Source organism: Streptomyces sp. NPDC015125 (assembly GCF_043080045.1).
Taxonomy (GTDB): Bacteria; Actinomycetota; Actinomycetes; order Streptomycetales; family Streptomycetaceae; genus Streptomyces.
Window position 1 is genome coordinate 56,959 of sequence record NZ_JBIBVF010000012.1, and the last position, 112,665, is coordinate 169,623.

General features: G+C 70.8%; 106 protein-coding genes, 5 pseudogenes and 1 riboswitch (2 of these 112 cut by a window edge). Of the genes and pseudogenes, 52 read left to right on the forward strand and 59 right to left on the reverse strand.

Going from position 1 to position 112,665, the window contains the following annotated elements; translation table 11 throughout:
• Positions 1-59, forward strand: partial view of a SulP family inorganic anion transporter gene (locus tag ACF088_RS24065; protein ID WP_392377838.1) — the 3' portion only. The gene continues 1,396 nt to the left of window position 1, outside the view; 59 of the gene's 1,455 nt are visible here — the last part of the coding sequence; its start codon lies beyond the left edge, outside the window; the stop codon is at positions 57-59.
• Positions 60-215: 156 nt separating this feature from the next.
• Entirely contained in the window at positions 216-662 is a 447-nt protein-coding gene (locus ACF088_RS24070) for a nitroreductase family deazaflavin-dependent oxidoreductase (protein WP_392377839.1), read from the forward strand.
• A 20-nt stretch (positions 663-682) separates the two neighbouring features.
• Here the strand turns inward: ACF088_RS24070 and ACF088_RS24075 are convergent, their stop codons facing one another.
• The 3 genes from ACF088_RS24075 to ACF088_RS24085 all read right to left on the reverse strand — a co-directional run bounded on the left by ACF088_RS24075 (position 683) and on the right by ACF088_RS24085 (position 4,279).
• Complete coding sequence (locus tag ACF088_RS24075; protein WP_392377840.1) at positions 683-2,656, reverse strand: ABC transporter permease; 1,974 nt, start codon at positions 2,654-2,656, stop codon at positions 683-685.
• 280 nt (positions 2,657-2,936) lie between these two features.
• Entirely contained in the window at positions 2,937-3,740 is an 804-nt protein-coding gene (gene modA, locus ACF088_RS24080; RefSeq protein WP_392377841.1) for a molybdate ABC transporter substrate-binding protein, read from the reverse strand.
• Between the two features lie 143 nt (positions 3,741-3,883).
• Positions 3,884-4,279 (reverse strand): molybdopterin-binding protein, encoded by a 396-nt coding sequence (locus ACF088_RS24085; protein ID WP_392377842.1) that lies wholly within the window; start codon positions 4,277-4,279, stop codon positions 3,884-3,886.
• Positions 4,280-4,577: 298 nt separating this feature from the next.
• On the opposite strand from ACF088_RS24085, the gene ACF088_RS24090 reads away from it, so the two are divergent.
• Positions 4,578-4,997 carry a molybdopterin-binding protein gene (locus ACF088_RS24090; RefSeq protein WP_392377843.1) on the forward strand — a complete coding sequence of 140 codons (420 nt, stop codon included), beginning with the start codon at positions 4,578-4,580 and terminating at the stop codon, positions 4,995-4,997.
• A gap of 57 nt (positions 4,998-5,054) precedes the next feature.
• Here ACF088_RS24090 and ACF088_RS24095 read toward each other — a convergent pair whose 3' ends face one another.
• The gene (locus tag ACF088_RS24095; protein ID WP_392377844.1) at positions 5,055-5,612 is read right to left on the reverse strand and encodes a molybdopterin-dependent oxidoreductase; all 558 of its coding nucleotides are present in this window, start codon (positions 5,610-5,612) and stop codon (positions 5,055-5,057) included.
• Between the two features lie 148 nt (positions 5,613-5,760).
• Positions 5,761-6,015: pseudogene (locus ACF088_RS24100) on the reverse strand (hypothetical protein); the annotation flags it as partial.
• A gap of 203 nt (positions 6,016-6,218) precedes the next feature.
• On the opposite strand from ACF088_RS24100, the gene ACF088_RS24105 reads away from it, so the two are divergent.
• Positions 6,219-7,745 (forward strand): PucR family transcriptional regulator, encoded by a 1,527-nt coding sequence (locus tag ACF088_RS24105; protein WP_392377845.1) that lies wholly within the window; start codon positions 6,219-6,221, stop codon positions 7,743-7,745.
• A gap of 97 nt (positions 7,746-7,842) precedes the next feature.
• Here the strand turns inward: ACF088_RS24105 and ACF088_RS24110 are convergent, their stop codons facing one another.
• Together ACF088_RS24110 and ACF088_RS24115 are read right to left on the reverse strand one after the other, a co-directional pair.
• On the reverse strand, positions 7,843-8,250 hold the full coding sequence (locus tag ACF088_RS24110; RefSeq protein ID WP_392377846.1) for a molybdopterin-binding protein: 408 nt from the start codon (positions 8,248-8,250) through the stop codon (positions 7,843-7,845).
• Positions 8,251-8,339: 89 nt separating this feature from the next.
• A complete protein-coding gene (locus tag ACF088_RS24115) occupies positions 8,340-9,314 on the reverse strand; it encodes an NAD(P)H-dependent flavin oxidoreductase (RefSeq protein ID WP_392377847.1) in 975 nt (324 codons plus the stop codon).
• Between the two features lie 119 nt (positions 9,315-9,433).
• On the opposite strand from ACF088_RS24115, the gene ACF088_RS24120 reads away from it, so the two are divergent.
• The 6 genes from ACF088_RS24120 to ACF088_RS24145 all read left to right on the forward strand — a co-directional run bounded on the left by ACF088_RS24120 (position 9,434) and on the right by ACF088_RS24145 (position 14,102).
• On the forward strand, positions 9,434-9,853 hold the full coding sequence (locus ACF088_RS24120) for a winged helix-turn-helix transcriptional regulator (RefSeq protein ID WP_392377848.1): 420 nt from the start codon (positions 9,434-9,436) through the stop codon (positions 9,851-9,853).
• Between the two features lie 402 nt (positions 9,854-10,255).
• A complete protein-coding gene (locus ACF088_RS24125) occupies positions 10,256-10,441 on the forward strand; it encodes a hypothetical protein (RefSeq protein WP_018091704.1) in 186 nt (61 codons plus the stop codon).
• A gap of 16 nt (positions 10,442-10,457) precedes the next feature.
• Positions 10,458-11,159 carry a hypothetical protein gene (locus ACF088_RS24130; protein ID WP_392377849.1) on the forward strand — a complete coding sequence of 234 codons (702 nt, stop codon included), beginning with the start codon at positions 10,458-10,460 and terminating at the stop codon, positions 11,157-11,159.
• The gene (locus tag ACF088_RS24135) at positions 11,156-12,139 is read left to right on the forward strand and encodes a DUF6895 family protein (RefSeq protein WP_392377850.1); all 984 of its coding nucleotides are present in this window, start codon (positions 11,156-11,158) and stop codon (positions 12,137-12,139) included. Before ACF088_RS24130 ends, ACF088_RS24135 begins: the two co-directional genes overlap by 4 nt.
• Entirely contained in the window at positions 12,136-13,059 is a 924-nt protein-coding gene (locus tag ACF088_RS24140) for a DUF6895 family protein (RefSeq protein ID WP_392377851.1), read from the forward strand. Before ACF088_RS24135 ends, ACF088_RS24140 begins: the two co-directional genes overlap by 4 nt.
• Entirely contained in the window at positions 13,056-14,102 is a 1,047-nt protein-coding gene (locus tag ACF088_RS24145) for a serine hydrolase domain-containing protein (RefSeq protein WP_392377852.1), read from the forward strand. Before ACF088_RS24140 ends, ACF088_RS24145 begins: the two co-directional genes overlap by 4 nt.
• Positions 14,103-14,123: 21 nt before the next feature.
• On the opposite strand, the gene ACF088_RS24150 is transcribed toward ACF088_RS24145, so the two are convergent.
• The 4 genes from ACF088_RS24150 to ACF088_RS24165 all read right to left on the reverse strand — a co-directional run bounded on the left by ACF088_RS24150 (position 14,124) and on the right by ACF088_RS24165 (position 19,467).
• On the reverse strand, positions 14,124-16,154 hold the full coding sequence (locus ACF088_RS24150) for an ATP-binding protein (protein ID WP_392377853.1): 2,031 nt from the start codon (positions 16,152-16,154) through the stop codon (positions 14,124-14,126).
• 91 nt (positions 16,155-16,245) lie between these two features.
• A complete protein-coding gene (locus ACF088_RS24155) occupies positions 16,246-18,072 on the reverse strand; it encodes an alkyl/aryl-sulfatase (protein ID WP_392377854.1) in 1,827 nt (608 codons plus the stop codon).
• 246 nt (positions 18,073-18,318) lie between these two features.
• Complete coding sequence (locus tag ACF088_RS24160) at positions 18,319-18,759, reverse strand: SPW repeat protein (RefSeq protein ID WP_336050976.1); 441 nt, start codon at positions 18,757-18,759, stop codon at positions 18,319-18,321.
• Positions 18,760-18,894: 135 nt separating this feature from the next.
• Complete coding sequence (locus ACF088_RS24165; RefSeq protein WP_392377855.1) at positions 18,895-19,467, reverse strand: histidine phosphatase family protein; 573 nt, start codon at positions 19,465-19,467, stop codon at positions 18,895-18,897.
• Between the two features lie 160 nt (positions 19,468-19,627).
• Positions 19,628-19,713, forward strand: a riboswitch (cobalamin riboswitch).
• Positions 19,714-19,776: 63 nt separating this feature from the next.
• Here ACF088_RS24165 and ACF088_RS24170 point away from each other — a divergent pair.
• Both ACF088_RS24170 and ACF088_RS24175 read left to right on the forward strand, forming a co-directional pair.
• Positions 19,777-19,995 (forward strand): CbtB-domain containing protein, encoded by a 219-nt coding sequence (locus ACF088_RS24170; RefSeq protein WP_129292739.1) that lies wholly within the window; start codon positions 19,777-19,779, stop codon positions 19,993-19,995.
• 15 nt (positions 19,996-20,010) lie between these two features.
• Positions 20,011-20,760: a CbtA family protein gene (locus ACF088_RS24175; protein ID WP_392377856.1), complete on the forward strand. Its 750-nt coding sequence runs from the start codon at positions 20,011-20,013 to the stop codon at positions 20,758-20,760.
• A 139-nt stretch (positions 20,761-20,899) separates the two neighbouring features.
• Here ACF088_RS24175 and ribA read toward each other — a convergent pair whose 3' ends face one another.
• On the reverse strand, positions 20,900-21,583 hold the full coding sequence (gene ribA, locus ACF088_RS24180; RefSeq protein WP_392377857.1) for a GTP cyclohydrolase II: 684 nt from the start codon (positions 21,581-21,583) through the stop codon (positions 20,900-20,902).
• A 112-nt stretch (positions 21,584-21,695) separates the two neighbouring features.
• On the opposite strand from ribA, the gene ACF088_RS24185 reads away from it, so the two are divergent.
• Positions 21,696-22,451, forward strand: coding sequence for a creatininase family protein (locus ACF088_RS24185; RefSeq protein WP_392377858.1), 756 nt, complete (start codon positions 21,696-21,698; stop codon positions 22,449-22,451).
• Positions 22,444-23,082, forward strand: a pseudogene (locus tag ACF088_RS24190) (RibD family protein); the annotation flags it as partial. The gene ACF088_RS24185 and the pseudogene ACF088_RS24190, both read left to right, overlap by 8 nt.
• A gap of 102 nt (positions 23,083-23,184) precedes the next feature.
• On the opposite strand, the gene ACF088_RS24195 reads toward ACF088_RS24190, so the two are convergent.
• The 5 genes from ACF088_RS24195 to ACF088_RS24215 all read right to left on the reverse strand — a co-directional run bounded on the left by ACF088_RS24195 (position 23,185) and on the right by ACF088_RS24215 (position 27,645).
• Positions 23,185-24,192, reverse strand: coding sequence for a lysylphosphatidylglycerol synthase domain-containing protein (locus ACF088_RS24195; RefSeq protein WP_392377859.1), 1,008 nt, complete (start codon positions 24,190-24,192; stop codon positions 23,185-23,187).
• Positions 24,189-25,070, reverse strand: a complete 882-nt coding sequence (locus ACF088_RS24200) for a methyltransferase domain-containing protein (protein WP_392377860.1) — start codon at positions 25,068-25,070, stop codon at positions 24,189-24,191. The genes ACF088_RS24195 and ACF088_RS24200 overlap by 4 nt, the downstream gene beginning before the upstream one ends.
• Positions 25,067-26,188 (reverse strand): glycosyltransferase family 4 protein, encoded by a 1,122-nt coding sequence (locus ACF088_RS24205; protein WP_392377861.1) that lies wholly within the window; start codon positions 26,186-26,188, stop codon positions 25,067-25,069. The genes ACF088_RS24200 and ACF088_RS24205 overlap by 4 nt, the downstream gene beginning before the upstream one ends.
• On the reverse strand, positions 26,185-26,583 hold the full coding sequence (locus ACF088_RS24210; protein ID WP_392377862.1) for a 6-pyruvoyl tetrahydropterin synthase family protein: 399 nt from the start codon (positions 26,581-26,583) through the stop codon (positions 26,185-26,187). The genes ACF088_RS24205 and ACF088_RS24210 overlap by 4 nt, the downstream gene beginning before the upstream one ends.
• A 78-nt stretch (positions 26,584-26,661) precedes the next feature.
• Positions 26,662-27,645 (reverse strand): zinc-binding alcohol dehydrogenase, encoded by a 984-nt coding sequence (locus tag ACF088_RS24215; RefSeq protein WP_392377863.1) that lies wholly within the window; start codon positions 27,643-27,645, stop codon positions 26,662-26,664.
• 109 nt (positions 27,646-27,754) lie between these two features.
• Here ACF088_RS24215 and ACF088_RS24220 point away from each other — a divergent pair, with 109 nt between their 5' ends.
• On the forward strand, positions 27,755-28,549 hold the full coding sequence (locus ACF088_RS24220; protein WP_392377864.1) for a CDP-alcohol phosphatidyltransferase family protein: 795 nt from the start codon (positions 27,755-27,757) through the stop codon (positions 28,547-28,549).
• Here ACF088_RS24220 and ACF088_RS24225 read toward each other — a convergent pair.
• Positions 28,518-28,685 (reverse strand): hypothetical protein, encoded by a 168-nt coding sequence (locus ACF088_RS24225; RefSeq protein ID WP_392377865.1) that lies wholly within the window; start codon positions 28,683-28,685, stop codon positions 28,518-28,520. The two genes, ACF088_RS24220 and ACF088_RS24225, sit on opposite strands and share 32 nt — an antisense overlap.
• Before the next feature lie 352 nt (positions 28,686-29,037).
• Positions 29,038-29,418, reverse strand: a complete 381-nt coding sequence (locus ACF088_RS24230; RefSeq protein WP_392377866.1) for an ArsR/SmtB family transcription factor — start codon at positions 29,416-29,418, stop codon at positions 29,038-29,040.
• A gap of 498 nt (positions 29,419-29,916) precedes the next feature.
• Here ACF088_RS24230 and ACF088_RS24235 point away from each other — a divergent pair, with 498 nt between their 5' ends.
• The 3 genes from ACF088_RS24235 to ACF088_RS24245 all read left to right on the forward strand — a co-directional run bounded on the left by ACF088_RS24235 (position 29,917) and on the right by ACF088_RS24245 (position 32,912).
• Positions 29,917-30,291, forward strand: a complete 375-nt coding sequence (locus ACF088_RS24235) for a VOC family protein (protein WP_392377867.1) — start codon at positions 29,917-29,919, stop codon at positions 30,289-30,291.
• 478 nt (positions 30,292-30,769) lie between these two features.
• Positions 30,770-31,876 (forward strand): nitrous oxide reductase family maturation protein NosD, encoded by a 1,107-nt coding sequence (locus tag ACF088_RS24240; RefSeq protein ID WP_392377868.1) that lies wholly within the window; start codon positions 30,770-30,772, stop codon positions 31,874-31,876.
• Between the two features lie 7 nt (positions 31,877-31,883).
• Entirely contained in the window at positions 31,884-32,912 is a 1,029-nt protein-coding gene (locus ACF088_RS24245) for a methyltransferase (protein ID WP_392377869.1), read from the forward strand.
• Positions 32,913-33,025: 113 nt separating this feature from the next.
• Here ACF088_RS24245 and ACF088_RS24250 read toward each other — a convergent pair whose 3' ends face one another.
• The 7 genes from ACF088_RS24250 to ACF088_RS24280 all read right to left on the reverse strand — a co-directional run bounded on the left by ACF088_RS24250 (position 33,026) and on the right by ACF088_RS24280 (position 38,324).
• Complete coding sequence (locus ACF088_RS24250; RefSeq protein ID WP_392377870.1) at positions 33,026-33,358, reverse strand: TcmI family type II polyketide cyclase; 333 nt, start codon at positions 33,356-33,358, stop codon at positions 33,026-33,028.
• Positions 33,359-33,414: 56 nt separating this feature from the next.
• Positions 33,415-33,888 carry an SRPBCC family protein gene (locus ACF088_RS24255; protein WP_392377871.1) on the reverse strand — a complete coding sequence of 158 codons (474 nt, stop codon included), beginning with the start codon at positions 33,886-33,888 and terminating at the stop codon, positions 33,415-33,417.
• A gap of 1 nt (position 33,889) precedes the next feature.
• On the reverse strand, positions 33,890-34,177 hold the full coding sequence (locus ACF088_RS24260) for an acyl carrier protein (protein WP_392377872.1): 288 nt from the start codon (positions 34,175-34,177) through the stop codon (positions 33,890-33,892).
• Positions 34,178-34,192: 15 nt separating this feature from the next.
• Positions 34,193-35,443, reverse strand: coding sequence for a ketosynthase chain-length factor (locus ACF088_RS24265; RefSeq protein ID WP_392377873.1), 1,251 nt, complete (start codon positions 35,441-35,443; stop codon positions 34,193-34,195).
• Positions 35,440-36,708, reverse strand: a complete 1,269-nt coding sequence (locus ACF088_RS24270; RefSeq protein ID WP_392377874.1) for a beta-ketoacyl-[acyl-carrier-protein] synthase family protein — start codon at positions 36,706-36,708, stop codon at positions 35,440-35,442. The genes ACF088_RS24265 and ACF088_RS24270 overlap by 4 nt, the downstream gene beginning before the upstream one ends.
• Positions 36,705-37,139 (reverse strand): cupin domain-containing protein, encoded by a 435-nt coding sequence (locus tag ACF088_RS24275; protein WP_392377875.1) that lies wholly within the window; start codon positions 37,137-37,139, stop codon positions 36,705-36,707. The genes ACF088_RS24270 and ACF088_RS24275 overlap by 4 nt, the downstream gene beginning before the upstream one ends.
• A 66-nt stretch (positions 37,140-37,205) precedes the next feature.
• Positions 37,206-38,324, reverse strand: coding sequence for a SchA/CurD-like domain-containing protein (locus ACF088_RS24280; RefSeq protein WP_392377876.1), 1,119 nt, complete (start codon positions 38,322-38,324; stop codon positions 37,206-37,208).
• A gap of 251 nt (positions 38,325-38,575) precedes the next feature.
• Here ACF088_RS24280 and ACF088_RS24285 point away from each other — a divergent pair, with 251 nt between their 5' ends.
• Entirely contained in the window at positions 38,576-40,210 is a 1,635-nt protein-coding gene (locus ACF088_RS24285) for an FAD-dependent oxidoreductase (protein WP_392377877.1), read from the forward strand.
• A gap of 248 nt (positions 40,211-40,458) precedes the next feature.
• Here the strand turns inward: ACF088_RS24285 and ACF088_RS24290 are convergent, their stop codons facing one another.
• Positions 40,459-40,641 (reverse strand): hypothetical protein, encoded by a 183-nt coding sequence (locus ACF088_RS24290; RefSeq protein ID WP_392377878.1) that lies wholly within the window; start codon positions 40,639-40,641, stop codon positions 40,459-40,461.
• Between the two features lie 56 nt (positions 40,642-40,697).
• On the opposite strand from ACF088_RS24290, the gene ACF088_RS24295 reads away from it, so the two are divergent.
• Complete coding sequence (locus ACF088_RS24295; protein WP_392377879.1) at positions 40,698-41,186, forward strand: glutathione peroxidase; 489 nt, start codon at positions 40,698-40,700, stop codon at positions 41,184-41,186.
• Between the two features lie 212 nt (positions 41,187-41,398).
• On the opposite strand, the gene ACF088_RS24300 is transcribed toward ACF088_RS24295, so the two are convergent.
• Positions 41,399-41,785 (reverse strand): STAS domain-containing protein, encoded by a 387-nt coding sequence (locus ACF088_RS24300; protein ID WP_392377880.1) that lies wholly within the window; start codon positions 41,783-41,785, stop codon positions 41,399-41,401.
• A 555-nt stretch (positions 41,786-42,340) separates the two neighbouring features.
• On the opposite strand from ACF088_RS24300, the gene ACF088_RS24305 reads away from it, so the two are divergent.
• The 4 genes from ACF088_RS24305 (at position 42,341) to lnt (ending at position 48,138) form a co-directional block, all read left to right on the forward strand.
• A complete protein-coding gene (locus tag ACF088_RS24305) occupies positions 42,341-43,759 on the forward strand; it encodes a GAF domain-containing protein (protein WP_392377881.1) in 1,419 nt (472 codons plus the stop codon).
• Positions 43,760-43,906: 147 nt separating this feature from the next.
• Positions 43,907-45,850: an ABC transporter ATP-binding protein gene (locus ACF088_RS24310; protein ID WP_392377882.1), complete on the forward strand. Its 1,944-nt coding sequence runs from the start codon at positions 43,907-43,909 to the stop codon at positions 45,848-45,850.
• Between the two features lie 61 nt (positions 45,851-45,911).
• A complete protein-coding gene (locus ACF088_RS24315; protein WP_392377883.1) occupies positions 45,912-46,394 on the forward strand; it encodes a nuclear transport factor 2 family protein in 483 nt (160 codons plus the stop codon).
• Between the two features lie 133 nt (positions 46,395-46,527).
• On the forward strand, positions 46,528-48,138 hold the full coding sequence (lnt, locus tag ACF088_RS24320; RefSeq protein WP_392377884.1) for an apolipoprotein N-acyltransferase: 1,611 nt from the start codon (positions 46,528-46,530) through the stop codon (positions 48,136-48,138).
• On the opposite strand, the gene ACF088_RS24325 is transcribed toward lnt, so the two are convergent.
• From ACF088_RS24325 to ACF088_RS24360, 8 genes are all read right to left on the reverse strand, one after another.
• Positions 48,107-49,015 carry a Gfo/Idh/MocA family protein gene (locus ACF088_RS24325; protein ID WP_392377885.1) on the reverse strand — a complete coding sequence of 303 codons (909 nt, stop codon included), beginning with the start codon at positions 49,013-49,015 and terminating at the stop codon, positions 48,107-48,109. The genes lnt and ACF088_RS24325 overlap by 32 nt on opposite strands.
• 326 nt (positions 49,016-49,341) lie before the next feature.
• On the reverse strand, positions 49,342-49,878 hold the full coding sequence (locus ACF088_RS24330; protein ID WP_392377971.1) for a hypothetical protein: 537 nt from the start codon (positions 49,876-49,878) through the stop codon (positions 49,342-49,344).
• A 139-nt stretch (positions 49,879-50,017) separates the two neighbouring features.
• Complete coding sequence (locus tag ACF088_RS24335; RefSeq protein WP_392377972.1) at positions 50,018-50,686, reverse strand: uracil-DNA glycosylase; 669 nt, start codon at positions 50,684-50,686, stop codon at positions 50,018-50,020.
• 451 nt (positions 50,687-51,137) lie between these two features.
• Positions 51,138-51,908, reverse strand: coding sequence for an SDR family oxidoreductase (locus ACF088_RS24340; RefSeq protein ID WP_392377886.1), 771 nt, complete (start codon positions 51,906-51,908; stop codon positions 51,138-51,140).
• 29 nt (positions 51,909-51,937) lie between these two features.
• On the reverse strand, positions 51,938-52,699 hold the full coding sequence (gene fabG / locus ACF088_RS24345) for a 3-oxoacyl-ACP reductase FabG (protein WP_088796372.1): 762 nt from the start codon (positions 52,697-52,699) through the stop codon (positions 51,938-51,940).
• A 254-nt stretch (positions 52,700-52,953) separates the two neighbouring features.
• Positions 52,954-53,385, reverse strand: a complete 432-nt coding sequence (locus ACF088_RS24350; protein WP_392377887.1) for a DUF3037 domain-containing protein — start codon at positions 53,383-53,385, stop codon at positions 52,954-52,956.
• Complete coding sequence (locus tag ACF088_RS24355) at positions 53,346-54,170, reverse strand: HipA family kinase (RefSeq protein WP_392377888.1); 825 nt, start codon at positions 54,168-54,170, stop codon at positions 53,346-53,348. Before ACF088_RS24355 ends, ACF088_RS24350 begins: the two co-directional genes overlap by 40 nt.
• 813 nt (positions 54,171-54,983) lie before the next feature.
• Positions 54,984-56,414: a cellulase family glycosylhydrolase gene (locus tag ACF088_RS24360; RefSeq protein ID WP_392377889.1), complete on the reverse strand. Its 1,431-nt coding sequence runs from the start codon at positions 56,412-56,414 to the stop codon at positions 54,984-54,986.
• A 504-nt stretch (positions 56,415-56,918) separates the two neighbouring features.
• Between ACF088_RS24360 and ACF088_RS24365 the strand changes: the two genes are divergently transcribed.
• Positions 56,919-57,461, forward strand: a complete 543-nt coding sequence (locus ACF088_RS24365; RefSeq protein WP_392377890.1) for a DUF4232 domain-containing protein — start codon at positions 56,919-56,921, stop codon at positions 57,459-57,461.
• Positions 57,462-57,706: 245 nt separating this feature from the next.
• On the opposite strand, the gene ACF088_RS24370 is transcribed toward ACF088_RS24365, so the two are convergent.
• From ACF088_RS24370 to ACF088_RS24390, 5 genes are all read right to left on the reverse strand, one after another.
• Positions 57,707-59,128 carry a hypothetical protein gene (locus tag ACF088_RS24370; RefSeq protein ID WP_392377891.1) on the reverse strand — a complete coding sequence of 474 codons (1,422 nt, stop codon included), beginning with the start codon at positions 59,126-59,128 and terminating at the stop codon, positions 57,707-57,709.
• Positions 59,129-59,225: 97 nt separating this feature from the next.
• Complete coding sequence (locus ACF088_RS24375; protein WP_392377892.1) at positions 59,226-59,666, reverse strand: VOC family protein; 441 nt, start codon at positions 59,664-59,666, stop codon at positions 59,226-59,228.
• Positions 59,667-59,794: 128 nt separating this feature from the next.
• Positions 59,795-59,950, reverse strand: a complete 156-nt coding sequence (locus ACF088_RS24380; RefSeq protein ID WP_392377893.1) for a hypothetical protein — start codon at positions 59,948-59,950, stop codon at positions 59,795-59,797.
• 622 nt (positions 59,951-60,572) lie between these two features.
• Positions 60,573-61,178, reverse strand: coding sequence for a hypothetical protein (locus tag ACF088_RS24385; protein ID WP_392377894.1), 606 nt, complete (start codon positions 61,176-61,178; stop codon positions 60,573-60,575).
• 27 nt (positions 61,179-61,205) lie between these two features.
• Positions 61,206-62,963, reverse strand: a complete 1,758-nt coding sequence (locus tag ACF088_RS24390) for an Imm49 family immunity protein (protein WP_392377973.1) — start codon at positions 62,961-62,963, stop codon at positions 61,206-61,208.
• 848 nt (positions 62,964-63,811) lie between these two features.
• Here ACF088_RS24390 and ACF088_RS24395 point away from each other — a divergent pair.
• The 3 genes from ACF088_RS24395 (at position 63,812) to ACF088_RS24405 (ending at position 68,516) form a co-directional block, all read left to right on the forward strand.
• Positions 63,812-64,276, forward strand: coding sequence for a hypothetical protein (locus tag ACF088_RS24395; RefSeq protein WP_392377895.1), 465 nt, complete (start codon positions 63,812-63,814; stop codon positions 64,274-64,276).
• A gap of 59 nt (positions 64,277-64,335) precedes the next feature.
• Positions 64,336-66,705, forward strand: coding sequence for an FxSxx-COOH system tetratricopeptide repeat protein (gene fxsT, locus ACF088_RS24400; RefSeq protein ID WP_392377896.1), 2,370 nt, complete (start codon positions 64,336-64,338; stop codon positions 66,703-66,705).
• A 671-nt stretch (positions 66,706-67,376) separates the two neighbouring features.
• The gene (locus ACF088_RS24405) at positions 67,377-68,516 is read left to right on the forward strand and encodes a ricin-type beta-trefoil lectin domain protein (protein ID WP_392377897.1); all 1,140 of its coding nucleotides are present in this window, start codon (positions 67,377-67,379) and stop codon (positions 68,514-68,516) included.
• A 150-nt stretch (positions 68,517-68,666) separates the two neighbouring features.
• On the opposite strand, the gene ACF088_RS24410 is transcribed toward ACF088_RS24405, so the two are convergent.
• Positions 68,667-71,495, reverse strand: a complete 2,829-nt coding sequence (locus ACF088_RS24410; RefSeq protein WP_392377898.1) for an AAA family ATPase — start codon at positions 71,493-71,495, stop codon at positions 68,667-68,669.
• A 506-nt stretch (positions 71,496-72,001) separates the two neighbouring features.
• Here ACF088_RS24410 and ACF088_RS24415 point away from each other — a divergent pair.
• Positions 72,002-72,394 carry a hypothetical protein gene (locus ACF088_RS24415; RefSeq protein ID WP_392377899.1) on the forward strand — a complete coding sequence of 131 codons (393 nt, stop codon included), beginning with the start codon at positions 72,002-72,004 and terminating at the stop codon, positions 72,392-72,394.
• Between the two features lie 106 nt (positions 72,395-72,500).
• Here the strand turns inward: ACF088_RS24415 and ACF088_RS24420 are convergent, their stop codons facing one another.
• Complete coding sequence (locus ACF088_RS24420) at positions 72,501-73,100, reverse strand: YdcF family protein (protein ID WP_392377900.1); 600 nt, start codon at positions 73,098-73,100, stop codon at positions 72,501-72,503.
• A 125-nt stretch (positions 73,101-73,225) separates the two neighbouring features.
• Positions 73,226-73,570, reverse strand: a complete 345-nt coding sequence (locus tag ACF088_RS24425; RefSeq protein ID WP_392377901.1) for a hypothetical protein — start codon at positions 73,568-73,570, stop codon at positions 73,226-73,228.
• Between the two features lie 518 nt (positions 73,571-74,088).
• Between ACF088_RS24425 and ACF088_RS24430 the strand changes: the two genes are divergently transcribed.
• The 11 genes and pseudogenes from ACF088_RS24430 to ACF088_RS24480 all read left to right on the forward strand — a co-directional run bounded on the left by ACF088_RS24430 (position 74,089) and on the right by ACF088_RS24480 (position 84,625).
• Entirely contained in the window at positions 74,089-74,682 is a 594-nt protein-coding gene (locus ACF088_RS24430; protein WP_392377902.1) for a hypothetical protein, read from the forward strand.
• Positions 74,683-74,867: 185 nt separating this feature from the next.
• A pseudogene (locus ACF088_RS24435) lies at positions 74,868-75,151 on the forward strand (SDR family oxidoreductase); the annotation flags it as partial.
• Positions 75,152-75,413: 262 nt separating this feature from the next.
• Positions 75,414-76,931 (forward strand): FAD-dependent monooxygenase, encoded by a 1,518-nt coding sequence (locus ACF088_RS24440; protein WP_392377903.1) that lies wholly within the window; start codon positions 75,414-75,416, stop codon positions 76,929-76,931.
• A 179-nt stretch (positions 76,932-77,110) separates the two neighbouring features.
• The gene (locus ACF088_RS24445; RefSeq protein WP_392377904.1) at positions 77,111-77,779 is read left to right on the forward strand and encodes an SGNH/GDSL hydrolase family protein; all 669 of its coding nucleotides are present in this window, start codon (positions 77,111-77,113) and stop codon (positions 77,777-77,779) included.
• Positions 77,780-78,048: 269 nt separating this feature from the next.
• Positions 78,049-78,720 carry a DUF6445 family protein gene (locus tag ACF088_RS24450; RefSeq protein ID WP_392377905.1) on the forward strand — a complete coding sequence of 224 codons (672 nt, stop codon included), beginning with the start codon at positions 78,049-78,051 and terminating at the stop codon, positions 78,718-78,720.
• A 576-nt stretch (positions 78,721-79,296) separates the two neighbouring features.
• Positions 79,297-80,355, forward strand: a complete 1,059-nt coding sequence (locus tag ACF088_RS24455) for a PP2C family protein-serine/threonine phosphatase (protein ID WP_392377906.1) — start codon at positions 79,297-79,299, stop codon at positions 80,353-80,355.
• Positions 80,356-80,416: 61 nt separating this feature from the next.
• Positions 80,417-80,530, forward strand: a pseudogene (locus ACF088_RS24460) (IS5/IS1182 family transposase); the annotation flags it as partial.
• A 284-nt stretch (positions 80,531-80,814) separates the two neighbouring features.
• Entirely contained in the window at positions 80,815-81,723 is a 909-nt protein-coding gene (locus ACF088_RS24465) for an alpha/beta fold hydrolase (RefSeq protein ID WP_392377907.1), read from the forward strand.
• Between the two features lie 3 nt (positions 81,724-81,726).
• A complete protein-coding gene (locus ACF088_RS24470) occupies positions 81,727-82,464 on the forward strand; it encodes a VOC family protein (RefSeq protein ID WP_392377908.1) in 738 nt (245 codons plus the stop codon).
• 76 nt (positions 82,465-82,540) lie between these two features.
• Entirely contained in the window at positions 82,541-83,527 is a 987-nt protein-coding gene (locus tag ACF088_RS24475) for a hypothetical protein (RefSeq protein ID WP_392377909.1), read from the forward strand.
• Between the two features lie 744 nt (positions 83,528-84,271).
• Positions 84,272-84,625 carry a MazG-like family protein gene (locus tag ACF088_RS24480; RefSeq protein ID WP_392377910.1) on the forward strand — a complete coding sequence of 118 codons (354 nt, stop codon included), beginning with the start codon at positions 84,272-84,274 and terminating at the stop codon, positions 84,623-84,625.
• A gap of 302 nt (positions 84,626-84,927) precedes the next feature.
• Here the strand turns inward: ACF088_RS24480 and ACF088_RS24485 are convergent, their stop codons facing one another.
• The 5 genes and pseudogenes from ACF088_RS24485 to ACF088_RS24505 all read right to left on the reverse strand — a co-directional run bounded on the left by ACF088_RS24485 (position 84,928) and on the right by ACF088_RS24505 (position 88,077).
• Complete coding sequence (locus ACF088_RS24485) at positions 84,928-85,278, reverse strand: hypothetical protein (RefSeq protein ID WP_392377911.1); 351 nt, start codon at positions 85,276-85,278, stop codon at positions 84,928-84,930.
• Between the two features lie 326 nt (positions 85,279-85,604).
• A pseudogene (locus ACF088_RS24490) lies at positions 85,605-85,763 on the reverse strand (IS5/IS1182 family transposase); the annotation flags it as partial.
• 27 nt (positions 85,764-85,790) lie between these two features.
• Positions 85,791-86,504, reverse strand: coding sequence for a VC0807 family protein (locus ACF088_RS24495; protein ID WP_392377912.1), 714 nt, complete (start codon positions 86,502-86,504; stop codon positions 85,791-85,793).
• A complete protein-coding gene (locus ACF088_RS24500; RefSeq protein WP_392377913.1) occupies positions 86,501-87,145 on the reverse strand; it encodes a TetR/AcrR family transcriptional regulator in 645 nt (214 codons plus the stop codon). Before ACF088_RS24500 ends, ACF088_RS24495 begins: the two co-directional genes overlap by 4 nt.
• Positions 87,146-87,489: 344 nt before the next feature.
• Positions 87,490-88,077, reverse strand: coding sequence for a TetR/AcrR family transcriptional regulator (locus tag ACF088_RS24505; RefSeq protein WP_392377914.1), 588 nt, complete (start codon positions 88,075-88,077; stop codon positions 87,490-87,492).
• 176 nt (positions 88,078-88,253) lie between these two features.
• On the opposite strand from ACF088_RS24505, the gene ACF088_RS24510 reads away from it, so the two are divergent.
• The 4 genes from ACF088_RS24510 to ACF088_RS24525 all read left to right on the forward strand — a co-directional run bounded on the left by ACF088_RS24510 (position 88,254) and on the right by ACF088_RS24525 (position 93,893).
• Positions 88,254-89,702 (forward strand): MFS transporter, encoded by a 1,449-nt coding sequence (locus tag ACF088_RS24510; protein WP_392377915.1) that lies wholly within the window; start codon positions 88,254-88,256, stop codon positions 89,700-89,702.
• 307 nt (positions 89,703-90,009) lie between these two features.
• A complete protein-coding gene (locus ACF088_RS24515) occupies positions 90,010-90,540 on the forward strand; it encodes an EF-hand domain-containing protein (protein WP_392377916.1) in 531 nt (176 codons plus the stop codon).
• A gap of 84 nt (positions 90,541-90,624) precedes the next feature.
• Complete coding sequence (locus tag ACF088_RS24520; protein WP_392377917.1) at positions 90,625-92,430, forward strand: acyl-CoA dehydrogenase; 1,806 nt, start codon at positions 90,625-90,627, stop codon at positions 92,428-92,430.
• 110 nt (positions 92,431-92,540) lie between these two features.
• Positions 92,541-93,893, forward strand: a complete 1,353-nt coding sequence (locus tag ACF088_RS24525; RefSeq protein ID WP_392377918.1) for a cytochrome P450 — start codon at positions 92,541-92,543, stop codon at positions 93,891-93,893.
• Between the two features lie 29 nt (positions 93,894-93,922).
• Here ACF088_RS24525 and ACF088_RS24530 read toward each other — a convergent pair whose 3' ends face one another.
• The 3 genes from ACF088_RS24530 to ACF088_RS24540 form a co-directional block, all read right to left on the reverse strand.
• Positions 93,923-94,612, reverse strand: coding sequence for a M24 family metallopeptidase (locus tag ACF088_RS24530; RefSeq protein WP_392374168.1), 690 nt, complete (start codon positions 94,610-94,612; stop codon positions 93,923-93,925).
• A gap of 333 nt (positions 94,613-94,945) precedes the next feature.
• Positions 94,946-96,214, reverse strand: coding sequence for an RNA polymerase sigma factor (locus ACF088_RS24535; protein WP_392377974.1), 1,269 nt, complete (start codon positions 96,212-96,214; stop codon positions 94,946-94,948).
• An 8-nt stretch (positions 96,215-96,222) separates the two neighbouring features.
• The gene (locus ACF088_RS24540; protein WP_392377919.1) at positions 96,223-96,630 is read right to left on the reverse strand and encodes a YciI family protein; all 408 of its coding nucleotides are present in this window, start codon (positions 96,628-96,630) and stop codon (positions 96,223-96,225) included.
• 560 nt (positions 96,631-97,190) lie between these two features.
• On the opposite strand from ACF088_RS24540, the gene ACF088_RS24545 reads away from it, so the two are divergent.
• Genes ACF088_RS24545 through ACF088_RS24560 form a run of 4 tightly spaced genes read left to right on the forward strand, consistent with a single transcriptional unit; the run spans position 97,191 to position 100,172 of the window.
• Complete coding sequence (locus ACF088_RS24545; protein ID WP_392377920.1) at positions 97,191-97,562, forward strand: hypothetical protein; 372 nt, start codon at positions 97,191-97,193, stop codon at positions 97,560-97,562.
• Positions 97,563-97,621: 59 nt separating this feature from the next.
• A complete protein-coding gene (locus tag ACF088_RS24550) occupies positions 97,622-99,223 on the forward strand; it encodes a peptidoglycan-binding protein (RefSeq protein ID WP_392377921.1) in 1,602 nt (533 codons plus the stop codon).
• Positions 99,224-99,231: 8 nt separating this feature from the next.
• Positions 99,232-99,741 carry a protease inhibitor I42 family protein gene (locus tag ACF088_RS24555; protein ID WP_392377922.1) on the forward strand — a complete coding sequence of 170 codons (510 nt, stop codon included), beginning with the start codon at positions 99,232-99,234 and terminating at the stop codon, positions 99,739-99,741.
• Positions 99,738-100,172: a hypothetical protein gene (locus ACF088_RS24560; protein ID WP_392377923.1), complete on the forward strand. Its 435-nt coding sequence runs from the start codon at positions 99,738-99,740 to the stop codon at positions 100,170-100,172. Before ACF088_RS24555 ends, ACF088_RS24560 begins: the two co-directional genes overlap by 4 nt.
• A gap of 15 nt (positions 100,173-100,187) precedes the next feature.
• Here ACF088_RS24560 and ACF088_RS24565 read toward each other — a convergent pair whose 3' ends face one another.
• The gene (locus tag ACF088_RS24565) at positions 100,188-101,147 is read right to left on the reverse strand and encodes a DMT family transporter (RefSeq protein WP_392377975.1); all 960 of its coding nucleotides are present in this window, start codon (positions 101,145-101,147) and stop codon (positions 100,188-100,190) included.
• Between the two features lie 261 nt (positions 101,148-101,408).
• Positions 101,409-102,323, reverse strand: a complete 915-nt coding sequence (locus ACF088_RS24570; protein ID WP_392377924.1) for an EamA family transporter — start codon at positions 102,321-102,323, stop codon at positions 101,409-101,411.
• A gap of 104 nt (positions 102,324-102,427) precedes the next feature.
• Between ACF088_RS24570 and ACF088_RS24575 the strand changes: the two genes are divergently transcribed.
• Positions 102,428-103,411: a LysR family transcriptional regulator gene (locus tag ACF088_RS24575; protein ID WP_392377925.1), complete on the forward strand. Its 984-nt coding sequence runs from the start codon at positions 102,428-102,430 to the stop codon at positions 103,409-103,411.
• A 25-nt stretch (positions 103,412-103,436) separates the two neighbouring features.
• Here ACF088_RS24575 and ACF088_RS24580 read toward each other — a convergent pair whose 3' ends face one another.
• The 4 genes from ACF088_RS24580 to ACF088_RS24595 form a co-directional block, all read right to left on the reverse strand.
• Entirely contained in the window at positions 103,437-103,871 is a 435-nt protein-coding gene (locus ACF088_RS24580) for an SRPBCC family protein (protein WP_392377926.1), read from the reverse strand.
• 101 nt (positions 103,872-103,972) lie between these two features.
• On the reverse strand, positions 103,973-105,010 hold the full coding sequence (locus tag ACF088_RS24585) for an alpha/beta hydrolase (protein WP_392377927.1): 1,038 nt from the start codon (positions 105,008-105,010) through the stop codon (positions 103,973-103,975).
• Positions 105,011-105,246: 236 nt separating this feature from the next.
• Positions 105,247-106,164: an aldo/keto reductase gene (locus ACF088_RS24590; RefSeq protein WP_392377928.1), complete on the reverse strand. Its 918-nt coding sequence runs from the start codon at positions 106,162-106,164 to the stop codon at positions 105,247-105,249.
• On the reverse strand, positions 106,136-107,122 hold the full coding sequence (locus ACF088_RS24595) for a helix-turn-helix domain-containing protein (protein WP_392377929.1): 987 nt from the start codon (positions 107,120-107,122) through the stop codon (positions 106,136-106,138). Before ACF088_RS24595 ends, ACF088_RS24590 begins: the two co-directional genes overlap by 29 nt.
• A gap of 597 nt (positions 107,123-107,719) precedes the next feature.
• On the opposite strand from ACF088_RS24595, the gene ACF088_RS24600 reads away from it, so the two are divergent.
• Positions 107,720-108,013, forward strand: coding sequence for a hypothetical protein (locus ACF088_RS24600; protein WP_392377930.1), 294 nt, complete (start codon positions 107,720-107,722; stop codon positions 108,011-108,013).
• Between the two features lie 344 nt (positions 108,014-108,357).
• Here the strand turns inward: ACF088_RS24600 and ACF088_RS24605 are convergent, their stop codons facing one another.
• The gene (locus tag ACF088_RS24605) at positions 108,358-109,245 is read right to left on the reverse strand and encodes an SDR family oxidoreductase (protein ID WP_392377976.1); all 888 of its coding nucleotides are present in this window, start codon (positions 109,243-109,245) and stop codon (positions 108,358-108,360) included.
• A 416-nt stretch (positions 109,246-109,661) separates the two neighbouring features.
• On the opposite strand from ACF088_RS24605, the gene ACF088_RS24610 reads away from it, so the two are divergent.
• Positions 109,662-111,644 carry a hypothetical protein gene (locus tag ACF088_RS24610; protein WP_392377931.1) on the forward strand — a complete coding sequence of 661 codons (1,983 nt, stop codon included), beginning with the start codon at positions 109,662-109,664 and terminating at the stop codon, positions 111,642-111,644.
• 36 nt (positions 111,645-111,680) lie between these two features.
• Positions 111,681-112,665, forward strand: the 5' portion of a protein-coding gene (locus ACF088_RS24615) for an ABC transporter substrate-binding protein (RefSeq protein WP_392377932.1). 563 nt of this gene lie beyond the right edge of the window; 985 of the gene's 1,548 nt are visible here — the first part of the coding sequence; it begins with the start codon at positions 111,681-111,683; its stop codon lies beyond the right edge, outside the window.

Sequence of the window (112,665 nt, forward strand, 5' to 3'; positions counted from 1 at the left end):
TGACGAACTGGGCCGAGCAGCACCGTCGTACCCGGCGGGCCGTGGAGCTGGTGTCCTGACGACCGGCCCGCCCGGCGGTACGGTCACCACTCCGTACAGCCGGGCGGCGGCGCCGGGAAGATCCCCCTCGTCAAGGTTGTTGAGCGAAGGCCAGGCCGGTCGCGGTGGACACAGCGGCCGGCGCCACGCTTGTCGTCGTCGAGGGGACGGACGGTATGCCTCTTCAGGGTGAGTACGAGCCGAGCCCGGAGCAGTGGGTGCGTGATCAGGTCGAGGAGTACGAAAGCTCCGGCGGCAGGGAAGGCACCACGATCCGGGGGCTGCCCGTCGTGGTCCTGACCACCCGGGGTGCGAAGAGCGGAAAGATCCGCAAGAGCCCGCTGATGCGGGTGGAGCATGACGGGACGTATGCGGTGGTGGCCTCCATGGGCGGCGCACCCCGGCACCCGGTCTGGTACCACAACGTCGTGGCCGACCCGCGGGTGGAGCTGCAGGACGGCCCGGCGCGACGGGACATGACGGCCCGTGAGGTCACCGGCGAGGAGAAGGCCCGGTGGTGGGCCCGCGCGGTCGAGGCGTACCCCGATTACGACGACTACCAGAAGAGGACGGACCGGCAGATCCCGGTGTTCGTCCTGGAGCCGGCGGCCACGGCGCACTGATACCGGGTCCCTCGTGACGCTCAGAGCGTCACGAGGGAGACCTCGGTGGCCTTGACGCTGGTCCACACGGACACGCCGTCCGCAAGGCCGAGTTCGAGGGCGGCCGAGGGGGTGATTTCGGCCACCAGGTCGGGGGCCTCGTGCGAGGTGACAAGGATCCGCAGGCGGCTGCCCGCCGAGGTGATTTCCCGGACGGTGCCCGGCCAGACGTTGCGGGGGCTGCCCGTGGGCTTGTCGAGGTGCAGGGACACGGCCTCGGGGGCGATGATCGCCAGTGCCCGGGCGCCGTCGGGGAGCCGCTCGGCGGCGACGAGGCGGCCGCCTTCGGTGAGCGCAAGGCCGTCGCCGGTGGCGGTGCCCGGCCAGGCATTGCGGCCGAGCATCCGGGCGACCCAGGGCGAACGCGGGTGCCGGGTGACCTCGGCGGGCGGTGCGTCCTGGAGGGCGCGGCCGTCCTCCAGGACGAGGACACGGTCGGCGAGCGAGACGGCTTCGACGGGGTCATGGGTGACGATCAGGCAGACGCCGCCGAAGCCCGCGAGATGGCGGCGCAGGGTGTGCCGTACATGGGCGCGGGTGGTCTGGTCGAGCGCGGCGAGCGGTTCGTCGAGCAGCAGGAGACGGGGGCGGGCGGCCAACGCCCTGGCGAGGGCGACGCGTTGCGCCTGTCCGCCGGAGAGCTGGGCGGGCTTGCGGTGCGCGAGCGGGCCGACGCCGAGCCGGTCGAGCCAGAGCTGTGCCGTACGGCGGGCCTCGGCGCGCGGGGTGCCATGGGCGCGCAGCCCGTAGGCGGTGTTGCTCAGGGCCGTCAGGTGCGGGAAGAGTGCGCCGTCCTGCGGGACCCAGGCGACCCCGCGGCGGTGCGGGGGCAGCGTGGTGACGTCGGTGTCGCCGAGGCGCAGCGTGGCGCGGGCACGCGGGGTGAGCCCGAGCAGGGCACGCAACAGGGTGGTCTTGCCAGCGCCGTTGGGGCCGACGACGGCGAGGGTGGTGCCCGGTTCGGCGTCCAGGGTCAGCTGGTTGAAGCCGGTGACGTCGGCGTGCAGCGGCCAGCTTTCCGGGGGCGCCGCCGGCGTCGTTGCGGGCTCCTCGACGCGGGGGGCGGGTGCCGGCGCGAGGCCGGTGTCGTCGGTGGTGGGGACGGTGCGGGCGGCGCGGGCGGTGGTGGCACCGGTCCAGCGGCCGCGCAGCGCGACCAGCACGCCCATGGCGATGACGAGCAGCAGCAGCGAGACCGAGGTGGCGGCGTCCGGGGACCCCTGGAGCAGCAGGTAGACCTGGAGCGGGAGGGTCTGGGTGGTGCCGGGCAGATTGCCCGCGAAGGTGATCGTCGCGCCGAATTCACCGAGTGCGCGGGCCCAGGTCAGTGCGGCTCCGGCGGCGAGACCGGGGGCGACCATGGGGAGGGTGACGGTGCGAAAGACCCGTACGGGTGAGGCGCCGAGGGAAGCCGCGGTCTCCTCGTAGCTCGTGCGCAGTCCGGCGAGCGTGCCCTCCAGGCTGATGACGAGGAACGGCATCGCGACGAAGGTGGCGGCGACCACGGCGCCGGAGGTGTGGAACGGCAGCACGATCCCGAAGGTGTCCTCCAGCCAGGGGCCGAGCAGTCCGCGGCGGCCGAAGCCCATGAGCAGTGCGACACCGCCGACGGTCGGCGGCAGCACCATCGGCAGCAGCACCAGCGAGCGGACCAGCGCCTTGCCGGGGAAGCTGACCCGTGCCAGCAGCCAGGCCAGGGGCACCCCCAGCAGCAGGGCGAGCCCCAGCGCACAGAACGACACCAGCAGCGACAACCGGAGCGCTTCGAGCACGTCCGGGCTGGTCAGATGGGTGCCGAGGTCGCTCCAGGTGGTGCGGGCAAGGATGCCGGCCAGGGGCATCAGCAGGAACGCGATGGCGACCAGCGCGGGTACGGCCAGCGCGACGGGGGTACGGCTGCCGGGCGCGCGGAGCCTGCCTGCCGGGGGCCGGGCGAGGGTGCGGGGGCGTCTCATCGGGGTCCCTGGGATTCGGGGCGGGCCGGGGTACGGCGGCGCGCACGGACCGGGCCGCGGTACGGCGGCGGGGGGGGGGGGCCCCCCCCCCCCGGCCCCCCCCGGGGGGGCGCCCCCCCCCCCCCGGCGCGGGCGGGGGGGCCGCCGCCCGGGGCGGGCCGGCGGGGGGTGGGGGGGGGGGGGGGGGGCGGGGGGGCCCGGGCCGGGGGGGGGGGCGGGGGGGCCCCCCGGCCCCGGGGGGCGGGGCCCGGGGGGGGGGGGCCGGGGCCCCCCGTCCGGGTCACGGCTGCTGGAAGCCGGCCTGCTGCAGGAGCTTCTGCGCCTCGGGGGTGCTCAGCCACTTCACGAACGCGGCCGCGGCGGCCTTGTGCTGAGAGGCCTTCAGGGTGGCGGCCGGGTAGGAGGCGACGGCGTTCTGCGCGTCCGGGATGTCGACGGCGTCGACCTTCTTGGGTGCGGTGGCGGCGTCGGTCTTGTAGACGATGCCGGCGTCGGCCTCGCCGAGCTCGACCTTGCTGAGCACCGCGCGGACGTTGGGCTCCTGCGAGACCGGCTTGACCGTCAGCTTCTGGGCGTCCAGGACCTGCTTGCTGTAGCGGCCGACCGGCACCTCGGAGGCGGCGAGGACGACCTTCAACTTGCTGTTGGTGAGCGCCTTGAGGTTGTCGATCTTCTTCGGGTTGCCCTCGCCGGTCGCGATGACCAGGCGGTTCTTGGCGATGACGGTGGGCGTGCCGGCGTCGGCCTTGAGCCCGTCCATGGTCTTGGTGTCGGCGGTGACCACGGCGTCGGCGGGGGCGCCCTCCTTGACCTGGGCGGCCAGTTCCTGGGAACCGGCGAAGGAGAAGTGCACCTTGGTGCCGGGGTGTTCCTTCTCGTACACCGCACCGGCCTTCTTGAAGACATCGGTCAGCGAGGAGGCGGCGAGCACCGTGAGGTCCGCCTTGGGGGCGGCGCTGCCGGACTTCTCGGTGCCCTCGTCCTTCTTGCTGTCGCTGTTGCCGCCGCAGGCGGAGAGCGGAACGAGGAGGGCGGCGGTCACGAGCGCGGCGGCGGCGCGGCGTCCGGTGAAGAGCTGGGACATGGGCGGGACTCCTTGGAACGCGGGACGACGGGTGTCGTCCGAGCGGATGGGAAAAGCCGCGCCGGGACGGGCGACGCCGCTGGTGTGCGCAGCCGGCCGGTGGGGGACGGTGGTGGCGATCGGCTGGGTGCTACCGCGGTGGGTCAGGTGCGGTCGATGTGCACGCTGGTGGACTTCACACGGGCGGTGGCCTGCATGCCGACCTCCAGGCCCAGTTCCTCCACCGCTTCCCGGGTCAGCAGCGACACCAGGCGGTGCGGGCCGGCCTGGATCTCGACCTGGGCGGCGACATCGCCGAGCTTGACGGCGGTGACGATGCCCGGGAAGGCATTGCGCGCGGAGGTGTACGAGGCGTCGTCCTCATTGGTGCCGGTCTGCGCCACCTCGATGGAGAAGGCGGCCAGGTCACGGCCTTCGATGAGGCGGCGGCCGCTGTCGTCACGATGGGTCGCGACCTTGCCGGCGTCCGCCCAGCGGCGGGTGGTGTCCGGGCTGACGCCCAGCAGCCGCGCCGCCTGGCCGATCGTGTAGGACTGCATGTGCGACAAGATATGCGGTATCGGCTCGCATTTGCAATTCCTCGGGGGAAGCTATATGGCAGCTGCCAGGTCGCCTGGAGGAAGGAACGAACGGCGGCCCGCCGAGCGGTGCGCACCCCGAATGACCCACGGAATTCTCCGGGCGTCCGCTGTTTTGCCAGGCGCATTCGGATATCTGCCCGGCATCTGCCAGGCATGCCCGGACCGCGGCGCGTTGTGTGGTTAGGGTGCAGATAATCAGAGCAGGGAAAACGCGACATTCCACCCTTCGCTTTCCACTCCCCGGTGAGGCATATCCATGAGCCTGAGCATCCGTAACCAGATTTCCGGCACCGTTCTCTCCGTCACCCCCGGCGAGGTCATGGCGACCGTCAAGGTGCGTTTGGAGGGCGGCCAGCAGATCACCGCGGCGATCACCCTGGAGGCGGTGAAGGAGCTGGGCATCGAGGAGGGTTCCACGGTGCGCACACTGATCAAGTCCACCGAGGTCGCGCTCGCCACCGGCACGGTGGACGGTCTGAGCATCCGTAACCGGATCCCCGGCACCGTCACCGATGTCACCACCGGCGGCGCGATGGCGGGCGTCAAGGTCGCCGTCGCCGGCGGGGAGCTGACCGCCGCGATCACCAGGGACGCGGCCGAGGACCTGGGCCTGGCGGCCGGCGCCGAGGTCACCGCGCTGGTCAAGTCGACCGAGATCGCGCTCGCCGCGGTCTGACCGCGGCCCCGCCGAAGTCCCCGGCGCCACCGAGGACTTCGGCCCTTCCGGAAGCGGTCAGGACGCGCCCGGCCCCGGCCCGCCCGAGCGGAAACCGTCCGCCTCGGGCGGGACGCAGGTCCCGAACCAGATGCCGGTGATGGCGCTGATGTAGCGGGCCCCGCAGCGGTCGGACGGGACCACCAGCTGGCTGCCCGCCGCGTCGAGCGGCCGCCCGTCCATGGCCGTGGCCAGCAGGACCGGGGCGTCGCCGAAGTCCGCGTCGAGCTCCGCCCAGGACAGCGCGGTGTGGTGCCCGTCCCGGCCGGTGACCGCCAGGACGTAGCGGGAGCGGTCCTTGCGCCGCCGGACGTCGAAGGCCGGTTCCGCCGCGTCGATGACCTCGCGCAGCAGCGGCCCCTCGAAGGTGTGGTGCTGCGGCCCGTTGGCGGCGCAGTCGAAAGCCACCTCGGCCCGCCGCTGCGGCCACCGCTCCCGCAGCTCCGCGACGGTCAGCACGAGCGGATGCCGGAGCTGACCGCGGATCAGAAAGCGCCGGGGGCCGGCGGGTACGGCGTCCATCGGCGTCGGGCCTACGGCGGTGGTGCGGCGGGACGGCGGGCCGAGTCGGCTCATTCGGGACCCCCTGGAAACGCTCCGCGCGGCGGCTGCCTCTCTGTGATGCCCGACCGGCCCGCGCCCGAACCACGGATGCCGGCCATCTCCGCCTCTTCACCTGGCTGGTGTGAGGCAAAGGCGGCGATCAGGGCGGCATCTCCGCGGCCGCGAAGCGGGAGAGCTGGGCGATGGTGCAGGTCGCCGCGATCTCCAGCGAACCGTCCGGCTGCCGGGTCAGCGGCTCCCAGCCCATCCGGCTCAGGTCCACCAAACGCCGTATGTGCGGCTGTGGTTCGGAGAAGAGGTAGGTGCCACCGCCCGCCTGGGGGTACCTCCCAGCGTTAGCTGGGGGAGCGTCGCCGCTGCGCCACGGGGCGCGCTGCCGGGCGTCACGTACGTCCCGCACCGTGTTCAGGTCCATACCGTCGAGTGAAGCAACGCCGCCGCCTCGGGCACGACTGGTGCGCAGTACGGAAAAACACCATGGCCGGGGCCGCTGTCTGGAGGATCAGCCAAGAGGGCTTTGGGCGTCGGCGGCTGGCATTTACGATGCCTGTACTCACTTTCGCCTCGTGAATGTGAGATGCCGGGGTCACTCCCGGCAGCCGCCCAAGGAGTCCGCACATGCACGTCCAAGATCTCCTTCAGCTCGACTCGCTCGATCTGACCCTGCTGTGGGGCGAGGGCCCCCTGCTCACCCGGGAAGTCAGTGGTGTCACCGCCACCGAGCTGGCGGACCCGGCGCGGCTTCCGCAGCCGGGCGAGTTGGTGCTGAGCGGACTGGTGTGGTGGACGCCGGACGCCGACCGCACGACGGTCGACCGTTTCGTCTCGGCGCTGCACTCCGCCGGGGCGAGCGCGCTGCTGGCAGGCGAGGAGACCCATGGCACGGTCCCGGATGTCCTGGTCGACTCCTGTCGTGAGCGGGGCATCGTCCTGCTGGCGGTGCCCGCGCACACCACGTTCCGCGCCATCACGGAGGCGGTGCACCTGCGCCAGTGGGGCGATCTGAGCCGGCGCCCCACCGAGCACCACACGCTGCCGGAGAACGTCCGCACCGAGCTGGCCGGTCTGCTCGCCGGGAACGCCTCGCCGGACACCCTGCTGGACCGTGCCTTCGCCCATCTGGGCGGGCCACCCTGCTATCTGGTGACGGCGACCGGACGGGTGATCGCCCGGACGCCGGCCGCCCCGCAGCTGCCGGCCGAGCAGGCCGCCCGGGAGCCGGCGGCGGCCGGCACCGGTCTGCGGATCGACGGGGAGACGGGACCGTACGACGGCTGGCAGCTGTATCTGCGGGACGCGGCCGACGCCCCGCCCCGGGTGCTGCACGAGATCGCCGAGGTCATGGCCCGGTACCGCCACCGTGTCGAGCTGCGGCAGGCGGCCGGACGGCGGGCGGCGGACGAACTGCTCGCGCTCGCCGGGGCCGGTTCGTCCGACGGGCCGGCCGACGGTGCGGCACTGGAGGCGGCGCTGCACGCCTGCGGGTTGCCGGCCACCGGTCCGTACCGGGTGGTGGCCGCATCGGGCGGCGAGGAGAGCGACCAGACGGTGCGCGCGCTGGCCGAGGCGTTGCGGCACTCCCCCGGTGAGCCGTTCGCAGCGGGCCGGCTCCCGGGCGGCGAGGCGGTCGCCGTCGTGTGCGCCCGGCCCGATGCGGCGGACCGTCTCCCGCTCGGCGGCCCGTGGCAGCTGGTGCACGCCTGCCGGCCGCAGACACCGCTGCACGCCGGGATCAGCGGTCCGGTACCGGCCGCCGACGGGCTCAACTCGGCGCTGAGCCAGGCACGTTACGCACTGGCGGCGGCGCGAGCCGGCGCTCCGGGCGGCGCCCGGGTGACCTCCGTCGAGGAGCTGAGCACGCTGGGCGCGCTGCTCGCCGGGGTTCCCGCCGATGTCCGTACGGCCTTCAGCAGCCGGGTGCTGGGCCCGCTGGCGCGCGCCGGGAGTACCTCGCACCGGATGCTCCTGGAGACGCTGGAGAGCTTCCTCGCCCACCACGGGTCATGGGCGCGTACCGCCGCGACGCTGCATCTGCACGTGAACACGGTGCACTACCGCATCCAGCGCATCGAGACGCTCACCGGCCGCGATCTGTCCCGGCTCGATCACACACTGGATCTGCAGGCGGCGCTGCTCTGCCGCTGAGGGGCTTCAAGGGCCGGCGGGTACCGGCGGCCGGCAGGTACCGGCGGTCACCGGGTACCGGCGGTCGCCGCGTACGGGCGGTCACCGGAAGGGCGGCTCAACTTCGCTCGCCCGCCCGGTCGATATGCACATGGGTGGACTTCACCCGGGCGGTGGCCCGCACCCCGACCTCGATCCCCAGTTCCTCGACGGCCTCCCGGCTGACCACCGACACCAGCCGGTGCGGGCCGGACTGGATCTCGACCTGGGCGATCACCTCGTCGAGGGTCACCTTGGTGACGATCCCGGCGAAGGAGTTCCGCACCGAGGTCAGCACCTCGCCCGGCACCGGATGCAGCCCAGCGGCGCGCTCCTTGGCGAACGCCGCCAGGCTCACCCCGTCGATCACCCGGTTTCCCACGCCGTCCCGGTCCATCCGCAGCTGCCCGCCATCGGCCCAGCGGCGGACGGTCTCCGCACTCACACCCAGCAGCCCGGCTGCCTGACCAATGCTGTATGTCGGCACCCTCGCACTCTAAGGGGTACCGGCACCGTGCCGACCGGCGCTGCGCGGACGGCCGGGCAGCGGCCCGAAGAGTCGGGTTCGACGCCCCCTCAGGCGCCCCTGAGGGCTGCGGCACGCGCGGCGATGTCGGCCACGATGCGGCCCGCCGGGACGACATCGTGGAGGAGACCGGCGCTCTGGCCCGCGTAGAGAGCGAGGGCTTCCAGGTCACCCGACATACCGGGCATGGGGACCATGTCCTCGTAACGCGACCAGGTCCGTCCGTCGGCGCTGCCGGCCACCACGGCGCCTTCTCCGGGACGGTTCGGCGCGGCGGGCCGGTTGGCGGCCTCCCAGGCGCTGAGTGTGGAGTTGCGCAGCGCCCGGTGCGGGGCGTCGGGCCAACCTCCGTCGAAGCACCGCGTGCGTACCGCGTCCTGCGGCGCCGCCCGGATCACGGCTTGGCGGTAGACCTCGTGCGTGGCCGCCTCGCATGCCGTCAGGAATCGGGTGCCCACCCAGCCGGCTTGGGCCCCGAGAGCGAGTACGGCGGCGAGCCCGCGACCGTCGGCAATGCCGCCCGCCGCGATGACGGGCACCGGGTGTACCGCGTCCACGACTGCGGGCACCAGCGCCATCGTGGCGGTCTCCCCGCGCACATGGCCGCCTGCTTCACACCCCTGGGCCACGATCACGTCGACGCCTGCGGCAACCGCGCGTTCGGCCTCGTCGACGGAACCGACGGTGTGGAGGTGAACGGCGCCGGCCGGGCGCGCGCGTGCGGCGACGGCCGAGGGATCCCCCCAGAACGTCGAAATGATCGGCACGCTCTCCGCCAGGCAGGCATCGAGGAGTTCGCCGACCGGGAAGTCCAGCACCAAGTTCACGGCGAAGGGCCTCGGCGTCAACCGCCGGACCTCCCGGATCCGGCGCACCGCCTCTTCTGCGGTGACCCACGTCAGAGCGAGGGTGCCGAGCCCACCCGCCTCCGCCACGGCAGCCACCAGATCCGTCGTGACCGCGGACCCGATGGGCGCCTGCACCACGGGCACCTCGATTCCCAACTGCCGGCACAGAGGTGTCATCAACGGCGTCACATCGACCCTTCCCGGAGGGAGTGTTTCGATTTCCGAATCACGGGCGATGTTAATGTTTCGGAAACCAAATCACCAGGGTCGATCCGCAGGAGCGCAGGAGGGCCGCGATGGTCACACCGACGCCAGGACAGCCGGTGCGCGGCTCGACCACCGGACGCCCCCTCATGGCCGCGCTCGATCTGTTCGGCCGGCGCTGGAGCCTGCGCGTGGTGTGGGAACTGCACGAAGGCGCCCTGGGTTTCCGTGCCCTTCGCGGACGCTGCGGCAACATGTCCTCCAGCGTGCTGCGTCAACGCCTCGTCGAACTGATCGAGTCACGCCTGGTGCACCAGACTCCGGACGGCCACTACGCCCTCACCGAGCTGGGACAAGAGGCTCACACCGCACTCAGCCCCCTCGTCGACTGGTCGACCGCCTGGGCCGCCGCACTGGCCGAGCAGTCCACCGATCCCGACGCTCCCACCAGTCCCGACGCTCCCGCCAATAGCGCCCCGGACACCCCCGAAGCGGGGCCGGAGCGGACCTAGGGTGACCCAGGGTCCGTCTTCGAGGTCGTCGAACCCCACCCCCTGACACCCCCCGACACGCCCCTGACACCCCCCGGCACGCCCCTGACACCTCCCCCCGGCACCAGTCGGGCACCCGGCAGCGCCGCGGCGGGCGTCCACTCCGCGCCGTGCATCCGAACAGAGCAGTCCGATCCCCCATCGGTGCGGCTCCGTCACCCTTGGAGCCCTTTCCCCCTGCACCTGCCTGCCGTGCCGGAGGGAACGCCATCAGCCGGACACGACACGGCAGTTGAACGTCACGGTTCGGATCGGGAGACATTCACCCCCACCCGAAAGGGTGTTATTTGTCAGATTTTTCCCCTTGCATCGTAAATATGCCGATGTGAATCTGGGATCCCATTCGTCGAAGGAGTTGATCGCATGGTTACGGATCGCACAGCGCCGGTCGAGACGGCCGCCCTGGCCGCCGAGGTCGAGGGACTGCTTGAACCCGCCGAGGCCGACGGTGTCTTCCGCGATACCCGCGAGTGTGGAGGTGCGCTGCTGCTGGCCGCGCTGCTCCTGATCTCGCCGCCCACCCCCCGCCCCAAGACCGACGTTCGCTGAGGCTGAGGGGAAAGCGTTGGCTGAACAGACGCCGGGAGCAGTCCCGCTGAGCGCTGTGATTGCCGATGCCGCAACCGGGGTCGCCCTCGCCCTGCGGGGCGAGGGCGACCCTTATGCGTTGTCGGCCCTTCTGCGGCAGAGCGATGCGCTGGCCCCGGCCGCCATCCGGGTGCTCGGCGCCGATGTGCTCGCGCCGTACGCAATGGACCATCCCGCAGCGCCCGTCGGCGGGGACGATGCCGAGGTCGTCCGGCAGGCGCTCTCGGCCTATCCACCGGGAACGGATGCCTCGGAGGTGTCGGTGTGGACGTACCGGGGCCTGGTCGAGGCCTCGCACGCGTTTCTGTCCGGAAGCGCACAGCACTGGCCGCCGCCGCCCGAGGCCGCGGCCGGCTGGGTCGAAGCCGACCCTTGGCCGAAGCTTGCGCACCGCGTGTCACAGCTCGCCACACTCGCGCTGCCCGGGCTGGCGCCCGGTCTCGCCGAGCAGCTGGCGGCACGCACCGACGATCTGGCCCGTGGCTTCGTCCGGGCGGTCCGCCGCCGGGACTGGCTGCAGGCGGCCGGTCTGGGCCGTTGGCTGTCCCGGCTGCCCGACGTGCCGCAGACCCTGGGGCTCGACAGCGGGCTGGCGTTCGTCCGCCACATGGGCGGCGGTGACCCCCGGGTGACGCTGCACATCGTGGCCGCCCAGCGTTTCTACGGGCGGGGTTGGTGACCGGCGACCGGGGCGACCCCGGGCTGCTGGACCGGATGGTCCACAGCAGCCTGGGGTGGCTGGACGAAGCGCGCGACCACTTCCGCCTGCCCCCGAACGTCACCACGGACGCCGACCCCAATCTGACCCTCAAACCGCTGGGCGAACTCGCCGAACTGACCCAACTGATCGGCGTGCTGCATCCGGGTGACGAGATCCGGCAGACCGCCCGCGGGCTGTTCGCGTTCGCCTGGAACGAGACCCGCGACGGCGAGCTGTTCGCCGAGCTGATCCGCGGGGAGCCCTTCGCCACCTATCCGGTCGAGCTGTACGGCGTGTTCGCCCAGGCCGGGCTGCGCCATGCCGAGGCCGACAAGCTGGTGGACCTCACGACCCGGCTGCGTGGCTGGCGGGTGGCCCGTGAGGATCACACCCGGACGCTCGGTGTGCTCAACGCGGAGCGGCGGATCGGGCTGCGGCAGCACGCCGACTTCGGCGCCGTCCTGGCCCTGACCGGCCTCGGCGGGCTGCCGGAGCCCTGGGCACTGGACCGCAAGGCGGCGTACGGCCTGACCCATGACGTCTTCCACCTCACCGACTGGGGGCGCAACCGGCAACGGCTCTCCCCCGAGCTCGCCGGCTATCTGCGGCTGTGGCTCCCCTCCTGGCTGGAGAACTGGCTGGAGGAACAGCTGTGGGACCTGGCCGGCGAGTTGCTGGCCGTGACGGCCTGCCTGCCACAGGCCCCGTACCCCCCGGAGGCCTGGCAGCGGCTGGCCGGCGCCCAGGCGGCCGACGGCAGTGTGCCGGAGATCGGCGCCGCCCCGCCCGCCGGCGACCGGGCCGAGTCGTTCACCGCCTGCTACCACTCCACCCTGGTGACCGCGTTCGCCGCCACCCTCGCCCGTATCGCCTCCGACGAGGCCGAGGCCGGGCCCCCGGCCGGGGATACGGTGAGGGCGGACGGGCGGACCCCCTGCGAAAGCGAGACAGCCCCGTGACCGTGACGGCCGCATCCCCCGCCTTGCTGCACGGTGTCGGCGACCGGGCCCTGGCCTGGCTCGACGATCACCGTGAGCACTTCCGGCTGACCCCCGACGACTTCGCCACCAACGGCGCGGTCGTCGAACGGCTCAAGCCCATCGGGGAGCTGGCGCTCAATATGCAGGTGCTGTTCCGGGAGGGCGTGGCCGGCTCCCGGCAGAAGGAGCGGGCCGGGAAGCTGCTGGACTTCGCCTGGCGGGAGCTGCTGGACGGCGGCAATGTGCCGGCCCGGCTGCAGCACGACGAGCCGCTCTCGCCCGTGCCCCTGGAGATCTATGCGACCTTCCACGAGCTCGGCCACCGCCACCCGGGGCTGGAGGCCGCGCTGGAGGTCTGCCGGCGCACCACCACCTGGACGGCGCTGGAGATGATGCCCAACCGGCGGCTCGGCGTGCTCAACGCGGAGCGCAAGCTCGGCCTGCCGCCCAGCAGCGACTTCGACCGGGCCGTGGACCGCACCTGGCTGGGGCAGCTGCCCGAGCCGTGGACGGTCCAGCTGCACATCGCCTACGACCTCACCCACACCGTCTTCCACCTCACCAACTGGGGCGAGGCCCCCGAGCGCATCCCACCGGCGATCGCCGACTACCTCGCGCGGTATCTGCCCGCCTGGATGGAGGACTGGGCGGACCTCGAACACTGGGATCTGCTCGGCGAACTCCTCGTCGTCGACGCCTGCCTGCCGCGCCCCACCCTGGACGCGGAACTGTGGGCGCGCTACGCCGCCGCCCAGTCGCCCACCGGCGCGATGCCCATCCAGCGCCGGATGCCGCAGGGCGACCCGGCACGGGTCTTCGACCTGGTCCACCACCCCACCCTGGTCGCCGCGTTCGCCTCCGCGATGGCCACCTCCCGGGCCCTGTCCGCGGTCGGATGACCCCCGTCAGCGCCGGATCCGCGCTCGGTGACCGCCTCGCGGACGCGGTCACCGGGATCGACGCGCCGGACGTCGTGCTGGCCGTCACCCGGAACGGCCGCCGGACCGTGATGACCGGCGGCTCGGCGCTGGCACCGCCCACCCCCCGCCATGCGCTGCGCTACGAACTGGGCTCGCTCTCCAAGACCTTCACCGTGCTGCTGCTCGCCGAGCTGGCCAGGGACGGTGTGCTGTCCCTGGACGACCGGCTCGTCGACCGGCTGCCCGAGCTGCCGTTGCCGCTGCCGCACCCGCACTCGCGCCGGATCACCCTGCGGCATCTGGCCACCCACACCTCCGGGCTGCCGCGGATCCCCGCCGACCTGATCGCCGGCGCGCTGGTGCACCCCTATGCCAACGGCTACGCCCAATACGACACCGGGCGGTTGCTGCGCACCTTCGCCCGCACCCGGCCGCGGCACCGTCCCGGCACCCGCTGGCGGTACTCCAACTTCGGGCTGGCGCTGCTCGGCCCGGCCCTGTCCGGTGCCACGGGCGCCGGTTACCCCGCCCTGCTCACCGACCGGGTGCTGCGCCCCCTCGGGCTGACGGACACCACGCTGGGCCCCGGCACCACCGGCACCGACGCCATCGGCCACCGTACGAACGGGGTGACGCCGGTCGGCAGTGCCGACATGGGCGCCTTCGTCGCCGCCGGGTCGGTCCGTGCCACCCCCGGCGATCTCCTCACCTACCTCGAAGCGCACCTCTCCCCCGACGGCACGCCGCTGGCCCGGCCGCTGCGCGACGTGCAGGTGCCGCTGCTGCGCCGGGGCCGGCGCAAGCGCAACACCCACACCCTGACGTGGTATCAGCATCCCGCTGCGCGCGGGCCGTTGCTCTTCCACGTCGGGGCGACCTTCGGCCAGCAGGCGTTCCTCGGCTTCCACCCGGCGTCACACACCGGGCTGGTCGCACTGGCCACCCGCCGCGGCCGCACCTGCCGGATGATCAGCACCGCCTACGAGCTGCTGTACGCCCTGGCCGGCGAGCCCTCCGCCTGAGGCGGTGAGGACCGCCGCCGGTCACAGATCGCCCGCCAGGATCCGGGCGAGCGAGGCCTGGGGCCGCTCCTCGCTGGCCCGGTGGAAGAGGTCCGCGTACGCCTTGTCACCGATCGCCGCGCGGGCCCGCCGCTCGCACTCCTCGCGTACCGCGCGCAGCTCCGGAGTGCCGCGCTGCGGATGCCCCACGGTCCGCCAGAGGGCCTGGCCGCTTCCGTAGACGCGGGCGGCGGCCGCGCCGTGGCCCTGGGCCGCCACCGCGGCCGCGAGCAGGTCCAGGCCGAGCGCGATACCGAACTTGTCGCCGATGCCCGCTTTGGCCGCGAGCATCGACCGGGCGTGGTCCGCCGATTCCACCGGCCGGCCCTGGAACAGCGAGATCAGCGAGAGCTGGTAGTCGATATAGGACCGGGTCCAGTATTCGCCGCGCTGCACACACCCGCGGCGCAGTGCGCTCGCGGTGGCACGGGCCTCGGTGAGCTTGCCCAGGCCGGTCAGCGCGAAGAGCTGTACGAGATGGCAGCGCAGCCGTCCGGGAGAGTCGAAGGGGGTGCACGCCGCGGGGCCGAGCACCTGTTCCGCGACGGTGTGCGCGGACATCGGGCGGCCCGCCATCAGATGGGTGAGGCCGGTGAGATAGCCCGCCTGGAGCTGCGCCTCCGCATCGTCACCCGCCCGTGCCGCGCGTGCGCATTCCAGGCCCAGGTCGTCGGCCAGGGTCAGATCGCCCTGCAGCAGTACGGCCACGCCGAGCGCCCACAGCGCCCGGGTGCGTCCCGGGCCCGGGCCCTGGTGGGCGGCCAGGGCCCGGGCCACATAGTCCCGGGCCTCGTGGAGATGGCCGCAGCAGCTCCAGAAGAAGCCGACCGAGGCGCTGAGATCCTGGGCCCGTACCGGGTCGGTGGCCAGGAGGTGGTCCAGTGCGGTGCACAGGTCGACATGGGCCTCGGCGACCCTGCCGTACCAGCCGACCTGTTCGGGGCCCAGCCAGCCCCGCTCGGCGCGGCGGCCGAAGGAGGCGAAGTGCGCGGCGTGCCGGTCCGCCAGCGTCGTGGTCTCGTCCAGTTCGGCCAGCCACATCCGGCCGTACTCCCGCAGCGTGTCGAGCATGCGGTAGCGCGGGCCCTCGCGGATGAGCACGGACTTGGCGGCCAGCGCGTCCAGTGTGGTGCGCACCTCCGATGCGGTGAGCGGTCCGCCGGCACACACGGCGCGCGCGGACTCCTCGTCGAAGGTGCCACGGAAGACGGACAGCCGGGCCCACAGCAGCCGTTCCAGCGGTGCGCACAGTTCATGGCTCCAGCCGATGGCGCAGCGCAGCGTCCGGTGCCGTGGCAGCCGTACCGGCCCGTCGCCGTCGAGGGTGTCGAAGCGGGAGGTGAGCCGCTCGGCGATCCGCTCGACGGAGCTGTTCGCCAGCTGGGCGCCCGCCAGTTCCAGGGCCAGCGGGATGCCTTCGAGGCGGCGGCAGATGACGGCGGCGGCCGTCGCCTGCGGTGGCGCGGTGAGCCGCAGGCCGGGGACCGCGGCCGTGGCGCGTGCGGTGAACAGGGCCAGTGCGTCGTTGTCGCCCGTGCAGGGCAGCGGGCCGATCTCGGTGGTCCATTCGCCGACGAGGTCCAGCGGCTGTCTGCTGGTGACCAGCACGGTCACCCCGGGGGCGGCGGTCAGCAGGTCTCCGAGCAGGTCACGGCAGGCGTCGACGAGGTGTTCGCAGGAGTCCAGCACCAGCAGCAGCCGTTTGCGGGCGAGTCCTTCGCACAGCACCGCCACCGGCGTCCGCGCCGTGTGGTCGGCCAGCCCGACGGCGTCGCAGACGCTGGCGACCAGCCGCCCCGCGCCGTGCAGGGGCCACAGGTCCGCCCAGCAGACCCCGTCGGGAAACCGCGCCGCCGCCGCGCGTGCGGCCCGCATCGCGATCCGGGTCTTGCCCACACCGCCGGGGCCGGTCAGCGTGATCAGCCGGTGCTCCGTCAACTCGTCGTCGATCCGGCGCAGTTCGGCCCGCCGGCCGATGAAACTGGTCGGCTCCTCGGGAATGTTGCTCGCCACCGGCCCAGTTTGCCCCAGCCGCGGCGCCGGCCGGAGTCCGGTACGGCGGGCCGGGGCGCGAGGTTGACGGCCGCCGGCCGGGCGGTCGTCGTCAGGGCGTGACGACGGGGAAGGTGGGATGCGGCGTACGGACCAGGCTCAGCAGCTGGTCCAGTGCCCCGGTCTCGCCGTGTGGTACGGCGTCGCCGGGACCGCGGCCGGCCAGCAGGCCGAGCAGCTGGGGCTTGGTGAGGGTGAGCGTGAGGTCCGGGGTGCGTCCGCCGGACGGTGTGGGGGCGCCGGGTGAGCTGAGGTGGGTGAGGGCTCCGTGGGAGAGCGTCAGCTGCCAGGTCCGGTCCTCTTGGGGGAGGTAGAGGTCGAGAGTGAGCGCGGTGGACCAGGCCCGGGGGCCGTCGATGCGGATGGCGAGCGAGTCGATGAGCTGGTCGACGGTCAGGGCCAGGGCGATCTCGGGGTCGGCGGTGTCCGGCCGGGCCTCGGCCAGGGTGCCGCGCAGCTCCATGGCGCCGGTGAGGTAGACGTTCCGCCAGGTGCCGTTCTCGCAGCCGTGGCCCAGCCGTTCGTACACGAGGGCCAGTTCGCGCCGGGCGCGGAGGTTGTGAGGGTCCGCGAAGACCGCATGGTTGAGCAGCGTGGCCGCGAATCGCAGATCGCCGTCGGCTGCGTACCGTTTGCCCGCGTCCACCGTGGCCTCGACGCCGCCCATGGTCTCGACATAGCGTCTGGACTGCTCGGCCGGCGGGTGCTCCCACAGGTGGGCGGGGTTGCCGTCGAACCAGCCCAGGTAGCGCTGGTAGATCGCCTTGACGTTGTGGCCGATCGAGCCGTAGTAGCCGTGGAGGGACAGGTCCTGCTCCAGGGCCGGCGGCAGCCGGAGCTCCTCGGCGATTTCGGCGCCGTTGAGCCCCTCGTTGAGCAGCCGCAGCGTCTGGTCGTGCAGATAGGCGTACAGGTCACGCTGGTGGGACAGCAGGGTCTTGACGCGGTCCTTGCCCCAGGTGGGCCAGTGGTGGGAGGCGAAGACGACCTCCGCCTCGTCGCCGAAGAGGGCGAGCGCCTCACCCAGGTAGCGGGACCAGGCCCGGGCGTCACGGACGGCGCCGCCCCGCAGCGGCAGGACGGTGTGCAGGGTGTGGGTGGCGTTCTCGGCCAGGCAGAGCGCCTCGTGCGCCGGGAGGCAGAAGTTCATCTCGGCGGGTGCCTCGGTGCCCGGGGTGAGCTGGAAGACGATGCGTACGCCGTCGACGATCTCCTCCTGGCCGGTGCGGGTGATGTCCACGGTCGGCGGGATCAGCGTCATGGTGCCGGTGGAGCGGGTGGTGCCCAGGCCGCAGCCGATCTGGCCGTCCGGCCCCTTGGGGAGCTGCGTTCCGTACATGTAGACGGAGCGCCGGGTCAGGGCGTTACCCGCGTAGATGTCCTCGCGGACCGCGTGCCGGAGGAAACCGGCCGGGGCGAGGACCGGGACGGGGTGGTGGTCGTGCGGCAGGACGCCCCGTCCGCCACCGAAGTGCTCTGCGTGCGAGTGGGTGTAGATCAGGCCGGTGACCGGCCGGTCACCGCGGTACTTGCGGTAGAGCTCCAGGGCCGCGGCGGCGGTCTCGGCGGAGACCAGGGGGTCGATGACGATGACCCCGTGGTCGCCCTCGACCAGCGTCATGTTGGACAGGTCCAGGCCGCGGGCCTGGTAGATGCCCTCGGTGACCTCGTACAGGCCCTGCCGGCTCACCAGCCGGCCCTGCCGCCACAGGCTCTCTTTCGCGGTCTCGGGGCAGTTTCCGGCCAGGAACCCGTAGGCCTCGGCGTCCCAGATCACCCGGCCGTCGTCCGCGGTGACCTGGGGCGGGTCGAGCGCGGCGATGAAGCCACGGTCGGCGTCGGCGAAGTCCTGGTGGTCATCCACGGGTGCAGCGGTCACGGAACGCTCCCTCTCCGGGGCGGCGGGCCGCAGTCGGCGGGCCCATGCAACCGATTTAACCGAATTTGCGCGGTTATCGCATGCGTGCAGGCGTCTCCCGGCAGGGCACAGGGGCCGCCCGCCCCGGCACACCCGGCGGCGCGACCGCCGGCCCGGCACCGCATCCCGTACACGCGACCGCCGACCGGCCCGCCCCCATGGAGGGCAAGCGGTCGGCGGCTTTCGCCTGCCCTCGGGGAGGGCGCGTCACGTACCGCGGCGGCTCTTCGACGCTGCGGCGACACACATGGCACCCAGCAGGAACGTCAGGGCACCGATGACGACGTTGTTCCAGATGACACCGGCGTCCGGGCCGCTGCCGACGATCCAGGGCGAGATGATCATCCATACGCCGATCGCGCACATCGCACCGCTCAGGCCGTACATCCGCTCAGGAGTCACGGTGAAGCCGACCGCCAGGAGGGCGATCGCGATACCGAGGATGAGGTTGTGCGTCACGAGCGCCGGCTGTGCGGCGGTGAAGTGGAGGATCCACGGTGAGACGGCGCAGTACAGACCGACCAGCAACACCGGCCCGTCGACGAGTACCACGTCACGCCCACCGAGCACCCGCTCGTACCGAGCCTGCATCTCAGAAGCATCGGGGTGACCTGCGAGATCTCCCCTGTGGTGTGAGACGTCGGCCATGCGACTCGCCTCCTTCGCTCGCAGTCTGGCCGTTCCGCGTGGCATGGAGCCTCGCACCCTTATTCTGCGCTTATGTCGCCTTTATGTGTAGATGAAGTGGCACGTCAATTTTGCCGGGCAGCGGCCGCACCGCCGTCACCTGCGGTCCGGCGCCCGCCCCAGGCCCAGATTCCAGCGCCCGCCGCGGCCGCTCAGCTCGGTCACGGTCAGCGGCGGCACATCCAGCCGCCAGAACGCCTCCACGGGAACCCCGAGCGCGCAGACCGCCGCCGCGCGGACGACATCCGGCTCGACCACGGCCAGCACCCGGCCCGAATCCAGGGCCATCCGCGCCAGCCAGGCCTCGATCCGGTCGCAGAGCTGCCGCAGCGACTCCCCGCCGTGTCCCACGAAGTCCGGGTCCGAGAGCCAGGCGGACACCGCGAGCGGTTCGGCGTCGGCGACCTCCGCCAGGGCGCGGCCGCGCCAGCCGCCCATCGCACAGCCCGCCAGCTCCTGCGCGGGACGGACGGGCAGTCCGAGTTCCCCGGCCGTGCTCCGGCACCGGACGGAGGGCGAGACAAAGGTCCGGGAGGCGGCCGGAAGCATTCCGGCCACCTCCCGGACGCGGCGCAGCCCGGCCTCGCCCAGCGGGCCGTCGTCGTCGAAGCGCACCTCGCGCTGGGCGTCGCCCGCGGCCGGTGAGACCAACATCACCCGAGTTGTCATGCCCTCTTCTCTCACTGTTCACCGGCACCGACAACGCCGTACCCGGGCAACGGAGTTGTCCGGCCCGCGCGCCTTACCCTGCACCACTCCGCCCCCTACGCGGCCTTGGCCCGGGGGCAGGTTCGCGGTACCTTCCCGATGATATTGACGACGACATGACGGAAGCCGGTGGGATCCCGGCGCGGTCGCGCCACTGTATGTCCGGTTTTTACCAGCCCAGCAGGGCCGGAACCGGGCGAGCCAGACCCGGCATGTCGTTGCGCACTCCCACGACCAGGGACGCGAGTTCCCCGCACAGGAGGTTCCGCCATGGCTCAGACCATCGCACCCCCGGCCACCGGCGCCGTCACCCCGGCCCCGCTCCCCCTCAAGGCCATTGCCCCTTGGGCGCTGTTCTTCGGCGTCCTGATGCTCGTTCTGCTGTACTTCATCGGCGCGGAGCAGGGCGCCACCTCCGTGCTCTCCGGCACGGAGGTCCACGAGTGGGTCCACGACGGGCGCCACCTCCTCGGCTTCCCCTGCCACTGATCGGACTGCACCTCCATGAACTCCGTCACCATCAGAAACCTCCTGGTGCGCGGGATGCTCGCCGGTCTGGCCGCCGGCGTCCTGGCCCTCGTCGTCGCCTATCTGCTGGGCGAACCGCAGGTGGACGCCGCCATCGCGTTCGAGGAAGCACACAGCCACGAACACGAGATGGAGGTCGTCAGCCGCGGTGTGCAGGCCACGGCGGGCCTGGCCACCGGCGTGCTCGTCTACGGCGTGGCGCTGGGCGGCATCGCCGCACTGGCCTTCTGCTTCGCCCTCGGGCGGATCGGCCGGTTCGGCGCCCGCGCCACGGCCGCGCTGCTCTCCGGAGCGGCGCTGCTGGCCGTCTACCTCGTACCGTTCCTGAAGTACCCGGCCAATCCGCCGTCCGTCGGTGACCCCGACACGATCGGCAAACGCACGGCCCTGTACTTCCTGATGATGCTGCTCGGCATCCTGCTGGCCGTCGCCGCGACGATCCTCGGCCGGCGGCTGGCTCCGAAGCTGGGCAACTGGTACGCAGCGGTCGCGGCCGTCGCCGCGTTCGTGGTCGCCATCGGCCTCGCCTATGCGTTCCTGCCGGCCATCAACGAAGTGCCGCACGGCTTCTCGGCCACGCTGCTCTGGCAGTTCCGGCTGTCGGCGATCGCCATCCAACTGGTGCTGTGGACCGCCTTCGGGCTGGTCTTCGGCCATCTCGCCGAGCGGGTCGTCCCGACCCGGTCCCAGGCCACCGCGGCCGAGGCGGCACCCGCCGCCTCCTGATCCGGCGGCCACCGAGGGAGGGCTCGCGACGTCCGGCGTCGCGAGCCCTCCCTCGTCGTATGGGGGCCGCCCTCGCGGCTTGTCCTGCCGTGTCAGGCAGGACGGGGATGCCGTGTCAGGACAGGCCGGGGATGCCGTGTCAGGACAGGCCGGGGATGCCGTCCAGATGCGGCAGATCGTGGTCGAGACGCTCCCGTTTGGCACGGAGGTAGCGGATGTTCTCCGCACGGGGTGTCATCAGCAGCGGGACCTGTTCGGCGACGGCGATGCCGTACCGCAGCAGCGCCTCGCGCTTGCGCGGATTGTTCGACAGCAGCCGCACGGACCGGACGCCCAGATCCAGCAGCATCTCCGCCGCGACACCGTAATCACGGGCATCGACGGGCAGCCCGAGCGCGATGTTCGCCTCGACCGTGTCCAGCCCGCCCTCCTGCAGCTTCATCGCCCGGAGCTTGGCCAGCAGGCCGATCCCCCGGCCCTCATGGCCCTGGAGATAGACGAGAATCCCGCGCCCGTCCGCCACGATCGCCCGCAGCGCGGCGTCCAATTGATCGCCGCATTCACAGTGGCTGGAGGAGAAGACATCGCCGGTGAGGCATTCCGAATGCACCCGGGTCAGCACCGGCCCTCCCCCGACATCGCCGTGGACCAGGGCTACTTGCTCGATCCCGCTACGGCGGTCCAGATAGCCCACGGCGAGAAATTCACCATAGGTGGTGGGAAGCCTGACCGTCACCACCTGTTCCACATCGGGTTTGCGGCCGAGGGCATCATCGATTGCGACACGGAGGTCGGGGCGGGCATCGTCGTCGGCGTCCATCATGGCGCGATCGTACCCGCGGCGGGAATGGATCGCCGGTAGTCACTCAGAACACAACAAGTATGCTGCGACAACCATGACTCGGTGAGTCAGCGACGAAAGGCCGCAGCACACGATGACCGCTTCGGGACACCCGACTTCGGCGCCCGGCCTGTTGCCGGCGGACACCACACAGGACGTACGGGCACGTCAGCCGACGATGGCCGTGCTGCCCATCGGCAGCTTCGAACAACATGGCGCCTTCCTGCCGTTGACCACCGATACCGTCATCGCCTGCACCATCGCCCGGGAGGTGGCCGCCGGCCGTCCGGTCCAGCTGCTGCCGCCGTTGACCGTGTCCTGTTCACAGGAACATGCCGCCTGGCCCGGGACGGTGAGCATTTCGGCGCGTACCCTGCATGCGGTTGTCACGGACATCGCTGATTCGCTCCGCAAGTCCGGTATCGGCACGTTGATTCTCGTCAACGGGCACGGTGGAAATTACGTGCTGCGCAATGTCGTTCAGGAATCCGCGGAGAGCGGCATGCGGATGGCGCTCTTCCCTGGATCGGCCGACTGGGACGCCGCGCGCACCCGGGCCGGGGTGCAGACGTCCGGGCACACCGATATGCATGCCGGAGAGGCCGAGACGTCCATTCTGCTGTATGCCCATCCCGAATTGGTCAAGGAAGGCTACGAATCGGCGGATTGCGTCGCCGATGACCGGAAGCACCTGCTGACGCTCGGCATGCCGGCGTATACCGAATCCGGGGTCATCGGGCGCCCGTCGCTGGCTTCAGCCCGGAAGGGGCAGGAATTGCTGGCCGGCCTGGTCGAGGCATTCGACGAATATGCCGCGCTGTTCGGCGCAGGAACGGAAGACCATGACTGAGGTGCTCGACGTGGCGGCCGCCTGGGAGCAACTGCGGACGATCCGTACCGCGGAAGCGGCGCGGGCCGCCGGATGGGTGACGGACGGGGACGGCGGGCCGCGCCGGGACCGGCCCGCCGCCCCCGGGGCGGTGGAGCTCGCCGCGCGCTATCTGCCGCTGTGCCTGGCCGGGCCCCGGGTCGCGTTCGCGCAGCTCGGGCAGAGCCTGGACGGCTTCATCGCGACCCGGACCGGCGACGCCGACTATGTCACCGGCCCGGAGGACCGCTGTCATCTGCACCGGCTGCGCGCGCTGGCCGATGCGGTGGTGGTCGGGGCCGGCACCGCGGTGGCGGACGATCCGCGGCTGACCGTGCGTGCCTGTACCGGGGACAATCCGGTGCGGGTGGTGCTCGATCCGCGGGGGCGGGTGCCGCTGCACAGCGGGGTGTTCACCGACGGCGCCGCGCCGACGCTGTGGGTGGTGGGTCCGGAGGTCACCGCCGTGCCCCGCGGCACCGGCGTCGAGGTGCTGGTCCTGCCGGACACGGACGCGTTCACTCCCCGGCGACTGCTGTCGGCGCTGGCGCGGCGCGGTCTGGGCCGGGTGCTGATCGAGGGTGGCGGTGTCACCGTCTCGCGGTTCCTGCAGGAGCGGGCGCTGCACCGGCTGTATGTCACCGTCGCGCCGGTCCTGCTCGGCGACGGCGTCCCCGGTCTGCGGTTTCCCGGTACCCCGGTGATGCGGGAGGCGCTACGCCCGCCGCTGCGACGCGCCCTGCTCGGCGAGGACACGCTCTTCGAACTCGAACTGCGGGCGTTCGGTACGCCGTCCGGCGGACCGGCGGACGAGCAGCACCCCGGCGCCCGGGAGGCTCGCGACGAAGGCGAGCACGCCGTAGATCACGGCGGTGGTGAGTCCCTGCGCCGCGCCTAGCCCGGCGGCGCCGAAGGCCCAGGCGGCGACGCCCTCCCGCGGGCCCCAGCCGCCGACGTTCAGCGGCAGTGCCATCGCGAGCAGCGCCAGTACCACGAGCGGCACCAGTTCGGCGCTCGGCGCGGTGGCTCCCGCGACCCGGGCGGCCAGCACGAACATCCCGAGGTAGCCCGCCAGGACCGCCACGGAGGAGAGCAGGACACCGGGCCAGACACCGCGGGCGAGCAGGCCCTGGCGCGCTTCGGTCAGCACGGTGCGCAGGGCGCTCTCGGCGCGCGAGGCTCCCCGGCGGTGGCGCAGCAGACCGGCGACCGCCACCAGCAGCACGCCCACCGCGGCCGCGGTCAGTGCGACAGCGGGCGAGGTGAGGAAGCGGGTGACCGGCGCCAGTACGGGCGAGGGCCGGGCGAGCAGCACCACCGCCCCGGCGACCAGCAGCACGACCTGGCCGGCGGTGCGTTCCAGGACCACCGCCCGCACACCCCGGCCGAGGTCACCGGAGTGCCGGCCGTGGCGTACGGCGCGGTGCACATCGCCCAGGACGCCGCCGGGCAGCGCCGCGTTCAGGAACAGCGACCGGTAGTAGTCCGCGACGGCCCCGCCCAGCGACAGCCGCAGACCGAGGCCGCGGGCCACCAGACACCACCGCCAGGCGCTGAACACCGTGGTGAGCAGACCGATGGCGAGGGCGGCCAGCAGCGTGGCGGCGTCGATCCTGCGCAGTCCGTCCAGGAAGGCGTCGGATCCCAGATGCCAGACCAGCGCCACCAGGATGCCCAGTCCCGCGAGCAGCCTGAACCACGCCGCCCAGCGGGAGCGGTTCATCCGGCACTCCCGGCGGAGGGCGGTCCGGGCAGCGCCAGCAGATCCGTGTGGTGCACCGCGACGGACAGGTCCCCCGCCGCGCACTCCTCCAGCCGCCGGCCCAGATAGGCCACCGCCTCAGGGGCCAGCTCCGGCCGCTGGGCGTGCGCCGCACCGACCCAGCCGCGCAGCCACTCCGCGGTCAGCGCGGATTCCGCACAGCCCAGCCGCCAGGGGCTGGACCGCACCAGCACGGTCGCGCCACGTCGTTCGAACGCCGCGACCGCCGCCTCGACCGCGTCCGGCCCGAGCAGGGCGCGGCCCTGGTCCGTGCGCCGCTGATGGTCGTTGAAGGCCTCGGTGATCTCGGCGTCGAGCGGATCGGAGGGCGTCAGCTCGACCCGTCCGGCGACGGAGAGCGCCAGCAGCACCGGGGAGCCCGCGTCCACACAGGCCTCGGCGAGCGCCTCCACCTCCTCGCGGGTGAGCAGATCGAGCAGTGCGGAGGCGGTCACCAGCGAGGTGCCGGCGAGGTCGTCGGCGGTGAGGGCGGCCAGGTCGCCGCGCCGGGTCGTGGCGTCAACGGGCGTGCCGTCGGCTGCCGTTACGGGCAACCGCGCACCGGCGTGCGCGAGCAGCAGCGGGTCGAGGTCGTGCAGGACCCAGTGCTGGGGGCCGGGGAGCCGGACGGCGAGCCAGCGTCCCATCGAGCCGGTGCCACAACCGAGATCGCGGATCACCAGACCGCCGGTGCTCCCGGGCGGGCCGGCGGGCGCCGGCCGCGCGGACAGCCACTCCAGCAGTGGATGCAGCAGCTCGGGTGCGCGGGCGGCGGCATCGGCGCGCTCGCGCAACTCCAGCCACCTCGGGGCGAACCGGGGCCTGTCGGACGCGTTCACCGTATGCTCCGGATCTCGTCCCGAAGCGTTTCCAGCGCTCCGGCCAGACTGTGCGACGTCATCTCCCACCCCTCCAGCATGGCACGCCGTCCGCGTGCCGCGGTCTTCAGCCGATCACGCAGGTGCGGATCGCCCAGCCAGTCACGCAGCGCCCCGGCAACGGCCTCGGGCCGGCCGGCCGGTACGAGGAGACCGGGCACACTGCCGTCGGGGGCCCGCCCGACCGCTTCCGGTACGCCGTCAACCTCCGTCGCCAGCACCGGGATCCCGCGGGCCAGCGCCTCGGTGACGACCATGCCGTAGGTCTCCGCGTACGAGGTGAGCACCAGCAGGTCGGCCGCGGCATAGCGGGCATCCAGGTCCGCGCCCGCCCGTGGCCCGGTCAGGACGATCCGGTCGTCGAGGCCGGACTCCGTGACGCGGCGCCGCAGTTGGGCGACGTAGCCGGGGTTCCGGTCGAGCCCGCCGACGCAGGCGCAGCTCCAGGGCAGCTCGGTGACGGTGGCGAGGGCCTCCACCAGGAGGTGCTGCCCCTTGCGCGGGGTGACCGCGGCGACGCACAGCAGACCGGTGACGCCGTCGGTGCCCGGTGCGAGGGGCGCGGCATCGGCTCCCGGCCTGGCGACATGTACCCGCTCCGGCGCCAGACCGTGGTGGGCGACGAGCCTGCGGGCCGCCCACTCGCTGGTGGCCACGACGGCCCCCACGGCGCGCAGGGTGCGGCGTTCGAGGGCGTCCAGCTCCGCCGCAAGGGCGGGGTCGAGCCCGGTCTCGTCGGCCAGCGGCAGATGGACCAGTACGGCCAGCCGCAGCCGTCCCGCCTCGGGTTCTAGGATCTCGGGGACGCCGCAGGCGACCAGGCCGTCAAGGAGGACCACCGCGCCGTCCGGCAGCGCCGCCAGGTACCGCACGAGCCCCGCGCGGGCGGCGGCGTCCGGCCGCGGCCGGCTTCCGGGCGCCGCGTACGGGCGCACCTGCCAGCCGGCCGCCGGGAGGTCGCGGCACACCCGGCGGTCGTAGGTGTTGCCGCCGCTGGGGACCGCCGGATCGTCGACGTCACCGGGGAGGACGACATGCACCACACGCTCCGCCGCCGCGGTGGCGCCGGTAGGGGTCACAGGGTGCGCTCGTACGTCGCCCAGGCGATATGCGACTCGTGCAGGGTGACCGACAGCCCCGCCAGTTCGCGGGCGCCCGCACCGAACTTGCCCGCCTCGATGCGGTCGGCGAGCCGGTCGGCGATGACCTTGGCCAGGGCCTCCGTCGAGGTGTTGATGCCGGTGAAGGCGGGCTCGTCGTCGAGGTTGCGGTAGTTCAGCTCACCGATCACGGCGCCGAGTTCCTGGGTGGCCAGGCCGATGTCGACCACGATGTTGTCGGCGTCGAGCTCCGCACGGCGGAAGGTGGCGTCCACGATGAAGGTCGCGCCGTGCAGACGCTGCGCGGGTCCGAAGACCGCGCCACGGAAGCTGTGGGCGACCATGAGGTGATCGCGGACGGTGATGCTGAACAAGGCCGTTCCTCCGGTGTGATGTCGGTCTCAGTGAGGTGTTCGTCGGGGAGCGAATTCCGGGTGGTTTCCCGGTGGTTGTCAGCCGGCCGCCGGCCCGTACCGGATGCGGTGGCACAGCGCCGGGAGATCGCCGGAGGCGAGCCGGGGCAGCACCCGCGGCAGGTCCTCGAAGGCCGACTCGCCGGTGATCAGCGCATCGAAGGCGGGGTCGACGAGCAGATCGAGGGCGACGGCGAGCCGGTCGGCAAAGGTACGGCGGGGGCGGGCCGGGGAAACGGTGCCCACCTGGCTGCTGCGGACGACCAGCCGGCGGGAGTGGAAGGCCTCCCCCAGCGGCAGGCTGACCTGCCGGTCTCCGTACCAGCTCAGCTCGATCACGGTGCCTTCCGGGGCGAGCAGTTCGAGCGAGCGGGCCAGGCCCTGCTCGGTGGCGCTGGCGTGCACGACCAGGTCACAGTCGCCCAGCGCCTCCGCGGGCAGGGCGAAGTCCACCCCCAGTGCGCGGGCGGTGGCGGCGCGCGCGGGGTCGGCGTCGACCAACTGCACCCGGACCCCGGGGAAGCGGGCCAGGACCGCGGCGACGCTGCAGCCGACCATGCCCGCGCCGACCACCGCGATCCGGTCGCCGACCAGCGGCGCGGCATCCCACAGGGCGTTCACCGCGGTCTCCACCGTGCCCGCCAGCACGGCCCGCGCGGCGGGGACGGTGTCCGGTACCGGGGTGACGGCACTCGCCGGGACGACGAAGTGTGTCTGGTGCGGATACAGGCAGAAGACCGTACGGCCCAGCAGGTCGTGCGGGCCTTCCTCGACGACGCCTACATTGAGGTAGCCGTACTTGACCGGTGCCGGGAAGTCGCCTTCCTGGAACGGCGCCCGCATCACGGCGTGCTGGCTCTCGGGGACGCCGCCACGGAAGACCAGGGTCTCCGTTCCACGGCTCACTCCGGAGCAGACCGTGCGCACCAGGACCTCACCGGCGGCGGGCTCCGGAAGGGCTACCGTCCGGATCTCGCCCTGACCTGGAGCGCTTAGCCAAAAGGCACAAGCAGCACGCGGCATCGGGATCCTCCTGGACGCTACGGCGATGGTTCATCGATGCTGGAGATCATGAGGACGCCGTCACCCTACGCGGCGCCCTTCGACTCCGCTACACATCCCGGGAGGCAGGGTGGCCGTACAAGAGCTCTACGACACAAGGCCGTTCGGACCGGACATTACGGCCGGTATGGGCATGCAACTGCTGGTTCTGGAAGTCCTGTGCCGGGTGGACGGCCTGGGCACCGTGGGGTGGTTCACGGGCTGTCTCTTCGCCGTGGTCACCTGGGCCGTGCTCACCGTCGCGCTGCGCCGGACGTGGACCACGTCGTTCGGACCGGCCAACCGCGTCACACTGGCCCGCACCATTCTCGTCGGCGGGGTGACCGCGCTGGTCGCGGACTCCTTCGCCCGGCGGACACCGGTCACCGTGCTGATCGTGTTCGCCGCCGTGGCGCTGGTCCTGGACGCGGTCGACGGCCAGGTGGCCCGGCGCACCGGAACGGCGACGCCGCTGGGGGCGCGCTTCGACATGGAGGTCGATGCCTTCTTGATCCTGGTGCTCTGTGTCCACGTCGCGATCCCGTTGGGCGCCTGGGTCCTGGCCATCGGCCTGATGCGGTACGCCTTCGTCGCGGCGTCCTGGGTGCTGCCGTGGCTGCGCGGCGCACTGCCGCCCAGCATGGCCCGCAAGACCGTGGCGGCGCTGCAGGGCGTCGTGCTGGTCGTGGCCGGTACGGGGATCCTGCCGCGGGCCACGGCGGTCACGGCGGTGGCCGTGGCGCTGGGGCTCCTGGTGTGGTCCTTCGGACGCGATGTCGTGTGGTTGTGGCGGACCAGAGCGGGCGAGGCGTCCGCGGTGGGCATCGGCGCCCCTCTTCTCACCGGCCTCCGTGTCACGTCCCGGCGTGCCGGCCCAGATAGATGACCAGCACCAGGAAGACCAGCAGCAGATGGGTCACGAGGATGGAGAGCAGCACCTGCCGCCACGGGCTGCGCCGTGGAGCCCGGTGGGTGAGCAGTACCGCACCGGGCAGCCGGGCCAGCTGTGTCCCGGGGCGCACCGCGGTCGCACCGGCCCGCCGGACGCCGCAGCGCGGCGAGGCGCGGTGGCGGGCGGCGCTCTCCGGGCACGCACGGCCGTGTCCGCGAGCGGTGCGCAGTGGCCCTCGTCCGGGGGGACGTCCCCGGCAGGGCCGTACGGTCCCCGGCCCGAGGGGCGTGGGTATGCAGGTACGGGAGCGGACCGCCCGCCATGGCGGCGGCCCCTTACGCCGTGGTGATCCGGGCATCCGCTTCACCCTTTTCCGCTGGTGAACGGGCGGACCTTCGCCGGGCGGCCACCGTCCTCGGGACGACGTGCCAGAACCAGAAGGGGTCGAAGGCGGTGAAGGACGAGCGGGCGGAGGGGGCGGATCACGAGACCGCCCCCACCCCGCCGGGCGTCGGCAGTGCGCCGGCCTCGGACTGCCGCAGCTCGGTGAGGAGCGCATGCTGTCCGGCGAGCACTTCGGTGAGAACCCGGCGGGCGGCGCGCAACAGCTCCGCGACCTCGCCTCCGGCCAGCTCGTAGACGACGGTGGAGCCACTGCGGGTGGCCGTCACCAGGCCCGAGCGGCGAAGCACGGCAAGTTGCTGGGAGAGCGCGGACGGCTCCACCTCGATCGCGGAGAGCAGCCCCCGCACCGGCATCGGCCCGCCCTGGAGCAGTTCCAGCACCCGGATACGGACCGGATGACCCAGCATCCGGAAGAAGTCGGCCTTGGCCTGACAGAGCGGAACCCAGGCGCCGTTCATGCCCGCACCCCGGTCCCGGGCCCGGACCGCGCCACGCGCACCCGTATCCGTATCCGTATCCGTGCCGATTCGGCGAAACCGCCCACGCATATCCTCCGCGTTCAGGCCGACCGGCCATCGCGTCATCTGTTGAATTGCGGAATTCTGCAACTGTAGACGACCGGGTCGGGCAACTTGAATGGGTGTACCGGACGAACCGGGGACGCGCAGGGCGCGGACACCCGGCGCCGCCCGCCGCCGACACCACCCGTCCCCGACGCCACCCGTCCCCGCTGCCGCCGGCCCGCCGGTTCCTGCCGTCCGCACCGGTGGCCGCGGTGCCGAACTCTCCGTGAACTCAGCTCCGGACAGGAGCAGTTACTGCACGGGGCCGGCAGGGGCCATCGCCACCGGCGCGTCCGGGGCGCCACCGGCTGTGCGGCCGAACCGCGGGCGCCGCCCCGTCCCGTGTGGTGCCGCTGGACAGCCCCCCGCCCCCCCAACCGCACAGTGGCGCCCATGACTTCACCGGTACGTCACACCACGATCGACTGCACCGACGCCTACCGTCCGGCGGGCTTCTGGGCGCAGGTACTGGACGGAACGCCGGCCGGGGACGATCTGCCGGGCGATCCGGAGGCCACGGTCACGGCCACGGGTGGCACCCTGCTCTTCGTCACGGTGCCCGATGCCAAGGCCGGGAAGAACCGGGTGCATCTGGACCTGCAGCCACAGGACCGGAGCCGGGACGAGGAGGTCCAGCGGCTGCTGGCGCTCGGCGCGACCCTGGTGGCCGACCACCGGCGGGCCGACGGGACCGGGTGGGTGACGCCGGCCGATATCGAGGGCAACGAGTTCTGTGTGGAGCGCAGCGCGGCCGAGCGGGCGGGCTGATCCCGGTGGTCCTCGGCCGACGCCCGTTCGGCGCCGCCTCCCCGGGGCCGTTGGGGTGATCAAACGCGCCGACGGCCCTGAGCGGGTGTCGTCGGCCGGGCCTGGCGCGTTGGTCTTCCGTGACCCTTTCCCTCGCCCGTCCATGGTTTCTGCCGACCAGCCTCGCGGCCTTCCTGACCGAGGCGGGGCCGGACGGGTCGGCTGACGACCCGTCGGACATCCGGCCCGACGCCCGGCCCGGCACGCCGTCCGATACCCGGTCAGGCGATGGTGCCCCAGCCGATTGCCCACCGTCCGCCGAGGCGCCCGATGCTACCGGCGAGGACCGGGAGAAACCCGCTGACCGGCCCTGATCGGCCATCCGGTGCGGCGCCGGGCAGCGGACTTGACGGCGTGTCGAAAGCTGGCCGCTGCACGCACCGTCATCATCGGGTCACCACATGTGGCGAGCGGAAGTGATCGCCCATAGCTTCGCTTCATGGCTCTACGACAGATGAAATACATGGGCTGCGTCGCCGCGATGCTGGTCGGCGGACTGGGCGCGGCATCGCCGAGCGACGCAACGGAACGACTCGTCGTCCACCCAGGTCAGTCGATCCAACGGGCGGTGGACAGAGCGAAGCCGGGTGAGACCGTCATCATCCGGCCCGGCCTCTACCGGGAGAGCGTGGTCATCCGCAAGTCGCGGCTGCGCCTCGTCGGCGCGGGCCCCAAGACGGTGATCGCCCCGATCGGCAAGCGGGCCGGGAACATGTGCGCGAAGGCCGGCAACGGCATCTGCGTCATCGGCGCGGCGGGCAGGCCGCTGCGGGACGTCAGCATCCGTTCGCTGACCGTCAAGGGCTTCAAGAAGAACGGCCTCTGGGCCTCCGGCACCGACCGGCTGGCCGTGCGCCACGTGTTCGCACGGAACAACGGCGTGTGGGGCATCGCCCAGGAGAAGTCCGTCCGCGGGCTGTTCCGCGACAACGTCGTCACCGGCAACGGCGACTCGGGAATCTTCCTGGCCAACACGGTCAAGGAGGAGGGCGGGGCCACCGACACCCGGGGGGCCGCGGTCACCGAGAACTACCTCGCGAGGAACCGGATCGGCATCACGGTACGCCGCGTCAGAAACCTGGTGGTCGCCCACAACACCATCACCAGGAACTGCGCCGGCGTCTTCGTCGTCGGCGACGAGTCCCGCCCCCGGGCGGGAGCGCTGGCGGTCCGGAACAACACCATCGTCAAGAACAACAAGTACTGCCCCGCCACCCCCCGCCTGCCGTTCCTCCAGGGGTCCGGCATCGTCCTCACCGGCGCCGAGAAGACGCTGGTGCGGCGGAATCTGGTCCGCGACAACGTCGGCAAGTCCCCGCTCTCCGGCGGCATCGTGCTCTTCCACAGCTTCGTGAAGGCGACCAACGAACGCAACCTCATCATCGACAACCTCGTGCTGCACAACAAGCCGGTGGACCTCGCCGACCGCGACCCCAAGGGCAAGGGAAACCGGTTCGTCGACAACATCTGCCGGACCTCGCAGCCGGCCGGTCTGTGCCGACGGCAAGAGGTGCACGAGGCGCAGCCCTCTTCAATCGGAGAATAGAGGCGGAATGACCACCGTAAGCCCCACCCCCCAGCCGGCCATGCGGCTCAGGGAGCTCGTCTTCGGAGCCGCCTGTGCGGCGGCCGTACGGGCGGCGGCGCAACTCCGCGTCGCCGACGCACTGGGCGACCGGCCCACCACGGCGGAGGAACTGGCCGCCGCGGTCAAGACCGAGCCGCGGCCGCTGGAACGGCTGCTGCGCACCCTGTCGTGCTACGGGATCTTCGAGGAGACCGACGACGGGAAGTACCTCCACACGGACATGTCCCGGCTGCTGCGGGAGGACTCCCCGGACAGCCTGCGGTACATCTCGCTGTGGTGCACGGAGCCGTGGACCTGGGCGGCCTGGCCGAAGCTCGACGATGCGGTGCGCTCCGGCCGCAGCGTCTTCGACGACCTGTACGGCAAGGGGTTCTTCCAGTACCTGCACGAGGACGCAGGCGACTCGGCCGAGGTCTTCAACCGTGCGATGACCACCTCCAGCAAGCAGTCGGCGCAGGACATCGCGGATCTGCTCGATCTGACCGGTGCCTCGTCGGTGGCGGACATCGGCGGCGGCCAGGGGCATGTGCTCGCCGGCCTGCTGGAGAAGTACCCCGCTCTCGAAGGCACGCTGCTGGATCTGCCCAGCGTGGTGGCGCACCCGGACCCGCGGCTGCGCGACGGCGGCCCGCTCGCCTCGCGGGTACGGGTCGTGCCCGGGGACTGCCGCGAGGACATCCCGGTCCAGGCCGATGTCTACATCATCAAGAACATCCTGGAATGGGACGACGAGAGCACCCGCCGCACGCTGCACAACGTCGTCAAGGCCGCCCGGCCCGGTGCCCGCGTCGTGATCATCGAGAATCTCGTCGACGACAGCCCCTCGATGAAGTTCACCACCGCCATGGACCTGCTGCTGCTGCTCAACGTCGGCGGTGCCAAGCACACCAAGGCGAGCCTGGTCAGCCGCATGGCGGAGGCCGGCCTGAAGGTCGGCGAGATCCTGGTCGTCAATCCGTATCTGCACGCGTTCGAGTGCACCGTCCCCGAATGAGCATGACCCGGCACGGCAGGCCGCCCGGTGAGGAGACTGCTCCTCACCGGGCGGCCTTGCCCGTGTCCGGGACGGCGCGGGAACCGGGGGATCGCCTCGGCTCCGCGTACGCGTCAGCGGCTGCCGTCGCGCTGCCAGCTGTAGAACGGCTGGGCCATCGCGTCCTTGGGGCTTCGCCAGGTCTCCGGGTCGTACGCGCTGACGAAGGCGGACAGCTTGTCGCTGACGGCGCGGAACTCGGGGTGTTCCGTCACCTTGGCGATCTCGGGGCCGGGCGGCCGGTCGGATTCGATGAGGTGCAGATACACGTCACCGAACTGGAAGAGGGTCCGCCGCGAGACGCCGACCAGATGCGGCAGTTCCGTACGGTCGGAGGCCTGGAAGACCTCGGCGATGTCCGGAGCCGAATCGGGCGCCATACGGGCGACGATCAGAGCGTGATGCATCGGGAAGATCCCTTCATTGCCGCCGGGTGGCGGTCCGCACGCGGCCTGGCGGGCCGTCAGCTGACGGTGGTGGACCGGAGTTCGCGGTCCCGCTGCTCGATGCGGTCGCGGATGAGCTCCAGCTGGATCCGGGAGTTGCGGTTGATGAGCTCGGTCATGCCCTTGTCGTCGACCGGGGCATCGGGCTTCATGGCGAAGTCCTGGGTCCAGTGCATGGAGGTGCCGCCCGGGATCTCGGCGTACTTCCAGTGGATGTCCATGTGCGCGAACGGGCCGGTCTCGACGCGGCGGGCGCGCACGGTGCGGCTGTGGCGGTCGATGACGCGCTCGGAGACCCAGCTCCAGACCGTGCCGTTGTCGTCCGGGTGCATCGTCAGCCGGAAGGTGGTCTTGTCGCCCTCCCTGGACAGCACCTCGACCGAGGCGTACTCGCTGAACAGCTGCGGCCAGTTCTCGATGTCGTTGGTGAGGTCCCAGACGAGGTCGAGCGGCGCCGCGATGGTGATGTCGTTCTCGGTGTGGCCGGACATGTCAGGCTCCTGTCGTAGACACGTTGTCTTGCACGGTGTGGGCGGTGGGGACGGTGTTGACCAGGGCGAGGAAGTCGCGCGGCGTCTTGCAGCGCTCCGCGTCGGTCGGCATCGGCCGGCCCTGCCGGTTCTCCAGCTCACCGACGATGCCGAGGAGGCCGAGCGAGTCCAGGCCGAATTCGGTGAAGGTCGCGTCGGGCCGGTTCGCCAGCTCCTTCGGGTCGACGGTGAGTCCGGCGGCAGACTTCATCAGCGCGGCCAGCTCATTGAGCGTCAGTTGAGCGTTCATGTGCGGTTCTCCTTCTCACGAGGGGGACGGGGAGCCTTTGCGCAGCACCATTGCCGCGTTCGAGCCCATCAGCCCCCGGCTCAGCACCAGCGCCGTCCGCAACTCGGCAGGGCGGGCCCGGCCGGTCACCACGTCAAGGTCGTGGCAGACATCGACGACGTTGGGGGTGGGCGGCACGACGCCCTGTTCCATGGAGAGCACCGCGGCCGCGGTGTCCAGGACAGGGGCGCCGCAGTACGCCCGCCCGGTGCCGGTCTTGGGTGCGGTCACCGGGACCTGCGAGGCGTGCCGGCCCAGGGCGTCCGCGATCGCCAGCGCCTCGGCCCGGTCGGCCGCAGGAACGCCGAGCGCATCCGCGAACACCACATCGATCTCCTCCGGGGCGCACCGCGCATCCGCCAGTGCGCCGCGGATCGCATGCGCGAGCCCGTCCCGGGACTCCTCCCACCGGGAGGCTCCGGTGAAGGTCGCGGCGTGCCCGGCCAGTACGGCCCGGACGCTCGCCCCACGGGTCACGGCCGCCGCCTCTTCCTCGACGATCAGCATCGCGCCGCCCTCGGCGGGAACGAATCCGCATGCGCCGCCGGTGAACGGGCGGTAGGCGCGGGCTGGATCGTCGAGCTTGCTCAGGTCGTCGTAGCCGAGCTGGCAGACGACCGAGTAGGGGGCCAGAGGTGCCTCGGCGGCACCCACGACGACGGCATCGGTGCCGCGCCGGATGGTGCGGCCGGCATGCGCCAGGGCGTCCAGACCGCCCGCCTCGTCGCTGGCCACGACTCCGCACGGCCCCTTGAAGCCACCGCGGATGGAGATCTGTCCGGTGCTCGCCGCGTAGAACCAGGCGATCGACTGGTACGGGCCGACGTGGCGGGAGCCCTGGCCCCAGAGCCGTTGCAGCTCCCGCTGGCCGAACTCGCCGCCGCCGGATCCGGCGGCCGTGACGACTCCCACCGCGAACGGTGAGTCGTTGTAGTCGGCACGGCCGAGCCGGGCGTCGTCCAGCGCGAGGTTGGCCGCCGCCATGGCGAAGTGGGTGAACCGGTCGGTCTGGACGAGGTAGCGCTCCTCGATCAGATCCGCCGGGTCAAATCCGCGGACCTCGCCGGCGACCTTGAGCGGAAGGTGCTCACACCCCTCACGGGTGACCCGGTCGAGGACGCTGATGCCCTCCACGGTCGCCTTCCAGAAGGTCTCGGTGCTCACCCCGTTGGGGGCGATGACACCGATGCCGGTGACGACGGAACGACGTGCTCTCGGGGAGCTCATGATGCCCTCCCACCCTGTCGGGTCAGTACCACCGCTGACTGGAATCCACCGAAGCCGCTGCCGACCGAGAGCACCGAACGCAGCGGCAGCTCCCGTGCGGTTTTGGGCACATAGTCGAGGTCGCACTCCGGGTCCGGAGTCTCGTAGTTGGCCGTGGGCGGCACCACTTGATGGGTGAGTGCCAGCACACAGGCCACGATCTCGATCGCACCGATGGCCCCGAGCGAGTGGCCGACCATGGATTTGATGGAACTCATCGGGATCTTGCGGGCGTGTTCGCCGAGCGACCGTTTGACCGCGGCCGTCTCGTGCCGGTCGTTCTGCTGGGTGCCCGAGCCGTGCGCGTTGACGTAGTCGACCTGGGTGGCGTCGATCCTGGCGTCACCCAGTGCCCGGTTGATCGCCTCGGCCATTTCCAGGCCTTCCTGGGTGAGGCCGGTCATGTGGTACGCGTTGCCGAAGGTGGCGTAGCCACGGATCTCGCAGTGGATCGTCGCCCCGCGGGCGCGGGCGTGTTCCAGCTCCTCCAGGACGAGGACGGCGCCGCCCTCCCCCATCACGAATCCGTCGCGGTGGGCGTCGAACGGCTTGGAGGCATGGGCGGGATCGTCGTTGTTCGCGGATGTCGCCTTGATCGCGTCGAAGCAGGCCACGGTGATCGGGGAGATCGGTGAGTCGGATGCGCCGGCGATGCACACATCGACCCGGCCCTCCTCGATGGAGTGGAAGGCGTACCCGATGGCGTCGAGACCGGAGGTGCAGCCCGTCGAAACGGTCTGCACCGGGCCATGGGCCCCGACCCGTTCCGCCACCGCGGAGGCGAGCGAACTGGGTGAGAACGCCCGCTCCAGATGGCGGCCGGCCGGCCGGTGGTCGACATCCCACCGTTCACCGTGGTTGCTGACGGCGACGTAGTCGTGCTCCAGGCGCGTGGTGCCACCGACCGCGGTGCCCAGGGACACCCCGATGCGCCAGGGGTCCTCGGCCTCCGTGTCCAGGCCGGCGCTGCGCAGCGCCTCGTCCGCGGCGACCATCGCGAACTGGATGTACCGGTCGGAGCGGGCCACCTGCTCCTCGCTCAGCCCGTGGGCCGCGGGATCGAAGTCGCACTCGGCGGCGATACGCGAGCGGAACCCCTCCGGGTCGAAGAGGGTGATGCCCCGGGTCGCCGTGCGGCCTGCGGACAGCAGGTCCCAGAAGGCGGGCACCCCCACACCGCCCGGAGCGACGATCCCGACGCCGGTGACCGCCACACGGCGGGTCATGACACCGGCTCCGTGCGTTCCGGTGGTGCGGCCGGCGTGCTCTCTTCCGAGCCCTCGGTATCGACATGGCCGAGCTCCGGGCGCGGGGCCAGCGGGCCCAGGTGGAAGACCATACGGGCCTCCACGTCTCCGACGTTGCGGAAGCGGTGCCGCATGTACGGGGGGATCAGCAGCCCCTGGTCAGGGCGGAGTGGGTGCGGTTCCCCGTCGAGGTCCACTTCCAGCGCGCCTTGGACGACGTACACGAACTCCTCGGAGTAGGGGTGGTAGTGCTCGCCGATGCGCTCGCCGGGCTGCACGAGTGCCATGCCCATGAAGCCGCTCGTGGCGCCCACCGCGCTGGGTGTCAGCATGGCGCGCAGATCACCTCCGCGCCGGCGGTTGGGCTGGGTCTCGCTGAGGTCCACGATGCGTGGGCGGTACGTGGTCATGGCTGCTTCCTCCAGGGGCTGGGGCCGGGGGTGAATGAGGGAGAGACCTGCTGCGGCCGGGCCCGTTCAGGCGCCCGGTGCCCGGCGGTCCGTGATGAGGGCCATGTCGGCGCGCTCCAGGAAATGTGCGAGCTCACGGTCGTTGGACAGACCGCCGGCCACTTCGGTGTCGAGCAGACGGCGCAGCACGGCCGTCTTGCGAGGACCGCGCACGCCGAGCGCCAGCACGGGATCGCTCTCGATCGGGATCCGGAGATCGATGAGGCGGACGACCACGTCGTCACGCTGGAAGATGGTGCTGCCGGCGATCGGGCAGGCCGGATCGTCCGCGGCCAGCTCGTCCTGGCGGGCGAGCATCTGGGCCAGCGTCATGCCGCAGCCTTCCTTGGCGGGGTAGAACAGCGCATGCCGCTTGATGCCGTCGGGCTGCTGTCCGCCCGAGGCGACGTGGTGCACGGCGGGCAGCGCGGCCCGGGTGAAGAACACCCGCGCGGAGTTGGGATCGCTGAGGTCGCGGTCCTGCTCCAGATAGGGGTTGATGGCCTCCTCGACGGCCCGGACCTCGGGCTGCTGGGAGATGTGCCGCAGCGCCGCGACGAGGTCGCCCTGCACCTCGACCGCACGCACGACGCGGTTGCCGTGCATGAAGAGGGAGGTGCGGCGGAGCCGGGTGGTGTCGTCGACCCGGGCCTCGGGGGAGGTGTACCCGGCGAGGATGTCGGCGACCATCGATTCGCTGCCCGGCTTCACGGTGAAGGTCAGCGCGTGCCGGACCACCCCGTCGCCGACGCGGGGGTTGGCCTGCAGACGGCCCTTGGGAGGCTCGGGCGCCAGGCTGGCGATGTTCGAGGTCTCGCGCAGGACGCTGAAGCGCAGCGACCGGGTGTCACGGACACAGCCGTGCAGCGGCTGGACCATCTTGACGTGTTCCTCGCTGTTGACCCAGGCCAGGAACGGCGGTGCGCTCTCCCATTCACTGGTGATGAGCCACTGGGAGGGGTTCTCGATGGACTGGCACAGCTGGTCGGTGATGTGTCCGGGGACGGACGCGACCTGGTTGCGCAGGTGCTCGTAGGCTTCGAGGAAGTCCTGCTGGGCTCCGTCGTGGAGGTCCAGCAGCAGCACGACCCTCAGCCGGGAGCCGTCGAAGGCCGACTGGGATATTCGTTCCGACAGCGTTGTCATCGTCTACGCATCTCCTTCGGGGCCCGATGGCCCCAGTGGTGCGTCGTCAGTTCCGGTGCGATCCGGGTGACTGAGCCGGATGGTGGGGGCGGCCTGCCCGGTGTCGCGGGGGCGTCCCGGATTCGATCGTGGCCGGGACCCACGGGTGGCGCGAGATCTGTGAGCCATGCAGGTGAACCGTGATCGAACAGGCTCCGAGCCGGGCATTCGTGCTCCATCTGCCGTAAGCGTCCCTGGAGCTGGAGCACGCAATGAATCCCACCGTCGAAGACCGGGTGCCGGTACTCGTCGTGGGCGGGTCCCTCGTCGGCCTGTCCGCGTCGCTGTTCCTGGGACGCCTGGGTATCAGACATCTACTGGTCGAGAAGCACTCGGACACCTCCCGCCACCCGCGAGGGCGGGGCAACAACGTCCGCACCATGGAGCTGTTCCGGGTGGCCGGTGCGGAGCAGCGGATCCGCGAGGCCGCGTCGGTCCTGGCCGACAACCACGGGATCCTGCAGGCCCGTTCGCTCACCGGCGACGACCAGGAGTGGCTGTTCAAGGAGATCGACCCGGGTGGCGGGCTGGCCCGTATCAGCCCGTCCGCCTGGTGTCTGTGCAGCCAGAACGACCTGGAGCCGGTGCTGGTGCGCTGTGCCCGCGAGCACGGCGGTGACCTGCGCTTCTCCACCGAGCTGAGCTCCTTCGAGCAGGACGCGCAGGGGGTGCGGGCGACGCTGAAGAACCGGGAGACCGGCGAGCTCACCACCGTGCACGCGGACTACCTGATCGCCGCCGACGGGCCCCGCAGCCCGGTCCGCGAGCGGCTGGGCATCGGCCAGACGGGGCCCGGCGACCTGTTCCACAACGTGAGCATCACCTTCCGCGCGCCGCAGCTCGCCGAGGTCGTGGGCGACCGCCGCTTCATCGCCTGCTACTTGACCAACCCCGACGCCGACGGCGCCCTGCTGCCGGTGGACAACCAGGCGAACTGGGTCTTCCACGCCCCCTGGCACCCCGACACGGGCGAGACCCTGGAGGACTTCACCGACGAGCGGTGCATCGACCACATCCGCCGGGCAACAGGCGTACCGGACATGGCAGTTGAGATCACCGGCAAGGCCCCGTGGCACGCCGCCGAGCGGGTCGCGGAGCGGTACGCGGACGGCCGGGTCTTCCTGGCCGGCGACTCGGCCCACGAGATGTCCCCCACCGGGGCGTTCGGCTCCAACACCGGCATCCAGGACGCCCACAACCTCGCCTGGAAGCTCGCCACCGTGCTCAACGGCTCGGCGGGCCCCGAGCTGCTGGGGACCTACGAGGCGGAGCGGCAGCCGGTGGCGCGGGAGACCAGCGCCCGCGCCTCGGCGCGCTCGGCCGAGCACAGCCACCCGGGGTACGCGCCGGCTCCCGGCGCGGGCGGCGGCCGGCAGCGCGGGGTGCTCACCGTCGCCCTGGGGTACTGCTATCCGCAGGGCGCGGTCGTCGGCGCCGACCCCGGGCTGCCGGTGGTACCCGACCAGATGCGGCTCACGGGCGAGCCGGGCACCCGTGCCCCGCACATGTGGCTGCGGGCCGGCGGCGAGCGGCGCTCGATCCTCGATCTGTACGAGAAGTCCTTCGTCCTGCTGACCGGTACCGACGGCGAGATGTGGCGCACCGCGGCCAAGGGCGCCAACGAGGAGTTCTCCCTCGGGCTGGACTGCTACCTGATCGGCACCGGGCCGAACGACGACCTGGCTCCCGAGGACGGCGCCGACTGGGCCGAGAAGCACGGGACGACGCCCGAGGGCGCGGTGCTGGTGCGCCCCGACGGCTTCGTGGCGTGGCGGGCCGAAGGCCGGGTGGCCGACCCCGAGGCGGCACTGCGGGAGGTCCTCGAAGCGCTGCTGTGCCGGAGCTGACCCACCCGGCCCGCCCCCGCCCCCGCCCCGTTCGAACAGCAGGGGCCGGGTGCGGTGACGCACGAGGCTGTCGATGACGGAGGGGCCGGCGGGACATCCGCCGGCCCCTCCGTCACGCGCGAACGTATCTTCTGCCCGTCACCACCGCAGGGACATCTCGGGACCGCCCCGGCCGCGTCCCGCAACTCGGGGGCCGATTTCCGGTTGAGTCCGGGCATGGACGCCAAGAAGCCCGCCTCACACCCCTTTCAGCGCATCTCCCTTCCCCACCAGCCGCCGGCCCTGCCGCCCCCCGCCCCGCAGGCGCGCCGCCCGGCCGAGGAGCAGACGCCGATCTTCGACCAGCTGCTCAAGGAGTGGCGCTCGGGGGCGATCCGGCCGGTCGTGTCCTGGCCGGTCGACGATCCGGGGAAGATCAGGACGGGAAGCACGGTGGGGACGGATGATGGCCGTCCGTATCCGCGGACCCGTGACGAGGAGCATGACCGTGAGCCTGTACGACATCCCCCTGCGCACCCTGACCGGTGAGCCCGCTTCACTCGCCGACTACCGGGGCAAGGCCCTGCTGGTGGTGAATGTGGCGTCCAAGTGCGGGCTGACCCCGCAGTATTCCGGTCTGGAGCGGCTGCAGCAGCGCTACGCGGACCGTGGCTTCCGTGTGCTGGGCTTCCCCAGCAACCAGTTCGCGGGCCAGGAGCCCGGCACCGCCGAGGAGATCGCCACCTTCTGCTCGGCGACGTACGGCGTGAGCTTTCCGCTGTTCGAGAAGACCAACGTCAACGGCGCGGACCGGCATCCGCTGTACGCGGCGCTGACCGGCACCGAGGACGCCGAAGGGGCGGCCGGTGACGTCCAGTGGAACTTCGAGAAGTTCCTGATCGATGACCAGGGCCGGGTTGCGGGCCGTTTCCGGCCGCGCACCGAGCCGGAGGCCGAGGAACTGATCACCGCCATCGAGGCGGCTCTGCCGGCCTGATTCCCGGTGCCGCGCCGCCACCGGGCCGCCGTGCCACCGGACCACCGTGCCGTCGGGCCACCGTGCCGTCGGGCCGTGGGGCAGTCCGGCGCCGCCTTGATGCGTAAGGGCCGGGCGGCGGCGTGGCGTATCGGGCGACGGCGAACGGTGGGCGGGTCGGCGACGCGGAACGGTGGGGCGGGTCGGCGACGGCCGGGGGGCGATGGGGCGGGTCAGGCGACGGCGGTGCCCGCGGCGTCCGTGACCGCGGCCGGTCCGGCGGCTCCGTCCCCGTCGTCGCCGCCGGTCTCGTCGGACAGGATCTCGAAGCTGCCGGTCAGCCCGGTCATCCGCAGCAGCCGGGCAACGCTCCCGCCGCCACAGACGCCGGTCAGCCGCAGCCGGCCGCCCCGCTGCCGCGTCCGGTAGCGGGCGCGGCTCAGCAGGGACAGTCCGGCGCAGTCGATGAACGTGACCGCGCGTACGTCGACCACGAGGTCGGTGCCCTGCGCACCGGTGATCTCGTCCAGCCGGTCGGACAGCACCGACACGGCGAGAATGTCCAGCTCACCGCGGAGTTCCAGCACGGTCGTGCCGCCCGCGGCGCTGCTGGGCCCCACGAGTCTCGGGTAGTACTGACCTTTATCCATCGGCCCGGCCCACTTTCGTGCCGAGGCGCGGGATATGGCCACGCGTCTGCGGCGGAGACGTTCGGAGGGTGTGGGGGGCGCCCGGCGCAATCCGGGCGGGTCGGCCCGTTTCCGGGTCGTCGGTGGTGCGGTGGTGTGTCGTCTGTGCCCCTGTGTTTCTGCTGCTGTGCCCGTAGTTGTCTACGGCTTACCCGCAGGCCGCGCCCTCAAAGTCCCGGCGTACGCCAGAGCTTCAGGTTGTCTCAAAGTCGCCCCTTGCGGGTGTGGCCGAGATAGGTGACCACGGGCCCCGCACCACAGGTGACCGGCCCACCGATCGCCTCCCCCGCACCTCACCCGAGCGCGCACCCCGAGCGCCCCCATTGCCACTCTTTCGGGCGAATTACACTGTCCGGACCGCCCCGAAGTGAGAGGTGTGCCCTGAAGCCGTCGGATCCCGCAGGAGATCCCCCCGACCGCACCGCGCAGAGCCTGCGCGAGTTCGCCGGTGGGCCGGTCTCCCGGCTTCCGCAGCTGTGGGAGGCGATGGCGGTCGTAGGCTCCGACCACGACCTGGGCCGCGCCCTGGGCCGCATCGCCGAGACCGCCGCCTCCCTCACCGGTGCGCGCCACGCCGCCGTCAGCCTCCGCGACGAGGACGGTGCCGGGCCCGGCGAGCCGGTCGCCCACGCCACGCCCCCCGAAGACGAGCCGCCCGCCGGAGGCTCCCTGGAGGTGCCGGTCCGGGTGCAGGGGGAGCTGTTCGGCACGCTGCACGTCGCGGGGAAGGACGACGGCGAGGAGTTCAGCGACGCGGATCTGCACCTGGTGCGGGTGCTGGCCACCGAGGCCGGCATCGCCCTGAGCAATGCCCGGCTGCACTCCGCCGCCCGGCAGCGCCGACGCTGGATCGACGGCGCGGCATCCCTCACCACGGCACTGCTGGCCGGGCCCGAGACCGGCTCGACGACCACCCACGCCCTCACGGTCGTCGCGGAAAAGGGCCGGGAGCTGGCCGAAGCGGCGACCGGAGCGGTCCTGCTGCCGCATGCCGAGGGCGGTATGGAGGTCGTGGCGATCTCCACCGTGCTGTCCGAGGCCGTACGGACCGAGGCGTACCGCGGCAGGATTCCGCCGCAGAGTCCGGTCGTCCACCAGATCTACGCCGGGCTTGCGGTCTTCTCCGACGACTTCGCCGACGACCCGCGCTCGATCTCCCCGATATCGCGGCACTACGGCCCGACGATGCTGCTGCCACTGCGCAGCAACGGGCGGGTGCTGGGCGCCCTCGCGTTGTGCCGGATGTCCGGCGACCGCCGCTTCAGCCACACCGAACGGACCCTGGGGACACAGTTCGCCGCCCAGGCCGCGGTGGCGCTCGTACTGGCCGACCGGCACCGGGACCGCGAGCGGCTGGCCGTCTTCGAGGACCGCGACCGCATCGCCCGCGATCTGCACGATCTGGTCATCCAGCGGCTGTTCGCCACCGGGATGCTGCTGGAGACCGCCCGGCGCAAGGCGCTGGTGCCGGAGGTGCAGGAGGGGGTGGGCCGGGCGGTCGACGAGCTGGACGCCACGATCCAGGAGATCAGAACGGCCATCATCGCACTGGAGCAGGGACCGCCCGAGGCCCCGCCCGGGCTGCGCACCCGCGTGCTGCGGGAGGCCGGCGCGGCCACCGCGGCGCTCGGCACCCGGCCGTCGGTCCGGTTCACCGGACCGGTCGACACCCGGGTCGACGACAAGAGCGCCCGTGCGCTGCCGGCCGCACTCCGCAAGGCGTTGGCGGCAGTGACCGCCTCGGCCTCGGCCCCGCCACAGCCGACGCGTGTGGAGATCGCCGTGGACCTCACCGCCCCGCTCCCCGACGGCCGGCCGGGCATCCGGCTGACGGTGACCCGCCCGGACGGCGCCGGCCGGCCCGTGATCTGGGAGCGTCCGCTCCGGGGCGGGTTCGAAGCCTGATCCGCCGCCGGGCCCACGTCCGGCGCGCCCGGCGGGTGATGTCACCGGAATCACTTGACCTCAACATTGGTTGAGGTCCTAGGTTCCTTGTATGTCGCCGGTCACGCACGGCGATCCCGTGACGACCCGGCACACCGGAGGCCACCCATGGACATGGAAGTCACCGCCTGGCATGCGCTGCACAGCACGATGACCGCTCAGCAGGGCAGACACCGCTTCTCCCGCGGCACCTTGCGCCGCATCACGGCATTCGCCCGGCCGCACCGCCGCCGCCTGGTGTGGTTCCTCGTACTGAGCACGATGACCGCGATGCTCGCGGTGGCCACCCCGCTGCTGGCGGGCCGGGTGGTGGACGCGATCGTGGGCGGCGACTCGGCATCCCTCGTCATCGGGCTGTCCGGGCTGATCGCCGTGATCGCGGTCGCCGAGGCGGGTCTGGGGCTGGTGACCCGCTGGCTGTCGGCGAGCATCGGTGAGGGGCTGATCCTGGATCTGCGGACGACCGTGTACGACCACGTCCAGCGGATGCCCGTCGCCTTCTTCACCCGCACCCGCACCGGGGCCCTGGTCAGCCGCCTGAACAACGATGTGATCGGCGCCCAGCGGGCCTTCAGCGACACCCTGTCCGGGGTCGTCAGCAATATCGTGACGCTGCTGCTCACCCTCGTGGTGATGCTCGGCCTCTCCTGGCAGATCACTCTGATCGCGCTGGTACTGCTGCCGGTGTTCGTGCTGCCCGCCCGCCGGGTCGGCCGGCGGCTGGCGGACCTGCGCCGGGAGGGCGCCGACCACAATGCGGCGATGGGCACCCAGATGACGGAGCGGTTCTCCGCGCCGGGCGCCACCCTCGTCAAGCTGATGGGCCGCCCGGCGCGTGAGTCCGCCGAATTCGCCACCCGGGCCCGCCGGGTGCGCGATATCGGGGTCCGTTCGGCCATGGTCCAGACGTACTTCGTCACCGCGCTCACCCTCGTCTCCGCCCTGGCCCTGGCCGTCGTCTACGGCCTGGGCGGGTACCTCGCACTGCGCGGACAGCTGGAGCCCGGTGCGATCGTCTCGCTGGCCCTGCTGCTCACCCGGCTCTACGCCCCGCTGACCGCGTTGTCCGGCGCCCATATCGAGGTGATGAGTGCGCTGGTCAGCTTCGAGCGGGTCTTCGAGGTGCTCGACCTGGAGCCGCTGATCTCCGAGAAGCCGGATGCCCGCGCGGTCCCCGAGGGTCCGGTGTCGGTGGAGTTCGACGCCGTCCGCTTCGGCTACCCGTCCGCCGACAAGGTCTCGCTGGCCTCCCTGGAGGAGGTCGCCACCCTCGACACCCGGGGCGGCGAAGAGGTCCTGCACGGCATCTCCTTCCGTGCCGAACCCGGCCAGATGGTCGCCCTGGTCGGCTCCTCGGGCGCCGGCAAGTCGACCGTGGCCCAGCTGCTGCCGCGGCTGTACGACACCGACTCCGGCGCGGTCCGGCTGTCCGGCGTGGACGTCCGCGAGCTGACCGCCGCCTCGCTGCGCGACGTCCTGGGGATGGTCACCCAGGACGGGCATCTCTTCCACGACTCGATCCGCGGGAACCTGCTGCTGGCCCGGCCGGAGGCGGCCGAGGAGGAGCTGTGGGACGCGCTGCGCCGGGCACGTCTGGAGGACCTGATCGCCGGGCTCCCCGACGGGCTGGACACCGTCGTCGGCGAGCGGGGCTACCGGCTCTCGGGCGGCGAACGGCAGCGGCTGACCATCGCCCGGCTGCTGCTCGCCCACCCCCGGGTGGTGATCCTGGACGAGGCCACCGCCCATCTGGACAACACCTCCGAGGCGGCGGTGCAGGAGGCGCTCACGGAGGCCCTCGACGGCCGTACCGCGCTGGTCATCGCCCACCGGCTGTCGACCGTACGGGCCGCGGATCTGATCCTGGTCGTCGAGGGCGGACGGATCGTCGAGCGCGGGACGCACGAGACGCTGCTCGCCGCGGACGGGCGCTACGCGGAGCTGTACCGGACACAGTTCACCGACTCGGCGGAGCGGCGGGAGGCCGTGGAGGAGGCCCGGCACATGGATTCCGGCCCGGATGCCGTGCCGGAGTCGGCGCTGGTGAACTGACGCCGCGCCGGACGGCCCCTACCTCTTGGCGGGGGCCGTCCGGATGCCGAAAACTGAGGTGATGACGCAGCGCGCGGAACACTCCACGGTCATGGACCGCCTCGCCCTCGACGATCTGATCACCGGGTACGCCATCGCCGTGGACGACGGTGACTGGCCCGGCTATCGAGCCCTGTTCACCCCGGACGGCCGTGCCGACTACCGCTCCGCGGGCGGCATCGAGGGCGGCGCGGACGAGATCGCTGCCTGGCTCGGCGAGATGCTGCAGAACTTCGCCATTCGGCAGCATCTGATCGTCAACCGCCGCATCACCCTCGCCCGCCGGGACGGCGCTCCCGGGGACACCGCCACGGTTCAGGCGGACTACCTCAACCCGATGCGGCTCGCCGGCCCCGCGACGGATGCCGGGGGCGGCCCGACCGCCCCCAATTACACCTGCGCCGGCCGCTACGAGTTCACCGCCCGGCGCACCACCGACGGCTGGCGGCTGACCGGCGTCGTCGTCCACGAGAAGTGGCGTGAGGTGTGGGCCGACGGTGAGTGACCGCCCTCGCCGTGCGTCGCCACCCGGTTCCGCCGTTGCGGCGACCCCCCTTTCCCTGATCGGCCCCTCCGCGCACACTGGCCGTCCGACCGGCCGGAACCGGCACCGGGTCGGCCGCATGCAGGGAGGCCGCATGGACACACCGCCAGGCCGTCAGGCGCGGTGGCTCGGCTCCCCCTGGGCCCGGGGGGTGGCCGCCGCGCTCGCCGGTGCGGTGCCGGCCCTCATCTTCCCCGCGCCGTCCTGGTGGTGGCTGGCGTATGTCGCGCTGGTGCCCTGGCTGCTGCTGGTGCGGTCGGCACCGACCTGCCGGCGGGCAGCACTGGACGGCTGGCTGGGCGGCACCGGCTTCATCCTGGCCGTCCACCAGTGGCTGCTGCCGAGCCTGCACGTCTTCATCCTCGTGCTCGCCCTGCTGCTCGGAGCGCTCTGGGCACCCTGGGGGGTGCTGGTGCGCGTGCTGCTGGGTGACGCACCCACGGCGAGCGGGGCGGCGCGCGAGGGGCCCGCCCGGACGAAGCCCGGGGAAGCCCTTGCCGAAGGGCGGCGGCGGGCGACGGGCGGACGGTACGCCGCCGCGCTGGTGCTGGTGCCGTCGGGCTGGCTGATGGTCGAACTGGTCCGTTCCTGGGAGTACTTGGGCGGCCCCTGGGGGCTGCTGGGCGCCAGTCAGTGGCAGCTGCCACCCGCGCTGCGGCTGGCGTCGATCGGCGGGGTGTGGCTGGTGAGCCTGCTGATCGTGGCCGTGAACACCTCGGTGGCCGAGCTGATCGCCCGCCCGGCGGCACGGCTGCCCGCTGTCGCCGGGTTGCTGGTGTGCGCGCTGGCGGGCACCGTGGCCTGGTTCTGGGCGCCGGTCCCCCGCATCACCGGCACGGTGCGGGTCGCGGTCGTCCAGCCGAACCTGACCGGCACCCCCTCGGCCCGCCTGGCCCGCAGCGAGGCCCTCACCCGGTCGCTGGCGGGCCGCGGTGTGCGCCTGATCGTCTGGGGCGAGAGCAGCCTCTACACGGATCCGGCGGACCACCCGGCGCTCGCCGCCCGCCTCGCCGCCCTCTCCCGGCGGACCGGCGCCGAGCTGCTGATCAACGCCGACTCCGCGCACGCCGAACGGCCGGGCATCTCCAAGAGCGCGGTCCTGATCGGCCCGGACGGACCGACCGGGGACCGCTACGCCAAGATGCGGCTGGTGCCCTTCGGGGAGTACATACCGTTCCGGTCCGTGCTGGGCTGGGCGACGCGGGTGGGCAAGGCGGCCCCGAGCGACCGGCTGCGCGGCACCGGCCAGGTGGTGATGCCGGTCGCCGCCGCGGGCGGACTGCGCATCGGGCCGCTGGTGTGCTTCGAGACCGCCTTTCCCGACCTGAGCCGCCATCTGGCGCGCGACGGTGCACGGGTGCTGGTCGCCCAGTCCGCGACCTCGACCTTCCAGGACAGCTGGGCGCCCGCCCAGCATGCGTCACTGGCCGCGCTGCGCGCCGCGGAAAACTGGCGGCCGATGGTGCACGCCACGCTCACCGGCATCAGTGCGGCGTACGGCCCCCGGGGCGAGCAGATCGGCGAACGGCTCGGCACCGACCGCAGCGCGGCGGCCGTCTACGACCTGCCCCTGGCCGCGGGCACCAGCCCGTACACCCGGTTCGGTGACTGGGCGGTGTACGGGGCGATGGGTGCGCTGGTGCTCGCCGGCGGTTACACGGGGCTGCGGGCGCTCAGCAGGCGGCCTGCGCGAGCGCGTCGGTGATCACCCGTTCGCACAGTTCGTGGGTGCGCAGTGCGTCCTCGGCGGACGGCTGCCGGCCGGCTCGTACGTCGTCCAGGAACGCCAGGACGATCTGCTCGATGCCGCGCTGCCGGGCGACCGGCACCCAGTCGCCGCGGCGCCGGATGCTCGGCTGGCCCTTGTGGTCGATGACCTCGGCGAGATTGACGACCTGGCGCTTGGTGTCCTGTCCGGAAACGTCCAGGATCTCCTCCGTGGACCCGCTCAGGCGGTTCATGGTGCCCAGGGCGGTGAAGCCGTCGCCGGAGAGCTGCAGCACCACATGCTGCATCAGCCCGTCACGGATCCGGGCGCGCACATCGATGTGGTCGATCTCGCCGGGGGCGAGGAACCGCAGGGTGTCCACGACGTGGATGAAGTCGTCCAGCACGAGCGTGCGCGGGTCCTCGGGCAGTCCGATGCGGTTCTTCTGCATCAGGATCAGATCGCGGGCGTGCTCGCGGCACTGGGCGTAGGCGGGAGCGAAGCGGCGGTTGAAGCCGACGGCGAGGCCCACCCGGCGGTCTTCGGCGAGCGCGACGATGCGCTGGGACGTGGCGAGTTCGTAGGAGAGCGGCTTGTCGACATAGGTCGGTACGCCCGCCTCGATCAGCCGGGTCACGATCTCGGGGTGGGCGGCGGTGGCGGCGTGCACGAAGGCCGCGTCCAGGCCCGTGGCGAGCAGCGAGTCCAGGTCGGTGTGGAGCTGTGCCCCGGTCAGCCGGTGAGCGGCGCCCACGCGTTCGAGGGTGGCCGGGGTGCGGGTGTGCAGATGCAGTTCGAGCCCGGGTTGTGTGCCCAGTACGGGGAGATACGCCTTCTGGGCGATGTCGCCGAGTCCGATGCAGCCGACCTTCACTCGTGCTCCTTGGGTTGTGCCGCGGCCCTGGTGCCTCGCGTGCCGGAAGCATACGTGCCGGGCGGCGGCCGCCGGCCGGCGATCCCGTCCAGGGGCCGCAGCACCCGATCCGGGGCGAGGCGGGCGGTGACGGCCATCACGGCGGCGCGCAGCGCAGGCCGGGCCGGAGCGCCAGGTGGTGTGCCGCGGTACGGGCCAGTCGGCGGCCTGGGCGGCCAGGCGGATCTCTCCGGTGGTCTGCCGGGCGCCCCTGACCCCTACGGGGTCGCCCGCATCGTCCTGCACGGAGCTGCTCGACGGGATGCTGCGGCGGTGAGCACGCCGGTCTACGGGGTGTGGCCCGCGGTGCCGTCGATCCGCAGTTGCAGCCGGTCGATGGCGTCCCGGAGCCCCTGGCGGTATTGGCCGTCGGCGAGGGCGTTGACCGAGGCCCGGGCGCGCCGCAGCTGCGCCCGCGCATCGGCAGGCCGGTCCAGGGCGGCGTAGTCGGCCGCGATATTGAGATGCAGCGAGGGAAAGAACGCCCGGAGGGCGACGAGGGGGTGGCGGGGGCCGGGGCCGTCGGCGACCTTCGGCTCTTCCGGCGCGGCGGTGTTCCGGGGCCGTTCGGTGACGAAGCCCTCGGCCGCCTCCAGGGCTCTGAGGTCCCAGTCGAGTTCGTCCCTGGGGTCGTCCTGGGTGTCGGCCATGTAGTGGGCGAGAGTGCAGCGGTGGAAGGCGTCTCCCTGCGGCCCGATCTCGTGCCACAGCGCCGAGAGACGGTTGCGTGCCTCTTCCCGGTCGCCCGCGCGATGCAACATGATCGCCTGGCCGATCCGGGTCAGCACCCCGTCCTCGGGCGTCGCCTCCCGCCGCTTGTCCACCACCGCGCACTCCGTATCCGCTCACCACGGCCGCTGCCGTTCCCTCGACGCTAACCGCCGGAAGAGACCTGCGCGCGGTGTGCGCGACGCGCCGGGTGGTGGGGCTCCCCGCCCCGGTCGGCCGGACGGGCCGGCCGGCTCAGCCCAGGTCAGGGATGCGCCAGTCGATCGGGGTATGCCCTTGTGCGGCGACCGCCGCATCGATCTGGGTGAAGGGGCGGGAGCCGAAGAACTTCTTCGCCGACAGCGGGGAGGGGTGCGCACCCTGCACCACCGCATGCCGCTCCTCGTCGATCAGCGGCAGCTTCTTCTTGGCGTAATTCCCCCAGAGCACGAAGACCGCCGGGTCGGGCCGGGAGGCCACGGCACGGATCACCGCGTCGGTGACCTTCTCCCAGCCCTTGCCCTTGTGCGAATTGGGCTCGGCCTCGCGGACCGTGAGGACGGCGTTCAGCAGCAGCACCCCCTGCTGGGCCCAGGGCATCAGATATCCGTTGTCCGGAACCGGGTGGCCCAGCTCGTCCTTCATCTCCTTGTAGATGTTCCGCAGCGACGGCGGTGTCTTGACACCGGGCTGCACGGAGAAGCACAGGCCGTGGCCCTGGCCGGCGCCGTGGTACGGGTCCTGGCCCAGGATGAGCACCTTCACCTGGTCGTAAGGCGTCGCCTCCAGCGCAGCGAAGACCTGCTCGCGGGGCGGGTAAACCGGCCCGGCGGCCCGCTCCTGCTCGACGAAGTCGGTGAGCTCCTTGAAATAGGGCTTCTCCAACTCCTCGCCCAGGACCCCGCGCCAGGATTCGGGCAGCATGTCGGTCACCACGTCAACAACCTCCGGTGTGCGTTACGTTCTCCGTCGAAGAACCTACCGGCGACCACTGACAACGCCGCCCGCGGGCCGATGGCCCCGGCCCGCAGCCCGCGCCTGCCCGCCCCGAGCCGTGTCGAGCCGGGAGGGTCGTAGCGCTCGGGCAGCGGCCGGTCCGCACGGGAGCAGGCACCTGCCATCAGCGTCCCCTGGCCGACCGGCGTCGGACCGGGGCGCCGGGTACGGGACCCGCGGTCACCGCCGAGCCTGCGGTCGGACACCGCAGGTCTCCCGGATATCTCCCTGATATCTCCCTGATGTCTCCCTGGCAGGTCCGCCGACGAATGTGGTGCCGGCCCCGCTGGGGACCGGCACCACGGACGCCGCCTCTCGGAGCGCACACAGCGCACACCGCGCACACCACGGCAGGGCCTCCCGGGCCCGCCCGGTGCCGTCAGACGCCGACGTTCAGGAACAGCCCGCCGTCCACGACCAGGGTCTGGCCGGTGATCCAGCCCGCGGCGTCGGACAGCAGGAAGGCCGCGGCCCCGCCGATGTCCTCCGGGACGCCGAGCCGCCCCATCGGGTAGCCGGCCGCCGCCTCCTCCTCACGGTTCTCGTACAGCGCCGCCGCGAACTTGGTCTTGACCACCGCGGGCGCGATCGCGTTGACCCGCACACCGGGCGCGAACTCGTGGGCGAGCTGCAGCGTCAGGTTCACCATGGCGGCCTTGCTGATCCCGTACGCACCGACGAAGGGCGAGGCGTTGAGGCCGGCGATCGAGGCGATGTTGACGATCGCGCCGCCGTTGTCCTTCTGCCAGGCGTGCCAGGTGCGCTGCGCGAAGCCCAGTGCCGAGACGACATTGGTCTCGAACACCTTGCGCGCGACGCCCAGGTCGAGGTCGGCGATGGGGCCGAACACCGGGTTGGTACCGGCGTTGTTGACGAGGTAGTCGACGCGGCCGAAGGTCTCCATCGCGCGCTCGACGGTGGCGGCCTGGTGGGCCTCGTCATGCGCCTTGCCCGCGACGCCGATCACCCGGTCGGCGCCCAGCTTCTCGGCGGCCTCCTTGAGGGTGTCCTCGTTGCGGCCGGTGATGACGACCCGGTCGCCGCGGGCCACCAGTGCCTCGGCGATGCCGTAGCCGATGCCGCGGCTGCCGCCGGTGATCAGCGCCACCTTGCCGGTGAGCTCGGGAAGCCCGCTGTCCTGCTCGGTCATGTTCTGTTCTCCTGGAGTCGGTGGGGCGGTCAGTTGAGCGGGCCGCCGGCGACGTACATGACCTGGCCGGACACAAAGCCGGCCGCCTCGCCGGTGAAGAAGGCGATGGCGTTGGCGATGTCCTCGGGGCGGCCGACGCGCTGCACCGGGATCTGGGTGGCGGCCGCGGCCTGGAACTCCTCGAAGCCCATGCCGACGCGCTCGGCGGTGGCGGCGGTCATGTCGGTGACGATGAAACCGGGGGCGACGGCATTGGCGGTGACGCCGAACTTGCCGAGTTCGATGGCGAGGGTCTTGGTGAATCCCTGCAGACCGGCCTTGGCCGCCGAGTAGTTGACCTGGCCGCGGTTGCCGAGCGCCGAGCTGGAGGAGAGGTTCACGATCCGGCCGAACTTGGCGTCCACCATGTGCTTCTGGCAGGCGCGGGACATCAGGAACGCACCCCGCAGATGCACGTTCATGACCGTGTCCCAGTCGGTCTCGCTCATCTTGAACAGCAGGTTGTCGCGGAGCACTCCGGCGTTGTTGACGAGGACCGTCGGCGCACCGAGCTCGGAGGCGACGCGTGCGACCGCCGCGTCGACCTGCTCGGCGTCGGAGACGTCACAGCCGACCGCGATGGCCTTGCCCCCGGCCTTGGTGATCGTCTCGACGGTGTCCTTGCACGCCGCCTCGTCGAGGTCGAGTACGGCGACGGCGCGGCCCTCGGCGGCCAGGCGGACGGCGGTGGCCGCGCCGATACCGCGGGCCGCGCCCGTCACGATGGCAACGCGCTGCTCGGTGGTGGACATGCGGGTTCTCCTCACCCTCGAAACCTCGACAAGCGGTCCGCCGCACCGATCCCGTGGGTGAGCAACCGCTTAGTACCCTGAGCAGGGCTGACGCTAGAAGCCCGGCAACCCGCTGTCAACGCCCCACCACTGCGCCGTTGCACACCTCACCTGCAAGGCAGGCCGGAGCCTGGCGCGATCGCGTCACACGACAGGGCGCCCGGCTCCGCCCCCGAGGCGGAACCGGGCGCCCTGAGCGGCGTGCCCGCGACACCTCAGCGCACCAACAGCTCCAGCAGCCGCTCGGCCTCGGTGGCGGGATCGGCGGTCAGACCGGTGTGCACCGGGCCCGGCTGGACGATGGTGCTGCGCGGCGCCATCAGCCAGCGGAAACGGCGTCCCGGGTCCTCCCCCGCCGCCTGTCCGGCCCGCTCGCCGCCCTGGCAGACGCCCTCGACGGCACCGAGCGCGGCCCGCACCCCGGCCACATCGGTCGTGGGATCCAGGGCCAGCAGCCGGGCCTCGTCCAGATGGGTCCTGGCCTCCACGAAGCGCCGGGCGTGGCAGTACACGACCACGCCGGCATTGATCATCTCGCCGCGCTCGACCCGGGGTACGACCTTCAGCAGCGCGTACTCGAAAACATCGCGCCCGTTGTGCAGACCGGTCACTTCACTGCCCTCCGCACCAGCCGCGCGGCCAGCCATTCCGGTGCCTGCGAGGGCTTGTCCTCGGTGGGCTCCCCGAGGGCGATCCGCTCGCTGATCGTCCGGGCGCGGGCCAGCAGCGTGCTCACATACGCCTGGCGCAGCGCGTCCGGGGAATCAAAGCCGGGCTCGTCGGCCAGCCATTCGTCCGGCACGTCGGCCGCGATCCCGGTCAGCAGTTCCTCGGTGATCAGCGGAACGAACTCCTCGGCCGCCGCCGCGATATCCGGCCCGAAGGTGGCCAGCACATGGTCGGAAGCGTTGTACGGCCGGGCCGAAGCCTTCTGTGCACTCGGCCAGTTGTGGTGCCAGATCATCGCCGCGCCATGGTCGATCAGCCACAGTTCGCCGTGCCAGACCAGCAGATTGGGATTGCGCCAGGACCGGTCGACGTTGTTGATCAGGGCATCGAACCACACCACACGGCCCGCCTCGCGGGCACTCACCTCGAAGGCGAGCGGATCGAAGCCCAGCGACCCGGGGAGGTAGTCCATCCCCAAGTTGAGCCCACCACTGGCCTTCAGCAGCTCCTGGACCTCCTGGTCCGGCTCCCCCAGCCCGATGACGGGATCGAGCTGCATCGTCACCAGATCCGGCACCCGCAGCCCGAGCCGCCGGCCCAGCTCTCCGCAGATCACCTCGGCAACGAGCGTCTTCCGCCCCTGCCCGGCACCGGTGAACTTCATGATGTATGTGCCGAGATCGTCCGCTTCGACGATTCCCGGGAGCGATCCACCCTCACGCAGAGGTGTGACGTAGCGGGTCGCTGTGACTTCTGTCAGCATTTTCTCAGGCTATCTGACCAGACGGCCTTACAATCCACAATTAAATCCGGACCGCATTCGGACCCGCACAAGCCCGGGAATCCGCCGCGATCAGCCCTGGGGAGAATCTGGGGAGTTGCTACCGGCACGCCGGATTTCCCTTCCTCTCGACCAGTCCGTCCATGGCGGTGCGCCCCTTGCTTCCGGACTCGATCCTCCGGCCTCCGGCCTCCGACATGAAGTGAGCACAGCAACCGATGCACGCGAAATCCGTGCGTGGTCCAAGACATCGCGGGAGCGCCGCGAGGCATGGTCGCTGGAGACCGTGCTGCGAGTTCGGGACGCGATCAGCCCTCGGCATCGAGTGGCCGTCGTACTTGCCCTGGGGATGGTGAGCTCCCGTGGGGGAAGCCCGGGGCCGATCCCGGAGAAGTCCGCCAGCCAGGCCGCCCGCATGCGCAAAGGCTCACGCGGCGGACGGCCCCCGGCTTCGACGGAGAGCGGTACAAGAAGCGCAACACGGTCGAACGAGCGATCAGCTGTCCACCTCGCCGTCCGGGGCGTAGTCCGCTTGCATGGTCCGCTGCACGAGCGCGACAGCATCCGCGCGACTCATCTCCGCAGCACTCATCAGGTCCCTCCGCCGAGTCACCCCAACGGGGCAAGTGATAGCCCGGACAGCTCCTGGTCGTGTGAGGTGAACGTCGGTGGCACGGCCTGGGGAGGTGGTGTCACCGGCTCCGGAGGCAGGTCCTTGCCCGCAGTGATGTGGAGAAGTCGATTCTTCAGTTGGTGCGGGGCCGTGGGCCGCAGCCCCCGAGCGAATCGGGTGGGCTACCTCGGGCGGATCGTGACCCTGTAGGTGGCTCCGGCCCTGCCGTGGGTGCTCACGGTGACGGTCTGGTCGTGGTCGTCCCACCTGGCCTTGCCGCCTTGGATATCGACGCGGTAGCCGTCTCGGTACGTGTCCCTGGGCACGGTGATCCGGGTCGGCCCCTCTGCGTTGTCGCGGGTGCGGAAGGTGAGCGTGTAGGTGCGGGTAGCCGGGTCGTACGCGAACTTGAGCGGGTCGCCCGCGACGGCCCGCGCGTACGGCTGGACGAGCAGCTGGGCATTGGGCTTCGCGGCGCCCGTCTGGTCGAGGAAGCAGTAGCCGCCGCCCCGGCACCACTGCCACCACGTCCAGCCACTGGAGAAGCGGTCCAGGGAGGCCGTCATGTCGGTGACGAACTGGCTTGCGTGCGGAACGTAGGGGTTGCCGCCCCACTCCCCCACGATCACCGGCATGCGGTGACGGGTCGGGTAGTCGCTGATCGCGGCCTCATAGGCGGGGATGAAGGTGCCGTTGGGGTCGTAGTCGGCGCCGGTCTCCATCGCGGTCTCGTAGAAGTGCGGCGCGTAGCCGGCGTGCGGGTCGTCGATGTGGCCCAGCTGGGTGGGGACGCCGACACCGACGATGACGGTTGGTTCGACGAAGACCCACGACCTGTGGTCGACCAGGCGGATCGCCTGGGCAAGGCGGTTCCACAGCTCGGTGAGCTCGGTGGCCTCGAAGCGGGCCGCGGCGGCGGGGAGGTCTTCGCCTTCGAGGAACTTCGCGAACGGCTCATTCATCAGGTCGTAGCCGAGCAGTGCCGGGTGCCCGCCCAGGGCGGAGGCGACCGTCATCCACATGCGAGCGTGCGCGGCGCGGAGGTCGGCGTCCTTGTACAGGTGGTCGAAGGCGGTCTGTACGGATGGCTCGAAGTACTCGGAGAACCAGTCGTCGGGTATCGGCCAGAACGGCAACCCCTCGTCGCGGGTGGCCCAGTCGGGAACGCCGCGGGAGCCGAAGTGGGGGCCGTATACGTCCTGGTGGGCGTCGAGGATGACCTTGATGTGGTAGCGGTCGGCCCAGTCGAGGATGCGGCGCATCTTGGTGAGGTAGCCGCGGTCGTAGTGCCCGGGGGTGGGTTCGAGGTCGTCCCAGAAGAACGCGAGGCGCGCGAGGTTGAAGCCCCTGGCGGCCATGTCTTTGAGGTCGCTCTCGTGGATGTCGGCGAACGCGTTGGCGCCTCGGCTGTTCTTGTCGGCGAGGTTGAAGCCGCGCCACTGGAGCGCGCGGCCTCGGCCGTCGGCGATGAAGGTGCGGTCCCCGACCGTGACCCGGTCGGGGGCGCGGTCGGGGGCGCGGTCGGGGCCGGCCTGGGCCTGCGCGGGGAGGACACCGAGCAGGAGGGCGGCCACGGCGAGGGCGGCGGGGGCGACGCGGGAGGCCAAGCGCATGCAGGAACCCCTTTCGAGGATGGCTGCTGGGGCGGCGTGCTACTGGCCGGCCGGATGCTACTGGCGGGTGGGTGAAGTTCCCAGGAGTTCGCAGGAGTTGGCGAAGCTTCCTTCTTCAAGGGCTTCCCCGGCGTCATCGCCGGGGGTTTCCCCAGGGGTTCGCCTGGGTCTTCGCCTGGGTCTTCCTCGAGGCCTTCGCCGGGGGTCCGGCTCCGACTGTCGCTGAGGTCGGGGTGTCGTTAATGAGGGGCGAACCAAGTGACCTGCAGCTCAGCATGATGCTCAGGTCGCGCACGCTGCCCAGCGGTCCGGCTGTGCTGGACCGGAGGCCGAGCGAGGTCGCGGGCCGTTGCGGTGCCCTCCCCGCGACGCCGCGACGGCCCGCACCCTGATTGTCCGGAAAAGTTTCCCGGCGCACCGAACTTCCCCCGGGCATTGCGCATCTTCAGGTGCGTAGGCGCGCGCTGACCTCGCGCGCCGATTCGCCTTCGAGAGGAACCCGACATGAAGAGCAAGCTGATCGCCGGGGCCCTTGCGGCCGTCGCCGTCGCCGGCACTGCCGCTTCCGCCACCCCGGCCTCGGCCGCCCCCGCCAAAGCCGAGCCGCCCCGCTGCCACACCGCCGACCTGAAGGCCGGCTTCGCCACGGGGGAGGACGCGAGACCGGAGATGGAGCAGACCGAGAAGCAGACCCAGGCGTACATCTGGTTCACCAACCAGAGCCAGCGCACCTGCACCCTGTCCGGCTTCGCCGGTGTCGACATGATCGGCGCTCAGGAGACCGACGGCACCTGGTCGCTGGCGCGCTCCTCCAAGAAGCCCGAAAAGATGATCCTGGAGCAGGGGGACACGGTGGACTTCAGCATCAACCTGCTCCCGGTGGCCGGGTCCACGCCGCAGAAGGAGAAGTTCGTTCCGGCGAAGTTCCTGGTCACACCGCCGAACGAGACGGAGCACTTCACCCTGAAGTGGCCGTTCGGCGGCCAGATCCTCAAGCAGGACGGCGCCACCCACCCGGCCACCTACCTCAACCCGGTCGGGCGGTAACCGACCGGACAGCCTCTGAGCTTCCCTTCAGCGTCGCTGATGGCCACCGCAGGACTCCCGGAATGAAGGGAAGGCTCCGGGTGGGGCGGTGGCCATGCCTGACGCGCGGCACGCCCCCTTCCGTCGGTGAACGCGCCGTGCAACGCATCCTCTGCCCCGCGTCCCCAAGCGTCCGGAGGGACGTGGTCCTGCCGGTATCCACCGTCGCTACCCACCGGGGCATGCTGATCCGTTTCCCGGCCTACTCAGCTGTCCACCCCGGCCTCCCACTTGCGCCGGCGCAGCACGTGGTCGCTGAAGAGGTGTCGGCTTCGGTCGAGCAGTTCCCCCACCTCCGCGGCGCAGCACCGCACGTCCGCCGCCGGATGCCAGCGCTGCACGGACTGCTCGGCCCAGGTGCGCAGCTTCGCATCCGGGTCCTCCAGCAGACCGACCGCCGCCCGTAGCGCCACGACGCCGCCACGCGCGTCGAGCAGCCGGAATGCGCCGACGCGGACGTGCCGCGGCCGCTCGAAGCCGGTGCGTTCCAGTAGCCAGTCGGCGGGCAGTTCCGTTGCCGAGGGCAGCAGGGCGACGGCTGTCTCGCGGACGACACTGGCGCCAGGGTCGTCGAGGAGCGGCCGCAACCGCTGCGCCTCCACGCAGTCCAGTGCCCGCAGTCCAGCCACCGCCCGCGCCCGCACCCCGGCCGTCGGGTGCGCGAGCAACGGCCACAGCAGCCCGGCGTCCGCGCGGTTCCCGCACTCGGCCAGCCCGATGACCGCACCGGGCGGCAACGCGGGGCCGTCCAGTGCGGTGCACCGCTCCCGGTACCAGGCCACCGGATCACCTCCCTGCTGTCGCACGACATACCGGGCGCAAGCACGCACGAGCGCGGACCGGTCGCTGAGAAACGACTGTGCCTGTTCTGACCACCCCGCCCGCCGCAGTGCGGTGACGCCGGCCGAACGCGTACGCGGATGGCGCGCGGACAGCAGTGGAGGCAGCACCTCCTCGTACGCCTCCCCATCGCCCAGAGCCGTGAGCGCCGCTGTGGCACACAGGTCCTGGACCACGGTGTCCTCGTCCCGGGCGGCCGCGCGGGACAGCTCAGCGGGATCGAGCAGCCGGCCCTCGACGGCCAGCCGGTACGCGAACCGCCGGACGCTGCGGTCGGGGTCGGCGAGGAGAGCAACGAGCTGCCCGCGGGATGCCCGGCGCAGGACCTGCCCGAGCACATCGACGCCGAAGGCACCTCTGTCGCGGCGGCCTACGCGGAGGATGAGCGGCGCGAGGTCGCGGGCCGAGTCCACATCGAGGGCCTCGCGCAGTAGTTGCCGGGCGCATTCGCGTACCGGGCCGACCCAATCGGCGCAGCGGATCACGACCAACGGCAGCAGACCGGGGTATCGGGCCGACCGGGCGACCGCCTCCTGACGGATCCGCCCGTCGCGGTGGCAGAGAGCGAGTGCGAGCCGAGACTCGCCGAGCTGAGTCAGATCGGCGGGCAGCGGGGCAAAGTGCTCCCACTCCGGCAGGGACTGCAGGCGGTACCAGGCCACCTCACGCACTCCTGCATCCAGCGCGAGCCAGTCACTGGGGTCGGCGACATCAAGCGTTCCGCTAAGCGGCGCACCTCCCACGAGTCGCATCGCTGCGGCTGTCCCGCCCTCGATGCCTTCACTCATTCCCGCCCCCTCCACTAGCCATATCGGGTGATCGTAGGGTGTGAGGATCGCGCAGGGCGCGCCCGGCCGACCGGCCTCGGCCTGCCCGGGTCCACTCTCAGCGCAGTTGCTCGGCCAGTCCGACGATGATGCCCTCCGGGCCGCGGAGGTAGCAAAGCAGATAGCTGTCCTCGAACCGGGCGATCTCGCCGACGAGTTCGGCGCCGTGAGGGCGTAGGCGGGCAACGGTGTCCTCGATGTCGTCGACGGCGAACATGACGCGGTGCGTGCCCAGAATGTTGTGCGGCCGGTTGCGCGGCCCGGCGCTGATCACCGCGGGGCTGCGGTACTTCGCCAGCTCGAGCCGGCTGTGACCGTCCGGGGTCCGGACCATCGCGATCTCACAGCGGACGCCGTCGAGTCCGGTGCACTGGTCGGCGACGAGGCCCTCGACCTCCGCCCTGCCCTCCAGCTCCATACCGAGTTCCACGAAGAACGCGATGGCGGCATCCAAGTCCTCGACGACGATGCCGACGTTGTCCATCCGCTGAATCCCCATGCTGGTTTCTCCTTCTTCCTCGTGCGGCCGGTGGTGACCGCTGATATCCCTGGGACGGAGCCGGTGGCGCGTTCTCGACATCCTCATACCGCCGAACTCCGAAAAATCTGGCTCGCCCCTCAGCACCGCTACAGCAGACCCGCGAGCCAGGCGCCACCACCGAGGGTGAGTGCGGCGCAGGTGGCCGCTCCCATGAAGACGATCAGCCGCAGCATGCCGTCCCCGCTTCTCCATGCTTCCTCGACGACTGGCAGCGTGCGCGCTTGAGCATTGCGGCTCCCCAATTGATTCACGGTGCCGGGTCACCCTTGACGGGTGGAGTTCCCCGTGCCACTCGCCCTCGCCGCACCCGTCCGGGCCCCGCCGCGCGGCGCCGGCGCGAGCTGGGGGCCGCGCCCCCCCGGCGGGCCCGAGCAGCTGCCGCAGCCGTACCTGAGGCGCCCGCGAACCGCTGGAGCGCCTCTTCGCCGAGGGGAGGCCGGGCCCGCCGTGGACGCTGTGCCCGATGACGCTGGACCGGGGCGCGGCGGAACGCCGGCCGCAAGAGTGGGCGCAGGCCGACCGGCAGCTCTCCGGACAGCCGGCGTCCGCGGCGGCAGACCACCCCTGGCACGGGCACTCGTTCTCAGCGGCCTGGGGATCGTGCGAGAAGCTGGCCGTCGACCTGGCCGCCGACCTGGCCGCCGAGCCCGTCCACCGAAGTCAGCGCCGACACCGCCGTGGACAACGGCCGATGGCGCCACCCCGTCCGCTTCGTACGGGTGCGGACCGACATGGCGCCCCGGGGCACTCCCCCTTCAGCGACGGATGACGCCGGGCGTCGGTGCTCTTCGTCGGGCGTGGCTGACGGCTGCCCTGCCCGGTCGGCGCCGTCGGCATCACCGCGGCCTTGAGGCCTCGCTCAACTCAGATGGGGAGACCTATCAGTCCCCATTGGCGTCGTTGGGCTTCGCCGACAGCTTCGGCCCAGCCGGACAGCAGCTCGTTGAACTCGTCGAAGTCCGCGATCCATCGGCCTGGGCGTTCCGCGCTGCGTGCGTAAGGTTCACGCAGCTGCGGCAAGGCGCGGGCAGCCTCTTGCCAGCAACGGTCCAGACGGGCCACGGTCGTAGGCCCGCGGGCGATGAGCGGCCCCGGCCGCCACAGCCCGTCCTGGGAAGGGAAGAGACCGGCGTCCACGTGCTCAGCGTCATCGGCCTCAGGACCCGACCAGATCAGAGCACTCAGGAAGTCGTCCAGCGCCGTCCGCAGCGCGATCCCAGCGGAACCCCGGACGTCTTCCCACGCCTGTGCGGCCCAGAAATGCGGTTTGTACGAGCCGAGGGTGCCGCCGAACTCGTAGCGGCCCAGCCAGGACCTGTCCGGCCCGGCAGACCATACCCAACCCTTGTCGACCTCATCGTCCTCGTCGTCGGCGTAGGCCGATTCCTGCAGCACCTTGAGTCGCTCGTCCGGTGCGACCTCCATGAGGTGCCCCCAGTCGACGACCAAGACCGTGATGTCCATGCCCATGCGACGAAACTAACCTGCTCCCGCCAACTAGAAGGGTTCGGCCGCCTGGAGCAACCGCTGTGGCAAGTAGGGGGAATCGACCCGGATCGTCCAGCCCCTGCGGCGGGCGTGGCAGGTCAGCGCCAGGATGTCGACGTTGATCGCTGCGTCGCAGTCGTCCGCGCGGTCGGCGACCTGGTAGTGATCACGGTGGGCTTCGAGGGCGTCGGCAAGGGCCAGGTTGAAGCTCTCCTCATCGCCCTCGACGAACTGGGAGAAAAGAACGACGGGCGGCGGGGAGAAGCCCCAGTCCTTGGCTCGCTCTACCTCGTGCAGGGCACGCTCCGTCGCCGGGAGAGGATCCTCACCCCTCAGGTAGTCGTGGAGGGCCTGGCGGTACGAGGCGAACGCCGAGCCGTCCTTGTGGGCGTAGATCGGACCGGTGAGCACCTGCGGGGCGAGGTCCTCGGGTACGCCGGTGATCAGCGCGAAGTTCGTGGCGGTCTGCCAGTGGCCGGGGCTCATGTGCTCGCCTCGGGTAGCCGGGTAGACGACCGTACTCCCGTCGATGATCACCTCGGCCTCCGTACGGGGCTCGGCGAGGGCTATGCGGAACAGGGCCGCCCCCAGTTGGGAGGCCAGGCGCAGGTTCGCCAGCTGGACGTCCGTGACATCGGCGGAGTGTGAGGCACGTGTTTTGAAGAGGATCTCCTGGTTTTGCAGGGCGCCGGCGAGCTGCCATACGGCGGGGCGCTTACCGTCCACCTCGGTGAATGCCTCCCGGGTGTACTTCTCGAACAGGGCCTCGCTCTCCGGATGCAGGGGCTGGGGTGGAATCCGTCGGTCGATGACCACGGGGCCTTCGGCCAGGGCAGCGACCGCGTCTGCACGACGGTTGCGACCCAGGCTGCCGACGCGCGGGCCGGGGGCCTCGAACCCGGTGACCAGGGCGCGCGGGAGGTAGTCGGTCTCGACTGCCGGAGCCCAGCCCGGGCCCCGGTACGCGAGCGCGGCCAGGGCGATCGGCAGGAGCGGGAGGAGGCTGCGCGGCCCGGCACCTGGGCCGCGCTGTTCGCTGAGGGGGAGAAGCAGGTCGGTCAGGCCGGTGTTGAACGCCTCCCGATCCCCTGCGGCCAGAGCACGCAGGGTCTTCAGTGCCACGGTGTGCGACCGGCCGAGCAGGCTCTCGCCGGTCTTCTCCGCTCGGACCCGGATCCGGGCCAGCGCGGCGTCGATCGCGCCGAGCTTGGCCTCCGCGCTCGGCGGGTACTCCGCCTCGTCGTCACCGATGTCCCCGATGACCTGGGCCATGAAGCCGGTGACCAGCTCGACGGAAGCGTTTCCCGACGTGTCCTTGCTGAACTTCTCCCGGGCGAAGTGGAAGGCCTCGCCATGCCACGTGGCTTTGTCGGACAGGATCGCGAGGCAGAACGCGTCGATCCATTCCTGCGGGGTGACCTGATCCCGTGGGTTCTCCTCGCCGCCGGGATCGTAGCTCATCCCGAAGTTCACGTAGTCGAGCATGACCTGGAAGGAGACGTGCGGGTGATACGCCGCGTACGCGACGGCGCCGGCCGCGGCTTCGGTGGCGTCCTTGAGTACTGCCTTCGCCTCTGGGGTATCGAGGTCAGGCCTCTCGACGGACAGGGCGCCCAGATAGTCAAGGAACTCCTCTGCGAGCGACCGCCATTCGTACGTGGCTATCGGGCCGGCCTTCGACATGGACCGGACCTGCCCTCCGATCCGGTTCGAGAAGCCGTCGCGTACTGCCGAGACCGCTGCCCCGCCCACCTGGTGACGCTTCATCTGCACGCCCTGCCTCCTTGATCACTGGTTTGGCTCGCAGCGTAGACATGGGGACGGACAACCGTGGAACACGGCAGTATCGCCGACCCGTTCGGGGCACGCACGCGACGTGTCAGTCTCGGCAGCCGCTGACACACCCCAGGGGAGGGGCTGGCTGTGGAACACGCTCGTCATCGATGAGCAGCCCCGCCTTGCTCGCGTGGAGCAGCACGGTGAATGCCGCGCATCCCGGAGGCGGCGAAAGCGCTTCAACACCGCGTCGTGCGCGTGTAACGATGCAGGTCACGAAGGCCGCTCCCCGCACCTGCGGGGATGGCCCCCCGGAATACGTACGCGTCGGGCGAAAGGTGCTCTGCTCCCCGCACCCGCGGGGATGGCCCCGTGAGACGGCCTGTGAGAGGCGGTGCCGCGCGTCGGAGGCGTTCTCGTGGACCGCAGTCGTGCCGGTCATGAGTGACATCGATGACATCGATGACAAGGCTCCTGGCGCTGGTGGACAGCGTGGTCGACTGCCACGAGCAGCGTCTCCCCCTGCTGTCGCTGCGCGAGGCCCGCGCGGCGGTGGAGCTGCTCTGCCGGGCCCACCAGCGCGTCGCCGGTACCTGGAAGCCGGCACACATCTCCCCGGCGCACAGTGAGAACGTCAACTACCGCGGCACGATCGACGTCGAGGGTCCACTCCGAGCCGGCCAAGCTCGACCCGGCCGGCTACCGGCCGCTGCGGGCCCGCCGCCGCGAGCGAACCTACGCTCTGCTTTGTTCGGTCTCTGTGTGCAAAGGCGGTCCAGGGCCGGGGCGTTGCTGCCATCGTGGTGGGGACACGGACTGTCGAAGTGGTGGGGGGCGGCATGAGACGGAACCTCAGGTGGGCGGTGGCGGGGCTGGCGACGGTCGTGGCCTTCGCCGTCCCGGTGTGGCTGTGCGCGGCAGTGGTGCTCCCTTCCCTACTGAAGGATCCCGCGATCCGCTGGGCACTGGCCTCCGCCCTGGGCACGGTGCTGGCGTCGTTGGCGGCCGTGTGGGGTCACGGCTACGCCACCCGGACCGAGGGATCGACCAGGCGGTCCGCCTCCTCGGTCCAGGCCACGGCAGAACGCGCCGTCGCCATCGGCGGAAGCAACCAAGGCCCTGTCTCCACCGGCGACACCCAGGTGCCTGCCCAGTCCCCGGCCGTGGCGCCCGCCACACCGCAGCATCCCGCAGCACCGCCGGCGGACGCGGTGACCGCGTCCGGGAACCGCTCGATCGCCATCGGCGGGAACAACTCGGGACCACTCTCCACCGGCAACCAGCCCGACGGCCCGCGCCCGTGAGAGGGCCCTTCCGGCGTCGCGGAGAACCGGAACCATCGCCCACCGAGCCCGTCACACGGGTGGAGGCGAACGGCGATCGAGCCGTCGCCGTCGGGGGCGACAACCACGCTCCCATCCTGACCGGGGACGGCGCCAGGGCGGTGTCCCTGCCGCGCGAGGCACTTCGCCCACCCGCCGAGGTGACGGCCCCTGCCGGACTGGACAACCTCCCGGTCCGGCCAGGGCTGTTCGTCGGACGCACCGCCGAGCTGGACCGGCTGGACGGGGTGCTGGCCGCCCCGGGCGGCGTGGTGGTGCAGGCGGTGCACGGACTGGGCGGAATCGGCAAGAGCACCCTGGCCGCACACTGGGCCGCCACCCGCACCCACGGCTGCGCCCCGATCCGATGGATCACCGCCGACAGCTCCAGCAGCGTCCATGAGGGCCTGGTCGCGCTGGCCGGCGCCCTGGAACCGACCCTGACCGACGCACTCCCGCCGGAGGCGCTGGCCGAGCGTGCCCTGCAATGGCTGGCCACCCACACCGGCTGGCTGCTGATCCTGGACAACGTCAACGACCCCGCCGACATCGCCCCGCTCCTCGCCCGAGCCCACGCGCAGGGACGCTTCCTCATCACCAGCCGCCTCGCCACCGCCTGGCACGGCATCCCCACCGTGCTGCGCCTGGACGTCCTGGACGAGAGCGAATCCCTGAACCTGCTCACCCGCATCGCCACCACCGCCGGCCCCCGGGACCTGGACGGCGCCGCCGAACTGTGCGCCGAACTCGGCCACCTCCCCCTGGCCGTCGAACAGGTCGCCGCCTACCTGGCACAGAGCCCGCTCACCACCCCCCGCGCCTACCTGCAGCTACTTGCCCAGTACCCGGCGGAGATGTACCGCCACGGCGCGGTCACCACCCCAGCCGAACGCGTCATCGCCCGGATCTGGAACATCACCCTGGACCGGATCACCGCCCTCCAGCCCCCGGCCGCGGACCTGCTACGCACTCTGGCCTGGTACGCCCCCGACAACATCCCCACCCTCCTGGCCGACGGCCCTGCCGACCCGCCCGCGCTGAACGCGGCGATCGGTCTCCTGACCGCCTACAGCATGATCACCCCCGATCCCGGCACCGGAACGCTGGCCGTCCACCGGCTCGTCCAGGCCCTCACCCGCACCCCCGACCCCGACGACCCCCACCGCACGCCCCACCACATCCAACAAGCCCGCGCACAGGCCACCGACAACCTGAGCACGGCCCTGCCCGCCACCTGGGACGATCCCGCGACCTGGCCCGCCTGGCGCACCCTGCTCCCCCATGTCGACGCCCTCGCCAACCACACGACCGAGGACACCGACACCGAGACCACGGCTCACGTCCTCACCGAAACCGCGGGCTTCCTCGACAACCAGGGCCAGCTCATCCGCGCGACCAGCCACTTGCGACGTGCCCTGGCCGATCGACTGCGGGTACTGGGCGAGGGCCACCCCGACACCCTGACCTCCCGCAACAACCTCGCCTACGCCTACGACGCGGCGGGGGACCTGGAACGCGCCATCCCGCTGCACGAGCAGAACCTCGCCGATCGACTGCGGGTGCTGGGCGAAGACCACCCCGACACCCTGACCTCCCGCAACAACCTCGCGGGTGCCTACGAATCGGCGGGAGACCTGGAACGCGCCATCCCACTGCACGAACAGAACCTCACCGACTCCCTGCGGGTGCTGGGTGAGGACCACCCCGACACCCTGAGCTCCCGCAACAACCTCGCGGGTGCCTTTGAGGCGGCGGGGGACCCGGGCCGGGCCATCCCGCTGCACGAGCAGAACTTGGCCGATCGGCTGCGGGTACTGGGCAAGGACCACCCCGACACCCTGACCTCCCGCAACAACCTCGCCTTGGCCTTCGAATCGGCGGGAGACCCGGAACGCGCCATCCCACTGTACGAGCAGAACTTGGCCGATCGGCTGCGGGTGCTGGGCAAGGACCACCCCGACACCCTCATCTCTTGCAACAACCTCGCCTACGCCTACGAATCGGTGGGGGACCTGGAACGCGCCATCCCGCTGTTCGAACAGAACCTCGCCGACTCCCTGCGGGTACTGGGCGAGAACCATCCCCACACCCTGACCTCCCGCAACAACCTCGCCTTGGCCTACGAATCGGCGGGAGACCCTGAACGCGCCATCCCGCTGCACGAACAGACCCTGGCCGATCGGCTGCGGGTACTGGGCGAAGACCACCCCCACACCCTGGCTTCCCGCAACAACCTTGCAGGTTCGTACGGGTTGGCGGGGTACCTGGAACGGGCCGTCCCGCTGTTCGAGCAAACCCTTACCGACTGCCTGCGGGTGCTGGGCAAGGACCATCCCTTGACGGGAACGGTCCGAAGCAGCCTCGCCAACGCCGTCGCCGAACGCAACGGCAGCGAGCCCAGGAAGTTTTGATCGCGCTGCCCCGGTCGGACTCGGTCAGCCACCCTGGTGTGCGGAGGGCGCGGAAGAACGGCGCGGTGCTGGTCATGTTGATGTAGTGGTCGTCGAAGGCGGCGCGGACGTGGCTACGCAGCCGACCGCGGCGGCGGAAGTCGTCCACGGCGGCGGACGCGGCAGCCAGCACCCCGCGGGCGACGTGTTCGCCGAGCACACCGCGGCCTTGCTGGTGCGCGCGGGTTCGCGCAGGGCGGCCGGTAGGCCTCCTCGACCCCGACGACGATCGCCGGCTCCGGCTCGCTCGCCTCGGCCTGCATCCGCGCCGGCACGTCGCGTTCGTCGGTGGGGTAGGCGCGGCCGTTGACGCGCAAGTACCCGGCCGCACCCCAGCCGGCCGCGCGCCAACCTCTCCGAGCAGCACAGACGTCGGCGCGGCGCCGGTTCGTGGCCCTGCCGAGCAGAGAGGGCAGCGCCGCCGCGAGTGCCCTCTGCCGCAAGTCGTAAGTCCTCCTCCAGTTGACGGATGTAACGCCGCGCGGGCCTCCGTACGTTGGCACCGCCGCAGCAGGGGCCACAGCCAGGGATGGGGCGCTTCCTCCCCTGTCCGGGCGGCGTTGCCACGGCAAGAGGGCCGGTTACCAAGCCGGTCCCACAGGCAAGAAATGCCCAAGGAGAACCGAATAACCATGATCACCGAGCCGACCCCCTACAGGCCAGTGCGGCGGACGATGGCCGCATTTGCCGCGGTCGCCTTCGCCACCCTCGCCACGTCAGTCTCTCCGCTCACGACCGGAACGGCTCACGCGGACACCCCCGCCATGACCGGCCTGTCCCTGTCGCCGCGCCTGCCCCAGAGCGACGGTCTTGCGCCGTCACTGGATCTGGCGAAGGACTCGCCGGACTACGGGACCGAAATGGTTATCAACAAGTCGCCGATGGCGAATTGGAGCATCCTCCCCAACAGGGACGGGAGTTTCCTGATCCGCAACGACAAGACGCAGAAGTGCGTCGACTTCAACACCGACAACGGCCACCTCGTCGAGCCGAAGTACTGCGACCAGAAAAACAGCAAGCAGAATTGGTATCTGCAGCCCTCGAACGGTGGTGACGGCTACTACCTGATCCGGAACGTCAACACCGACAAGTGCATGGATGTGTTCGGGGGAAGCAGTAACGACGGCACAACCGTGGGTATCCACGACTGCAACGGTGCCGGCAATCAGGAGTGGACCATCGGCCCGACCCCCGGCCCGGAGTACACCGGCCCCACCCTCTCGGACCTGGCCACCGTGTACGCCCTGAAGCAGTGCAGCAACGGTGCCGGCACCGTCAAGTCGTGCGATTACGCGGTCACCGGCGACAGCGTGGCTTCCGTGGGGAACCTGAAGCGGGTCAGCTCCAACGTGTGGAACAACAGCACCGACCCCGGGGAACGGACCATCACCTGGACGCAGACCACGTCCCAGACCAATACGGTGGGCACCTCCCTCACCGTCACCAGCGAGGTCGGGGTCAACGTCGAATTCGTCACGGCCAAGGTCAGTACGGCGCTCACCGCACGCTACGAGCACTCCTGGACCCAGACCGACACCGTGAGCGACGCCAACAAGATAGCCGTGAAGCCGGGCAACTACAGCTGGGCGATGCGAGGCCAGCTGATGAAGACGGTGACGGGTAAGTGGACGTTCACCAATGATCTCGGGGACACCTGGTCCGGCGACGGCACCGCCACCGTCCCCGCCAAGGACGGCACCGACAGTCTCAGCAGCAACCTGGTGCTGTGCACGAGCGACAGCCCCGCTCCGGAGTGCGTCAACAACCGGTGACCGGTGCGGTGCACTCCGCTGGTGATCCGAGTGCACTCCGCCGCGTGATCTGACGGCACGCCGTCGGACCGTTCCCCGGCCTCCGCGAACGGAGCGTTCCCCGGCCCCCGCCAAACGAGCCGGGGAACGACGCGTCGAGCGCCGTGGGGGTCAGCCCTGCGAAGGTGACCGCCCGGACTTCTGCCGGCGGGTCACCTCCGCGGCGATTTCGACCCGTGAGGTCATCGCCAGCTTTCTCAGGATGCTGGACACATGGGTGCTGACGGTGCTTCGGGCGATGGACAACCGAGCCGCGATCTCCGGATTGGAACACCCTTCGGCCACGTGCTCCGCCACCAGGCGTTCGGTGTGGGTGAGTGCTTCCCAGCCGTCGCGAAAGCCGGTTCGGGTCCTGCGTGAGCCCCGGCGAACGGCGACCGCACGCAGCCGGGACGTCGCCTGGGCCACGTCCCAGACGGCGCCCAGCTGCGTGAACGTGTCCAGCGCCTGATCGAGCAGGACGCGGGCGTCGTCCAGCCGCCCTCTACCGGCCAGCATTTCCGCCGCATCGGTAAGGGCGTGTGCCGCATTGAGTGGCCGCGGAGCGTTGCGGTAGCAGCGGACCGCTTCCATGAGCAGATCGGGGTCCCCGCTCAGCAGACCTTCACAGCGGTAGGCGTCACCGAGGTGGTAGAGGCCGCCGCTGTGGTCGGCGCGGCGTTGCGCGGCGGCGGCGTATCGCTGTGCGTTCGCACGGTCCCCCTGGGCCAGGGCGAGGCGGACCAGATCAGGTGTCAGAAAGCTGAGGATCAGCTGGCCCGGCAGATGGCCGACGCCGCTGTCGAACGCCTCGGCGAGTCGGGAGTAGGCGCGCTGGGCATCACCCTGCGCTTCGTCCAGAAGGACTCCGGCACACAACGGCAGATACTCGTAGAAGGCAGCGACCGTCGAGTGGTCGACCTCAGGCAGCAGAGCGGTCAGCTGCTCTTCGGCGAGGGGGTGCCTGCCTCTGTGCACGGCGATCAGTGCCGCCACCGCCCGCAGCGCCCGGCTCAGCGCGCCCTGGCCTCCGCAGTCGAAGCCTGATGCGATCTCCGCCAGCGCATCGTCCCAGCGCCCCGTGTGGAACGCGAGGAGCGCGCAGGACAGGTGGTACCAGGGCAGAAACATCCCCCCGGTGTGCTCCGCCGGGATGCGCATGGCGGCGAGGGTCCGCTGGGCATCGTCCCCGAGATCGAGATCGACGTAGTAGTTCACCAGGGCGAGTTGCAGCCCCATCCACTGCGCCGGGTGCATCGTGTCGGGCGTGAGGCGGGACGCCTGCCGCGCAAGTTCCACCGCTTCGGCGTCAGGCGTTTCGAGGAATCGCTTGGCTGCCAGTACGTGCAGGGCGCCGGCCAGGGCGTGGCTGTCGCCGGCCTGGTCGGCGGCGCGCCGGGCACGTGAGGCGACCGCGCCGGCTTCGGTGAGGTCGCCCAGCGCGAAGAGGCACACCGCGCCGAACGCCTGGAGCCGGACTGCCTCGACCGCCGGTACGCCCGGGCTCCGGTATCCGGCCCGCGCCTCCGCCAGCGCCAGGTCAGGCCGGCCACGGGCGAACGCGGCCTGGATGACGATCCAGCGCACCAGGCATTCCCACCCGGGGTCAGGCGCCTTGGCCAGGGCACAGCGGGCGCTTTCCTCCGCCTCGGCGAGGAGACCGCAGGAAAGCTGCGCAAGGGCGTGGTGCAGACGGAGGTTGGCGTACCCGGCATCCGTGGGGTCGCCGAGTTCCAGCGCCGTGGTGAGCAGCCGCAGAGCCATGGCGGGTGCCCGCGTGGTGAGCCGTGCCGCGGATCCTTCCAGCCACGTGATCAGGAAGTCCGGGCTCGGCAGTCCGTTGAGGAGGTGCTCGGCCACGCGTTCGGGAGCGGCCCCGGCCTCGGCCAGACACTGCGCTGCTCTCATGTGCAGCATGGCCCGGACCGACCCCGGCACGGCGTCGTACAAGGCGTGCCGGATGAGTTCATGCCGGAAGCGCAGGTGTTGGCCGGTGTCCCTCAGCACCCCGGATGCCTCGGCCTCCGCCATGACGGCCAGCAGGTCGCGTAGCGGAAGGTCCACCACCGCTGCGAGTTCGGCGGTGGTGCAACCGGCGCCCAGTACGGAGGCGACGCGCAGCACCTGCAGCACGTCGTCACGCAGATAGCGGAGCCGGTGCGTCACCAGCGCGGTCAGCGGCGGAAGCGAGCAGCCGTCGGCGATGTCCGCCGTGGCCTCACCGGTCTCGATGGCGTGCTCGCGCCTCAGCGCGGCGATCAACTCGGTGAGGTACAGCGGGTTGCCGGCGGCTCCCTCGGCCATGCGGCGCAGTCGCGGACCGGCCGACCGGCCGCACAGCTCTGCCAGCAGGGCCGCCACGGCCTCCGAATCGAGGGGCGCCAGCTCCAGCCGGGTGCGACTCCCGGCGATCGGGCTCCGTGACAGGCGGTCGACGTCCCCGGCTCCGGACACGGGCCGGTGAGCACCCACCACCAGAAGCGGCAATTGATGCACCGAACACACCAGTTTGTGCAGCACGGCCACGCTTGCCGAGTCCGCCCACTGGAGGTCGTCGAGGAACAGCGCCAGCGGCCCCTGTGCGCACAGGTCCTCGACCAGCCCGATCATTGCCTCGGTCGTCGCGGCATACGCCCCGGCGGTCTCGCTCTTGGCGCCCGGCAGACCGTAGCGGGCATCGCCACGCAGCACCTCGGCGACCCGGGCCCGCCGGGCATCCGAGGGAGACTCCTCCAGCCTCAAACAGCTTGAAATGAAGGCGAACGGACATGCCTGTTCCAGCTCCTGGGCACTCCCCTGCAGCACCCGCAGGCCCCTACGCTCCGCGGCCGCCGCGGCCTGCTCAAGCACCGTGGTCTTGCCGAGACCGGCCTCCCCCACGACGAACGCGGCCCGCCCCTCGCCCGCGAGCGTGGACTCCACCAGCCTGGACAGCTCCGCCAACTCAGCCGCACGACCCACAAGCCAACCTTCGAATGAAGCCATCACTTCGCCCTCACGCCATGCAATGCCAGGTGTTTCATAGCACACGTCTTGGATGTGCGTAGTAAATGACCATCACCCGGACACAATCCGCTCGTCGATCAAAGCAGCCGTCAAACCCGGACATACGCGGAAGCCGGACATACGCAGAGCCCGGGTACATGCGGAGCCCGGGCATACGCGGAGCCCGGGTACATGCGGTCCAGGACATGACCCTCGTCATGCCGCCCGGCCGCCTCGGCCGCGGGAACCCGACGAGTACGGAACGGCGGCGGCCCGGAGGTCAGGGCGAGCGCGGTGGAACCGGCCGCCCGCCCGCCAGGCGTTCCCCGGCTCTGCAGCGGCATGGCGGGGCCTCCGGCACGGAGCGGTACGCAGACCGGCCGGCATGGAGACGGCCCACAAGTTCGCGGCGGCTCTCCGCGTCGCCACGAGCGGCTACCCGAGGTCGGACTGCGTCGCGACAGTGAAGTAGCGGCGGGCTGATGACGAACGGCCTCTCGCTCCAACTCCCCTTTGATCACGCCGAGTTCACGTTCATCCACCATCACCCCGGACGCCGGCTCTTACCCCAGGGCCGTTCCCGGCTGAGAACTCCTCACGAAATGATCTTCGAGGTGGTGGGAACACTCCGGACCGATGATCCGGGAGTGCAGGGCGGGCGCGGCCGGCCCCGACGCCGCCCGGACGTGCTGCCGGCCGACCGCGGCCACGACCACGGCCACGACAGGTACCGCCGTCCGGTCTGGGCTCTCGGCGTGAAACCGCTGATGGCCCGTCGCAGTACCGAGCACGGCTCCGGGCCGAGCGCCCCACGCCGGGTCGTGGAGCGCGCGTTCACCCCTCTGCACCGGTTCCGCCGCCTGCGGATCCGCTGAGAGATCCGCGACGATATCCACCAAGCCTTCCTCACTCCGGGAAGCGGCATCAGCTGCTGGCGTCGGCTCAAGAACCCCATGCGTGACGCCATATGACAGCGGCTGTCTACGGCGAGATCTTCCGTTCGTCGGCATGGAGACCGCGGAGCGTCCAAAGCCCGTACAGAGCCAGCAGCGGTTTGACGACCATCCACTCGCCAGGGCGGTAGTCATCCGCGCGCACCAGCCGCTCGGCAAGATCAGGGCGCTGCCGCCGCAAGTACGCGCGGGCCTTGAGCGCGTGAGCCGGCTGGGAGGCGATCTTGATGCGGTCGACGTCCTCAAGCAAGGGGATCACGTTCGTGATGTTCTCCCATGTCGTCGCGCTTTGGTCTTCGAGGAGCACTGTGCCGTCGAACTCAAGCACCGACTTCGCGTAGTCAGCCATCAACTGCGCCTCCGCAGCGCCGCTGCCGGTCGCACCGCCGCTGAAGATCACGCGAGTGCCATGTGCACCGTCGGCGGCGATGGAGCGAATCCCCGTACGGACTCGCCATCGGTTGATGACGTTCGCCGTCGCTTGGGGATTCCGGTAACCCAACACGACCACCGCCTCGGCAGCACCCCCACGGCTCCCCACGAGAGCTCGAGACCAACGCCAGTTCAACCATTCGCCCCAGGCCAGGGCTACAGCCCCCGCTATCGCCACTCCTGTTCTTCGCCGCATGCAGCCGACTCTACGATGTCCAAGGCACCTCGGCATCGGACCGCGAAGGAACCAGCCACGCCACAAACGACGCATTCCGTGAGGGCCGCTAAGCGCCTCTCAGCAGCCTTGCGTAAGACGTCGAATCAATTGCTGAGCACTGGGCCGTGTTCGGATATGAGGACAGCCAGGCGGCGGAGTCGTCGGCAGTAATGGATCTCATGAGTCTCGACCAGTAGCGGCAGAACCCGATCGAGGTCGCCGAGGCGGCTGAGCAGGATCCGTTGACGATCCGCATCGAGGTAGCCGCCTGTGTTTTGCCAGGTCAACACGCATCCGGCGATGTCTGCATCGAGCATCACCGTGTCGATGCCCGCCGGCTCCGCACCGCGCAATGCCGCGGGAAACTCCGCGGCCAGGTGCTCTTCCCAGAGCTTGCCGACGGTTGCTTGAGCTTCGTTCGATCCGTCCGTTGCCGCATTCTCCTGCACGAGGGCCGGCCTTGGTTGTCAGGTCCGCCCGGTCTGCTGCATCGCGATCGCCGCAGTCGTGGCAGCGGACACCGCGGCAGGTGCAGGGGTCACCAGTGACGCGCGGAGGCAACGGGGAGAGCGTGCCGACCGAGGAACGACCGGGGATCTTGCTCCGCCCAAGGGCCGAACGACGAGTCGGCGGTGCGTGCTTCGTGGGAACAGGGAGCATCCGGGTTCCTGCCCGTTTGTTCCGCGTCTCTGCTCCTGCGCCTCTGGGGCGCGTCCGTTGAGGCTGTAAGAGTGGCGAAGGATGGTTCGCTCTTGGACTCCGGAGGAACGCAGATGGGCCTGACCCGCGACGAGAACCCCAAGTCCGGCAGGGTGCGCGGGCCTGAGCGGCCGAGACCGGCTTCCGCTTCCGCCGGCACGGCTGTTCAGCGGATGCTCGCCTTGCAGAGCGCTGCCCACATGTGCATTACCTCCAGTTGCCCACGTACGGCACGACGTTCGGGCGCGGCGGGGGTACGAGAGGACACGTGATTCTGGGCCCGCGCGGATTCCTGGATCAGCGCAGCGATGCCAACTCCCAGCTGCCTCCGGCCATCGTCGACGCCCGCGCGATGTATACGAACGAGACCTTCATTGCCGGACATCTGGTCAACGCTTCCTTCGGCGGGGACGGTCGACGGTCGGCGAATCTCACTATTCTGACTTCCAGCGCCAACGGCCAGATGAAGAGTTTTGACAACTCGATCAAAAAGGCCCTGGATTGCGTGAGCAATATCTACGAACACCTATCCCGCATGTCTGTAGATATCACTCCTCTACGGCTCGGCGTTGAAGTGGATGTCAGGCCCGCAGGTGAAGGGTATACGTGGGACACGCACGGCCCCGGAAAATACATCTCGACATTCATCCACTGCGCAGCAACAGTCCGTGGTGCCGGCTTGCTGGAAGACTGGATAACTGCGGAATTGGCCAAGGACCCCAGAAATCCAGACTGGCTGTACGTTCGCGGTCAGCTGGACATAGTGGACAACTACATCGACTACGCGAACACCATGGGCATGATCGACAACGAGCCCAGGCACCCCATCGTCCCCGCCCAGAGCGGTTCGCGCAGGCGTTGACGGCGTGAAGGGAACTTCGGCTATGCGTGGTTGCCCTTTCTCGGGGCTCGGTGCGTAGGAGGCCCGAGACGGGCCTGATGCGATGGAAGCCTCCACCCGCCGTAGGCGTCGCCGGACGCATTCTCCGCGGGCGGGCCACTGTTTGGAGACCACCGCCGAAGCCGTGGCCTCGATCGCGAAGGGCGGCCTCTCGCCCCGGTGTGGTCGGCCTGACCAAGGTCGCCGCGGTGGACTACGCGCCCCGTGGTGTTCGCGTCGACGCGGTCTGCCCCGGCCCGACCCGCACGCCCGGGTTCGAGCGGGTGGCGGCCGGCACCGACCTGATCGCCATGCAGGAGGCGATGACCCCGCTGGGCCGGATGGCCACGCCGGAGGAGGCGGCCGCGGCCACGGTCTGGCTCTGCTCGGACGCGTCGCCTCGTACGTCACCGGGATCGCGCTGCCGGTGGACGGCGGGCGACGGGCGTAAGGGACGTCACGGTCGCGGCACGGCTGGGGTCAAGCCTCCTCCTGGCTGATCGGCACTTCGACCGGGGGTGATCGGGCGGCGTGGCCGTGGTGTCGGCGGCATATCCCGGGCTGTCAGCCCGATGTCGGCGGCATATCGGGGCTGTCAGCCCGGTGTCGGCGGCATATCGGGGACTGTCGGTCCGATGTCGGTGGGGTCCGGCACCGTTCGAGAGGTCCGGCCGGGTGTCCATCCGGCCGTGGGGTGAGGAAGGGGATCTCTCATGCATGACGTAGTGATCGTGGGCGCCGGCCCGGTTGGTCTGTTCCTTGCCTGCGAGCTTGGCCTCGCGGGCTGCTCTGTCCTGGTGCTGGAGCGGGAGCCGGATTCCCACTCCCCGTTCAAGGCGAAGCCGCTGGGGATGCGGGGGCTGTCCGCCGCGTCGGTCGAGACGTTCTACCGCCGCGGGATGCTGCCCCAGCTGCTGACGGCATCGGGCGTCCACGACGATCCGGGCCCGGCCTCCGACGCGCACGAGCCGTTACCCCCTCGTGGCGTGGGCCATTTCGCCGGCATGGTGCTCGATCCGGCCCTGGTCGACGTCGCCGCCCTGCCGTACCGGCTTCCCAGCCCGGCGATGGACGGCATGCTGACCTACCTCGAAGCGGTCGAGACCCTGCTGTCCGAGCAGGCATCCCTGCTCGGCGTGGACATCAGGCACGGCGTCACGGTCTCGGCCATCGCCCAGAACGATGAGAGCGCGGTCGCGCAAGCCGGCGAGCACGAGTACGCGGCGCGCTGGGTCGTCGGCTGCGATGGCGGACGCAGCGCGGTGCGTGGGCTCGCGGGCTTCGAATTCGTCGGCACCGAGCCACAGTTCACCGGCTACACCCTGCACGCCACCGTCGCCGATTCCGAGAAACTGCGCTCTGGAATCAACCTGACGCCGACGGGCATGTACCTCCGGCTCTCGGAAGGGCACGTCGGCATGATGGACTTCGACGGCGGCGCGTTCGATCGCTCGCAGCAGCCGACTCGCGACCATCTCCAGGCGGTTCTGCGCCGTGTATCCGGCACCGACGTGACCCTGGACGACGTCCATCTCGCCTCCAGCTTCACCGATCGGGCGATGCAGACGACGAGCTACCGGCGGGGCCGAGTCCTGCTCGCGGGCGACGCCGCTCATATCCACTCGCCCCTTGGCGGGCAGGGACTCAACACCGGCATCGGCGACGCCATGAACCTGGGCTGGAAGCTCGCGGCAACCGTGCACGGGTACGCGCCGGACGGGCTGCTCGACACCTACACCCGCGAGCGTCATCCGATCGGGGCGGGGGTGCTCGACTGGTCGCGCGCCCAGGTGGCGGCCATGCGGCCGGACCCGCATGGCCAGGCGGTACAAGGGGTGCTTCGCGACCTGATCGGGACCCGTGACGGAACGACCTATGTGTTCGAGAAGGTGTCGGGAGCGTCGATCCGTTACGACCTCGGCAGCGAGCATCCACTGGTCGGTCGCAACGCCCCGGACCTTCGCCTCGAAAACGGCACTCGCCTCGGTGACCTGATGCGGGACGGACGGGGCGTCGCGCTCGATTTCAGCACCGACCGATGCCTGCGCGGTTCGGCGATGGGCTGGGAGAGTCGGATGCAGTATGCAGCCGGTCCGGCGACAAACGACCTCGGATTGGGTGCCGTGCTTGTCCGGCCCGACGGCGTAGTCGCCTGGGCAGGTGATCGCACCCCTGATCGTGCCGCGTTCGAGCGGGCCGCCGGCCATTGGTTCGGGGATCCGGAAATCTAAAGCGGCTGCCCCGTTCCCCTCAACAGCTCCCCCGTTCCCCTCGGCGGCTACCCCGTTCCCTTTTCGTTCCGGCGGGCGCCAAAAGGGTGCGAGGGGAGTCGTGCCGATGCGATTTTCCTCGCCGAACTAGCAACGTTCTCATCCGCTTCACTCTCCTCACTCGAATTCAAGGAGCGCACATGACGATCACTGTCCGACCGGGAAGCACCGTGATGTTCACCGGCGATTCGATCACCGACTGCCAACGGCTGCTGAGCGAAGACGGTCTCGGCTTCGGCTACCCGCTGCGCGTCGCGGGCGAGTGGGCACTCCGGCATCCGGACCGCCCCGTGACCTGGCTGAACACCGGGGTTGGCGGTCACAAGGTGATGGACCTCGAAGCCCGCTGGCAGACAGACGTACTCGACGCGCGTCCGGACGTGGTGTCGCTCCTCGTCGGGGTCAACGACATGGGCTGGCACACGCTGGACCCGAAGGGGTACGTGATTCCCGTGGAGGAGTTCGAGGCGGGTTACGACCGCCTGCTCGCGCCCCTCGCCGAGGCGGGCACGGAGCTGATCCTCATCGAGCCGTTCCTCCTGCCGATCCACGGCGTCGTCGAGGCCGGGGCCGGTGTCGCGCTCATCGGAGAGGAAGAGCGAAAGGAGTGGCGCACCGACCTGGACCCGAAGATCCAGGTCGTGCGCAAGCTCGCCCGCAAGTACGGGGCGCAACTGCTCGACGCCGACGGCATGTTCGCCGAGCTCGCCGCGACGACCGGGCCGGAGTACTGGGCCGCGGACGGCGTACACCCGACGCCGGCCGGTCACGCCGCACTCGCGGCGGCCTGGCTGCGCCTGGTCGCGTGACCGGCCTCGCGATCACCCGCGACACCGGCGATCGCGAGGAGCTTCGCCGCCCGGGCCGCCCCGGGCAGGCCGCCCCGGGCGGGCCATCACGCGTCGTTCGCCGGCGTCCACGACGGGGCGCCGGCCGATGCCGGGCGCGGCCTTCTCCACTGTCCGGCCGACGAACTTCCTGTCCCGGTCGTGCGTCAACTGCGGGATGGGCAACCCTTGACTGAAGGTTGACTGCTTGGGTGGCGAGCCCTTGACAAGATGCGAACTACGTTCCCTGCATGCCTCTACGCACCCCGGCGCTGCCTGTGCTCCCGTACCGCAAGCCGACCCGCGGCCGCGACTACTGGGTGCTGGACGACGTACTGCCGGACCCGGAGGTCGTGCGGGAGCGTTGTCTGGCCAGGAGCGACTGGACCGAGGGCTACCCCCACAAGCCCGAGAGCTGGCCGGGCTTGCGCGCCAGGCCGGCGCTCGAACCCGGCGAACTGGCCCATGTCGAGAAGCTGGTGCAACGGGCGACCGGCGCCCGGAAGATCTGGGCCGAACACCCCGCGGGCAGCCATACCTTCCATCACAACTGCGTCCAGGTCGTCGGCGAGGGCGAGTGTGAGCCCCGCCCCCACACCGATTCCCGGAACCTCTGCCGGTACGCCGCCGTGCTCTACCTCAACCCCCTGGTTCCCAAGGACTGCGGAACCAGCTTCTACCGGCAGAGCCTGCCGGGCGGCACCCTCGGTGGCAACCAGGTGGCACCTCCGCACAACAACCTGGTCGACGCCCTCGGCACCCGCTTCGTCACGCCGGACTCCTTCACCGAGGACGTCCGCATCCCCCACCGCGCCAACCGCCTGCTGCTCTACTCCGCCAACCTGATCCACACAGCGACCCGCTACTGGGGCACCACGCGGCAGGACAAGCGGATGACGGCGGTCTTCTTCTGGATGGCCTGACACCCGCTCCGACACCGGACGTCGTAGTGGTGCCTCCGATACGGCCGCTGACCCACCGAGTCCGCCCGGTGGACAACGGCCCCGATCGACCGCGCCCCCCGCCCCGCCCCGGCTGGGTACGGGGCGGGGCGGGACGGGGCGAAATGCGCTCGGCGCGCGGTTCAGCGGTTCAGCGGTTCAGCGGTTCACCTCAATGGCATTCCGCAGGTGCCTTGCACGGATCCGACGTATCGGCCGGTCGGCGGCCTGCCGAAAGAGCCGGCTCTGAACGTGATGGGCGGAAAGGAGCGAGCAGCCACAGCGCGAGCCATCCGGAACCGCGACAGCCGAGAGAGTGCGGTGCGCCTCTCACCGGCACGGCGGTCCGGGCCGTGCACGGGTCGCTGAGGAGCCCGCCTGCGCCCGGCCTCGGCACCATCGCCCAGCAGGGTGCACCGTCCGGGCGCAGGCGGCCCACTCCGACTCATCAGAGCGCCATGTCCGCTGTGCCTGGATATCCTGCAAAGTGTGATCAAACCTGGACGGCTGCGCCTCCGTCGTCGCCACGGCCGGGGGCCACTTACTCTGCTGTCTCCAGTGATCCTCACCGTTGTCATCGCCGGCCTGGCGTATGCCACTCCCCCAGAGCTGGCTTTCAGCCGGCTCCTGCCCGCAGCGCCGGCCCTCGCCGCCGCCATGTGGCCCGTGCTCCCCACCGTCCTCCTGGGGACGGTCTGTCTTCTTCTCATGATCGGCCTCGGCATCGTGTTCCCCGACCTGGGGACGTGGTGGACGGCGGCAGGGGTCGTCGCTGTCACCGTGGCCGCCGCGTACGGAAGTCATGTCCGGCTCCGGCGGGAGCAGACCCTGTTCCAGCTCCGGCTTGTCGCCGACACGGCGCAGCAGGTGGTCCTGAGCCCGATGCCGCGCCGCTTCGGGGGCATCGAGATCGAGGCGCTGTATCTCGCTGCCGCGGCGGAGGCCAGTATCGGCGGCGACTTCTACGAGGTGGTCGACACGAAATACGGGGTGCGGCTGCTCATCGGCGATGTGCGGGGCAAGGGTCTGCCGGCGGTGGGCACGGCCGCGGCGATGGTCAACTGCTTCCGGGAGGCCGCCTACGACGAGGCCGACCTGGTCAATATCGCCCGTCGCCTGGAGGCCAGCAGTACCCGTTACAACGCCGCCTTTCCCCCCGAGGGCATGATGGAGCGCTTCGCCACCGCCCTTCTCGCCGAGATCCCACACGGGGGCGGCAGTATCGGAATCCTCAACTGCGGACATCCCCCGCCGCTGCTCCTGAACCACGGGGAGGTCCGCGCCCTGGAGCCCACCGCTCCCTCGCCGCTTCTCAACCTCGCGGAGCTGATCGGTGATCACTACAGCACCGACACCTTCGGCTTCGCCCCTGGCGACCTGCTGCTCCTCTATACCGACGGCGTTGCCGAGGCTCGCGACCGCGACGGCGAGTTCTTCCCGGTGGCGGCCTGGTTGCGCCGGCAGCCCCCGGGGCGACCCGGCGAACTGCTCAACGCTCTCCACCATGACCTCCTCCACTACAGCAGAGGACGCCTCGACGACGACATCGCCGCCCTCGCCCTGCGCTTGTGCGCCTCTCCGGAGCCGCTTGACGGTCAGCGGGATCAGCCTGCATAGGAGTCCTTGCAGGATGATCTGCGGGTGCATGGTGGAGAGGTAGGTCATCTCGTTCTCGGGGGTGAGGACGACTCGGCCGAAGCCGTGGGAGATCGGTGACGAGCTGTGGGCGGTGATCGAGCCGCTTCTGCCCGGGCATGAACGCCGCTACCGCCGCTACCGCCGCTACCGGTTGCTCGCGCGCTCTTCGCGCCGGTGCTCTGCGCACGGCGCTGGACGACCATAGGAATACCGAACGCTCACGACACGGATTCCGGAAACCCGTTGACTACGGCATTCACCGATATGGCCCACTGCTGCGACCCGATTGGAGTGCGTGGCCGTGCCTACCGGTGCGGAGGGGTGGAAAGTCAGGTGCCTTGAGCTCTCACGGAAGGCGTGAACACCATGGCAGCATTTCCGGTACCCCGCTCACGGCGCCGAATACGTCGCACACACGTCGTCGCGGCCGGGTGCATCATGGCCCTGAGCACATCCGTGGCAGCCCCTGCCACCGCAGACGGCGGCACGACCACGACCACGGTCAAACCCACCATCGTGCTGGTGCACGGGGCGTTCGCGGACGCCTCCAGTTGGAACGGGGTCGTCGAGCGGCTCGAACGTCGTGGTTACGCCGTCATGGCCCCCGCCAACCCGCTACGCGGGCTGTACAACGACTCCACCTACATCGCCTCCGTGCTGGACAGCATCAAGGGTCCGATCGTGCTGGTGGGTCACTCGTACGGCGGCTCCCTGATCAGCTCGGCCGCCGAGCGCAACCCCCGGGTGAAGTCCCTGGTGTACGTATCAGCACTGATGCCCGACGTGGGCGAGAGCGGCATGTCCCTGGCCGCCAGATTCCCCAGCGAACTCGCCACGGCCACGAATTCCGTTCCCTACCGGGCCGGCGGTGTCAGCGGGACGGACCTCTACCTCAAGCCCGACAGGCTCCATCAGGTATTCGCCGCCGACCTGCCGGAGAGCACCGCAAGGCTCATGGCGGTGACCCAGCGGCCCGCGGCAACGACCGCGTTCTCGGAGAAGGCCAAGGCGGCAGCCTGGAGACACATCCCGTCGTGGTTCCTCGTCGCGAAGCAGGACAAGACCATCAACCCCGACCAGGAACGCTTCGAGGCAAAGCGTGCGGGTTCACACACGGTGGAGATCGACTCCTCCCACGTGGCCATGATCACCCACCCCGAAGCGGTCACCGACCTGGTCCTCGAAGCCGCCACGGCAGCCGAATCCACCCGGCCCACGATGGCCGCCACGGGCTCCACCCATGGCTCCCGGGCCGAGACCGCGCTCACCGGCATCGCCGCCGCCGCATTGATCGCGGGAGCGGGAGCCGTCCTCCTGGGCCGCCGGCTGAGGCGCCCCGCGCCCTGACGGGTGTTCGGCGGCGCGCGGGCCAACGACCGGTTGTGGCACTTCGCCTTCAACCGGCTCACCGACATCAACGAGGAGTTGATCAAGGGGCGCGAGCACCTCTACTTCGGCCACCAGTTCGCCACCACGGCGGCGCGCCCCCTGCCCGAGCACGCCGTCCGGCACTACGTCGACCCGCTGGCCGCCGACCCCGCAGCGCTCCGGTCCAGCTTCACGTGCTACCGCGCGCTCGATACGACCATCGAGCAGAACCAGCGGCGGAGGACCCGGCGGCAGCTGTTCGATCATGAGCGGATGACTGCGTTCTCCCATGTGTGCTTCGTTGTGCCGGACATCGAGAGGGCTCTGCAGGACCTTGGGAGGTCCGTGAGAGCTGAGTGGGGTGCTCCGGTAGCTGACCGACTTGGCGAGTGGGACTTCCGCATCGCCTTCACCCGCGGCGGACCACCGTTCATCGAGCTGATCGAGGGGCCTGCAGGGAGTCCTTGGGATGCATCGCAAGGAGCTCGGTTCGACCATCTCGGCTACTGGACCAGCTCCGTCCAGCAGGGTTCGCAGCGGCCGGAGGACGAAGGTTTCACCGTTGACTTCTCTGGCTGCCCCTATGGCCGGCCCTTCGCGTACCACCACTTGGACAGCATCGGCGGCCGTATCGAGCTGGTGGATGTGACACGGCAGCCGAGCTTCCTCCAGAAGTGGCATGGCGATGGGGGCCCCATGCCCGTGATCGACGAGATATGACAGCACAAACACGGTTCTTGCGTTGGGCGGCCGACGGCAAGAGAACGCGCACACCCCGGAGGGGACGAAAGCAACGATGCGGGCACGGATCGCACTACACGAGACCGACTGGACCGGGGCGGTACACGCCTACGGCGACGGAGAGGACACCCTCAAGTGGCTTCGCGACGCCTGTGGCGAGGACCCGGACCGCGCCGAGCGGGCCGTTGAGGTCCTCCACAACTGCCTGGTCCACCAGGGAAGCGTCTACGCGGGGTCGGCCAAGGCGTACCCCGTCCTCGTGGACCTCCTGCTCGACCCCACGGCACCCCACCGGGCAACCCTCGCTGACCTGCTGCTCGACATCACCATCGGCATCGCGGAGACCGAAGCCGTGCACCACGAGATCCGTGCGGCCCACGCGCGGGCGACTCCTCTCCTGCTCCCCCTCCTCACCGACCCGGTCCGTGAGGTGCGACACCGCGTCGCCTACGTGACCGGGTTGCGCACCGGGCACGAGGAGCTTGCAGTACGCGCGCTGGGCGAACGCGCCCTCAGCGAACCGGACCCGCTTATCGCGGCGGTCATGACCGGTGGCGTCGCCCGGCACGACGTCGCCGACCGCGCCACGTGGCTCTCCGGCGCTCTGGCGCCCCGTCACACGTCCGCCGTGCGCGCCGCCGCGGCGTGGGGCATCGCCCGAGCCGGACTGCCGTGGACCACCGAGGCGACCACCGCCGTCGCCGAGGCTTGGGAGCACGGCGACGTGCTCAACGGCGATGTCATCGAAGGCGAACAGTGGCGCTGGTCGGACAACCCGCTGGCAGAGACGCTCATCGCCATGGCCGACCCGGTCCGTGCGGCGGAGATCTGCCTGCGTTTGATCCAGTCGGAAGACGAGGACAGCGCGGAGTACGGTGCCGTCGCCACCATGGGCCTCTTGGAGGAACACCCGCACCCACACCCGGTGTTCGCCCCCGTGATTGCTGCCGTCCGCGCCCACCGGGCCATCCATATCCGCTCTTACGCCGATGACCTCGACGCCCTCACAGCGGCGGACGAGGGGGGTCACACCGTGCGCTAGGCGTGGTCGCGTGCCCTGCTCCTCACGGGGCCGCTCGGCTAACACATGCTGAACGGGCGACCACTTCGGTCCCGGTTGACGCCACGTCACCCGGGACCGAACCCCGTTGACCGACCTCACGGAAGGTTCGGCCCGCCCGGGGCATGCACCACTGGCGCCGGCGCGCCGTGCAGATCCGCTGAAGCCGGCGCCCGGAGCACGCACTCCGACCCCGGCCGCCCGAAACGCGATCCCCGGCCCGCCACCCGAGGAGTGGCGACCACTCGGCCACGGGCGGCCTCGGGTGGCCTCGGGTGGCCTCGGGCGGCGAATTCCTCATGTGCCCCACGCGTTCCAGACAGCGGCGATTCGGCCAATCCCCACCGTCCGAGGGCGGCCCCAGCAAGGCGCCCACGCGTTCGAGCCCTTGCCGCGCCCGGGCTCACACGCGTCCGGAATCGAGCGCGTTCGATTCTCTGTGGGCGTCGTTATGCCGTGCACTGCCGAGCCATCCCGGTGCGGCACGTCTGGCTGACCGGATCATCGTCATGGAGCACGGCCGCGCGAGGGAGGACGGCACGTACGACGACCTGCTCCATGCCGGCGGCCCGTTCGCCGAGCCCATAGCCCTGGCCACGGACCGGTAGGCATCGTCGGCCCCGGCTTGCACAACGAGATTCCGGCCGGGACCGCTACTCCCCGGCGATGGCGCTCACGCTTCCTGTCCGGCTGAACTCCGACCGCACGAGATGAATCGAGACACAGATGACCGAGACCTGGCAGACGATCGCCCGCCTTGCCGGCCGCCTGGAGGACCACTCCACGCTCCCCCGCGAACAGCGCATCCTCCTGCAACTGCTGAAGATCCAGGAGGAGGCCGGCGAGGTGGCCGAGGCGGTTATCGGGGCCATGGGGCAGAACCCTCGGAAGGGGCACTCGCACACCTGGGAGGACGTTGAGGCCGAGGTCTGCGATGTCATCGTCAGCGGCATGGTCGCGTTGACCCGCATGAACCCCGAGGCCGCGACCGTCTTCGCGCGTCATATGGAGGGCATCGTCGCGCGGGACCTCGACAAAGCCGAGAGCGCCGCGAAAGCCGAGGGTGCCGACGCCCGGTGAACGGGTGCCGCCATCCTGTGACCCGGCTCGCGCTATCGGACAAGAGCAGTCTTGGTCGGAGGCGGAGAGAGCAGCTGCCCGCCCCGCGTCGTTCCGCACCGTGAAAGGGGGTCGGCCTTTGCGCCAACCCCGCCCAGACCCACCAGACCCCCACCACAGCCCGAAGAGAGGTCCAGCGCCGCGGCACAGTTGCGGCACAGGGCTGCTTCTCCCCAGCCGTCTCGCCGGCCGCCCGCGCCACCCCGAGGAAGTTGATGTTGTGGTGAGTCGTGGTCAGCTGGGTTGAGCTGGGTTGAGCTGCTTCAGTCTCCCTGTGACCACGCAGCTGACGGGAGTGACAAGTAAACGCCGAAGTCGCGGAGTCCGGTCGCGGTACTGACGTCCTGGTGAAGCCTGTCCACGCGCTCTTGGCGGTTGGCGGCCCTGCTCTCGAACCACTTGGACCTCACCTCGATCACCACATCGAGGCCACTCCGGTCCAACGGACCCAGCCTCCGGAAGCGAATCTCCACATCGCCCGGCTGCAAGGCCCCGTCGTACGGTTCCTCGGGACACTCCACGGCCTCGGACACCAGGTGCGGCAGCACCGACCCCAGTTCTCGGAGCTTCGATTCAGCGACACCCGGCACATAGGTCACTTCCACAAGCGGCATCGGGCCACCCTAGCCTCGAACACGTTCGGTGCTCGCGGAAGCAAGAGCACGAGCGCACGGGAGCACGAGCGAGGTGATGGGTAGTCCGGCGCGGTAGCGCGCTGCCGGTTTGCCGGGACGTATGGCGATGGCCCGGAACTGCTTGGCGCCGACGCGGCCCACGCACTCGCGGGGCAGTGGCTGGCGGCAACGCCGTGCCCACGTGGGTGGGTATGACGGTCCGGCACAGCTCTACGGTCTTCCGCAAAGACCTGCGTGCCTAGGTGGCGCTCCAGCGGATCATGGCCAGAGGCGGAGGCGGAGGCGGAGGCAATGGCTGTGACGTTGACGGTGACGGTGACGTGGAAGCCATAGGCCCTCTCGTCGTATCTGGTCCCGACGGCCCGAGAATTTTCGAGGGTGTTGGTCGTCCGCTCGACTTCGTTCCTGCGCTGGTAGATGGCCTTGTCGAAGCCGGCGGGCCGACTGCCCCTGCCGCCGCGGCGTGCGGAAACGCGGTGTCCACGGCTCCCCTACAGCTTCAGGCCGTGCCGGGTGAGGTACCAGTTGTGGAACGCGAACAGCCCACCGAGCATCACCAGCCAGAGCACGGTGCTGGTGAGCGGGAAGGCGTCCAGCGGGATCGTGTACACCAGCACCACCCGCAACAGCGCGTCGAGCAGGAAGACCGCTCCCCACACCGCCGTGACCAGCCGCAGGTGGTGGCGGAACGTCGGCTCCTCGTCCCACCGCGCCTCCCAGGCGGCCAGCCCGGCCTCGCCGACCTTGGCGATGACGATGCCGCGCGAGGCCGTCATGATGAACGGGCGCCGGGTGAGCAGCGTACCGAGCACCCAGAGCCCGATCGCGGCGGTCAGCCAGCTGTCCCGGATCATCAGCACCCGCGGACTGCCGGTGATCAGTGACAGCAGTGTTCCGGCCACCACCAGGCTCAGCGTGAACACCGCCATCCCCTCGACGCGCCGTTGCCGCACGATGCCGTAGCCGATCCACGGCAGGAGCAGCACGCCGCCGACGACCATCGAGAGCCACTGGCCTGCGCCGGCCGCCCGCAGCCCGTAGTAGGAGCCGAGCGGGAGAACGAGCTCGAAGAGGAGCTGCGCGACGAGCCGTCGGCGCAGCGCCGCCGTGCGGCCCCGGGCGGCCGCCGCGGCGGACCCGTCCGTGTCGGTCTGCGGTGCCTGGTGCGTTGCCATGGTGTGCGCCCCCGTGTCCGCTGTGGTCATGACGTCTTCCTGGTGGCGCGGTCGAACAGGTCCGCCAGCTCCCGGCCGGCCGCCCGCACATCGAGATCGGGATCGTGGGTGGCGCGGCGCACCACGTCGTCGATGGCGGCGCGGATCGCCCGCATCATCACCCAGGGGTCGAAGTCACCGAACTCGCCCGCGCGTTGCGCCTTGCGGATCTGCTCCACCTGGACGGCGAGGTTCGCCTCCGTCGAGTCGAGGAAGGCGACCATGCCGGGGTCGCCGCCGCGGAGGTTGGCCAGGATCTCGACGAGCGCCGCGAGGTGGTTCGGGTACTCGGCGAACAGGTCGAGGTTGCCCTCGATGGAGGCGCGCAGGCGGGCCGCATAGCTCTCGTGGGCCTCGGTGCGGGGGCGGACGTACCCCTCCGCGAGCCGCATCACCTCGGCGACGACCTCGCGCATCAAGTCGTCCCGCCCGTCGAAGTGGTAGGAGATCATCCCCGTACTGCTCAGCCCGGCGCGCTCCGCGATCTTCGCGAACGAGGCCCGGTGATACCCGAGTTCGGCGATGACGTCGATCGCCGCGGCGACGATCTGGGCGCGGCGGCCCGTCTCGGTGAAGGAGGACTTGGTCTTGCGCCCCGCCTTTTGCTTGGCTGTGCTATCCCTTGCTTGCATGAGCAAGAAGGTAGCGCAGTTTGCTCACCCGAGCAAGACGGTGGTGGCGCGGGTATCCGCGGTACGGGACCAGTACGGTGCGGCGCCGGCCCCCGCGCCCGGGCACCGGACAGGTAGCCGGACAGATAGGTGGACGGGTAGCCGGACAGATAGGTGGCCGATGCGACTGTGGAGCACGGGCGCGGCTATGAGCGGGCCGCCGTCCAGCAGGCCGGAGTGGCTGCGCATCCAGCCCTCGCGCGCCGAGGACGTGGCCGCCCCCTCACCGCCACCGCCACCCCTGGCCGCCGCCGGGACGCCGCCCTGGAGAAAGGAGCCCTCTCCCCCGGAGGGCTTGCGCCGCCCTACTCGCCGACGGCGGGCGGCCGGGTGCCGTAGTCAGGGGTCTCCCGGGCCGGCAGACCCCGCAGCAGGCTGTCCAGGAAGAGGTCGAAGCGAAGCGGCGCGTCACCGAGAAGCCGCTGCTCCTGCGCGCCGAGCCAGGTGACGAGCACGGTTCCGAACACATACCAACTCTGCTCGGCGAGTTCGGGGCCCGCGCCGCCCGCACGGAACGCGGCGACGACGGCGTCCCGCATCTTGAAGAAGCCGCGCGTGTGCCGGTGGGGGCGGGAGATGCGGGTGGCATAGCCGGGGGTGGCGAGGAACTCGTCGTGCGCAGCCCAGGCGAGGCGCCCCAGCCACGCACGCCAATTGTCCGGCGTGGGTGCATCGGTGGGGACGATGCGGTCGATCAAGGTCTCACTGATCAGGTCGATGACACCCTCCCGCCCCGGAACCCAGCGGTAGAGGGCGGAGTGCGAGACCCCGAGCCGGGCCGCCAACTGCCGCATGGACAGCGACTCCAGGTCGCCGGAGGCGAGCGCGGCCTCCACGATCGCACCTCTGCTCAGCCGCGCGGGCGGGCCGGGCCGCTTGCCAGGACCAGTCATGCTCCGGACCTTACCGACCCATCGGGGGCTCTCGGTGACGGCCACCCCCTGGGTGACAGCCCCCTGACAGTTCCTGGTGACGGCTCCCCCCGACAGTAGTGACCAATGGTCTCTATTGAGTTAGGCTCACCTTACTTTCACTTCTCCGATCCTCTGTGCCGAAAGGAGGGAGTGCTGTGTCCGTGCGCACGGAAAAGGACGCGCGTCCCGGGAACGGAACGACCAAGCGCCCCGCGAGGGCCGCTGCACCTCCCGAGTTACTCCTGCTGCTCGCCTGCGGTGCGATGTTCCTGGTCGTCCTCGACGCCACGATCGTCTCCGTCGCCCTGCCCGCCGTCGGCTCCGAACTCGGCTTCGGCGGTGCGGGACTGGGCTGGGTGGTGAACGCCTACACCCTGACCTTCGCCGGTTTCCTGCTGCTCGGCGGGCGGTTAGCCGACCTCTTCGGCACCCGTCTGCTGCTGGTGACGGGCCTTGCGATCTTCACGCTCGCCAATGTGTGGTCCGGCCTCGCCGCCGGCCCGGCGCAGTTGGTGACCGCCCGCGCCGTGCAGGGCATCGGCGGGGCGCTACTGATGCCCGCAACGCTGACCGTCGTGCACCAGGCGTACCGCGACCCCGTACGGCGCGCCCGCGCGCTGAGCCTGTGGAGCATGGTCGGCGCGGTCGGCGCCGCCACCGGAACGGTGTTGGGCGGGGCCCTCACCGACACGCTCGGCTGGCGCTGGGTGTTCTGGGTCAAGGTCCCCATCGGTCTGGCCATCGCCGTGGCCGGATGGCTGGTGCTGCCCCGCCGGGCGGCCTCCACCGAACCGGGTGCAGGGCGCCGTCCCGTCGACCTGCTCGGGGCGCTCCTGGTAACGGCCGGCCTCGCCGCGCTCCTCTACGGTGTCGTGACGGTGCGCGCACCCGGCACCCGCGGTACGGCGTTCGCCAGCCTGGCCGCCGCCGTGGCGCTGCTCGCGCTCTTCGTCGTCCATCAGGGCCGCTGGGCCCGCGAACCCCTCGTGCCGCTGCGCATCTTCACCTACCGCTCGGTCAGCAGCGCCAACGCCGTCGTCTTCGGTCTGGGCGTCGCCTACCTCGCCAGTCCCGTGCTGCTCGCGCTCTATCTGCAACAGGTGCTCCACTACAGCCCCACTCGCGCGGGGCTCGGCTTCCTGCCGACTGCCTTCGCCGTAATGATCGGCGCTCACCTTTCCGGGCGCCTCACCCCGCGCTGGGGCACCCGCCGCGCCGCTGCCGTGGGAACGGCGATCTCGGCCGCCGGCTTCCTCTGGCTGTCGGGCATCGGCGCTCACAGCGCGTTCCTGACGGACATCGCGCTGCCCTCGCTGCTGTTCGGCCTCGGCGCCGGCATGGCGTTCACGCCCATCACCGTGGCGGCCACCGGCGGCATCGACCCCTCGATGACCGGACTCGCCTCGGGCCTGCTCAACACGACCCGACAGGTGGCCACGGCCCTCGGCATCGCCGTGCTCACCACCCTCGCCGAGGCCCGCGGTGGTGCCCCCGGCTATGCCCTGGCCTTCGCGGTGGCCGCAGCATTGGCCCTCCTCGCCTCCCTCGCCGCCACGGTGTGGATGCCGCCCCGCGTCGCACCTCCGCACTCCCCGGCCGCCTGAGCCCGGTCGCCCCTGCACCGCGGGCCGGTCGGTGCCGGCCGGTCTCCCACCGTGCCTCGCGCGGCGTGCGCACCTCGGTCACCTGCGCACCTCGGTCAGCTGTTTCAGGTGCCGGCCGGGGAGGCGGTACGGCGAGGAGCCAGCCGGGGAATTGTTCCGCCCCGGAGCGGCGGGAAATCGAGAACGGCGTCAAGTATGACCGTCGAACTTCACTCGATAGAGACCCTCACGGTGGATGGATTCACCCGATCGCCTCCCAGTATTCTCGAACCCGCTTCGGGGCGAATCACCGGAATGGGAGGGCCACATGGGCGCACTACTGGATCAGAAGCACGAAAAGCTTTTCTCCTTGCTGGACACCAACGGCGACGGAGTGATCGCCGAAAACGACTTCGAGCTGATGGCGGGCCGAGTGCTGACCGCCGCCGACGAGGAGAGTACGGAGAAAGGCGAGAAGTATGCCGACGAGATGAGGAACTACTGGCAGGCCCTGCGTGATACCGCCGACGCCGACGGCGACGGCCGGATCAGCAGGGACGAGTTCCGCCAGGCCCTGCGTCAGGTGAGCGGCACCTTCGACACGCTGGTCGGACCGCTCTACCAGGCCGGCTTCCACCTCGCCGACAGGGATGATGACGGCCTGGTCGGCAGGGAGGACTTCGTCGCGGTCCTCGCCGCCATCGGTGTCCCGGCACCCGAGGCCGGGGTGGCTTTCGACCGGCTCACCGGGCAGAGCGGACAGCTGACGAAGGACCAGCTGATGACCGCCGCCAGCCAGTACTACTGCAATGAGGACCCGGCCGACACCGCAAGTCATCTGCTCTTCGGCGCACTGTGAGGTAAGCCCACATTGGACGTGATCGCGGTGGCGGAAACGGGCGCTTGCGCTACGGCGGACAACACGGCCGTCCCGGCGGACCGTGTGCAGTTGACGCTGAACGACGTGCTCTTCGACGGGCGTTTCGACGATCTGCACAAGCCATGGACGAAACTCTTCCGTCGGGACATTTTCCGCTACCGCGATGGGTTGTCACCTTCAGAACGTTCCGAACTCGGTTATGAGCGTTTACGGGTCGTCAACGACGAGATCGACAACGTCGAGGACTTGGTCACCACAACCGACCAACTGATTTCGCTGCACGAATGGTTGGGAGTGGTCGACGGCACGCTGACCACCCTGGCGACCATCCACTACAACCTGTTCCTCGGCAGCCTGCTCCACCTCGACCCCCGACGTACGGTGGACCTCATACCGTTCACCCGGCTGTGGCGGTACGGCACCGTTCTGATCACCGAACTCGACTACGGAAACAACGCCGCCGAGTTGGAGACCACGGCGACCTACCAGCCGGAAACCGACACCTTTGTGCTGCACACCCCGTCGCGCGGCGCGCAGAAGTTCATGCCCAACACCGGCCCCGCCGGCGGCCCCAAGAGCGGCCTGGTCGCGGCCCGGCTGACCGTGCGCGACCGGGATTGCGGCGTGTTCCTGTTCCTCGTCCCGCTGCGCGACGAACACGGGCCGCTGCCCGGTATCCGGGTGCGCCCACTCTCGCAGACACCCGGTTCCGCCGTTGATCACGCCATCACCTCGTTCGACCGGGTCGTGCTCCCGCGTGCGGCGCTGCTGGTCGGCGACCACGCGGACCTCACCGCCGAAGGGGCCTTCCACAGCACGCTCGGCAGCCGGCGGCGCCGGTTCCTGCGGTCCATCCAGCGCGTCACCACGGGCAAACTCTGCCTGAGCGCGGGGGCGCTGGCCGGAGCCCGGGCGTGTCTCACCGTCGCCGTACGGTATGCCCACCGCCGGCACACCTTCGCCCCGGCCAGCAGGTCCGGCGTCCCGGTCTTCGCCTACCGCTGCCACCAGACCAGACTGCTCGGGGCCGTGGCCAGCGCCTACGCGGCGACGTTCCTGCTGCGCGAGGCCACCCGCAGCTGTGCGGGTGCGGACGCTACCGAGTCGGCCGACGCAGAGGTTGCGGAGGTTCTCGTCGCGGCGGCGAAGGGCTGGATCACCTGGCGGGCCAGGGACATCGTGATCGAGTGCCGGGAGCGCTGCGGCGCCCAGGGGCTGCTGTCGAGCAACCGCATCGTCGACCTGCTCACACCGATCGAGAGCACCATCACCGCCGAAGGGGACAACCTGGTCATCTGGACGAAGGCCGGCGCCGACATGCTGATCGGGCGCGGCTACAGCCCGCCCCCGGCCCCCGCTGTGCGCACCGGCGCACTGACCGACTGCGCTCTCCTGCTCGACTTGCTCGTCAGGCACGAGCTGTACTGCCTCCAGTACGCCCGCAGCCGGCTCGGCCGGTCCAGCGCCGACCCGATGGAGCGCTGGAACCACGCGGTGAACCCGGCCCTGGACCTCGTCGGCGCGTACGCCACCCGGCGGGCCGCCCAGGCATTCCTGGCCGCCGCCGACCGCGTCGACGACACCACCACGCGCAGCCTGCTCGCGCAGGTTTTCCAACTGTTCGTACTGCAACATCTCGCGCCCTGCGCGGGGTTGCTGCTGGCGGAGGGACACCTCACCGCCGAAGCGGTCCGGGACCTGTCCCCCGCCGTCGACCGCGTCAGCGCCGCACTGGCCCCCCACGCACTCACCCTCGTGGAGGCATTCGGCATTCCGGACGCCATCCTCCAGGCTCCCATCGCCACCGACGGCTATGACGCCGCCTACGACGACCCGGCGGGACCCTGGCGGCCGGCACCGGCCGGCTGAGCCCGGCCCGCCCCGGCCTCGCCCTTCTCCCTTCTCCTTTCTCCCTTCTTCCTTCTTCCTTTCTCCTTTCCACCGTCCACCGTCCACCGTTCCGAGGAGTACCACCGGCCATGAGCGTTGCGTTCACCCGCGAGCCGTCGTGGGCCCCCCGGCTCTTCCCACCGGCCGCCCGTGCGCCGCGCGCCGTACAGACAGCACGGATGTTCCTGGACCCCCAGGGCTACGCGCGCTTGCTACGCCGGCGGTTCGGGCCGGTCTTCTCGCTCCGCACCTTCCCCTACCGCGGTGCCCTCGTGTGCGCGGCCGGCGCCGCGGCCAACCGGGCGGTGCTGACCGACCACGCGCGGTTCACCGGCGGTGACGCCGCCGCTCTGCTGGCGCCCGCGGTCGGCGCCGGGTCGCTGATCTGTACGCCACCACCCCTGCACCTGGGCCACCGCAAGCTCCTGCTGCCGCCCTTCCACGGGGCCCGGATCTCCGGCTGGACAGCGCGGGTACGGGAACTCGTCCGCAGCGAACTGCCCGACCTGCTGACCGGCGACGGCGTGGCCGTGCGCCCCTGGGCGCAACGGCTGACGCTCGACATCATCCTGAGGGTCGTCTTCGGCCTTCAGGCCCCGGCCCGGGTCGCCGCCTTCCGGCACGCGCTCAACGCGTTCGTCGGCATGGGCAACCTCACCGTACTGTTCCTGCCCAAGCCGTTACAGCGCGATCTCGGACCGCTCTCCCCGGGCGGCCGCTTCCACCGGCTCCGCGCGACCGTACGAGACCTGACCCGCGAGGAGATCGCCGCACGCCGGGCCGCGCCCGACCGCGCCCGACGCGACGATGTGCTGTCCCTGCTGCTCGACGCGCGCGACGAACACGGGGCCGGGCTGGACGACGCACAGCTCCTGGATGAACTGACCGGTCTCGTCCTGGCCGGTTACGAGACCACGGCGACCACGATCGCCTGGACACTCCATCTGCTCGCCCACCATCCCGCCGCCCGCGACGACCTGATCGCCGACCTCGACGCGGGCTCGGACCGGGTGCTCAAGGCGACCGTCAACGAGTCCGGCCGACTGCGCCCCGCCGTCCACCACGCCATGCGCACCGCGGCACACGACACGGAGCTCGGCGGCCACCCGGTGCCGCGGTACTCGTTCGTCGCAGCGCTGTTCTCGCTCACCCACCTTGACCCCGAGCTGTGGCCGGAGCCCGATGCCTTCCGGCCCGAGCGCCACCTGGGCACGGCCCCGGTGCCGTACTCGCTGACGCCGTTCGGCGGGGGCGTGCGACGTTGCATCGGGGTGTCGCTGGCCCAGCTCGAAACCGAGACCGTCCTGCGGGAGATCCTCACGGCGGCCGTCCCCGAGCCGGCCGGCCCGCTGGAGCGGGCGCGACTGGTGTCGGTGACGATGGTCCCGGCGCAGGGCGGACGGGTCAGGCTCCGCGGGCGCCGGTCGTACCAGGCCGCCTAGGCAGCTTCGCTCGACCCAGCAGACGGCTGTCAGCCGAGGTCCAGCAGCTGCTCGTAGAAGCCGCCGATTTCCCGTTCCGTGTCGATGAGGTGGATCTCCAGGATCCAGTGGCAGCGCCGGCCCGCCTTGTCGGTGCGCCGCAGCGGGGTGTCATTGGCCGGGGTGAGGTAGGACTCGGTGTCGGCACCGTCGATCTTCTCGTGCGGGAACTCTCCGACCAGGTGGCCCGCATGCCATCCTCCCAGGGCCCAGCCGGCCTCGACGGCAAGGTGCTCGACCCGGGCGTACAGCTGCTTGCCGGTGATGTCCGGGCAGGACTCGAAGGCCTGGCGACCGGCCGCGAAGATCTTGGGAAGGGCGTCCCGCAGGCGGTGTTTGGCGGGGTCGTCGCCCAGGACGTAGGTGCGGCCGAAGTCGGCTTCGTACGCCTCGAAGATCGGGCCGAAGTCGGCGAAGGCGATGTCGTCGGTGCCGATGGTGCGGTCCGGTGGGTTGTCCCGGTACGGCCGGAGAGTGTGCGGTCCGGAGCGGACGATCCGTTTGTGCCAGTGGCGGGTGGTGCCGAACATCTCGTTGGCCAGGTCCCGGACGCGGTCGCTGACCGCGCGCTCACTCTCACCGGGGGCCACCAGGCCACGGGCCGCGATCTCGTGGAACAGCGCCTCGGCCTTGGCCTGGGCCTCCAGCAGCCGCTCGGCGCGTACGGATTCATTCGCCATACGACAAAACCTAAGGGGTGTGCCGTCATCCCTGGTGGACCGGCGCACGGCGCCAGGCTGTCCTCCGGGCAAGCGCCCATCGGCCACCACCTCCACTCCGGTGCCGGACGGTCACAGCCCCGCGGGAGCCGCGAGCTGAAGCCCCATTGGCCGGAGGAAAGGCGTCGCCTTGGCCGGGGCCCACCGGCACACACCGTCCGCCATGCCCCTCGCCCGCCGTCAGCGACGTCGCGAATCGGGCGCCGAGGGCGGCCAGTTCACCCGTCCCCATGACAGCCGGATGGGCAACTGCCGTGTCGCGGCGCGCTGCCTTGGTGGTGCGAGCGCGACCTGTCAGCGACGCCGGCGGGCGTTGAGCCGGGCGGCCTGGCGCGTCAGGTGGTCGCGCTCGGCGAGGTTGGGTGCCTTTCGGGCCGCCTCGGCGTACAGCCGTGCCGCCGTCGCCAGGTCACCGTCGCGCTCGTGGAGGTACGCCGCCACCGCGGCGTAACGGGGCACGGGGTATCCCCTGCTCGGGGAGCTTGGGGAGCTCGGCGAGCTCGGCGAGCTCGGGGAGGAGTCGTCCAGCTCCGCGAGCGCCGCCAGGCCGGCGCGCGGTCCGTCGGCCTCGCCGACGGCCACCGCCCGGTTGAGCCGGACGACCGGGCTGTCGGTCAGGCGCGCGAGCTCGTCGTACCACTCGACGATCTGCACCCAGTCGGTCTCCTCGACGGTGGGTGCGTCGGCGTGGAGGGCCGCGATGGCGGCCTGGGCCTGGTACTCGCCCAGCCGGTCGCGGGCGAGGGCCGCCTGCAGGATCTCGACCCCCTCGGCGATCAAACCGGTGTCCCACCGGCCGCGGTCCTGCTCGGCGAGCGGCACCAGGCTGCCGTCCGGCGCGGTCCGGGCGGCGCGCCGGGAGTGGTGGAGCAGCATGAGAGCGAGCAGCCCCGCCACCTCGGGGTGGTCGACCTGGGCCACGAGCTGCCGGGTGAGCCGGATCGCCTCGGCGGCGAGGTCGATGTCGCCGGAGTAGCCCTCGTTGAAGACCAGGTAGAGGACGCGCAGCACGGTGGCGACGTCGCCGGGCCGGTCGAACCTTCCCCGGGCTCCCGGCTCCTCCCCCGGCCTTCGGCCGGGAGGTGCCCCCAGAGCAGGGGATACCCCATCGCCGGAGACCGTGCGCTTGGCCCGGCTGATGCGCTGCGCCATGGTCGCCTCGGGCACCAGGTAGGCCTGGGCGATCTGACGGGTGGTCAGTCCGCCCACGGCGCGCAGCGTGAGCGCGACGGCGGACGACGGCGTCAGCGACGGGTGGGCGCACAGGAAGTAGAGCTGGAGCGTGTCGTCCACCGCGGGCGTGGGCCCGGGGGCCGGCTCCTCGTCGACGAGGTCCTCCCGCCGGCGGCGGGCGGCGTCCGCGCGGGTCGCGTCGAGGAACCGGCGCCAGGCCACGGTGATCAGCCAGCCCTTCGGGTCCCGCGGAGGGTCGGCCGGCCAGACGCGGACCGCCTCGACCAGCGCGTCCTGCACGGCGTCCTCGGCCGCCGCGAAGTCGGCTCCGCGGCGGACGAGGATCCCGAGCACGCTCGGTGTGAGGCTCCGGAGCAGGACCTCGTTCACCTCGGGGGTCACTCCGTGATCGTGGGCGGCTCGGTCAGGAACGGGCGCAGTTCGAGCCACTCGTGGATCGGCTTGCCGCCCGCCCCGGGGGCGGCCGACAGCTCCCCGGCCAGCTCGACGGCGCGCTCGTAGCGGTCGACGTCGATCACCATCCAGCCGGCGATGAGGTCCTTGGTCTCGGCGAACGGGCCGTCGGTGACCGGCGGGCGGCCTTCGCCGTCGTACCGGACGAACGTCCCCTCGGGGGCGAGCGCCTGGCCGTCGACGAACTCGCCGGTCCCCTCCAGCCGGGCCGCGAAGTCGTTCATGTACTGCACATGAGCCGAGATCTCCTCCGGCGTCCACTGTTCCATGGGCACGTCGTTGACCGCAGACGGGGCGCCGCGGTAGTGCTTGAGCAACAGGTACTTGGCCATCGTGGTTCTCCTCGGTGCCGGTGCGACCCATTGTGGCCGCGTTCACTGCAGGGACGGAGCCGGTCACGGGTTCTCGACATCGCCGTCCACATTTTTTCGCTCTCGTAGAGGAGCCGGGGTGAGCCGTCCAGCGGTGTCCCGGGGCACGGCGTGGCACGAGGGCTGCCGTGCGGACGTGCGGATAGGGCGCCGGGCCGGGCACGCCCGGCGCCGAGGAGGCGGCCCGCACCCGCCCGTGCGCAGGTACGGTCCCGGGCCGCGCCGGCCCGGAGCACACTCGCCGCGACGGCACACAGGCACAGCGCCGGCACCCCGAAGGCTAGCCGGCTGACGACCGTCCGCACGGCCCCGGCCCTGGCTCCGGCCCCGAAGAAACGCCGCCTGGCCGCCCGCCATGACGTGTGGCGCGCCCTCGTCGCTGGTCAGTGGCTCTGCCGACCGCCCCACTCCTCGAACACACAGTTACGATGACCTTCGCTCCGGCAGCATGTCAGGGGCATGCGGCCCCTTCGGCGTACCACGTCAAGGCGGGCAGCACGGAACGAACACACGGGGGATCGATGGCCGGCCATTCCGGATACCACGTCCAACAGGGGGGCATGGACGCCGAGGCGAACAAGCTCGACTCGGCGGGAGACGATACGGGCGACATCAAGTCCGCCATAGCCGACGCGGTCCGCTTCGACGACGACATGCTCGGCGGCTCCGATTCCGGCCCCGCCTACCGGTCGTTCTCCACCGCCTGGCAGCGCGAAGCGCAGACCCTCGAAAGCGCGCTCCACGAACTCGCCGGCAAAGTCCGTGCCTCCCAGGGCAATTACGACCGGGCCGACCACGACGTGCTCGCCCAGGTCAACTCGGCGGCACACGCCGGAGATCCGCAGGTGTCGACGAGGCCCGCCGCCGTGGCCGGCCCGTCCCCCTTCGGCTGAGGCCGACCCGCGCCTTCCGCCCGACGACCACATCGCACACAAAGGTCTGCCCACACTCGATGGCTGAGCAGGGATCCACCACAGAGCGCCGCGCCAAGCTGGAGGAGTGCTACAAGCGACTCCTCGACTGCGACGACAAGAACGACATGATCGCCGAGATCAACACCGCCCTCGCCGTCCCGGCCCCGGTGGGCTCCCCCGGCACGCTCGAACTGCTGGGCAAGCGCTATCGCACCCAGTCGAGGTCCGCCGAAGAGGTGACCCACAAGGTCGACCAGGTGGCCACGGCGGGTCTGCCGGAGGTCTGGATGGGGAAGGCCGGTGTGGCGGCTTCCGAGGTCGTCCAGGCCGCCGCCCGTGCGGCCCGGCAAATGGCCGAAGCCCTGCAGAAGGGGGGCAGCGCGCTGCTGTCCCTGAGCGACGCGGTCGGCGACGCCCAGAAGCTGGACGAGACCGGCCGGGGCCAATTGCGCGAGGCGTTGTCCATTCTCGGTTCCGAGGACGGATTCTTCGACAACATGGTGGACACCGACGAGGAAGAGGACGCGATCTGGCGGGCCGGCACGGTGGCCACCGCCGGTGTCGAGAAGATGCGCTCCGCGGCCCGGTCCGCCGACGACGCGGCCCGCGCGGCCGCCCGTGACCTCAACAAGTTCGCCTCCGAGGCGCGGGCCGGCAAGATGCAGACGACCGGTCTCTCCGCGGCCGACAAACTCGCCCTCGCCGACACCGCGGGGCCCTACGGCCCGGCGGAGATGAACGAGCTGCTCAGCGCGAACGACCTGGAACGCTCCGGCCGGTACATGGAGAAGATGAACGCCCACGACCGCGCCGCGTTCGACAAGATGCTCGCCGACTCCAAGTCGCCGCAGGAACGCGCCTACCTGGTCAAGGCGTTGGCGGCAGGCTATGACCTGAACGCCGTGTCGGATTTCCAGGGAAAGATCCACGGCAAGGACCCGGCCTGGCTCCAGCGCCACCTCACCCCGGTGACCACCGCCGCGGACAGTATGGACAACGAGGGCCGCGCCAAGGACGGCAGGAACAACAACACCGACGACCAGGCCTTCAACGGCGAACGGTGGTCGCAGGACGGAAACACCTGCGTTCCGTCCTCCACGGTGAGCGCACGGGCCATGGTCGACCCGGTCTACGCCCTCGGACTGACCGGCGGTCCGTCCGGCCAGGAGGACGATCCCGGGGCCTTCCGCGACCGGTTGGGCGCCGAACAGCAGCGGGTGCACGACGAGGGCGACGGGAACTACGACTACGACTTCCCGTTCTCCCGGCACCCCGACGGCATGGACAACGACGGCAAGACCACCGTGGTCGACAAGGAGATCAGCCCGCACACGGGTGCGTCGTATGACTTCCAGGAGACCAAGAGCGCCGACGCCCGGCGCGATGTGCTGCCGGACATCGAGAAGTCCGTGGCCGAAGGCAAGCCCGTGCCGATCGGTGTCGAGGGATACGACAAGAATGACGAGCGCAGCGGGCACGCGATGATGATCATCGGACAGGAGGGCAACATGCTCCAGGTCTACAACCCGTGGGGCACCACCACCTGGGTCAGTGAGGACGACTTCGTCAACGGCCACATGGACAAGGCCTCCGACAACCGCATGCCCGACGCCTACGCCGTCCACCTGCCCGCCGACTGAAGTGACCCATGATGCGCCCTCACCTCCCGAACGCCGCCCTTCGCCGGGTACTCGCACCGGCACTCACCGCGCTCACCGCCTTCACCGCCTTCACCGCCCTCACCGTGCTCACCGGATGCGGCCTCCTCGGTCCCGCCACCTATGACCCGGACGAGACCGCCATCGAGGCCGACGCCGGCGAGGAGTTCACGCTGTCCGTGCCCTCCCACGCCTCCCTCGGCGAACGCTGGTACGTAGCCGAGCCGAAGCCCGCCTCCGGTGTGCTGCGCGCGACCGGAGAGGAGCAGGAGAACTCGGGGAGCGACGCGGACGGGGCGGACGGCGGCAGCCAGCTCTTCCGTTTCAAGGCCGTCGCGCGGGGAAGCACCAGGATCCGGCTGATCCACTGCCCCGTGCACGCCTGCGTCGACAAGGGCGACGACTCCGCCACGGCTTCCCCGCCCCCGCCCACCGGCTCCACGGCCGCACCGGCATCGAGCCGTCCGACCTACCACACCTACACCGTCACCGTGAAGTGACCGACTCCGAGACAGGTATGCATCCCACCCCTCCCCCAGGCAAGACCGACGACGAACTCGCCAACCTCGATGTCACGGCGCTGCTGCGCTACGGCATCGGATTCGGCGGCTCGCACCGCACCACGCTCTTCGGGGACGGGGCGGTGGGCGCCGCCGTCGCACTCGACCGGCAGGGTGTCCTTCCGCGCGCGGTCGCCTTCCTCGCCGAAGTCGTCCGCAGCGGCGGGACGACCTACGCCGCGGCACTCCCCGAGCCGGTACCGGGCGAAGCAGCGGCACAACTGGTGCGTGGCTGGCTGCAGTCGGCCGCGTCTGTGGTGCGTACCGTGGAGGGCGACCAGGATGTCGCCCGGTGGCTGGAGTCCGTCGCCGCCCTCATGGCGCTCCGGCTCACCTACCGGGCCCGGACCGCGGGACCCGGCATCGGTTGAGCCGGTGACGGCCGCCTACCGTTCGGACTCCGCCAGGACGTCGGGCTGCGCCACCGCTCGGCTCCCTGGCACGACCTCCGGGGCGGGGGCCTGTGCCTTCCCCCGCATCCGCGACACCGCGACGCCGGACAGGCAGAGGAGGCCGCCGAGGAGCGTCAGCCGGCCGGGGACCTCGCCGAGGAACAGCCACGACATGAAGACGACGAGCACGGGTACCGCGTAGGTCGTGGTGCCCATCTTCCCGAGGGTCGTACGCGACACCGCGTAGGCCCACGTGGTGAACGCAAGGGCCGTCGGAAAGACGCCCAGGTACACCACCTGCATCGTCGCCGCCACCGGAGCCCGGCTCACCTGCGACACCAACTGCCCGGCGAACGGCAGGCAGGCCACCGCTCCGGCGAGCGCACCGAACGTCGTCACCTGCATCGGTGTGGCGTGCTTCAGCGTCGGCTTCTGCAGCACCACACCCACCGCGTTCGCCAGCGCCGCGAACAAGCACAGCAGTACGCCGATGAGAGACGACTCTCCCCCGCCGGACATGGACAGTCCGACCACCACGGCCCCGGCGAACGACACCGCCATGCCCGCCACCAGCTTGCGCGGGAAACCCTCCTTGAGCAGCCACCCGCCCAGCAGCGCCATCAGAATCGGCCCGATATTGATGACCAAGGCAGCCGTTCCGGCATCCACGCGCTGCTCACCCCGGTTCAACGCCACCATGTACGCGCCGAACCACAGGACTCCCGAGGCGATGATGCCGGGCCAGGCCCTGCGCGGCGGCAATCCACCACCCCGAGCCAGCAGGAGGACGCTCAGCACGACAGACGCCACCAGCAGCCTGCCCAGGGCAAGCGCGCCCGGCCCGAAGTGCGCAGCGGAGCTGCGGATCACGATGAACGCCGATGCCCACAGCAGCACGGTGACGCAGGCCGCGGCGACCGCGCGGCCGTCCAGCCGCCCGCTCGCGGAGCCCAACTCGCCCTCCACTGTCGTTGTTTCCGTCTGTCGGCTCACGATGATGCCCCCTGAGTAGCTATGTGCGCCCTACCCACGCACCTGACCTGCACGTTTGCAAGAACTGACGGCCTTGATGACATACGAGGTGAACCCTCCCCGGGTTCGGTGGACCCTGGTGGAGCGTGTGCCGGCATTCGCCGCATCAACGCCTGAGGAACCGGCAGATGACAGCCGGCCTCAGTGGGACGGTCCGCCCGGCGCTTTGCCGCTTCGTCGGTTTCACGGGCCTCGGGGAGGCGCGGCGACAGCGGCCGTTCGCTCGTTTGCGGGTGGCATCGGCTTCCTCTTACGACCCAGCATTCCGACGGCGATACCGACGACGACAAGAGCTGCGGCGCAGAATGTCACCGTGGTCATGTGCTCGCCTTGGAATATCCAGGCGGATGCCAAGCCGAATACCGGGACGAGCAACGAGAACGGGGCAACGGTCGGCGCGTCGTAAATCCGCAGAAGATATCCCCATGTGGCGAATCCGAACAGCGTTGCCCCCCACGCCACATAGAGTGCGGCGCCCAGCCCGTCCAGGTTCACCTGCTGCAGCGCCCGCAGGTCCGCGTCCCCACCCTCGAAGAGCACGGAGAGGAGCGCGAGCGGGACAGGTGGCACGACACTCACCCAGACCATGAACCGGAAAGCATCCGGCGAGCCCGCCTTCCGCATCGCGATGTTCGACAGTCCCCAGCACGCCGCCGCGCCCACGACCAGCAGGAATCCGGTAAACGTGCCGGCCGTCGAGTCCAGCCCGGCCAGCACGATGCCCACCGAGGCAATGGCCATGCCGGCGATCTGCACCCGCCGGGCGCGCTCCTTCAGCAGCACCGCGGCGAACAGCACGGTGAACACCGCCTGGCCCTGGAGGACCAGGGAGGCCAGTCCCGGGGGCAGCCCCGCCTGCATACCGAGGAACAACATGCCGAATTTCATGATGCCGAGCGTGACACCGACCGCAATCACCCAGCGCCAGGCGACCTGGGGCCGCCCGACGAAGAAAACCGCGGGGAGCGCGGCCAGGAGAAATCGCACGGCGGAGAAGAGAAGCGGTGGAAAGTCGCGCAGCCCCACGTCGATCACCACGAAGTTCGCACCCCATACGGCGGCAACTGCCACCGCTAACGCAACGTGTACGGGCTTCATGTCAATTACTCCTGGGAAGCGCTTCTTCGGGATGTCCCATCACAACAGCCGCCGTCCGAAAGGGCCAGCGAAGGTTTCTGAAGGTGGGGTATTAGCATCGCTTCATGTTCGACCTCAATCGCCTGCGTGCGCTGCGTGCCGTGGCCACTCACGGCTCGGTGACGGGTGCAGCCGCCGCTCTGGGCTACACGCCGTCCGCCGTCTCCCAGCAGATCGCCAAGCTGGAGCGCGAGACCGGCTCCCCGCTGCTCGACCGGCACGGCGGCAAGGTGGAACTCACCTCCGCGGCCTGGCTGCTCGCGGAGGCGACGGACGAGGTCATGACGGTGCTGGAGCGGACCCGTTCGCGGCTGGAGGAACAGCGTGACCAGCCCACGGGTCGGCTGGTGCTCGCGACGTTCCCCACCGCCTGCCGGGGCTTCGCCGCCGCCTCGCTCGCCGATCTCGCCGGGCGCCACCGCGCCCTGGACTGCCGGCTGGTGGAGTGTGACCCCAACGTCGCCATCAGCCTTGTCGTACGGGGTGAGGCGGATCTCGCGGTCGTGCACGACTGGCACAACACCCCGCTGACACTTCCCGCCTCGCTGTCCGTCGCCGAGCTGGGTGAGGACATCGCCGACGTGGTCCTGCCCGAAGGGCACCCGCTCGCCGACCGGGACGTGGTGACCCCGTACGACCTACGGCTGGAACGCTGGATCGGGCATGGCCCGGGGGCCATGTGCCATGAGTGGCTGGTGCGTTCCTTCTCCGATCTCGGCATCGAACCGAACCTTGCCTACAAGGTCGGGGAGCTCGAATCCCACATATCGTTGCTGGCGGCGGGTTTGGGCGTGGCCATGCTGCCCCGGCTCGGCCGCGGTGCCCTGCCGCCCACAGTCCGTGTCGTCCCGATGCAGCCCGCGCCCTCCCGCCGGCTGTCGGCCGTCTGGCGCTCCCAGGCCGACCGCAGGCCTGCTGTTCACGCCACCTTGGCGGCGCTGCGCGGGCGTTGGTCGGGCACGGACTCCCACCGACCGGACGCGGACTCCCACCGACCGGACGCGGACTCCCACCGACCGGGCGCGGATTCCCACCGGCCGGACCGATAAGCCGACCGATTCTCCGGTGTGCCCGTCAGGTGAAGTAGTCGGCCAGGCCGCGCAGGCCAGGGGCGAACACGCCGCCCTTGAATGCTCCGGTCAGTTCTTCGGCGACGGCAGGGGCGCAGTCGAAGGTCAGGGTCCATTCGACGACGGATTCGCCGGTGCTGGTCAGCGGGATGACGCGCAGGGTGGAGCGGTAGCTCTGCACGGGGTACGGGGATTCGACGATGTCATAGGTCAGCGACCGTGTGTGGTCATCGAGCGCGACAAGGCTCTCCGAGACCTTCTCTCCGCTGAGGAGCGTGAGGGTGCGGACGCTGCCGACGCGGTCGGGGGCATCCCCGTCCCGCAGTGCGCTGCGCGTGACGCCGGGTTGCCAGGCGGGCAGACCGTTGAAGTCCCGGATGAGGCGCCACACGGCGGTGGCGTCGGCCGGTATCACAGCGCTGGCACGTGTTTCGGGCATGGGGAGTCCTTGGAGGTCGGGCTTTCGGTGCGAGAGGGCCAGGTGGTGTGGACCATCCGGCCGGTGCGGTGGTGTGCGGTGACCGGGCACGTTCGGCGGGGTTACGAGGTCGGTCCGGTTCGTGTCCGGGGGCCGGTGGTGTTTTCGTCCAGCCACCGGAGGACCGGCTGCAGGGCTTGGTCGGAATTGGACTCGTAGATCAGGCCGTGGCCGTTGCCGTGGATGCCGTGGTCGGGCAGGTGGAGGTGTTCCGCGGCTGCGCCGGCCGTGGTGAGGAAGTCGACGATTGCCGGTGCATAGGTGGCGAAGACTGCGGTCTCCCCGGTGACCACCGCCACCGGGACGCCGGCCAGGGCGGGTATACGGAGCGTCGCGGGGTCGGCGGCGGCGACCTCGTCGGCAGTGGTGCGCGGCGGGTCGTAGGTGAGCGGGGCTGCCGTCAAGCCCCAATGGAGCGTGCCGATGCCGTGGGTCTCGGCGAAGGGTGGCCCCATGGGTTCGACGCTGACGATGGCGGCGATGTGGCCGGGGCGCCGGTCGGCCAGCAGCCAGCCGTCGGGGCCGGAGGCGGAGTGGGTCATCACGATGGCGGGGCCGATCCGGTCCAGCAGGCGGGCGAGCCGGTCGGCATCCATCTCCTGAGAAGCGGCAAGGTCGGCAGGCAGCGGCCCGAACGGGGCGATGAAGGCATCCCAGGCATCGTCGTCGGCCGGGTCGAAAGGCCACTGGGTCTGCGCTTCGGCGGTCTCGGACGGGAAGAAGACACGCCGGCCCTCCTCGTAGGAGAACGGCTGTCCCATGGGGCCGATGATGTCGCCGTGGTAGGGCGAACGGCCGTGTCCGGGACGGTCGACGACGAGGACCGCGTACCCGGCCTCGACCAGGCGCTGGGCCCAGCCAGGCCGTCCGTCGGGGGTGTCGAGCCACTCGGTGCCTTGAAGGGTTCCGCCGTGCACGAGGATGACGGGGTAGGGCTGAGTCACCTTCTCAGGGGCCTCCCAAGCGACGAACATCGGCCCGCGCTGGTAGCTGCCGTGGTCACCGGTGACACGTTCACCCGGGATCCAGAAGTGCCCGCGGCGTGAGGTCCTGACGGGGGTGCCGGCCCAGAAGAGCTGGGGGGCAGTGTGAGGAGACATGAGACCTTCTCGTTCGTGGGTCATTGTGTGCAGAGGGGAGGTGTGAGCCATCGGTGTGGGGCCTGCACGGGCTGCGCCTGTGCGGGTGGGTGCCGAGGCTTCGGGCTGCTCCGACCGGCTCGGAACGGGTGCTCGGAACGCTGCTCAGGGCGCTGTTCGGCGGCTCTGGGGCAGGCTGTGCAGCAGGGCTGTGGCCTGGTCGCAGGACACGCCCGCGGGCACGGTCGAGCGACCGTTCACGCCGTCTCCTGCCCGGCATTCGTCAGCATGATGATCTCGTCCGGGCCGAGCGTGAGATGTGCGGCGGCGAGGTTCTGCTCAAGATGGGTGACGCGGGAAGTGCCCGGAATGGGCAGCATGTTGTCGCTACGGGCCAGCAGCCAGGCCAGTGCCACCTGTGCCGGTGTGGCGTCGTGGCGGCGGGCCAGGTGGTCCACCGGCCCGCCCGGCCGGGCGAGTTCCCCGGCGGAGACGGGTGCCCACGGCATGAAGCCGATGCCTTCTCGGGCGCAGTACTCCAGGACGTCCTCGCTGGAGCGGTCGGTGAGGTTGTAGCGGTTCTGGACGGTGGCGATCGGGGCGATGCGCCGTGCCTGCTCGATCTGGTCAACGGTCACCTGGGACAGGCCGATCGCGACGATTTTGCCCTCGTCCTGGAGGTTCTTCAGCTCGCCGACCTGTTCCTCCAGCGGAACCCCGGGGTCGACGCGGTGCAACTGGAACAGGTCGATGTGGTCCAGGCCGAGCCGCCGCAGGCTCATCTCGGCTTGCTGCCGCAGGTATGCAGGACGTCCCACGGGCGGCCACGCTCGGGGGCCGAGGCGTACCGGGCCCTGTGCCGTCTCGATGACATCGGGGCCGTTGCGGGTCAGGCCGGCCTTGGTGGCGATCAGGACGTCATCGGGGTAGGGGTGGACGGCCTCCCGGATGATCTCCTCGCTGATGTAGGGGCCATAGGAGTCGGCGGTGTCGATCAGTTGGACGCCCAGTTCCAGAGCGCGGCGCACCACCCGGATGCACTCGGCGCGGTCGTCCGGCTCGCCCCAGATGCCGCGTCCGGTCAGCCGCATCGCGCCGAAGCCGAGCCTGACCACCTTCTTCCCGGCGATGTCGAAGGTGCCGGAGTCAGGTGCGATCGGGGTGCTGGTCGTCATGGGTGTATGCCTCATGGGTGTATCCCTCATGGCCGTATCCCTCATGGGTGTATGCCTCGTTTTCTTCGGTGGGTGCCGGGCTCGTCCGGCTCGTCCGGGGCGTGCCGTCCTGGGCCGGCCGGTGCGGTGTGCCACCGGCCGTCTCGTCCGCGGCGAGCGATCGCAGCAGGCGCAGCGAGTCGGCGCTTGCGCTGCCGGGCCGGGCGGAGTAGACGAACAGCTGCTGGCCGGGAGCGCCGGTGACGGTGAAGGCTTGGTAATGCAGGCGCAGTTCGCCGACCTGCGGGTGCCACAGGCGCTTGTCCTCGCTGGTGCGGGGCCGCACTTCGTAGCGGGCCCAGAGGGTGGCGAACGCCGGACTGTGCCGCGACAGCTGCCCGATGACCTCGGTCACGCGCGGATCGTCGGGAAACGGGGATGACAGTGCCCGCAGGTTTCCGACGGCCCCTTGCGCAGCGTGGTCCCAGTCCAGGTAGAACTCCCGGGCGGCCGGATCCAGGAAGATCATTCGCTGAAGATTGTCGATGGCTGCGAAGCTGCAGTACAGCTGGCGGGCCACCGGATTGACGGCCAGGAAGTCCAGGGCCGGGCTCACCACACATGCCGGAACCTCCACGAAGTGGTCCATCAGCTCCGCGAGCTGCGGGCTCACCTCCGCTGCAGGGGCCGACGGAGCGGTCTGCGGTGCCGGCAGAGCAAGCCGGAACAGATGCGCTGCCGCGGCCTCGTCCAGGCGCAGGGCACGGGCGAGTGCGTCCAGCACCTGATCCGAAGGATGCCGTTCGCGGCCCTGCTCCAGCCGCATGTAGTAGTCGGTGCTCACGCCGGCCAGAAGCGCGACTTCCTCGCGCCGCAGCCCCTTGACCCGGCGCACGGTGTGGGACACGAGTCCCACCTCACCCGGGGAGATGAGATCGCGGCGGGCACGCAGGAAGTCACCCAGGTCTTTGCTGCTCATGTGCTGCACGCTAACTGCGCGCACCACGAGGAACGTGGGTGGCGTGCACCCACCCTGGTGCCCATCTGCATGGCCACGCCTGCGTGTTCACCGGAGCGTCGACTCGATCGGCCCGCGCACACACCACACCGAGGAGTTCCCTTGACCCCACGGGTTCCGGTCCTGATCTGCGGCGGAGGGATCGCGGGGGCTGACCGCCGCACTGGTGCTGCAACACGAGGGACTGATCCCGGTGTTGGTGGAGAAGCACGCCGGACGTCGCCGATTGACTTCGCCGGCCTCGGTCTGGTCCTGCTCGCCGGCCCGGACGCTGGACCGCCGAGGCCGGCCGGCTCGGGCTGGACCATGTCCGGGTGACGGATCCGGCCAGGCTCGCCGAGGTGGAACTGCCCGCCGACGGCGCCCTGCTGCTGCGGCTCGACGCCGTGGTCGCGCGGGCACGGTGTTCCACCGCTTCGGCAACCGCGCGGGCCTGGTGCGGGAGCTCATGCTGGAACGTGCCCTCTCCCTGCGTGAATCGGTCACGCTCGGCCCCCCCCGCCGCTGGGCCCGGGCGCCCCTCCCAGGGAGCGGCTGCTGGCCTTCCTCGACGCGGTCGTGGACGTGGTCGGCCGCAACAAGGGCCTGCTGGCCGCTCTCGGCCAGGCGGCGACAGCCTCCCGCGACACCCAGGAGGACTCGCGCGAACAGCACTCGGTCTACGGGTTCTGGCACGGCCACATCAGTGGGCTGCTCGCCGAAGCACGTCCCGGCCTGGACGCCGAGTTGCTGGCCCATGTCCTGCTTGGCGCACTGCAGCACGGGCCGATCGTGCACCTGCTGGGGCACGGAGAGGCCCGACGGCTTGCCAGGTCGCTGCGGCTGCTGGTCACCGGCGTGCTGGAGGAATGACGGTCCGGGCCGGGCCCATCACCCACATCTCTTGACGGCTCCGGTCCCACCGGAGGAGAGCCCGCTTGCTCCTTGCCCCTGCGTCGGGGTTCGACCATCGGCTCATGAGCACCGCAACACACCAGAGGTGTCAGGACCGCTGGGGCACTCCTACGACATCGAGGGACGGAGCCTGTGCGCGTTCGAGCAGTGGCGCCCACGTGCAAACAGTGGCGCGCGCCCACCCCAGCGGTTCACCGGTCGCCGCGAGACCCACGCTCAGACCCGCCTCGCGATCGCCAACCTGTCCTCCGACCGGTCCGCTCGGCGAGCGACCCGCCGCAAGACCAGCACGTCCGAGGTGCTCACGGACGGCGGTGTGCTTCGTCGGCGTGGCCACCGGCGCCCAGGAGTCCGGTCGCCTCGAAGGGAGTGCGGGCGGCCAGCCGAGGGAGTTCCCGCCGTGAGAGCCGGGTGACGACGGCCGGCAGGGCGGCACGTGCCACCTGTGCCGCACGGAGCCAGGCCGGTACGTAGACGGCAACGGCGCGGCGTTCCACGGCGGTGACCAGCCGGGCGGCGACCCACCCGGCCGAGTAGACCTTCCTCGCGGGCGGCGGCATGTGGGCGCGGAGCTCGCGCAGCACAGGGTGCTGGTCCGCGTCCCGGATCATGTCGGTGTCGGTCCAGTTCAGATAGGCGATTCCGACGCCCACGCGCTGAGGGGCGAGTTCGGCGCGCAGCGAGTGCGTGAACGATTCCACCCCGGCCTTGGAAGCGCAGTAGGCGCTCATCAGGGGAGCGGCTCCGATGGAGGCCGACGAGGCGATCTGCAGGAAGTATCCGTGTGAGGCGAGCAGGTCCGGCAGGAAGGAACGCGCGGTGATCGCGCTGCCGGTCAGGTTGACCTCGATCACCCGGCGCCAGGTTGCCGGGTCGGATTCGGCGAAGGGCCCGCCTTCGGCGATCCCCGCGTTCGCCACGACGATGGACGCCGGCCCCAGGCGGTCGTGGACCTCCTCCCCGACCTGCCGCATGGCATCGTCGTCGGTGACATCGACTCCCCAGCAGCGCGCTTCCGCCGGAAGGCACGATGCCACGCGGCGCAGTGCCGCTTCCTCCCGCCCCAGCAGGGCCACCCGTGCCCCTCGCCGGGCCAGCTCGCGGGCGATTTCTTTCCCCAGACCACGCGCCGCTCCGGTCACCACCGCGGTGCGGCCGTGCAGAGCATCCGGTCGGCCCGAGCGGGTCATCGAACGCGGTCGCGGCGAGTAGCGCATCGAGCACTCCTGATGACAAGCGATCGTTCGGACACCGGCCCCCTCGCCGGCAGACACCGGCAGACACCGGTCCCCTCAACCGGCAACCACCTGTCCTTTCACCGTAGGCGCGCCGGGGCAACGGCGCGCGCCGCGCAGCAGGCAGCCGTGGTTCCGGGCCGCACACCGCGGGACACGCCGTTCGGCTCCACCCGGCACGCACGCGGTTCCGGGCCGTCATCATCCGTGCGGCGGACCGCATTTCGGTACCTTGCGCGAACGGGTGGCACGTTGTGCGTACGCATGCCAACCTTCTGTAATCAGCCGGCGACTGCCGTCGCTGACATCACAGCCACTGTCATCGCAGTCGCTGTCTTCACGGGGGGCCGAACAGCGTGAAGGAACGCCCGTTGGGGATACAGGGCATCGAGGCCCTGTACGAGGAGTGCCGCACTCGGCTGCAAGACGGCAAAACCGCTGCCGGCGGGCGCGGGCTCCCCACCATCGTCCTCGTCGGACCGCGTGGCAGCGGCAAGACCGCCACACTGAACTGGCTCGGCTACCTCGGATCACGACGCCCGCACGCGTATTTCGACTTCGGCTCCGCCACGCCCCGCAGGCCCCATGAGGTCGCCGGCCGTCTGGCGTACGGGCTGTCGCACCGCTTTCCCCGGCAGACGCCTTTGGTCTTCCCCCGGCTGACGCTGGGACTGGCCGTGGTGGCCCCCGAGCTGTCGTTGGACGCGACGGATCCCGAGCGGGCCAAGAAGCAGTTGCGCCAGGCGCTGCGCGGGCCCCAGGAGCCCCACGCCGCAGGTGACCGGGTCGCCGCGGTGGCCGGGTTGCTGCAGGACCTCAACCTGGTCCGGATCCCCGGCGTCAGCCTGCTGGCCAGCCTCATCCGGCAGCCGCCCAGCATGCCGCTGCGGGTGACCCGGCACACCGGATTCGCCTGGTACGCCGGCCCGTTGGCCGCCTTGGACGCGCTTGTCGAACTCAACCAGCTGAGCAAGAGCGAGGAGCCGGCGGACCGTGCCACGGTGGACCGGCGGCTGTGCGAGGCATTCCTGGCCGATCTGCGTGGTGAGTACGCGCGCCGCCAACGCGACCGCAACTGCGTCGTCCTGCTGGACAACATCGATGCTCCCGGCGGGCGCGAATTCCTGGATCTGCTCATGGAACTCCGGGACGCCAGCGGGCAAGCGGATCCGCTGCTGACCGTGGCCGCGGCGTCGAACGTCGGCCGGGTGCCGGCGATGTTCGCCACCGGACCGGCAGGGGTGCGGCTCCGCACCCCCGAACAGGCCTGCTACGCCGACTGGGAACAGGCCATCCCGGACCCGCCGCCGAACCGGTCCTGGCGCTGGTACTGCGTCCAGCTGCGCGGCCTGACGGCCGGCGAGACCGCCCAACTCGGCACGAACATCGCCGCACGGCTGCCGGAGGCACCGCTGCTCGCCCACCGGTTGACCGACGGGCATCCGTGGAGCGTCCGGCAACTCCTCACCGCCTCGGCACGCCTTGTGGGCCGCGAGGACCCGGAGAAGCTGCTGCGCGCGGTGCTCTCCGGCACCGCGCCGTCCGCGGAAGGCGCCGACGAGGGACCGCTGCTGGAAGAAGAGGCGCGGCAGCACCTGCTGCGCGACCTGACCGACGACCAGCACCGTGCACTCGTCGAGTGCTGTGCCGCCCGCGAGTTCGATGCCGCATGCGACGCGGGACTCCTCGACCGCTTCCAGTTGCACACCCGCGATTCGCTGGCCCGGGTGGTCGCGACCAGGCTATGGCTGACCGATCCGGTCCCCCAGGATGCCGAGGCCCGCGGTGGCCGGGGCTGCGGATATCTGGAAGGCATCCATCCGCACCCGTTGCGCGGCAGCTCCGTCCTGCATCCATGGCTGCGCCTGCTGCTGTTGCAGGAGCTGGCCACCCGCCCGGACCGCTGGACGGCCGTCCACGGCCAGTTGCGCACCTGGCACGCCCACCACGGCCACCCGTTGGAAGTGCTGTACCACTCCCTTGCACTGCACCGGGTGGACGACGTCATCGAGCATCTCGCCCGGCGTCTGGTCGAACTCACCGACACGGACGTCTGGCTGTACGAGCTGTACACGATCACCGCCGCGCCACTTCGTGAACCGGTGCTACCTGAGCAGTCGGCCACGCTGCGTCTGGAGCAGTTGGCCGCCGGCCTCGCGCCCCGCTCGTTCGCCGAGCACACGCCCCTGACCCTGCTGGTGGTCGGGCTGTGGCTGGCGTCCGATCCCCGCAACCGACTGCCCGGCACGAATCCCGAGCTCAATCGGACCGTCAACGCGATGCTCCAAGACCTTGCCATGCGCTCCGTCCCCCGCCGGATCGGGCTCATGCACGAGGCCGCGAAGTACGTGTGAGCACACTGCAGCACCCCGTCCCTAGGAGCCGGCACCATGCATCTGCCCCCGCAACCCGCCGACGAACTCCCCCCGTGGTGGAAGGGGTGGCGAGGAATCGCCGCCCTCGTACTCGCGCTGGCGCTGGCAGCCGGCGGGCTCTGGTTCCTGTGGCCGGTGAAGGAGGACACCAGCTGTGCGGCGGGCCAGCCGGGGCTGCACTGGGACGGCACCGGCCCGCAGCGGGAGTGCGTCGGCATCACGGAGGAGAAGGCCTTCGCCTTCGACCCCCGTCTCAAGGGAATCACCGACCGGATCGCGCAGGAGAACAGCCGCGTCCGCGCCCAGTGGGAGAAGCCCTCCCCCGGAAAGAGCCGTCTGCCCTACGTCAAGGTCGGCGTCCTGATGCCGATGACGGAGAGCGACACCAGTGCGCTGCCCCTCGCGGAGATCCGCGCCGGGCTGGAGGGTGCCTTCATCGCGCAGTGCCGGGCGAATGCCTGCCCCGAACTGTCCACGACCAGCTCCACCGGTATCCAGGGCAAGACACCGCTGATCCAGCTCGTCCTGGCCCATGAGGGCCGTAACGAGACGCATTGGAAGCCGGTGGTACGGCAATTGGCCGGTCTGGTCGACGACGAACATCCCCTGGTCGCGGTCACCGGCATGGGGGTGAGCATCCCGGAGACCCAGGCAGCGGCCACCGAACTCAGCCGGCTGAAGATCCCCGCGATCGGTGCGGTCCTGACCGCCACCGACCTCAACTCGCCGCGTCTGTTCAAGGTGTCGCCGTCCAACGTCGACTACGCCAAGGCGCTCCGTCAGTACCTGGAGCACTCTCCGCTGGCGGGGCACCGCGGCTACCTCGTCTTCGACAGCAGGGACGACAACTACGTCAAGACCATGCGCAAGGCGTTCGACGAGGAATTCAGCGACTACATCGGCCGGCGGCGCGCCTCGTTCGTCGGCACGACCGGCCACAACCCCGCGGGCATCCCCCGACTCTTCTACAACGCCGTCAACAACATCTGCCTGACCAAGG

What these genes read in the sequence shown, in the direction of transcription:
- ACF088_RS24605 (WP_392377976.1), bottom strand. Translation starts at nt 109,245, where the DNA reads ATGACCCGCTCGGGCCGACCGGATGCTCTGCACGGCCGCACCGCGGTG.
- ACF088_RS24355 (WP_392377888.1), bottom strand. Translation starts at nt 54,170, where the DNA reads ATGCTGACAGAAGTCACAGCGACCCGCTACGTCACACCTCTGCGTGAG.
- ACF088_RS24545 (WP_392377920.1), top strand. Translation starts at nt 97,191, where the DNA reads ATGGCCGGCCATTCCGGATACCACGTCCAACAGGGGGGCATGGACGCC.
- ACF088_RS24415 (WP_392377899.1), top strand. Translation starts at nt 72,002, where the DNA reads ATGACGAACGGCCTCTCGCTCCAACTCCCCTTTGATCACGCCGAGTTC.
- ACF088_RS24070 (WP_392377839.1), top strand. Translation starts at nt 216, where the DNA reads ATGCCTCTTCAGGGTGAGTACGAGCCGAGCCCGGAGCAGTGGGTGCGT.
- ACF088_RS24575 (WP_392377925.1), top strand. Translation starts at nt 102,428, where the DNA reads ATGTTCGACCTCAATCGCCTGCGTGCGCTGCGTGCCGTGGCCACTCAC.
- ACF088_RS24305 (WP_392377881.1), top strand. Translation starts at nt 42,341, where the DNA reads ATGGCGGTCGTAGGCTCCGACCACGACCTGGGCCGCGCCCTGGGCCGC.
- ACF088_RS24595 (WP_392377929.1), bottom strand. Translation starts at nt 107,122, where the DNA reads ATGAGCAGCAAAGACCTGGGTGACTTCCTGCGTGCCCGCCGCGATCTC.
- ACF088_RS24245 (WP_392377869.1), top strand. Translation starts at nt 31,884, where the DNA reads ATGACCACCGTAAGCCCCACCCCCCAGCCGGCCATGCGGCTCAGGGAG.
- ACF088_RS24580 (WP_392377926.1), bottom strand. Translation starts at nt 103,871, where the DNA reads ATGCCCGAAACACGTGCCAGCGCTGTGATACCGGCCGACGCCACCGCC.
- ACF088_RS24240 (WP_392377868.1), top strand. Translation starts at nt 30,770, where the DNA reads ATGGCTCTACGACAGATGAAATACATGGGCTGCGTCGCCGCGATGCTG.
- ACF088_RS24280 (WP_392377876.1), bottom strand. Translation starts at nt 38,324, where the DNA reads ATGACAACGCTGTCGGAACGAATATCCCAGTCGGCCTTCGACGGCTCC.
- ACF088_RS24555 (WP_392377922.1), top strand. Translation starts at nt 99,232, where the DNA reads ATGATGCGCCCTCACCTCCCGAACGCCGCCCTTCGCCGGGTACTCGCA.
- ribA (WP_392377857.1), bottom strand. Translation starts at nt 21,583, where the DNA reads ATGATGGACGCCGACGACGATGCCCGCCCCGACCTCCGTGTCGCAATC.
- ACF088_RS24090 (WP_392377843.1), top strand. Translation starts at nt 4,578, where the DNA reads ATGAGCCTGAGCATCCGTAACCAGATTTCCGGCACCGTTCTCTCCGTC.
- ACF088_RS24420 (WP_392377900.1), bottom strand. Translation starts at nt 73,100, where the DNA reads ATGCGGCGAAGAACAGGAGTGGCGATAGCGGGGGCTGTAGCCCTGGCC.
- ACF088_RS24500 (WP_392377913.1), bottom strand. Translation starts at nt 87,145, where the DNA reads ATGCAAGCAAGGGATAGCACAGCCAAGCAAAAGGCGGGGCGCAAGACC.
- ACF088_RS24270 (WP_392377874.1), bottom strand. Translation starts at nt 36,708, where the DNA reads ATGACCCGCCGTGTGGCGGTCACCGGCGTCGGGATCGTCGCTCCGGGC.
- ACF088_RS24395 (WP_392377895.1), top strand. Translation starts at nt 63,812, where the DNA reads ATGAGACGGAACCTCAGGTGGGCGGTGGCGGGGCTGGCGACGGTCGTG.
- ACF088_RS24230 (WP_392377866.1), bottom strand. Translation starts at nt 29,418, where the DNA reads ATGAACGGCGCCTGGGTTCCGCTCTGTCAGGCCAAGGCCGACTTCTTC.
- ACF088_RS24390 (WP_392377973.1), bottom strand. Translation starts at nt 62,963, where the DNA reads ATGAAGCGTCACCAGGTGGGCGGGGCAGCGGTCTCGGCAGTACGCGAC.
- ACF088_RS24085 (WP_392377842.1), bottom strand. Translation starts at nt 4,279, where the DNA reads ATGCAGTCCTACACGATCGGCCAGGCGGCGCGGCTGCTGGGCGTCAGC.
- ACF088_RS24570 (WP_392377924.1), bottom strand. Translation starts at nt 102,323, where the DNA reads ATGAAGCCCGTACACGTTGCGTTAGCGGTGGCAGTTGCCGCCGTATGG.
- ACF088_RS24540 (WP_392377919.1), bottom strand. Translation starts at nt 96,630, where the DNA reads ATGGCCAAGTACCTGTTGCTCAAGCACTACCGCGGCGCCCCGTCTGCG.
- ACF088_RS24485 (WP_392377911.1), bottom strand. Translation starts at nt 85,278, where the DNA reads ATGCCGCTTGTGGAAGTGACCTATGTGCCGGGTGTCGCTGAATCGAAG.
- ACF088_RS24315 (WP_392377883.1), top strand. Translation starts at nt 45,912, where the DNA reads ATGACGCAGCGCGCGGAACACTCCACGGTCATGGACCGCCTCGCCCTC.
- ACF088_RS24385 (WP_392377894.1), bottom strand. Translation starts at nt 61,178, where the DNA reads ATGGGCATGGACATCACGGTCTTGGTCGTCGACTGGGGGCACCTCATG.
- ACF088_RS24105 (WP_392377845.1), top strand. Translation starts at nt 6,219, where the DNA reads ATGCACGTCCAAGATCTCCTTCAGCTCGACTCGCTCGATCTGACCCTG.
- ACF088_RS24475 (WP_392377909.1), top strand. Translation starts at nt 82,541, where the DNA reads ATGCGGGCACGGATCGCACTACACGAGACCGACTGGACCGGGGCGGTA.
- ACF088_RS24495 (WP_392377912.1), bottom strand. Translation starts at nt 86,504, where the DNA reads ATGACCACAGCGGACACGGGGGCGCACACCATGGCAACGCACCAGGCA.
- ACF088_RS24115 (WP_392377847.1), bottom strand. Translation starts at nt 9,314, where the DNA reads ATGACACCTCTGTGCCGGCAGTTGGGAATCGAGGTGCCCGTGGTGCAG.
- ACF088_RS24195 (WP_392377859.1), bottom strand. Translation starts at nt 24,192, where the DNA reads ATGAACCGCTCCCGCTGGGCGGCGTGGTTCAGGCTGCTCGCGGGACTG.
- ACF088_RS24525 (WP_392377918.1), top strand. Translation starts at nt 92,541, where the DNA reads ATGAGCGTTGCGTTCACCCGCGAGCCGTCGTGGGCCCCCCGGCTCTTC.
- ACF088_RS24515 (WP_392377916.1), top strand. Translation starts at nt 90,010, where the DNA reads ATGGGCGCACTACTGGATCAGAAGCACGAAAAGCTTTTCTCCTTGCTG.
- ACF088_RS24250 (WP_392377870.1), bottom strand. Translation starts at nt 33,358, where the DNA reads ATGCATCACGCTCTGATCGTCGCCCGTATGGCGCCCGATTCGGCTCCG.
- ACF088_RS24480 (WP_392377910.1), top strand. Translation starts at nt 84,272, where the DNA reads ATGACCGAGACCTGGCAGACGATCGCCCGCCTTGCCGGCCGCCTGGAG.
- lnt (WP_392377884.1), top strand. Translation starts at nt 46,528, where the DNA reads ATGGACACACCGCCAGGCCGTCAGGCGCGGTGGCTCGGCTCCCCCTGG.
- ACF088_RS24450 (WP_392377905.1), top strand. Translation starts at nt 78,049, where the DNA reads ATGCCTCTACGCACCCCGGCGCTGCCTGTGCTCCCGTACCGCAAGCCG.
- modA (WP_392377841.1), bottom strand. Translation starts at nt 3,740, where the DNA reads ATGTCCCAGCTCTTCACCGGACGCCGCGCCGCCGCCGCGCTCGTGACC.
- ACF088_RS24265 (WP_392377873.1), bottom strand. Translation starts at nt 35,443, where the DNA reads ATGAGCTCCCCGAGAGCACGTCGTTCCGTCGTCACCGGCATCGGTGTC.
- ACF088_RS24365 (WP_392377890.1), top strand. Translation starts at nt 56,919, where the DNA reads ATGAAGAGCAAGCTGATCGCCGGGGCCCTTGCGGCCGTCGCCGTCGCC.
- ACF088_RS24530 (WP_392374168.1), bottom strand. Translation starts at nt 94,612, where the DNA reads ATGGCGAATGAATCCGTACGCGCCGAGCGGCTGCTGGAGGCCCAGGCC.
- ACF088_RS24340 (WP_392377886.1), bottom strand. Translation starts at nt 51,908, where the DNA reads ATGACCGAGCAGGACAGCGGGCTTCCCGAGCTCACCGGCAAGGTGGCG.
- ACF088_RS24120 (WP_392377848.1), top strand. Translation starts at nt 9,434, where the DNA reads ATGGTCACACCGACGCCAGGACAGCCGGTGCGCGGCTCGACCACCGGA.
- fabG (WP_088796372.1), bottom strand. Translation starts at nt 52,699, where the DNA reads ATGTCCACCACCGAGCAGCGCGTTGCCATCGTGACGGGCGCGGCCCGC.
- ACF088_RS24585 (WP_392377927.1), bottom strand. Translation starts at nt 105,010, where the DNA reads ATGTCTCCTCACACTGCCCCCCAGCTCTTCTGGGCCGGCACCCCCGTC.
- ACF088_RS24235 (WP_392377867.1), top strand. Translation starts at nt 29,917, where the DNA reads ATGACTTCACCGGTACGTCACACCACGATCGACTGCACCGACGCCTAC.
- ACF088_RS24405 (WP_392377897.1), top strand. Translation starts at nt 67,377, where the DNA reads ATGATCACCGAGCCGACCCCCTACAGGCCAGTGCGGCGGACGATGGCC.
- ACF088_RS24145 (WP_392377852.1), top strand. Translation starts at nt 13,056, where the DNA reads ATGACCCCCGTCAGCGCCGGATCCGCGCTCGGTGACCGCCTCGCGGAC.
- ACF088_RS24185 (WP_392377858.1), top strand. Translation starts at nt 21,696, where the DNA reads ATGACCGCTTCGGGACACCCGACTTCGGCGCCCGGCCTGTTGCCGGCG.
- ACF088_RS24350 (WP_392377887.1), bottom strand. Translation starts at nt 53,385, where the DNA reads ATGGCTGGCCGCGCGGCTGGTGCGGAGGGCAGTGAAGTGACCGGTCTG.
- ACF088_RS24360 (WP_392377889.1), bottom strand. Translation starts at nt 56,414, where the DNA reads ATGCGCTTGGCCTCCCGCGTCGCCCCCGCCGCCCTCGCCGTGGCCGCC.
- ACF088_RS24260 (WP_392377872.1), bottom strand. Translation starts at nt 34,177, where the DNA reads ATGAACGCTCAACTGACGCTCAATGAGCTGGCCGCGCTGATGAAGTCT.
- ACF088_RS24215 (WP_392377863.1), bottom strand. Translation starts at nt 27,645, where the DNA reads ATGCCGCGTGCTGCTTGTGCCTTTTGGCTAAGCGCTCCAGGTCAGGGC.
- ACF088_RS24370 (WP_392377891.1), bottom strand. Translation starts at nt 59,128, where the DNA reads ATGAGTGAAGGCATCGAGGGCGGGACAGCCGCAGCGATGCGACTCGTG.
- ACF088_RS24275 (WP_392377875.1), bottom strand. Translation starts at nt 37,139, where the DNA reads ATGACCACGTACCGCCCACGCATCGTGGACCTCAGCGAGACCCAGCCC.
- ACF088_RS24440 (WP_392377903.1), top strand. Translation starts at nt 75,414, where the DNA reads ATGCATGACGTAGTGATCGTGGGCGCCGGCCCGGTTGGTCTGTTCCTT.
- ACF088_RS24125 (WP_018091704.1), top strand. Translation starts at nt 10,256, where the DNA reads ATGGTTACGGATCGCACAGCGCCGGTCGAGACGGCCGCCCTGGCCGCC.
- ACF088_RS24160 (WP_336050976.1), bottom strand. Translation starts at nt 18,759, where the DNA reads ATGGCCGACGTCTCACACCACAGGGGAGATCTCGCAGGTCACCCCGAT.
- ACF088_RS24310 (WP_392377882.1), top strand. Translation starts at nt 43,907, where the DNA reads ATGGACATGGAAGTCACCGCCTGGCATGCGCTGCACAGCACGATGACC.
- ACF088_RS24505 (WP_392377914.1), bottom strand. Translation starts at nt 88,077, where the DNA reads ATGACTGGTCCTGGCAAGCGGCCCGGCCCGCCCGCGCGGCTGAGCAGA.
- ACF088_RS24165 (WP_392377855.1), bottom strand. Translation starts at nt 19,467, where the DNA reads ATGACAACTCGGGTGATGTTGGTCTCACCGGCCGCGGGCGACGCCCAG.
- ACF088_RS24375 (WP_392377892.1), bottom strand. Translation starts at nt 59,666, where the DNA reads ATGGGGATTCAGCGGATGGACAACGTCGGCATCGTCGTCGAGGACTTG.
- ACF088_RS24285 (WP_392377877.1), top strand. Translation starts at nt 38,576, where the DNA reads ATGAATCCCACCGTCGAAGACCGGGTGCCGGTACTCGTCGTGGGCGGG.
- ACF088_RS24335 (WP_392377972.1), bottom strand. Translation starts at nt 50,686, where the DNA reads ATGCTGCCCGAATCCTGGCGCGGGGTCCTGGGCGAGGAGTTGGAGAAG.
- ACF088_RS24170 (WP_129292739.1), top strand. Translation starts at nt 19,777, where the DNA reads ATGGCTCAGACCATCGCACCCCCGGCCACCGGCGCCGTCACCCCGGCC.
- ACF088_RS24445 (WP_392377904.1), top strand. Translation starts at nt 77,111, where the DNA reads ATGACGATCACTGTCCGACCGGGAAGCACCGTGATGTTCACCGGCGAT.
- ACF088_RS24175 (WP_392377856.1), top strand. Translation starts at nt 20,011, where the DNA reads ATGAACTCCGTCACCATCAGAAACCTCCTGGTGCGCGGGATGCTCGCC.
- ACF088_RS24550 (WP_392377921.1), top strand. Translation starts at nt 97,622, where the DNA reads ATGGCTGAGCAGGGATCCACCACAGAGCGCCGCGCCAAGCTGGAGGAG.
- ACF088_RS24590 (WP_392377928.1), bottom strand. Translation starts at nt 106,164, where the DNA reads ATGACGACCAGCACCCCGATCGCACCTGACTCCGGCACCTTCGACATC.
- ACF088_RS24255 (WP_392377871.1), bottom strand. Translation starts at nt 33,888, where the DNA reads ATGTCCGGCCACACCGAGAACGACATCACCATCGCGGCGCCGCTCGAC.
- ACF088_RS24095 (WP_392377844.1), bottom strand. Translation starts at nt 5,612, where the DNA reads ATGAGCCGACTCGGCCCGCCGTCCCGCCGCACCACCGCCGTAGGCCCG.
- ACF088_RS24465 (WP_392377907.1), top strand. Translation starts at nt 80,815, where the DNA reads ATGGCCCTGAGCACATCCGTGGCAGCCCCTGCCACCGCAGACGGCGGC.
- ACF088_RS24075 (WP_392377840.1), bottom strand. Translation starts at nt 2,656, where the DNA reads ATGAGACGCCCCCGCACCCTCGCCCGGCCCCCGGCAGGCAGGCTCCGC.